84 protein-coding genes, 35 tRNA genes, 6 rRNA genes and 1 riboswitch (2 of these 126 cut by a window edge) are annotated in these 115,343 nt (G+C 48.0%); of the genes, 26 read left to right on the top strand and 99 right to left on the bottom strand.

What is annotated here, in order from left to right:
* The 3 genes from ABTV53_RS01125 to ABTV53_RS01115 form a co-directional block, all read right to left on the bottom strand.
* Nucleotides 1-1,563, bottom strand: partial view of an ABC transporter permease gene (locus ABTV53_RS01125; RefSeq protein ID WP_433753995.1) — the 5' portion only. It extends 108 nt beyond the left edge of the window; 1,563 of the gene's 1,671 nt are visible here — the first part of the coding sequence; it begins with the start codon at nt 1,561-1,563; its stop codon lies beyond the left edge, outside the window.
* A 129-nt stretch (nt 1,564-1,692) separates the two neighbouring features.
* Nucleotides 1,693-2,766: an ABC transporter substrate-binding protein gene (locus tag ABTV53_RS01120; RefSeq protein ID WP_433749644.1), complete on the bottom strand. Its 1,074-nt coding sequence runs from the start codon at nt 2,764-2,766 to the stop codon at nt 1,693-1,695.
* A 79-nt stretch (nt 2,767-2,845) separates the two neighbouring features.
* Nucleotides 2,846-3,862, bottom strand: a complete 1,017-nt coding sequence (locus ABTV53_RS01115; RefSeq protein ID WP_433749641.1) for an ABC transporter ATP-binding protein — start codon at nt 3,860-3,862, stop codon at nt 2,846-2,848.
* Between the two features lie 424 nt (nt 3,863-4,286).
* On the opposite strand from ABTV53_RS01115, the gene ABTV53_RS01110 reads away from it, so the two are divergent.
* Together ABTV53_RS01110 and ABTV53_RS01105 are read left to right on the top strand one after the other, a co-directional pair.
* Nucleotides 4,287-5,195, top strand: a complete 909-nt coding sequence (locus ABTV53_RS01110) for a LysR family transcriptional regulator (protein ID WP_433749638.1) — start codon at nt 4,287-4,289, stop codon at nt 5,193-5,195.
* A 146-nt stretch (nt 5,196-5,341) separates the two neighbouring features.
* Complete coding sequence (locus ABTV53_RS01105; RefSeq protein WP_433749635.1) at nt 5,342-6,202, top strand: hypothetical protein; 861 nt, start codon at nt 5,342-5,344, stop codon at nt 6,200-6,202.
* 254 nt (nt 6,203-6,456) lie between these two features.
* Here the strand turns inward: ABTV53_RS01105 and ABTV53_RS01100 are convergent.
* The 24 genes from ABTV53_RS01100 to ABTV53_RS00985 all read right to left on the bottom strand — a co-directional run bounded on the left by ABTV53_RS01100 (nt 6,457) and on the right by ABTV53_RS00985 (nt 17,574).
* Nucleotides 6,457-6,527, bottom strand: a tRNA-Gly gene (locus ABTV53_RS01100).
* Between the two features lie 13 nt (nt 6,528-6,540).
* Nucleotides 6,541-6,614: transfer RNA gene (locus ABTV53_RS01095), tRNA-Pro, on the bottom strand.
* Between the two features lie 16 nt (nt 6,615-6,630).
* Nucleotides 6,631-6,707, bottom strand: a tRNA-Arg gene (locus ABTV53_RS01090).
* 6 nt (nt 6,708-6,713) lie between these two features.
* Nucleotides 6,714-6,788, bottom strand: a tRNA-Gly gene (locus ABTV53_RS01085).
* An 8-nt stretch (nt 6,789-6,796) separates the two neighbouring features.
* Nucleotides 6,797-6,884: transfer RNA gene (locus tag ABTV53_RS01080), tRNA-Leu, on the bottom strand.
* Between the two features lie 9 nt (nt 6,885-6,893).
* A tRNA-Lys gene (locus ABTV53_RS01075) sits at nt 6,894-6,969 on the bottom strand.
* Nucleotides 6,970-6,981: 12 nt separating this feature from the next.
* Nucleotides 6,982-7,056: transfer RNA gene (locus ABTV53_RS01070), tRNA-Gln, on the bottom strand.
* A gap of 11 nt (nt 7,057-7,067) precedes the next feature.
* A tRNA-His gene (locus ABTV53_RS01065) sits at nt 7,068-7,143 on the bottom strand.
* 97 nt (nt 7,144-7,240) lie between these two features.
* Nucleotides 7,241-7,316: transfer RNA gene (locus ABTV53_RS01060), tRNA-Thr, on the bottom strand.
* Between the two features lie 22 nt (nt 7,317-7,338).
* Nucleotides 7,339-7,416: transfer RNA gene (locus ABTV53_RS01055), tRNA-Asp, on the bottom strand.
* A 25-nt stretch (nt 7,417-7,441) separates the two neighbouring features.
* Nucleotides 7,442-7,515 (bottom strand) — tRNA-Met (locus ABTV53_RS01050).
* Between the two features lie 17 nt (nt 7,516-7,532).
* A tRNA-Val gene (locus ABTV53_RS01045) sits at nt 7,533-7,608 on the bottom strand.
* Nucleotides 7,609-7,614: 6 nt separating this feature from the next.
* Nucleotides 7,615-7,686, bottom strand: a tRNA-Glu gene (locus ABTV53_RS01040).
* 16 nt (nt 7,687-7,702) lie between these two features.
* Nucleotides 7,703-7,794: transfer RNA gene (locus tag ABTV53_RS01035), tRNA-Ser, on the bottom strand.
* A 3-nt stretch (nt 7,795-7,797) separates the two neighbouring features.
* Nucleotides 7,798-7,873: transfer RNA gene (locus ABTV53_RS01030), tRNA-Asn, on the bottom strand.
* 1 nt (nt 7,874) lies between these two features.
* Nucleotides 7,875-7,950, bottom strand: a tRNA-Ala gene (locus ABTV53_RS01025).
* A gap of 34 nt (nt 7,951-7,984) precedes the next feature.
* A tRNA-Ile gene (locus ABTV53_RS01020) sits at nt 7,985-8,058 on the bottom strand.
* Between the two features lie 38 nt (nt 8,059-8,096).
* Nucleotides 8,097-8,213, bottom strand: a 5S ribosomal RNA gene (gene rrf / locus ABTV53_RS01015).
* Between the two features lie 75 nt (nt 8,214-8,288).
* A 23S ribosomal RNA gene (locus tag ABTV53_RS01010) occupies nt 8,289-11,217 on the bottom strand.
* 371 nt (nt 11,218-11,588) lie between these two features.
* Nucleotides 11,589-13,141: ribosomal RNA gene (locus tag ABTV53_RS01005) — 16S ribosomal RNA — on the bottom strand.
* The 16S, 23S and 5S rRNA genes sit together here with 17 tRNA genes alongside, the layout of an rRNA operon.
* Before the next feature lie 614 nt (nt 13,142-13,755).
* A complete protein-coding gene (rocF, locus tag ABTV53_RS01000; RefSeq protein ID WP_433749632.1) occupies nt 13,756-14,721 on the bottom strand; it encodes an arginase in 966 nt (321 codons plus the stop codon).
* Nucleotides 14,711-15,931 carry an ornithine--oxo-acid transaminase gene (locus ABTV53_RS00995; RefSeq protein ID WP_433749629.1) on the bottom strand — a complete coding sequence of 407 codons (1,221 nt, stop codon included), beginning with the start codon at nt 15,929-15,931 and terminating at the stop codon, nt 14,711-14,713. The genes rocF and ABTV53_RS00995 overlap by 11 nt, the downstream gene beginning before the upstream one ends.
* Nucleotides 15,932-16,072: 141 nt before the next feature.
* The gene (locus tag ABTV53_RS00990) at nt 16,073-16,729 is read right to left on the bottom strand and encodes an amino acid ABC transporter permease (protein ID WP_433749627.1); all 657 of its coding nucleotides are present in this window, start codon (nt 16,727-16,729) and stop codon (nt 16,073-16,075) included.
* A gap of 23 nt (nt 16,730-16,752) precedes the next feature.
* On the bottom strand, nt 16,753-17,574 hold the full coding sequence (locus tag ABTV53_RS00985; RefSeq protein WP_433749626.1) for a transporter substrate-binding domain-containing protein: 822 nt from the start codon (nt 17,572-17,574) through the stop codon (nt 16,753-16,755).
* 327 nt (nt 17,575-17,901) lie between these two features.
* On the opposite strand from ABTV53_RS00985, the gene ABTV53_RS00980 reads away from it, so the two are divergent.
* Complete coding sequence (locus ABTV53_RS00980; RefSeq protein ID WP_433749624.1) at nt 17,902-18,546, top strand: GntR family transcriptional regulator; 645 nt, start codon at nt 17,902-17,904, stop codon at nt 18,544-18,546.
* Between the two features lie 59 nt (nt 18,547-18,605).
* On the opposite strand, the gene ABTV53_RS00975 is transcribed toward ABTV53_RS00980, so the two are convergent.
* A complete protein-coding gene (locus tag ABTV53_RS00975; RefSeq protein WP_433749621.1) occupies nt 18,606-19,340 on the bottom strand; it encodes a class I SAM-dependent methyltransferase in 735 nt (244 codons plus the stop codon).
* A 164-nt stretch (nt 19,341-19,504) separates the two neighbouring features.
* On the opposite strand from ABTV53_RS00975, the gene ABTV53_RS00970 reads away from it, so the two are divergent.
* On the top strand, nt 19,505-19,843 hold the full coding sequence (locus tag ABTV53_RS00970) for a hypothetical protein (RefSeq protein WP_433749619.1): 339 nt from the start codon (nt 19,505-19,507) through the stop codon (nt 19,841-19,843).
* A gap of 246 nt (nt 19,844-20,089) precedes the next feature.
* Here the strand turns inward: ABTV53_RS00970 and ABTV53_RS00965 are convergent, their stop codons facing one another.
* From ABTV53_RS00965 to ABTV53_RS00950, 4 genes are all read right to left on the bottom strand, one after another.
* On the bottom strand, nt 20,090-20,317 hold the full coding sequence (locus ABTV53_RS00965; protein ID WP_017691121.1) for a cold-shock protein: 228 nt from the start codon (nt 20,315-20,317) through the stop codon (nt 20,090-20,092).
* A gap of 188 nt (nt 20,318-20,505) precedes the next feature.
* Nucleotides 20,506-20,706 carry a cold-shock protein gene (locus tag ABTV53_RS00960; RefSeq protein ID WP_024633772.1) on the bottom strand — a complete coding sequence of 67 codons (201 nt, stop codon included), beginning with the start codon at nt 20,704-20,706 and terminating at the stop codon, nt 20,506-20,508.
* A gap of 395 nt (nt 20,707-21,101) precedes the next feature.
* On the bottom strand, nt 21,102-21,338 hold the full coding sequence (locus ABTV53_RS00955) for a DUF6953 family protein (RefSeq protein ID WP_036607962.1): 237 nt from the start codon (nt 21,336-21,338) through the stop codon (nt 21,102-21,104).
* 139 nt (nt 21,339-21,477) lie between these two features.
* Nucleotides 21,478-22,266 (bottom strand): lysostaphin resistance A-like protein, encoded by a 789-nt coding sequence (locus ABTV53_RS00950; protein ID WP_433749616.1) that lies wholly within the window; start codon nt 22,264-22,266, stop codon nt 21,478-21,480.
* Nucleotides 22,267-22,569: 303 nt separating this feature from the next.
* On the opposite strand from ABTV53_RS00950, the gene ABTV53_RS00945 reads away from it, so the two are divergent.
* Entirely contained in the window at nt 22,570-23,241 is a 672-nt protein-coding gene (locus tag ABTV53_RS00945; protein ID WP_433749613.1) for a phosphatase PAP2 family protein, read from the top strand.
* A gap of 134 nt (nt 23,242-23,375) precedes the next feature.
* On the opposite strand, the gene ABTV53_RS00940 is transcribed toward ABTV53_RS00945, so the two are convergent.
* On the bottom strand, nt 23,376-24,155 hold the full coding sequence (locus ABTV53_RS00940; protein WP_433749611.1) for a helix-turn-helix transcriptional regulator: 780 nt from the start codon (nt 24,153-24,155) through the stop codon (nt 23,376-23,378).
* Between the two features lie 112 nt (nt 24,156-24,267).
* Here ABTV53_RS00940 and pyk point away from each other — a divergent pair, with 112 nt between their 5' ends.
* On the top strand, nt 24,268-25,683 hold the full coding sequence (pyk, locus tag ABTV53_RS00935; RefSeq protein ID WP_062838171.1) for a pyruvate kinase: 1,416 nt from the start codon (nt 24,268-24,270) through the stop codon (nt 25,681-25,683).
* Nucleotides 25,684-25,783: 100 nt separating this feature from the next.
* Here the strand turns inward: pyk and ABTV53_RS00930 are convergent, their stop codons facing one another.
* Together ABTV53_RS00930 and ABTV53_RS00925 are read right to left on the bottom strand one after the other, a co-directional pair.
* On the bottom strand, nt 25,784-27,313 hold the full coding sequence (locus tag ABTV53_RS00930) for a PAS domain-containing protein (protein WP_433749608.1): 1,530 nt from the start codon (nt 27,311-27,313) through the stop codon (nt 25,784-25,786).
* Nucleotides 27,314-27,490: 177 nt separating this feature from the next.
* Nucleotides 27,491-27,940: an SRPBCC family protein gene (locus tag ABTV53_RS00925; RefSeq protein ID WP_433749605.1), complete on the bottom strand. Its 450-nt coding sequence runs from the start codon at nt 27,938-27,940 to the stop codon at nt 27,491-27,493.
* A 218-nt stretch (nt 27,941-28,158) separates the two neighbouring features.
* On the opposite strand from ABTV53_RS00925, the gene ABTV53_RS00920 reads away from it, so the two are divergent.
* Complete coding sequence (locus ABTV53_RS00920) at nt 28,159-28,998, top strand: AraC family transcriptional regulator (RefSeq protein ID WP_433749602.1); 840 nt, start codon at nt 28,159-28,161, stop codon at nt 28,996-28,998.
* A gap of 16 nt (nt 28,999-29,014) precedes the next feature.
* On the opposite strand, the gene ABTV53_RS00915 is transcribed toward ABTV53_RS00920, so the two are convergent.
* Complete coding sequence (locus ABTV53_RS00915) at nt 29,015-29,548, bottom strand: MOSC domain-containing protein (protein WP_433749599.1); 534 nt, start codon at nt 29,546-29,548, stop codon at nt 29,015-29,017.
* Nucleotides 29,549-29,809: 261 nt separating this feature from the next.
* Between ABTV53_RS00915 and ABTV53_RS00910 the strand changes: the two genes are divergently transcribed.
* From ABTV53_RS00910 to ABTV53_RS00900, 3 genes are all read left to right on the top strand, one after another.
* Nucleotides 29,810-30,175, top strand: a complete 366-nt coding sequence (locus tag ABTV53_RS00910) for a DUF1304 domain-containing protein (protein WP_091019840.1) — start codon at nt 29,810-29,812, stop codon at nt 30,173-30,175.
* Nucleotides 30,176-30,292: 117 nt separating this feature from the next.
* The gene (locus ABTV53_RS00905; protein WP_433749597.1) at nt 30,293-31,093 is read left to right on the top strand and encodes a DUF4261 domain-containing protein; all 801 of its coding nucleotides are present in this window, start codon (nt 30,293-30,295) and stop codon (nt 31,091-31,093) included.
* A gap of 261 nt (nt 31,094-31,354) precedes the next feature.
* Nucleotides 31,355-31,714: a hypothetical protein gene (locus ABTV53_RS00900; RefSeq protein WP_433749595.1), complete on the top strand. Its 360-nt coding sequence runs from the start codon at nt 31,355-31,357 to the stop codon at nt 31,712-31,714.
* Between the two features lie 131 nt (nt 31,715-31,845).
* Here ABTV53_RS00900 and ABTV53_RS00895 read toward each other — a convergent pair whose 3' ends face one another.
* Nucleotides 31,846-31,974 carry a hypothetical protein gene (locus ABTV53_RS00895; protein ID WP_433749592.1) on the bottom strand — a complete coding sequence of 43 codons (129 nt, stop codon included), beginning with the start codon at nt 31,972-31,974 and terminating at the stop codon, nt 31,846-31,848.
* Nucleotides 31,971-32,498 (bottom strand): hypothetical protein, encoded by a 528-nt coding sequence (locus ABTV53_RS00890; protein ID WP_433749589.1) that lies wholly within the window; start codon nt 32,496-32,498, stop codon nt 31,971-31,973. The genes ABTV53_RS00895 and ABTV53_RS00890 overlap by 4 nt, the downstream gene beginning before the upstream one ends.
* A gap of 406 nt (nt 32,499-32,904) precedes the next feature.
* Between ABTV53_RS00890 and ABTV53_RS00885 the strand changes: the two genes are divergently transcribed.
* Nucleotides 32,905-34,884, top strand: coding sequence for a methyl-accepting chemotaxis protein (locus tag ABTV53_RS00885; RefSeq protein ID WP_433749587.1), 1,980 nt, complete (start codon nt 32,905-32,907; stop codon nt 34,882-34,884).
* Nucleotides 34,885-35,157: 273 nt separating this feature from the next.
* On the opposite strand, the gene ABTV53_RS00880 is transcribed toward ABTV53_RS00885, so the two are convergent.
* The 35 genes from ABTV53_RS00880 to ABTV53_RS00710 all read right to left on the bottom strand — a co-directional run bounded on the left by ABTV53_RS00880 (nt 35,158) and on the right by ABTV53_RS00710 (nt 61,441).
* Nucleotides 35,158-36,165 carry a LacI family DNA-binding transcriptional regulator gene (locus tag ABTV53_RS00880; RefSeq protein ID WP_433749584.1) on the bottom strand — a complete coding sequence of 336 codons (1,008 nt, stop codon included), beginning with the start codon at nt 36,163-36,165 and terminating at the stop codon, nt 35,158-35,160.
* Nucleotides 36,166-36,290: 125 nt separating this feature from the next.
* Nucleotides 36,291-37,097, bottom strand: coding sequence for a 5-deoxy-glucuronate isomerase (gene iolB / locus ABTV53_RS00875; protein ID WP_433749581.1), 807 nt, complete (start codon nt 37,095-37,097; stop codon nt 36,291-36,293).
* A gap of 110 nt (nt 37,098-37,207) precedes the next feature.
* A complete protein-coding gene (gene iolG, locus ABTV53_RS00870; RefSeq protein ID WP_421895173.1) occupies nt 37,208-38,260 on the bottom strand; it encodes an inositol 2-dehydrogenase in 1,053 nt (350 codons plus the stop codon).
* Nucleotides 38,261-38,329: 69 nt separating this feature from the next.
* Complete coding sequence (locus tag ABTV53_RS00865; protein ID WP_433749578.1) at nt 38,330-39,805, bottom strand: CoA-acylating methylmalonate-semialdehyde dehydrogenase; 1,476 nt, start codon at nt 39,803-39,805, stop codon at nt 38,330-38,332.
* A 99-nt stretch (nt 39,806-39,904) separates the two neighbouring features.
* Entirely contained in the window at nt 39,905-40,915 is a 1,011-nt protein-coding gene (gene iolC, locus ABTV53_RS00860; RefSeq protein WP_433749576.1) for a 5-dehydro-2-deoxygluconokinase, read from the bottom strand.
* Nucleotides 40,916-41,111: 196 nt separating this feature from the next.
* Nucleotides 41,112-42,014 carry a myo-inosose-2 dehydratase gene (gene iolE, locus ABTV53_RS00855; protein WP_421895164.1) on the bottom strand — a complete coding sequence of 301 codons (903 nt, stop codon included), beginning with the start codon at nt 42,012-42,014 and terminating at the stop codon, nt 41,112-41,114.
* A gap of 53 nt (nt 42,015-42,067) precedes the next feature.
* Entirely contained in the window at nt 42,068-43,933 is a 1,866-nt protein-coding gene (gene iolD / locus ABTV53_RS00850; protein ID WP_433749572.1) for a 3D-(3,5/4)-trihydroxycyclohexane-1,2-dione acylhydrolase (decyclizing), read from the bottom strand.
* Nucleotides 43,934-44,347: 414 nt separating this feature from the next.
* Nucleotides 44,348-44,418, bottom strand: a tRNA-Gly gene (locus ABTV53_RS00845).
* A gap of 10 nt (nt 44,419-44,428) precedes the next feature.
* A tRNA-Pro gene (locus tag ABTV53_RS00840) sits at nt 44,429-44,502 on the bottom strand.
* Between the two features lie 7 nt (nt 44,503-44,509).
* Nucleotides 44,510-44,588 (bottom strand) — tRNA-Leu (locus ABTV53_RS00835).
* Between the two features lie 17 nt (nt 44,589-44,605).
* A tRNA-Arg gene (locus ABTV53_RS00830) sits at nt 44,606-44,682 on the bottom strand.
* Nucleotides 44,683-44,689: 7 nt separating this feature from the next.
* Nucleotides 44,690-44,764, bottom strand: a tRNA-Gly gene (locus ABTV53_RS00825).
* A gap of 10 nt (nt 44,765-44,774) precedes the next feature.
* A tRNA-Leu gene (locus ABTV53_RS00820) sits at nt 44,775-44,855 on the bottom strand.
* Between the two features lie 6 nt (nt 44,856-44,861).
* Nucleotides 44,862-44,937, bottom strand: a tRNA-Lys gene (locus ABTV53_RS00815).
* A 9-nt stretch (nt 44,938-44,946) separates the two neighbouring features.
* Nucleotides 44,947-45,032: transfer RNA gene (locus ABTV53_RS00810), tRNA-Tyr, on the bottom strand.
* A gap of 9 nt (nt 45,033-45,041) precedes the next feature.
* Nucleotides 45,042-45,117, bottom strand: a tRNA-Thr gene (locus ABTV53_RS00805).
* Between the two features lie 17 nt (nt 45,118-45,134).
* A tRNA-Phe gene (locus ABTV53_RS00800) sits at nt 45,135-45,210 on the bottom strand.
* 122 nt (nt 45,211-45,332) lie between these two features.
* Nucleotides 45,333-45,410: transfer RNA gene (locus ABTV53_RS00795), tRNA-Asp, on the bottom strand.
* A gap of 25 nt (nt 45,411-45,435) precedes the next feature.
* Nucleotides 45,436-45,509, bottom strand: a tRNA-Met gene (locus ABTV53_RS00790).
* Between the two features lie 17 nt (nt 45,510-45,526).
* Nucleotides 45,527-45,602: transfer RNA gene (locus ABTV53_RS00785), tRNA-Val, on the bottom strand.
* 6 nt (nt 45,603-45,608) lie between these two features.
* Nucleotides 45,609-45,680, bottom strand: a tRNA-Glu gene (locus ABTV53_RS00780).
* Nucleotides 45,681-45,696: 16 nt separating this feature from the next.
* A tRNA-Ser gene (locus tag ABTV53_RS00775) sits at nt 45,697-45,788 on the bottom strand.
* Nucleotides 45,789-45,791: 3 nt separating this feature from the next.
* Nucleotides 45,792-45,867: transfer RNA gene (locus ABTV53_RS00770), tRNA-Asn, on the bottom strand.
* A gap of 1 nt (nt 45,868) precedes the next feature.
* A tRNA-Ala gene (locus ABTV53_RS00765) sits at nt 45,869-45,944 on the bottom strand.
* 34 nt (nt 45,945-45,978) lie between these two features.
* Nucleotides 45,979-46,052, bottom strand: a tRNA-Ile gene (locus ABTV53_RS00760).
* Nucleotides 46,053-46,090: 38 nt separating this feature from the next.
* A 5S ribosomal RNA gene (gene rrf, locus ABTV53_RS00755) occupies nt 46,091-46,207 on the bottom strand.
* 75 nt (nt 46,208-46,282) lie between these two features.
* Nucleotides 46,283-49,210, bottom strand: a 23S ribosomal RNA gene (locus ABTV53_RS00750).
* Between the two features lie 342 nt (nt 49,211-49,552).
* Nucleotides 49,553-51,105: ribosomal RNA gene (locus tag ABTV53_RS00745) — 16S ribosomal RNA — on the bottom strand.
* 626 nt (nt 51,106-51,731) lie between these two features.
* Nucleotides 51,732-52,277, bottom strand: coding sequence for an N-acetyltransferase family protein (locus tag ABTV53_RS00740; protein ID WP_433749569.1), 546 nt, complete (start codon nt 52,275-52,277; stop codon nt 51,732-51,734).
* A 53-nt stretch (nt 52,278-52,330) separates the two neighbouring features.
* Nucleotides 52,331-53,935: a response regulator gene (locus tag ABTV53_RS00735; RefSeq protein WP_433749566.1), complete on the bottom strand. Its 1,605-nt coding sequence runs from the start codon at nt 53,933-53,935 to the stop codon at nt 52,331-52,333.
* The gene (locus tag ABTV53_RS00730) at nt 53,932-55,800 is read right to left on the bottom strand and encodes a cache domain-containing sensor histidine kinase (RefSeq protein ID WP_433749564.1); all 1,869 of its coding nucleotides are present in this window, start codon (nt 55,798-55,800) and stop codon (nt 53,932-53,934) included. Before ABTV53_RS00730 ends, ABTV53_RS00735 begins: the two co-directional genes overlap by 4 nt.
* Nucleotides 55,801-55,828: 28 nt before the next feature.
* Nucleotides 55,829-56,677, bottom strand: a complete 849-nt coding sequence (locus ABTV53_RS00725; RefSeq protein ID WP_405171302.1) for a carbohydrate ABC transporter permease — start codon at nt 56,675-56,677, stop codon at nt 55,829-55,831.
* On the bottom strand, nt 56,674-57,624 hold the full coding sequence (locus ABTV53_RS00720) for a carbohydrate ABC transporter permease (RefSeq protein WP_433749561.1): 951 nt from the start codon (nt 57,622-57,624) through the stop codon (nt 56,674-56,676). The genes ABTV53_RS00725 and ABTV53_RS00720 overlap by 4 nt, the downstream gene beginning before the upstream one ends.
* Before the next feature lie 48 nt (nt 57,625-57,672).
* Nucleotides 57,673-59,013: an ABC transporter substrate-binding protein gene (locus tag ABTV53_RS00715; RefSeq protein WP_433749558.1), complete on the bottom strand. Its 1,341-nt coding sequence runs from the start codon at nt 59,011-59,013 to the stop codon at nt 57,673-57,675.
* 184 nt (nt 59,014-59,197) lie between these two features.
* Nucleotides 59,198-61,441, bottom strand: a complete 2,244-nt coding sequence (locus ABTV53_RS00710) for a glycoside hydrolase family 88/105 protein (RefSeq protein ID WP_433749555.1) — start codon at nt 61,439-61,441, stop codon at nt 59,198-59,200.
* A 374-nt stretch (nt 61,442-61,815) separates the two neighbouring features.
* Between ABTV53_RS00710 and ABTV53_RS00705 the strand changes: the two genes are divergently transcribed.
* Nucleotides 61,816-62,643 (top strand): methyl-accepting chemotaxis protein, encoded by an 828-nt coding sequence (locus tag ABTV53_RS00705; RefSeq protein ID WP_433749553.1) that lies wholly within the window; start codon nt 61,816-61,818, stop codon nt 62,641-62,643.
* A gap of 155 nt (nt 62,644-62,798) precedes the next feature.
* Here ABTV53_RS00705 and ABTV53_RS00700 read toward each other — a convergent pair whose 3' ends face one another.
* On the bottom strand, nt 62,799-63,617 hold the full coding sequence (locus ABTV53_RS00700; RefSeq protein ID WP_433749550.1) for an endonuclease/exonuclease/phosphatase family protein: 819 nt from the start codon (nt 63,615-63,617) through the stop codon (nt 62,799-62,801).
* Between the two features lie 281 nt (nt 63,618-63,898).
* Between ABTV53_RS00700 and ABTV53_RS00695 the strand changes: the two genes are divergently transcribed.
* Both ABTV53_RS00695 and ABTV53_RS00690 read left to right on the top strand, forming a co-directional pair.
* Nucleotides 63,899-65,677, top strand: a complete 1,779-nt coding sequence (locus tag ABTV53_RS00695; RefSeq protein ID WP_433749548.1) for an SWIM zinc finger family protein — start codon at nt 63,899-63,901, stop codon at nt 65,675-65,677.
* Nucleotides 65,674-68,703: a DEAD/DEAH box helicase gene (locus tag ABTV53_RS00690; protein ID WP_433749546.1), complete on the top strand. Its 3,030-nt coding sequence runs from the start codon at nt 65,674-65,676 to the stop codon at nt 68,701-68,703. Before ABTV53_RS00695 ends, ABTV53_RS00690 begins: the two co-directional genes overlap by 4 nt.
* 140 nt (nt 68,704-68,843) lie before the next feature.
* Here the strand turns inward: ABTV53_RS00690 and ABTV53_RS00685 are convergent, their stop codons facing one another.
* On the bottom strand, nt 68,844-69,302 hold the full coding sequence (locus tag ABTV53_RS00685) for a hypothetical protein (protein WP_433749543.1): 459 nt from the start codon (nt 69,300-69,302) through the stop codon (nt 68,844-68,846).
* Between the two features lie 384 nt (nt 69,303-69,686).
* On the opposite strand from ABTV53_RS00685, the gene ABTV53_RS00680 reads away from it, so the two are divergent.
* Nucleotides 69,687-70,370 (top strand): type 1 glutamine amidotransferase domain-containing protein, encoded by a 684-nt coding sequence (locus ABTV53_RS00680; protein ID WP_433749540.1) that lies wholly within the window; start codon nt 69,687-69,689, stop codon nt 70,368-70,370.
* A 102-nt stretch (nt 70,371-70,472) separates the two neighbouring features.
* On the opposite strand, the gene ABTV53_RS00675 is transcribed toward ABTV53_RS00680, so the two are convergent.
* The 4 genes from ABTV53_RS00675 to ABTV53_RS00660 all read right to left on the bottom strand — a co-directional run bounded on the left by ABTV53_RS00675 (nt 70,473) and on the right by ABTV53_RS00660 (nt 75,859).
* On the bottom strand, nt 70,473-71,432 hold the full coding sequence (locus ABTV53_RS00675; RefSeq protein WP_433749537.1) for a 2-keto-3-deoxygluconate permease: 960 nt from the start codon (nt 71,430-71,432) through the stop codon (nt 70,473-70,475).
* Between the two features lie 6 nt (nt 71,433-71,438).
* The gene (locus ABTV53_RS00670; protein ID WP_433749535.1) at nt 71,439-72,896 is read right to left on the bottom strand and encodes a glycoside hydrolase family 1 protein; all 1,458 of its coding nucleotides are present in this window, start codon (nt 72,894-72,896) and stop codon (nt 71,439-71,441) included.
* Between the two features lie 51 nt (nt 72,897-72,947).
* On the bottom strand, nt 72,948-74,876 hold the full coding sequence (locus tag ABTV53_RS00665) for a beta-glucoside-specific PTS transporter subunit IIABC (RefSeq protein WP_433749532.1): 1,929 nt from the start codon (nt 74,874-74,876) through the stop codon (nt 72,948-72,950).
* A gap of 137 nt (nt 74,877-75,013) precedes the next feature.
* Nucleotides 75,014-75,859 (bottom strand): PRD domain-containing protein, encoded by an 846-nt coding sequence (locus tag ABTV53_RS00660; RefSeq protein ID WP_433749529.1) that lies wholly within the window; start codon nt 75,857-75,859, stop codon nt 75,014-75,016.
* A gap of 329 nt (nt 75,860-76,188) precedes the next feature.
* Here ABTV53_RS00660 and ABTV53_RS00655 point away from each other — a divergent pair, with 329 nt between their 5' ends.
* The 7 genes from ABTV53_RS00655 to ABTV53_RS00625 all read left to right on the top strand — a co-directional run bounded on the left by ABTV53_RS00655 (nt 76,189) and on the right by ABTV53_RS00625 (nt 84,725).
* The gene (locus ABTV53_RS00655; RefSeq protein ID WP_433749526.1) at nt 76,189-76,725 is read left to right on the top strand and encodes a sigma-70 family RNA polymerase sigma factor; all 537 of its coding nucleotides are present in this window, start codon (nt 76,189-76,191) and stop codon (nt 76,723-76,725) included.
* On the top strand, nt 76,709-77,833 hold the full coding sequence (locus ABTV53_RS00650) for a DUF4179 domain-containing protein (protein ID WP_433749523.1): 1,125 nt from the start codon (nt 76,709-76,711) through the stop codon (nt 77,831-77,833). Before ABTV53_RS00655 ends, ABTV53_RS00650 begins: the two co-directional genes overlap by 17 nt.
* 33 nt (nt 77,834-77,866) lie before the next feature.
* Nucleotides 77,867-78,448, top strand: coding sequence for a VanZ family protein (locus tag ABTV53_RS00645; RefSeq protein ID WP_433749521.1), 582 nt, complete (start codon nt 77,867-77,869; stop codon nt 78,446-78,448).
* 204 nt (nt 78,449-78,652) lie between these two features.
* On the top strand, nt 78,653-79,285 hold the full coding sequence (udk, locus tag ABTV53_RS00640; RefSeq protein WP_433749518.1) for a uridine kinase: 633 nt from the start codon (nt 78,653-78,655) through the stop codon (nt 79,283-79,285).
* Between the two features lie 111 nt (nt 79,286-79,396).
* A complete protein-coding gene (gene csaA / locus ABTV53_RS00635) occupies nt 79,397-79,726 on the top strand; it encodes a chaperone CsaA (protein WP_433749516.1) in 330 nt (109 codons plus the stop codon).
* 336 nt (nt 79,727-80,062) lie between these two features.
* The gene (locus ABTV53_RS00630) at nt 80,063-81,334 is read left to right on the top strand and encodes an S-layer homology domain-containing protein (RefSeq protein ID WP_433749513.1); all 1,272 of its coding nucleotides are present in this window, start codon (nt 80,063-80,065) and stop codon (nt 81,332-81,334) included.
* A gap of 211 nt (nt 81,335-81,545) precedes the next feature.
* Nucleotides 81,546-84,725, top strand: coding sequence for a DUF5704 domain-containing protein (locus tag ABTV53_RS00625; RefSeq protein WP_433749510.1), 3,180 nt, complete (start codon nt 81,546-81,548; stop codon nt 84,723-84,725).
* Nucleotides 84,726-84,891: 166 nt separating this feature from the next.
* Here ABTV53_RS00625 and ABTV53_RS00620 read toward each other — a convergent pair whose 3' ends face one another.
* The 6 genes from ABTV53_RS00620 to ABTV53_RS00595 all read right to left on the bottom strand — a co-directional run bounded on the left by ABTV53_RS00620 (nt 84,892) and on the right by ABTV53_RS00595 (nt 91,213).
* Nucleotides 84,892-85,755: an ABC transporter ATP-binding protein gene (locus tag ABTV53_RS00620; protein ID WP_433749508.1), complete on the bottom strand. Its 864-nt coding sequence runs from the start codon at nt 85,753-85,755 to the stop codon at nt 84,892-84,894.
* Entirely contained in the window at nt 85,745-86,542 is a 798-nt protein-coding gene (locus ABTV53_RS00615; protein WP_433749505.1) for an ABC transporter ATP-binding protein, read from the bottom strand. The genes ABTV53_RS00620 and ABTV53_RS00615 overlap by 11 nt, the downstream gene beginning before the upstream one ends.
* Entirely contained in the window at nt 86,542-88,134 is a 1,593-nt protein-coding gene (locus ABTV53_RS00610; protein WP_433749502.1) for an ABC transporter substrate-binding protein, read from the bottom strand. Before ABTV53_RS00610 ends, ABTV53_RS00615 begins: the two co-directional genes overlap by 1 nt.
* Before the next feature lie 14 nt (nt 88,135-88,148).
* On the bottom strand, nt 88,149-88,982 hold the full coding sequence (gene nikC, locus ABTV53_RS00605) for a nickel transporter permease (RefSeq protein WP_433749499.1): 834 nt from the start codon (nt 88,980-88,982) through the stop codon (nt 88,149-88,151).
* The gene (gene nikB / locus ABTV53_RS00600; RefSeq protein WP_433749497.1) at nt 88,983-89,921 is read right to left on the bottom strand and encodes a nickel ABC transporter permease; all 939 of its coding nucleotides are present in this window, start codon (nt 89,919-89,921) and stop codon (nt 88,983-88,985) included.
* 166 nt (nt 89,922-90,087) lie between these two features.
* Nucleotides 90,088-90,280, bottom strand: a riboswitch (cobalamin riboswitch).
* Nucleotides 90,281-90,376: 96 nt separating this feature from the next.
* A complete protein-coding gene (locus ABTV53_RS00595; protein WP_433749495.1) occupies nt 90,377-91,213 on the bottom strand; it encodes an AraC family transcriptional regulator in 837 nt (278 codons plus the stop codon).
* Between the two features lie 200 nt (nt 91,214-91,413).
* On the opposite strand from ABTV53_RS00595, the gene ABTV53_RS00590 reads away from it, so the two are divergent.
* Nucleotides 91,414-92,715, top strand: coding sequence for an alpha-glucosidase/alpha-galactosidase (locus ABTV53_RS00590; protein ID WP_253429163.1), 1,302 nt, complete (start codon nt 91,414-91,416; stop codon nt 92,713-92,715).
* Between the two features lie 167 nt (nt 92,716-92,882).
* Here the strand turns inward: ABTV53_RS00590 and ytxJ are convergent, their stop codons facing one another.
* A complete protein-coding gene (gene ytxJ / locus ABTV53_RS00585) occupies nt 92,883-93,422 on the bottom strand; it encodes a bacillithiol system redox-active protein YtxJ (RefSeq protein ID WP_433749493.1) in 540 nt (179 codons plus the stop codon).
* A 220-nt stretch (nt 93,423-93,642) separates the two neighbouring features.
* Between ytxJ and ABTV53_RS00580 the strand changes: the two genes are divergently transcribed.
* The gene (locus ABTV53_RS00580) at nt 93,643-94,500 is read left to right on the top strand and encodes a hypothetical protein (protein ID WP_433749490.1); all 858 of its coding nucleotides are present in this window, start codon (nt 93,643-93,645) and stop codon (nt 94,498-94,500) included.
* 104 nt (nt 94,501-94,604) lie between these two features.
* Here ABTV53_RS00580 and ABTV53_RS00575 read toward each other — a convergent pair whose 3' ends face one another.
* Nucleotides 94,605-95,033: a VOC family protein gene (locus ABTV53_RS00575; protein ID WP_421895449.1), complete on the bottom strand. Its 429-nt coding sequence runs from the start codon at nt 95,031-95,033 to the stop codon at nt 94,605-94,607.
* A gap of 265 nt (nt 95,034-95,298) precedes the next feature.
* The gene (locus ABTV53_RS00570) at nt 95,299-95,526 is read right to left on the bottom strand and encodes a hypothetical protein (protein WP_062837704.1); all 228 of its coding nucleotides are present in this window, start codon (nt 95,524-95,526) and stop codon (nt 95,299-95,301) included.
* Between the two features lie 176 nt (nt 95,527-95,702).
* Here ABTV53_RS00570 and ABTV53_RS00565 point away from each other — a divergent pair, with 176 nt between their 5' ends.
* Both ABTV53_RS00565 and ABTV53_RS00560 read left to right on the top strand, forming a co-directional pair.
* Entirely contained in the window at nt 95,703-96,578 is an 876-nt protein-coding gene (locus ABTV53_RS00565; RefSeq protein WP_433749486.1) for a CPBP family glutamic-type intramembrane protease, read from the top strand.
* Nucleotides 96,579-96,594: 16 nt separating this feature from the next.
* Nucleotides 96,595-97,356 (top strand): MerR family transcriptional regulator, encoded by a 762-nt coding sequence (locus tag ABTV53_RS00560; protein ID WP_433749483.1) that lies wholly within the window; start codon nt 96,595-96,597, stop codon nt 97,354-97,356.
* Nucleotides 97,357-97,413: 57 nt separating this feature from the next.
* Here ABTV53_RS00560 and ABTV53_RS00555 read toward each other — a convergent pair whose 3' ends face one another.
* From ABTV53_RS00555 to ABTV53_RS00505, 11 genes are all read right to left on the bottom strand, one after another.
* Complete coding sequence (locus ABTV53_RS00555; RefSeq protein WP_433749480.1) at nt 97,414-98,286, bottom strand: sugar phosphate isomerase/epimerase family protein; 873 nt, start codon at nt 98,284-98,286, stop codon at nt 97,414-97,416.
* A gap of 12 nt (nt 98,287-98,298) precedes the next feature.
* The gene (locus ABTV53_RS00550) at nt 98,299-99,174 is read right to left on the bottom strand and encodes a sugar phosphate isomerase/epimerase family protein (RefSeq protein WP_433749477.1); all 876 of its coding nucleotides are present in this window, start codon (nt 99,172-99,174) and stop codon (nt 98,299-98,301) included.
* 38 nt (nt 99,175-99,212) lie between these two features.
* Entirely contained in the window at nt 99,213-102,359 is a 3,147-nt protein-coding gene (locus ABTV53_RS00545) for an alpha-mannosidase (protein ID WP_433749474.1), read from the bottom strand.
* Nucleotides 102,356-104,668 carry a glycoside hydrolase family 3 N-terminal domain-containing protein gene (locus ABTV53_RS00540; RefSeq protein WP_433749471.1) on the bottom strand — a complete coding sequence of 771 codons (2,313 nt, stop codon included), beginning with the start codon at nt 104,666-104,668 and terminating at the stop codon, nt 102,356-102,358. The genes ABTV53_RS00545 and ABTV53_RS00540 overlap by 4 nt, the downstream gene beginning before the upstream one ends.
* 50 nt (nt 104,669-104,718) lie before the next feature.
* Complete coding sequence (locus ABTV53_RS00535) at nt 104,719-106,938, bottom strand: helix-turn-helix domain-containing protein (RefSeq protein WP_433749468.1); 2,220 nt, start codon at nt 106,936-106,938, stop codon at nt 104,719-104,721.
* Nucleotides 106,939-107,115: 177 nt separating this feature from the next.
* Nucleotides 107,116-108,753, bottom strand: coding sequence for an ABC transporter substrate-binding protein (locus ABTV53_RS00530; RefSeq protein WP_433749466.1), 1,638 nt, complete (start codon nt 108,751-108,753; stop codon nt 107,116-107,118).
* A 129-nt stretch (nt 108,754-108,882) separates the two neighbouring features.
* Nucleotides 108,883-109,791 carry a carbohydrate ABC transporter permease gene (locus ABTV53_RS00525; protein ID WP_133387247.1) on the bottom strand — a complete coding sequence of 303 codons (909 nt, stop codon included), beginning with the start codon at nt 109,789-109,791 and terminating at the stop codon, nt 108,883-108,885.
* Nucleotides 109,792-109,806: 15 nt separating this feature from the next.
* Nucleotides 109,807-110,784 (bottom strand): ABC transporter permease, encoded by a 978-nt coding sequence (locus ABTV53_RS00520; protein WP_433749462.1) that lies wholly within the window; start codon nt 110,782-110,784, stop codon nt 109,807-109,809.
* 379 nt (nt 110,785-111,163) lie between these two features.
* A complete protein-coding gene (locus ABTV53_RS00515; protein ID WP_433749459.1) occupies nt 111,164-112,576 on the bottom strand; it encodes an alpha-L-fucosidase in 1,413 nt (470 codons plus the stop codon).
* 696 nt (nt 112,577-113,272) lie between these two features.
* Nucleotides 113,273-114,331 (bottom strand): Gfo/Idh/MocA family protein, encoded by a 1,059-nt coding sequence (locus ABTV53_RS00510; protein WP_433749456.1) that lies wholly within the window; start codon nt 114,329-114,331, stop codon nt 113,273-113,275.
* A 253-nt stretch (nt 114,332-114,584) separates the two neighbouring features.
* Nucleotides 114,585-115,343, bottom strand: the 3' portion of a protein-coding gene (locus tag ABTV53_RS00505; protein WP_433749453.1) for a sugar phosphate isomerase/epimerase family protein. 108 nt of this gene lie beyond the right edge of the window; the window shows 759 of its 867 coding nt (coding positions 109-867); its start codon lies beyond the right edge, outside the window — the gene reads right to left on this strand; the stop codon is at nt 114,585-114,587.

The following is a 115,343-nucleotide window of genomic DNA, read 5'->3' as shown; positions in this document are numbered from 1 at the left end:
ACCTTGTTCAAACTGGGCAAAAATATACGTCGCCGACGTCTGCATGGACGGCGGAAGAATCAATAACGAACCTACCAGCTCTCGGGTAGCAATCGTAAAGGTCATCATCCAGCCGGCCAGCATGCCGGGCAGGATCAGCGGAATCAGGATACGCCGCAGAATATACAGCGGCTTCCCGCCAAACACTTGCCCAGCCTGGAACAAGGTTCCATCAATCTGGGTGAAGCTCGATTTTACATATTGCACGGTGTAAGGCAAGAAGAGAACAACGTACGTGAGCACAACCATGCCATAGGTGTTATACAACGTGACTGGCATCCAGGGTGAGTTCCAGAAGAGGATCAGACCCACGACCATCACGATACCTGGGACCGTATTAGGCAACAGACTGAACAAGTCAATCACACGCTGCATGAATGAAGATGATCTGCCGATCGCGAGCGCAAATCCCGTACCGATCATAACCGCAACAGTTGAAGCCGCGAGAGATAATCCTAGACTGTTACCGATGGCCTTCATACTTACCGATCCCCAAGATAACAGCTCTTTATAATGATCCAAGGTGAGATTATCAAATGCGAGTCCCGATCCCCGTAGCTTCATGGTCGAAGCGGCGATGATGGAGAAATATGGGATGCCTACCGACAGGATCAACAGGATTGCAAGATACGCCCCGCATAACCATCCTGCTCCGCCACGAAGGGAGTATCGCTTCGAACGTTGCCCTTTGCCACCAACCAGACGATACGTGAACTTCCGGCTCATGGCAGACTGCATATACCACATCACCAGACAGACGGACAGCAGCACGGATGCCAGTGAAGTCGCCTTGCCGAAGTCAATCGGCCAACTGGAGATGTACTTATGAATTTCGGAGGTCATGACATAATAGCCAATTTTGCGCCCGAAGGTTGCCGGTGTTCCGAATTCCGCAATCGTTTTGACAAAGACCAGCATGATCCCCATGCCGTAGGACGACAACAACAACGGTAAAATAATGCGTCTGAAACGGTATCCTGCACGTGCACCGTGCACGGCTCCCGCTTCTTCCAGATTGCCACCGATGCGGATCAATGCATCACGAAGCAGCAGATACAGGAATGGGAACAGGTGTAAGCTCATGATGAGCACCATGCCCCAGAAGCTGAAGAACAGCTCACTCCAGGCTACAGATGAGGGCACCCACTGCTGGAGATATCCCCCTTTTTGCATAAACAAAATCCACCCCATCGAGCCAATATACGGCGGGGTCATGAACGGAATCATCAGGATTACATCGACCCAGCGATGCTCGCCCATCCGGGTCTTCGCCATCATCCAGGCCAGCGGAAGCGCCAGCAGCGTGGTTACCGCTACAACGCAGATGCCAAGCCAGACGGAATTCAGCAACACACCTGATAGATGATGTCCCGTAATCGTGCGAATTGGAGCCATCCAGTCCCATTGTCCGCCCGGATACACACTTTGCCAGAAGATCAGCAAGAGCGGCACGCCAATGCTTATGGTCAGCAGAAAGAGGGCCAGAATCACGCCCACTCTCCGAAAAATACGGTTGTTGTCCATAACAACAGGTTTCACTACGTTCACCTCACATGACTTTCCACAGACAGCAGGTATGATTTAGACGAGTAGAAGTATTTCGATCTATACCTTGCTTATTGAAAGACGCTCTTTGGATTTATGCAAAAGTACTTATTTAAACGTCTCGGAAAAACGCGCTGCTGTCTCTTCGCCATGTTCACTCATCCAGTTCCAATCCACTTTAAGTTGTGGGATATCCTTCACATTGGCACGATTAGTCGCTTCAATATCTTCGCGGCCCGGGATCAGATAAGCATCTGCAACAAGCTTCTGGGCTTCATCGGACAACAGATAGTCAATGAACGCCTTGGCATTCTCTACATTCGGGCTGGATTTCAGAATCGCTGCCGGTCTTGGACTGATGACCGTGCCTTCCTCAGGATACACGATATCCAGTGGTTCACCTTTTGCCTTGGAGGAATACGCCATGTAGTCCACACCTGCAGCTACGATGCTTTTGGCACCTGTAATGACCGGATCAAGGGCTTCCTGATTGGCGCCAGCCATCGCTACTCCATTGGCTTTGTATGCACTCAGCAGATCCCACCCTTTTTCACCATTCGCACTCAGGTATCCTGTGATGAAGTCGAGTGCTGAACCTGATAATGTAGGGTCGGGAATGTTCACTGCATCTTTCCACGCCGGCGTAGCAAGCTCTGCCCAACTTGTTGGCGGTGTAGATACCAATTTGGTGTTATACACAATACCCAGTGCGGAAGCACTGCTGCTGAAATAATTGCCTTCTGCATCCGACCAGTCCTTGTTCAGCTTGTCCGCATTGGCTGCTTCGGGGTAAGGCATCGTCAAACCATCGGCTTTCAAAGCCTGTGCTGAAGGCAAGGAGGCCAGGATTACAACGTCTGCTACCGGATTGGATTTCTCAGCTTCCATACGAGCCAGGATTTTGCCTGTTGTTCCCTGGAACATTTCAACTTCGATCCCTGTTTTGTCTGTAAATCCACTCACGATGTTATCGGCCAGTTTCTGTGGACCAGCACTGTACAATACCAACTTGCCGCCAGCCGGTTTCGTTGTTTCCGCCGCCGCAGCTGTGTTTCCCTCACTTGCGGGTTGTGCCGCATTGCCTGTGGTTGTGTTCCCCGTACTACATCCGAACAAACTGATACTCATTACCGCAGTTAATAACAGCATTGCACTCTTTTTCCGTGTTTTCATCCCCAACATATTCATTCATCTCCCCTGGTTTCTGATTAAATTGTTCAATCTGTAGTGCTTTTGATTGCATTCACACATCAATTCATCCCTAATTAGCTGCTGCGATCACTTCACGGTGATTCACAGTTTCGACATCCTGTCCATCCATGCGGCATATCCACTCGGGAGCAACATAGAGCTGAGCCTTCTCGCCTACGCGTACTCTCTGGTTCATATAGGCTGTCCATACGCCGAGCCCTTCCATCTGCACCCGCACTTCGTAGCGTTCACCTACATAGCTGACGCTGAGTACAGTTCCCGGATAACACAGATCGTCATGACCTGTTTTGTTCCAGGTGACATGCTCTGGACGCACCATCGATTGATTAGGCGTGAGCCAGTTGGACTTTCCGATAAACGAAGCGACATACGGATCACATGGCGCCGAGTAGATCATTTCCGGGCTTCCTTTTTGCAATATCCGCCCCTTCTGCATCACCACAATCTCATCCGACATCGACATCGCTTCAATCTGATCATGTGTGACATACAGCGCAGTCAGTCCCATATCACGTACCAGGGACATCATCTCAATCCGCATCTCTTCCCGAAGTACGGCATCCAGTGCACTTAGTGGCTCATCGAACAGGATCACACCAGGTCTGACGGCTACGGCTCTGGCAAAAGCAACCCGTTGCTGCTGTCCACCAGACAGCTGATGAGGATATCGATCTTCCATGCCTTGCAGGCGAACCATGCCAAGGGCTTCGTTCACCTTTTGCCGAAGATCGGCTTTCTGTTTTCCGGCCTTTAGGCCAAATGCTACATTTTCATATACGGTCATATGCGGCCATAATGCAAAATCCTGAAACACCATGCCCAGATTACGCTTGTGTGTCGGTATATCAATCCGCTTCGCCGCAGAGTAGATACACTGACCATCTGCACGAATCTCCCCCGCATCCGGCTGTTCCAGCCCGGCCAACATGCGGAGCAGTGTTGTTTTGCCACAGCCCGATGGGCCAAGCAGTGTCGTGAATTTGCCATGTTCAAGCGTTAGATCTGTCGGCAGCAGTGCGGGTGTTTGATTAAATGATTTTTGAATTCCCGTTATCTCTAATTTCATAAGCATCCCTGCCTGTCTTCTGTTACTTGATCTCTTTTGTTACTTGATCTCCTGCACTGTTCTCAGTCTAACGTCCGCTTTCGCGAGTTGTATGTCTTGTATGTAAAATTGGAATTAACTTTTTAGATGAATTCTGTTGATGTTCATAGATTAAATCTATAGTAGATGAACTAAATTAGTTTTCATGTTGTCGCTTCGATTACAGCACCATCTTCCGATCGCTGTTATCCCCAGATTTCTTATACTCTCTTTATAAAGGGAGAAATCCGGGGATAAAGGCGAAGCATATGCTTCCGAAGTAGCTTTCTTCCAGAAAGCTTTTGGCTTCGCTTCTTCAGATTGGTTCTGTACTCTCCGTCTTTATGAAAAACATTAGATCATCTTATATATTGGGGTGAGTAGAAGTGAGAGGAGTGCTGGGACTTTGAATCTGATCAAATTGCAAATTGTTGAGTTGATCGACAAGCATCATCACATGACAAGCGTGGCCGAGTTACTGGGGATCAAACAACCTACGGTTACATTTCATATGAAGTCATTGGAGGAAGAGATGGGCGTGCGATTATTCGAATCGCGCAGTGGGAAAACCTTTCTGACTGAGGCGGGACAAGCTCTGCTCCACTATTCCGTCAAAATCAATGCTTTGACCCAAGAGGCAAGGCGGGTTGTAAAGGAATATGACAGTCTCTATCGGGGCACCCTGCACATTGGGGCAAGCTATGTACCGGCTACATACCTGCTGCCCGCCATATTCAACACCTTTTCTCAGGAATTTCCGGGCATTCGAATCGTCTTATCCGTCAAACCATCACCTGTTATTCGCGAGATGTTAATTCGGCATCAGATTGATCTGGGGGTAATCTCTTCAGAACCGTTTGTTGGACCCGCGCTGCAAGCTGAGACGTTATGTGAAGATGACCTGGTACTGATCTGTTCACCGCAGCATGGTTTAGCCCAGAAGAATGGATTGACCCCAGATCATATCGCACAGATTCCTTTTGCCTTACATGGCGATGAATCCAGTACTCGGCGGCTAACCAACCAATGGCTCGCGCAACATGACATTCGTTTGCGGAGCACGGTGGAGATGGATTCCCTGGAAGCCATCAAACAGCTTGTGTTAATTGGGGGGCATGTCTCATTCATGTCACGGATGGCGGTACAGTGGGAGGAACAGCACGGGCTCATTCAAGTTCTTCCCATTCCCGGAGAGCAAGCGCCGCGCCATATCTATACGGTACATAACAAGGACCGCCACCCTTCCGTTCAGGTAAACCGCTTCAAAGAAGTGCTGCGAGAGGTGAGTCACTGCTCTCCCATTTTCCATGGCTGATTACCCTGATCCGCTATAAACTATCGTTTGCCATACATCAAATCTATGCAGGGTTAACGCAATGTGCGCTCCCCGTTAATCGCTTTCAGATACTCGGGCGATAAAGTGAGTCTGTACGTTAATCCAGATTAGGAGAGTGATTGGTTTTGAAAAAGTGGAAAAAGGTAACCGCCTCATTCATGCTGAGCATCGTAACATTGGGAAGTGGAATGACATTTCTGGGAGCACCCCAGGCTTCAGCTGCGGCCAATGCCGTTCCTGCTTATGAAGTAAAGTTTCTGACCAAGCCGGAGCTTGTATTGAATACAGATGGGACACCACGCAGTGAAGTGATTCAGACCCTCGGCCTGAATTCCACGCCAAAAAACATTAACGTGGAGTACTTTGACACCAATGCGCTCGGATTGGATCAACAAGGATGGAACGTTCGTTTTCGCAAAAAGGATGACAAAAATAATTATGAACTGACCTATAAAAGACGGTACCCTGTTATCAATGGTGATATCAACGCAGCGCTGACACTGGCTAACCAAGAAGGATTCGATAAGTCTGATGATAATTACGAGGCTGAAATCGATTGGGGATACGGCAAACAGACCCTGAGTTTCTCCAACACCAAAAAAGTAGATACCAAAGCGACAGGTGTTCAGCTTCCTTCAGAGCAAGAAGCCTTAAACATGTTACTGGACAAGCTCCCTGGCAAATTGAAAAACTGGTCTGCCTCGAACTGGGGCAAACAGCAACTCACTCAATCCCGTGCATATGGACCCATCACATTTCAACGTTATGAAGGTACATGGAATGGTCAAGAGCTTACACTTGAAGTATGGCCGATCCGTAATGCAGCAGGTACAGGTACTGAGAATATCGTAGAGGTCTCTTTCAAAACCGATGATGCTGTAGTCGTATCCGGACTGCGTACCCAACTGCTGCAATTGCTGGAGAACAACAACTGGCTGATTCCTGCCGATGGCTTGAAGACACAGACCATTCTGGAAAGATACTAATCGCGAGCTCTTGCTAAAAAACTCCTCTTCCTGCGTACATCGTAGGAGAGGAGTTTGTCTTTTTTTTCGTAGTGGAATACATTATCTGTTATTCCAGTAATTCTACAATTATACTCAGTTGAGATTTTTACTGATTATTCGCTTAACGGTTTGGATATTGGGAACTATGTATTATAAAAGAAATCCAATTATTCTTTTTAACACACAAAAAAAGCCCTTGCCATAAGCAAAGGCTTTTCTGTATGTTACTCGGAAGCGGGTGATGGGAATCGAACCCACGCTATTAGCTTGGAAGGCTAAAGTTCTACCATTGAACTACACCCGCAAAATAAAAAAAATCGGGATGACACGATTTGAACATGCGACCCCCTGGTCCCAAACCAGGTGCTCTACCAAGCTGAGCTACATCCCGATACTTATGAAAATAATGGCGCGCCCTGAGAGATTCGAACTCCCGGCCTTTTGATTCGTAGTCAAACGCTCTATCCAGCTGAGCTAAGGGCGCAAATATTGGAGCGGAAGACGGGAATCGAACCCGCGACCCTCGCCTTGGCAAGGCGATGCTCTACCGCTGAGCCACTTCCGCAAAACATATGGTGCGGTCGAGAGGACTCGAACCTCCACGGGGGGTTAGCCCACACGGACCTGAACCGTGCGCGTCTGCCAATTCCGCCACGACCGCAAAATATAATGGTGAGTCATGAAGGGCTCGAACCTTCGACACCCTGATTAAAAGTCAGGTGCTCTACCAACTGAGCTAATGACTCAAAATAATGAAATGGCTGGGGATATAGGATTTGAACCTATGCATGACGGAGTCAAAGTCCGTTGCCTTACCGCTTGGCTAATCCCCATTAAAAAATCATGGGGCGATCGAGGGGAATTGAACCCCCGAATGCCGGATCCACAAACCGGTGCGTTAACCACTTCGCCACGATCGCCATAGAGTAAGCCATTCATCCACTAAGAGTATCTTAGTATTAGCAACTGCATCTATAATATACATTCTATTACAAATTCAGATGTAAATACTAAAAATGGTGCCGGCGAGAGGACTTGAACCCCCAACCTACTGATTACAAGTCAGTTGCTCTACCAGTTGAGCTACACCGGCACGGTGTATATTTAATTAAAAATGGCGGAACCGACGGGATTCGAACCCGCGATCTCCTGCGTGACAGGCAGGCATGTTAGGCCAACTACACCACGGTTCCATTGTACTTCCTCAAGGAAAGCTAATTGCGGGGGCAGGATTTGAACCTGCGGCCTTCGGGTTATGAGCCCGACGAGCTACCGGGCTGCTCCACCCCGCGTCATTAAAAAGATAATATGGTGGAGGCTGAGGGGATCGAACCCCCGACCCTCTGCTTGTAAGGCAGATGCTCTCCCAGCTGAGCTAAGCCTCCATATTATGACCCGTAGGGGATTCGAACCCCTGTTACCTCCGTGAAAGGGAGGTGTCTTAACCCCTTGACCAACGGGCCTTGCTAAAAAATTATCTGGCGGAGAGAGAGGGATTCGAACCCTCGAGACGCTTGTGACGCCTACACGATTTCCAATCGTGCTCCTTCGGCCAGCTCGGACACCTCTCCATATGGCTCCCCGAACAGGGCTCGAACCTGTGACAACTCGATTAACAGTCGAGTGCTCTACCAACTGAGCTATCAGGGAATGGTGGAGCCAAGCGGGATCGAACCGCTGACCTCCTGCTTGCAAGGCAGGCGCTCTCCCAGCTGAGCTATGGCCCCATACTCTGGTGTATTTCTTGTTGTGGTCTTGCTATGGGCCCTGGTGGACTCGAACCACCGGCCTCACCCTTATCAGAGGTGCGCTCTAACCAACTGAGCTAAGGGCCCTTATCAATTTTCGAAAAAAAATACCCCAATGGGGTTTCGCTTGGCGGCGTCCTACTCTCCCAGGACCCTGCGGTCCAAGTACCATCGGCGCTAGAGGGCTTAACGGTCGTGTTCGGGATGGGTACGTGTGGAACCCCTCCGCCATCGCCACCAAACGCGTAGCTTACATTTCAGAGTGTTGTTCTCTGAAAACTAGATTCGAAACGAAACATGCGAATTATCACTTGCTATTGGATAAGCCCTCGACCGATTAGTACTGGTCAGCTCCATGCATTGCTGCACTTCCACCCCCAGCCTATCTACCTCGTCGTCTTCAAGGGGTCTTACATACTGGGAAATCTCATCTTGAGGGGGGCTTCACGCTTAGATGCTTTCAGCGTTTATCCCGTCCGTACATAGCTACCCAGCGGTGCTCCTGGCGGAACAACTGGTACACCAGCGGTACGTCCATCCCGGTCCTCTCGTACTAAGGACAGCTCCTCTCAAATTTCCTACGCCCACGACAGATAGGGACCGAACTGTCTCACGACGTTCTGAACCCAGCTCGCGTACCGCTTTAATGGGCGAACAGCCCAACCCTTGGGACCTACTTCAGCCCCAGGATGCGATGAGCCGACATCGAGGTGCCAAACCTCCCCGTCGATGTGGACTCTTGGGGGAGATAAGCCTGTTATCCCCAGGGTAGCTTTTATCCGTTGAGCGATGGCCCTTCCATGCGGTACCACCGGATCACTAAGCCCGACTTTCGTCCCTGCTCGACTTGTAGGTCTCGCAGTCAAGCTCCCTTATGCCTTTGCACTCTTCGAATGATTTCCAACCATTCTGAGGGAACCTTTGGGCGCCTCCGTTACTCTTTAGGAGGCGACCGCCCCAGTCAAACTGCCCACCTGACACTGTCCCCGCACCGGATTACGGTACCAGGTTAGAACCTAGATACGATCAGGGTGGTATCCCAACGTTGCCTCCACGCAAGCTGGCGCTCACGCTTCAAAGGCTCCCACCTATCCTGTACAGATCGTACCCAAATTCAATATCAAGCTGCAGTAAAGCTCCATGGGGTCTTTCCGTCTTGTCGCGGGTAACCTGCATCTTCACAGGTATTAAAATTTCACCGGATCTCTCGTTGAGACAGCGCCCAAGTCGTTACGCCATTCGTGCGGGTCAGAATTTACCTGACAAGGAATTTCGCTACCTTAGGACCGTTATAGTTACGGCCGCCGTTTACTGGGGCTTCGGTTCACAGCTTCGGGATTACTCCCTAACCACTCCCCTTAACCTTCCAGCACCGGGCAGGCGTCAGCCCGTATACTTCGCCTTACGGCTTCGCACAGACCTGTGTTTTTGCTAAACAGTCGCTTGGGCCTTTTCACTGCGGCCCCCTCGTGCTATTCACACTACCGGGGCACCCCTTCTCCCGAAGTTACGGGGTCATTTTGCCGAGTTCCTTAACGAGAGTTCTTCCGCGCGCCTTAGAATACTCTTCTCGCCTACCTGTGTCGGTTTGCGGTACGGGCACCTTCACCTGGCTAGAGGCTTTTCTTGGCAGTGTGAGATCATGACCTTCGCTACTATAATTTTCGCTCCCCATCACAGCTCAGCCTTAATGATGTGCGGATTTGCCTACACATCAGCCTTACTGCTTAGACGGACATCCATCAGTCCGCGTCACTACCCTACTGCGTCCCCCCATTGCTCATAACGGCTTACGGTGGTACAGGAATTTCGACCTGTTGTCCTTCGACTACGCCTTTCGGCCTCGCCTTAGGTCCCGACTTACCCTGAGCGGACGAGCCTTCCTCAGGAACCCTTAGGCTTTCGGCGGATCAGATTCTCACTGATCTTTTCGTTACTCATACCGGCATTCTCACTTGTATAATGTCCAGCGCTCCTTACGGTACACCTTCAACCCTTATACAACGCTCCCCTACCCCTGATGCATAGCATCAAGCCATAGCTTCGGTGGTGTGTTTAGCCCCGTTACATTTTCGGCGCAGAGTCACTCGACCAGTGAGCTATTACGCACTCTTTCAATGGTGGCTGCTTCTAAGCCAACATCCTGGTTGTCTGTGCAACTCCACATCCTTTCCCACTTAACACACACTTGGGGACCTTAGCTGATGGTCTGGGCTGTTTCCCTTTTGACAATGGATCTTAGCACTCACTGTCTGACTCCCGGAAGTAAGTCTATGGCATTCGGAGTTTGACTGAGCTTGGTAACCCTTGCGGGCCCCGCACCCAATCAGTGCTCTACCTCCACGACTCTGTTTTCCGAGGCTAGCCCTAAAGCTATTTCGGGGAGAACCAGCTATCTCCGAGTTCGATTGGAATTTCTCCGCTACCCCCACCTCATCCCCGCACTTTTCAACGTGCGTGGGTTCGGGCCTCCAGTGCGTGTTACCGCACCTTCACCCTGGACAGGGGTAGATCACCCGGTTTCGGGTCTACGTCCACGTACTAACTCGCCCTATTCAGACTCGCTTTCGCTGCGGCTCCGGCTCTTCACCTTAACCTTGCACGGGAACGTAACTCGCCGGTTCATTCTACAAAAGGCACGCCATCACCCCTAAAACGGGCTCTGACTTTTTGTAAGCACACGGTTTCAGGTTCTATTTCACTCCCCTTCCGGGGTGCTTTTCACCTTTCCCTCACGGTACTGCTTCACTATCGGTCGCTAGGAAGTATTTAGCCTTGGCAGATGGTCCTGCCGGATTCATACGGGGTTTCACGTGCCCCGCACTACTCGGGATCCGTCTCGGAGGGAACAGACTTTCAACTACAGGGCTTTTACCTTCTTTGGCGGGCCTTTCCAGACCTCTTCGCTTAACCGGTTCCTTTGTAACTCCATGTGAGACGTCCCACAACCCCAAAGAGCAAGCTCTCTGGTTTGGGCTTCTCCGCGTTCGCTCGCCGCTACTGACGGAATCACTATTGTTTTCTCTTCCTCAGGGTACTTAGATGTTTCAGTTCCCCTGGTATGCCTCTACATAACCTATGTATTCAGTTATGAGTAACTGGAAATTACCCCAGCTGGGTTTCCCCATTCGGACACCCCCGGATCAAAGCTTGCTTACAGCTCCCCGAGGCAGTTTCGTTGTTCGCCACGTCCTTCATCGGCTCCTAGCGCCTAGGCATCCTCCGTGTGCTCTTAGTAGCTTAACCAAATTGCTCCGGTTTCGATCGCTCACTTCCCTTGTTTTGGACTGCGTCCAAAGCCAAAAGTCGCTCCCACTCGATACCATCGCAACAGCAATTGTACTACCGTTTTTATTGAAACTTGTTTGCACAAGTTCAGCTAAAAAGGAATGTTCTAATTCGCGTTTGTTTCGTTTCGATATCTAGTTTTCAAAGAACAAGCTCCATGCAAAAGCAAGCTGTTTGAGAGTTTGAGCTCTCAAAACTGAGCAACGAGTGAGTAGTTTGTGCTCTTCATTTCATCCACACCGAAGTGATGGACCGAAATGAATTGCTGTCGCAGGTTCTGAGAACCTGCGTATTTGAATGTTTCCGTTACAGGAAACGATTCTCCATAGAAAGGAGGTGATCCAGCCGCACCTTCCGATACGGCTACCTTGTTACGACTTCACCCCAATCATCTATCCCACCTTCGGCGGCTGGCTCCTTGCGGTTACCCCACCGACTTCGGGTGTTATAAACTCTCGTGGTGTGACGGGCGGTGTGTACAAGACCCGGGAACGTATTCACCGCGGCATGCTGATCCGCGATTACTAGCAATTCCGACTTCATGCAGGCGAGTTGCAGCCTGCAATCCGAACTGAGACCGGCTTTGTTGGGATTGGCTCCATCTCGCGATTTCGCAGCCCGTTGTACCGGCCATTGTAGTACGTGTGTAGCCCAGGTCATAAGGGGCATGATGATTTGACGTCATCCCCACCTTCCTCCGGTTTGTCACCGGCAGTCTATCTAGAGTGCCCACCCGAAGTGCTGGCAACTAAATATAAGGGTTGCGCTCGTTGCGGGACTTAACCCAACATCTCACGACACGAGCTGACGACAACCATGCACCACCTGTCTCCTCTGTCCCGAAGGAAAGGTACATCTCTGTACCGGTCAGAGGGATGTCAAGACCTGGTAAGGTTCTTCGCGTTGCTTCGAATTAAACCACATACTCCACTGCTTGTGCGGGTCCCCGTCAATTCCTTTGAGTTTCAGTCTTGCGACCGTACTCCCCAGGCGGAGTGCTTAATGTGTTAACTTCGGCACCAAGGGTATCGAAACCCCTAACACCTAGCACTCATCGTTTACGGCGTGGACTACCAGGGTATCTAATCCTGTTTGCTCCCCACGCTTTCGCGCCTCAGCGTCAGTTACAGCCCAGAGAGTCGCCTTCGCCACTGGTGTTCCTCCACATATCTACGCATTTCACCGCTACACGTGGAATTCCACTCTCCTCTTCTGCACTCAAGTCACCCAGTTTCCAGTGCGATCCGGGGTTGAGCCCCGGGATTAAACACCAGACTTAAATGACCGCCTGCGCGCGCTTTACGCCCAATAATTCCGGACAACGCTTGCCCCCTACGTATTACCGCGGCTGCTGGCACGTAGTTAGCCGGGGCTTTCTTCTCAGGTACCGTCACCTTGAGAGCAGTTACTCTCCCAAGCGTTCTTCCCTGGCAACAGAGCTTTACGATCCGAAAACCTTCATCACTCACGCGGCATTGCTCCGTCAGGCTTTCGCCCATTGCGGAAGATTCCCTACTGCTGCCTCCCGTAGGAGTCTGGGCCGTGTCTCAGTCCCAGTGTGGCCGATCACCCTCTCAGGTCGGCTACGCATCGTCGCCTTGGTGAGCCGTTACCCCACCAACTAGCTAATGCGCCGCAGGCCCATCCCCAAGTGACAGATTACTCCGTCTTTCCAGTTCTCTTCAGGCGAAGAAAACAACTATTCGGTATTAGCTACCGTTTCCGGTAGTTGTCCCAAACTTGAGGGCAGGTTGCCTACGTGTTACTCACCCGTCCGCCGCTAAGCATCAAGGAAGCAAGCTTCCTATCAACTCCGCTCGACTTGCATGTATTAGGCATACCGCCAGCGTTCGTCCTGAGCCAGGATCAAACTCTCCAATAAAGTATTGAAAAGAGCGATAAGCTCATTTTGAATCTGACGAGATTAATATCTCATTTGTGCTCCAGCCGATTCAAGCCAAGGCTTGTTTCAAACTTTCGCGTTCATTCTGCAAGCAGAATGTTTACTCACTCGTTGTTCAGTTTTCAAAGATCAAACTCGTTTTGTTACCGAATGTCGTTCTCTTCAGCAACTCTTATATAATATCATGTCCGAACCAACTTTGCAAGCTCTTTTTTAAAAGTTTCTTTCGAAGCTTATTTGATTTGCTTGCCGCACCGTGTAAACCGTGTTTTCTTGGCCGGAAGTAGAATATACCATGTACAGATTTACATTGCAAGTCTTTTTTCAAAAATGATAATCAACCCACATCATCAGCACAATATGTAATCTGACGCTCCTGTACTATAGAGATAACTCTCAGCATCCACATTACGGCGCTTCTGATATACTTATTCATTAAACATAAGCAGGGAAGCCACTTCCACTGCCATTGCAGTGAACAATTGATTGTGACTATCCCTAGTTTTCGGAGATCTTACTTTTCTTCCCTTCTATATAAATAAGAAAGTCATTTCTTAGGCACTACTTACACACTCCGCTTCACTTCTCAGTACCTATAATATGCGCTTACCAAGCAGAGAAGCGATCAGTTCCACACCAAGTCGTGCCGTATGTCTATTGTGATCCAACAACGGATTCACCTCAACCAGCTCCATCGACGTAACTTGATTTGTGGAAGCAAGTATCTCCAATGCATAATGTGCCTCTCGGTAATTCAAACCACCCGGTACCGGGGTGCCTACCCCCGGAGCTTCCCGCGGATCCAGACAATCCATGTCAAAGCTGACATGAATACCATCTGTCCCTTTTCCCGCTGTAGCTATTGCTTGCTCAATAACTTGTTGTATTCCCATACGGTCAATATCATGCATCGTAAATGCGCGGATCCCCAGTCCCTTAATCTGCTCTTTCTCATACTCATCCAGATCACGCAAACCAATATAGACCAAGTTGGACGGATCAATAAACGCGCCTGCTCCAGCAATGTGCGACAGATTGTACGCAGTATGCCCCAAGGATGCAGCCACACTCATCCCATGCATATTACCGGATAAGCTGCGTTCTTCCGTATTCAAGTCTGCATGCGCATCAAACCAGATCACACCCAAATTCGAATACTGTGCAGTCAGCCCGGCAAACGTACCAATGGCTACACTATGATCTCCCCCAAGCACAAGTGGAAAGGCCTGTTCCTCTACCGCAGCCGATACTTCATGACACACCTTCTCACTGACCTGACGTACCTCATTAAAGTATTTTACACGATTCCGCTCAGTAGGGGCAGCAGGTTCAGAGGGGCAATCCACACGTACTTCTTTGGAGAGCACTAGTCCAAGACTCGCAATCTCCCGTTTCAGTCCAGCTGTTATCAATTCATCCGGCCCCAACTCCGCTCCACCTCTTGCTCCACCGAGTCCAAAAGGAACCTTAATGATAGCAATATTACGCTGCAAAGATGTTTGACTTGTATCAATAGAAGTATCTTTTAATCCACCATGTACATCATCATCATTTTTCATGTAGGTCAGCTCCCTCACTGTTAATCAATACCTGCTCAATTCTCTCCAGTGCCCAGTCAATCTCGGACTCTTTAATCGTCAGTGGTGGAGCAAATCGAATGGTTGTCTCATGGGTTTCTTTACAGAGCAGTCCAGTAGACATCAAACGCTCACAATAAGGACGGGCTGGTTCATGCAGTTCAACACCGATAAATAAGCCTTTCCCCCGAATATCCCGTATGGCTGAACTGCGAATATCTCGAAGTCTTTTCATAAAATAGTTCCCCATACGCTCCGATCGCTCGGCAAGCTTCTCATCTTCAAGAACTTTCAGAGCTGCTATAGCCACGGCGCAAGCGAGTGGGTTACCCCCAAACGTAGAACCATGAGACCCCGGCTCAAACAAATCCAGTATCTCCGCATCAGCAGCGATAGCCGAGATTGGCATGACTCCTCCCCCCAGCGCTTTGCCCATAATCCAGATGTCCGGTTCAACACCTTCCCAGTCGGAGGCAAAACGGCGACCTGTTCTTCCAAATCCGGTCTGGATCTCATCAGCTACAGTCAACACCTGCTGGCTCTTACACAGAGCAAAAGCTTCTGCCAAATATCCATCAGGCGGGATGACGATTCCAGCTTCGCCCTGAATAGGCTCTACAAGAAAACCAGCCGTATTTGGCGTAATGGCCTTTTTCAGTGCTTCTATATCTCCATAGGGGATAATCCGGAATCCAGGTGTGAACGGTCCAAAATCTTTTTTATACTCCGCTGAAGAAGAAAAGGACGTAACCGTCAGAGTTCTTCCATGAAAGTTACCAGAGCATACGATAATTTCGGCTTGATTCTCAGGTACATCTTTGCAACGATAAGCCCATCTACGTACCGCCTTCACCCCAGTCTCCACCGCTTCCGCTCCTGTATTCATGGCGAGAATCTTCGATTTCCCCGTGAATTGTGAAAGTTTTTGATAAAAAAGAGAAGCGGAGCTGCTGTGGAATGCCCGTGATGTCAGCGTAACCTGATCTGCCTGATCCTTGAGCGCCTGTATGATAACAGGATGTCTATGACCATGATTCAATGCAGAGTATGCACTTAACATATCCATATAACGGCGGCCTTCAGGGTCTTCCACCCATACCCCTTCCGCCTGTTCAATAACAATAGGGAGTGGATGATAATTAGGTGCAGCATAACGCTCCGACCAATCCATTAACATTTTGGAATCTGACATACACATCCAACACCTTTCCAAAATATTGTATACAAAATACAATATCAATGTATGCTATACCACCGCCATTTACGACTACATCGCGCTATTTCCACTGTAGCCTACTCCCAGCCTTTTTTGAATCGAATCCTTTATCAATAGTTATCGAGAAGTAGACAGTTTACGTTCCAACCAAGAGAGCAAGTTGGCCAGTGTAAATGTGATTATAAAATAGAGCCCGGCGGCAACAAGCAGCGGAGCAAGCGGCTGGAACGTAACACCCTGAATCGTTCTGGCCGTGTATATAATCTCGGCTATGCCGATCATGGAGACAAGCGAAGAATCTTTAATGATAATAATGAATTCATTGCCGATCGCTGGAAGCATGTTACGAAAGGCCTGCGGCAGTATAATGTAGCGAAGTGTCATACCATGCGTCATCCCAAGGGAGCGCGAAGCCTCTGTTTGCCCTTTGTCAATCGCTTGAATCCCGGCCCTGAACACTTCAGCCATATAAGCCGAACTATTCATCGTCAGAGCCACCACCCCCGACATAAATGCCGGCAAGTTCACACCTACAACCGTCAGACCATAATGAATAATAAGAATCTGTACCAGCATTGGCGTTCCTCGAATGAGTTCAATATACGCCGAAGCCACAAATTTAATGGGCCATATTCGGGATATTCGTATTAATGCCATGAACACACCAAGTAACGTACCAAACAATACACCGAAGAAGGAAAGCTCAAGCGTAACCCACGCACTTCGTGCATAATCCTGCCAATGTTCTAATAGAAAGGAAAAATCTAAACTCACGGCATATCCCTCACTCGTCCGGTTTATTCACCGAGCATCTCATTCGCTTCAACGACGAACCGTTCAATATCTCCATTCGTTTTGAGCTTTTCCAATGTAGTATTGATCTGATCCAGCAACTTCTGATTACCTTTCTTCACCGCGATCGCCGAACCACCCTCGTCTTCAGCCTGTTCAATCTCTACACCCACAACGATAATCCCTTCTTGATTCTTCACATACTGTTCAGCCACCGGCTTCTCCAGAATGAGTGCGTCTACACGCCCGGTCTGTAATTCCAGAATCAGTTCAGGTATTTTGGCCAGAGAAGTGAGCTTTGCCCCCTCTATTTCCTGAGCGATGCCTTCCTGAATGGAACTCTTTTGTACGCCAACTGCCTTGCCGGATAGATCATCAATAGAATTCATTGCTGTATCTTCGCCTTCTCTAACGAGAACTGCCTGTTCTGCATAATAGTAGATATCTGTAAAATCAACGTTCTTCTTTCGTTCCTCCGTAGGAGTCAGGCCCGATATTACAAAATCAACCTTCTCTGTACCGAGGGCCATAAGAAGGCCATCAAAGTCCATGTCCTCAATCTTCAGCTCGGCGCCCAGATCGGCCGCGATGGCTTTGGCAATCTCAATGTCAAAACCTACGATAGTATCTTTACCATCGATTTTCTTATGAAATTCATAGGGTGCATAGTCCGCACTGGTTCCAAGTATAATTACTTCCTTTTCATCAGGACTACTTCCCGAAGACGAAGTAACATCTGATCCGGCCCCTGTCGTTTTTTCCTGGCCACACGCGGACATGATTACAACCACTAACAACAGCATCATTGGCAACAATACTTTTCTCACACAGCATACCCCTATTCTTTTTTTAGACTGAGTAGCACAATGATAAATTTGTATACAATATACATAAGACAATATATGGACTTATATGTAAGTAATACTAACAAACAATTTGGTTTATCACAATCATTATTTAAACAATTATACGCTTTAATTCCATAAAATGTGATATATATAACACAGCACTTACATCGTCTGAAACATGAAGTTTGCTTGCCCAACTTCCCCCTCGGTGTTAAGATGATAAAAACTTGAAACGCCTGAACGGCGCGCACAGTACGGCCTCACACCCTTCTAATTATTCACTATACATAGAAAGGAGGATTCGGTATGGAGGTACCCAAATACCGGTCCTTGAAAGATCACGTATACGATTACATTGCCCAGAAGATTCAGGACGGGACGCTGCTACCTAACCAGAAGATCAACGAGGCCGAAATATGCAAAAAGCTGGACATCAGTCGCACGCCAACTCGTGAGGCCCTTTTCCAGCTGGCTTCGGACAATCTGCTGCAATACATCCCACGCAGGGGATTTATTGTCACTCCTTTTGATGCAGGCAAAAAACTGGAGTTCTCCCAAGCGATCGGTGTGCTGGAGGCACTTGCCGCCACACTTGCAGCAGACCATCTCAGACCATCTGAACTTTTGGAGATGGAAACTCTGGTTGTCCGAATGGACGAAGATATCAGCCAGCTTGATCTTGCTGCCTACAACAAGAACCAATATCAGTTCCATAACCTCTACATCCAGCGATGTGGTAACGCCACAGTGATTGAGATGTTAAACACATTAAAGAACAGTTTCATCCGGCAGTCGTATGTTAGTGATAATAAGCCAAAGCTATCTGAGGTACTGCTCGAAGTTAATGAAGAGCACCGGCAAATTTTAAGTGCTTTTCGAGCAAAGGATAAGAATCAACTGGAATCCCTACTCAAACACCACTGGCGGATTATCGACAACGATATGCTGTAGTACGTTCTGCCCGAAACAAACCAAAGGCAACTTACACGATTGTGTGAGTTGCCTTTTTCCTATTTTTCCTTTTTGACCTCCAACGGTGCCCTAGCGGCAAAAACAGCATATCCCAACTTTCTGCCGTATTTCGCAAGCAAACGATCATTAGTTCGACTCATACGCTGCATACGTTCGTCCTCAAACCAATTCATATCCATCTCGCGATGTGGGTCATGATCAACGCCCCATTTTCCCATAGAACGTGAATATTCTTTGACCTCTACCTTGGTGAAACCACACTGTTTAAGGCGTTTTCTCCATGCTGTGGCCGTTACCAGGGTTCGTATACCATAAAATTGCTTTAATCTGCGACACATCAATTCGGTCTTCTGACCTGATAGAACCATCTCCCGATCCACCAAAAGTCCAGCGGGCTTCAACACTCTTCTATACTCAGCAAATGCACTCCGCCATGGGGTGAAAATCGTAACCGACTCCACGAATACCATATCAAAATGATTTTCCGGGAAAGGCAACGATGCTACATCAGCCTGAACAAATCGAACATCCACCCGCTCTCGTCTTGCTCGCCGAACAGCCTTATCCAGCATCTGGCGATTAAGATCAATTGCCTTTACTTGATAACCCCTTTTCGCCAGGTAACAAGCAGTCCTCCCAGTGCCACATCCGATCTCAAGGATATGACTATCCACAGGCAGAGATAAGCTCTCCAGTAACTTCAGCGTTGCCAAAAATCCTCCGGGATGGGCACTCCCCTCCCCTAACCGAGCCAGCATGTCATGATAATCCACGCAACATTCCCTCCTCACTCCTCCCAGTGTATGGAATAGACTCAAAAACGGCTCCTCCCTATTCGATTTTCCGGGTACTCGTCCATACCAAATCCTCTTTTATTTACTATGATATACAAACCGTTGAATTCAAGCGGCAACCGCATCTAATGAGGAGGATTTGCATGTACAGAATTAATCCGGTATGTGAAGAAACGGTTTCTCCGCACGTTGGACGTTCCGTTTGTCTTGTTATGAAAGACGGTAAGCATATGTATGGCACACTTAGTCAATGTCGTGATGGAAAAGTTTATTTGAACGGATGTTTCGAGGGACCACGGCTGTGTTCAGTCAAATCCAAACAGCAGCTGGTAAAAAGCAGCAAGAAAAATGCTGTTGCATCAAAGAAAGTTAAATCTTCGGCGTACGGTCCATATGGATACGGTCGGGGTTATGGCTATGGGGCAGGGATCGAACTGGCTCTGGTAGCAACATTGTTTCTGCTGCCATTCCTATTCATTTAAACTCAAATCCGATCATGGTAAAATTGTAGTCATAACAAAGACCCTTTCTGCTTATAGCGAAAAGGGTCTTTGTCTTTTACATACGATTCACATCAATTACACTATATTTTCTGTTTAAAAAATGATACAAAAAAAGGCATTCGCTAAAACGAATGCCGGGAACTTCATATTTAATCCCCTTACCTTCGCAGAGGGTGTCTGTTTGATCTTAAAAAAAAACACCTCGTTAGAGGCGGGTAAGCTATGTTAAATCCGATTTCCTTTAGGCATCGTTTTCAGATTACTATTCGAATTCTCAAGCAATGGTAGCATCCTAGTCGTGCTGACCATCTCAGAAGCACATATCGGACAAGTAGGTACGTTATCAAACGCAAAATTGTCCCGCATCCATCCTTTGCACGTATCACTCGTACATTCCCAGATTGCCGCATCAGCTTGTGGAATCTCTTCCAACGGTTTTTTGCGATTATACATGACTTCTACCCCCTTTGTTATGGAAAAACATCTAACCGACGTTATTTCACAGAAGCCTACACTTAGCGGAAGTTTTACATCCCACCGAACTCCTGCCTCGACAACTAATGGGCCGACTTTTATATAACTAATCAAAAAAAAGAAGCTGCCTTTACCATTATAACATGTTAAAGGCAGCTATGCTTTAATTACAGTTTTACAACTTCTTCTGCTTGAGGACCACGGTTTCCTTGTACAATTTTAAATTGCACGCGTTGACCTTCGTCCAGCGTTTTGAAGCCTTCGCCTGTAATAGCGCTGAAGTGTACGAATACATCTTCTCCGCCTTCAACTTCGATGAAACCGAAGCCTTTATCAGCGTTGAACCATTTTACTGTTCCGTTTTGCATGTGAATTACACCTCCAAATAAAGATTAACATGTTCCTTTGTTCTTTGCAGCAAGCAAATAAAAATTCACACATTGAAAAAGGTACCAGTCATAAACCTATAAGTGATCGCCCTTTACAATATATGAATTAGGTTTTCCACTCTCTACAACTTGTTTTTATTATAACTCCAATTCAGCCAAAAAGCAAATCTTTGTATTTTCTTTTCAAACAGCTTTGGAAATACATGTTATTAACTCGCGTGGTGACAGGGTTTATCATGCTTACGTGCCCAATCCCTTATGAGCGGTCTTATGAAAGGATATGCAGATCTAATCCATCTTATACATTTTTTATATACTATTCTGACATGCATACCCAACACAACCAATGAACCGTCTTACACCGGTTTAACCCACTATGTCCATGCCCACATAAATGCATCCCGATCCCAGGCGATCTGCCCACGATGAAGCTTCCGGAAAGCTTTCTTCACTTCCTTGGACAATGATGTATTGCCGTTCTCGTTCACAAAAACAAACTCTTCGCCAAAATGGGTCTTCACATATTCTATGGCAGCTTCCTGATGAAGTGTTCCAGTGAATTTGATCTCCTGTACCATCCATTCTGCTACGCCTTGTGCTGTCTTCTCCACTGTATCACCTACTGTCTGAACATAATGTACGGATAGGCAAACCTCGTGACATGCATATCTGTCTTCCCGCCAGACTGAAGTATACCATAATCCAACTGCTGACGGGAAACTGTATGATAACTACTTCCAAGCAATACCACTAATGAACAACCGTATTGGTATGCTCACTCCCTCTGGAAGGAATAGATGAATTTGATCGATTACTCCACACTAACCATGCACAGTAAGCAATCAGTACAGCCAATATAAATAAATCGTAAGGAAGTGTACCTGTGTCCTCCAGATCATTCCCTAGAAATTGAATCAGATTATGTATGAAATGAAACAAAATAAGCGGTACGATATTTCCGTTCTTCAACATTAATAACGCCAGTGCAGCTCCCAGAAGCAGCGCATAGACCAATTGCATGATCGTGTCTGTCATATGCTGACCAGACAATGCGTTCAGGAGATGTGTAATTGAAAACAAGATGCTGGAGGTCACAACTGCGGCCACTGCACTTTTTTGAAGCAATGTTTTGAAGATAAGCCCTCGATAGATCGTTTCCTCTACAAAAGCTACGAGCAAGGTAAAAAAGATGAAAAAGGCTACCCGTGACAAGCTCAGCTCCCCAAATCCTTTCAGGGCAAGTGTACCCAGTACAAGGAGTAGTGGAATATAATACTTTGCGTGGCTAGCCGGGATACTTTGCAAGGACCGGAATCCAGTCTCTCCCCATTTGCGTCTTAACGTCAGATAGACCATTAGAACAATTGCGATGGGTGTAAAGGAGATGAGTACAGGGGAAGTGTAGTCCAGTTGTTTTATCGTTGCAATGGCCCCTGCTACAAATACGGCTAACAGGAGAAGAAGTTCAATAATTACAACGGTGAGCACAGGTTTGCGCTCGGAAAAGGAATGTTTTGACTTGGATTGCGGATTAATCATACATTTACCTACCTCGTTTCATTTATGTATTCCGTTGTCATAAGAACTTATATGCCAATATAGTTGTATCACATCATCCGTATATTGAATATCCCTATTATGGATAAAACTATAAAAGTAACAAAAAAGAGACTTATCCTGACTTCTTTTCCCCTAAAATCAGGTATGGCTCATACCTTTATCTGTCCATTATAGTATTACAAGAGTTCAATGCTGCAGGGGTGTCGCGACTCTTCAACGTCATATATCTATGAAGTGCCAAAACGATAGTTTTACAATGCATAATGAAATCAGGGGGATACTATGAAAGCATTCTTTCAGCGCTGGGGGCATTTACTGGCTATTCTGTGCATACCGCTCCAAGGCTCCATTTACGTATTTCTAGGCAGCAACACCGGAAGTGATGTATTCTACAATTATGCTTGGATTGATACACAGATTCCTTTTATCAAAGAATTTATTTATCCGTACATTAGCTGGATGCCTATTCTTTATCTTGGATTTCTCTATTTGGGTCTGACGAACAAGTCATTATTCTGGCGTACGTTGATTACCTATAATGTTGGTGTCATGGCTGCCAATGTCTGCTTTGCGGTGTTCCCTACCCATGTCCCGCGCCCGGAGGTCGGCGGAACCGATCTGAGCAGCGTGCTAGTACAGTTTATCTATACCAATGATGCGCCCTTCAACTGTTTCCCAAGTGTTCATGTGCTGACCAGCTATTTGCTGTTTATTGTGATTAACAGACACTTGAACTTTAAGCCTTTGGCACGGATTTCTTGGTCGGTATGGCTGTGGTTGATTATTGCTTCAACCGTGTTTGTAAAACAGCATTCCTTGCTGGACATCGCTGGAGGCATTTTGTTTGCTGAGGCCGCGTATTGGACTGTACATGTATTTGCTCTTCGTCTTGGGCAGGCACGAAAAAAAAGCAAGCAGCCACTTACAGCTTCAAATCCAAGCAGTCATGTATAACGACATTTATATATGTAACAGGTGGGGTGATCATCCTGCTATACAGTAAAAGAGGGCATAGGCCCTCTTTTTTGTACTCATTTGAGTAAACCTACTTATATAGAAGAACATTATTGGGGTTGAACTACGCGTTTTCATACTATAGGTGGACGTTCATGAAGAAGGTCAGACGGTGGACTTCCGGTAATACGTTTGAATATGCGGTAAAAATAAGACAGATCCCGGTAGCCGAGAAATTCGGCAATTTCCTGGATGGAGAGTTGTGACTCGGTGAGCAGATATATGGCTCTTTTCATCCGTTGATCATGGACATACTGGCTAATGGTCTGATTTGTCATGCTTTTGAATAATGCAGCAGCATAATTGGGAGTTTTATTGATCTCATCCCCGAGTTCTTCCTTCGTCACTTTCTCCCGATAATGCCGCTCAATATATCGCTTCATCCGTTCAACATGATTATGCCTCTCCGGCGGGATAACTCCACGATCAAGCTCCCTGTTCATATAAATCAGCACTTCCATCAATAAGGCTTGGCTCATCATGACATAATAAGACGGACGCTCTTGCCATTGTTGATAAATAGCGCTCATGCGTTGATGGATCAGTTCGTAACATCCAGGTTTATGCCGCAAAGCCTCATACCGTTCCAGTGCAGGCAGAGTTTCCGAATGGTCGCGTTGCAGTTGAATTACAATCTGTGTGTGCGTTACTGTAGGAATACTCTTGCCGTAATATGGGGTACCACCTGGAATGAGGAGCAATTCACCCTTTTCCATGATCTGCTTATCACCGTTCACCCAATATACACATTTTCCATAAGTAACCAAGCTAAGCCGCCAAGTTTCTTGAGATTGCACAGCTTCTTCGTACCAACCGACACCATTAATATGTCGTACTTCAAGTGGAGTGACCATAACACACCTCATTATCGGACTATACTCTAATCATTGTACTATAGTTCATACCCTGATTCGACAGAAAACGCTACAATACACATATAAGCTTAAATATGAGGAGGAAATTAGCATGTTAAAAACAAAAATTATTTGTACCATGGGACCTGCTTGTGACTCAATCGAATTGTTAAAAGTAATGATTCAGGAAGGTATGACCGTTGCCCGTCTGAACATGGCTCATGGCGAACTGGAAGATCACGTGACACGGATTAACAATATCCGCAAAGCAGCCTCCGAACTGAACACCTATGTACCGATCATGATGGACATCAAAGGGCCGGAAGTGCGTATCGGTAAACTAAAAGAAGCATCCTGCCATCTGCAAGCTGGTAAAGAGCTGATTCTGACTACAGAAGAAATTCTTGGTGACGCTGAGCGTATCTCTGTAAACTATCCCGAACTGAACCTCGTTGTGAAACCTGGCGATCGTATCCTCATCGATGATGGCCTTGTAGATCTGACTGTACTGTCTGTGGAAGGATCCGATATCCATTGTAAAATCATCAGTGGCGGCATTCTGAAACCACGCAAAGGGGTTAACTTGCCAGGAATCAAAACGACATTGCCAGGTGTAACCGAGCGTGACGTTATGCACATCGGATTTGGGATCGAAAACGATATCGAAATTATCGCAGCATCCTTTGTTCGTAAAGGCGACGACATCCGTGAAATCCGGAGCATTTTGAAAGAACGCGGTGTAGACCACGTACAGATCATCTCCAAAATCGAAAACCAGGAAGGTATGACCAACCTGGACGATATTATTGAAGCATCTGACGGCATTATGGTAGCTCGTGGAGATCTCGGGGTTGAAGTACCCATCGAAGACGTGCCAATGATGCAAAAAGAAATGATCGATAAATGTAACCGCGCGGGTAAACCGGTTATCGTAGCTACACACATGCTGGAGTCCATGCAAGTGAACCCGCGTCCTACTCGTTCAGAAGTTAGCGACGTGGCAAACGCTGTACTTCAAGGTGCTGACGTTGTGATGTTGTCTGGTGAATCGGCTGCTGGTAAATATCCGGTACAATCCGTGCGCACGATGGCTGCTGTTGCTCGCCGTGCTGAAACAATGATTGATTACAAAGAGCAATTCGCACAAAAATCGGCTCAACAGATCGCTGATATTACTGAAGTCATCAGTCAGGGCGCTGTAAGTTCTTCCCTCGTACTGAATGCAAAAGCAATCATCACTTCGACTGAGAGTGGATTCACAGCACGCATGATCTCCAAGTATCGTCCAAAAGCGCCAATCATCGCAGTTACACAACATGAAGAAGTATTGGCGAAAATCTGCCTGCTCTCCGGTGTTATTCCGGTTATGGGCGACAAAGTAACCACAACGGATGAAATGTTCGAGTCGGCTACGCGTAACGCAATCAAAACAGGTTATATCGAAAAAGGTGACATCATTGTATTGTCCGCTGGTGTTCCAATCGGTCAATCCGGTAATACAAACCTGATCAAAGTTCAACAAGTTTAATTCAATAGCTGAAACTGAAGCTATGCATCTTAGCTATATATAGACATACAGAAATCCACCGAGAGCAGAAATGCATCCCGGTGGATTTTTTGTTAGAAATTTATAGATTCCGCGAGTAATCAACCAGATCCTGTGACATGGTGTTGATCTCATCCATTGAAGCATTCACCTGCTGTGTCAGGGCAGCCTGATTTTGCGTTAACGTGGACATATTACCGATATGTTCAAGAATCTGATCAATCAATATTTTCATCTTCTGCATGCTATCTTCGATATTTACGGTGGCCTCTGAACTGTGATCAGCCAGTTTCCGAACTTCACCTGCAACGACGCCAAATCCCAGTCCCAGCTCTCCCGCTCGTGCAGCTTCAATGGCTGCATTCAACCCCAGCAGATTCGTCTGACTGGCAATCTCTCGAATAAACACGGTGATATTCTTCGTATCATCTGCACTGCTTTTCACTTGAATGGCTGCATCGGCAGATAACTCCTGTGCAGTAACCAGATCCTGTGCCTGATCGGTGATCGAGTTAATTCCACGTACCATCTCGCCAATGGACTCCGACAATTGTTTTGTTTTCAGATTCATGGCTTCCACAATCTGTTCCTTATTCTTCTCGTGGGTTACATCGCGAATGGTTCCAGCTACGCGGAGCGGTACTCCATCCTGATCCCTAATGGTCTCCCCACCCGCGTGATACCACCGATACTCCCCGTCTTTGCGTTGCAGACGATAATCCAGATCGTACGGCGTACGACCACTGTAATCGTTCATATGTCTAGCGAATTCGTTGATCGTCCGATCATGGTCTTCCGGATGAAGTCGGCTGCTCCAACTGCTGAACACATTCGGGAAATCCTGTTCGTCTTTGAACCCTAATTCTCTACGGAACTGGGGTGACCACCAAAACTCGTTATTCGGATTAACCACATCTCCAGCGACAACCGTCATATCCCACGGTGCCTCCACCAAGGCGCGGTTAACAAGATCATATCTGGTGACGAGTGCTTCCAGCTCATCCGACTTGCTCTTCTCCTCATGAATGTCGAACATGATGCCCAGAAGTTTGATCGGAACTCCAGCCTGATTTCGGATGACATGTCCAAGGCATCGAAACCAGCGAATTTCTCCACTTTTTGTAATCATACGGCTGATAACGTTATACGCAGTCGTTGCCCCAGTGTCATTCACATGGTTCATTATCTCTTGCACCAGCTGAGGTCTGTCATCCGGATATATCGATTTGGCCCAGCTTGCAAATGTATCGGGATAATCCTTGGAATTATGGAATCCTAACATTTGGCGGAATTCATTGGAAAATGAGACTTTATTATTGCTATCCAGTGGATCACCGGCAACAATTTCAGATTCCCATAATCCCACATTCATTGCCTGATTCAGCATTCTAAGACGCATTTCCACGGCTTCATTTTGTGCTTTCATCATATGTACTGCTTTTTTGATGTTATTAGCTATTTCATCGGTATCCTGAAACTCAATGCCATCTTCGATCCATGCGTTATAATTGCCCTTTTCTGCATTTGCTACCAGTTTACGACTATACTCCAGTAAATTCTGATGCGCATCTGTACGAATATGCTTGGTAGATTCAGTACGTTTACGAAACATGCTCATTTCTCCTCTTAACTCATATGATATATATTTCGACATTATCAGACATTAAATGTAGAGCAATAGTCTTACTTTGCATAAAAAAAAGAACCTGTGCTGATTCAGCACGGATTCTTGTTTCTTATACTCTTTATTTTTCATAATAATAAATCCTAAATGACTGCCTCTTACCAGCTACCAGCCAAAATTCAGCGTTTTCCCCGTCTCCACCCAAGTTTTGATGCTACTTAGAATCATCCACCAGCTGCTCTGTGCATTCGCAAAGGAAGGATGGTTATCTGTAAATTGATCATTAATCAGTGTCAGCTTCGTGCACTCCCCCACAGTCTCCAACCGGAAGACCACTCTGGATTGAAGCTCGGCATGATTGGCATGGTATGACGGTCCGGGATGCTCCTGATAACTGAGTGTGGATAACGGTTCAAATTCCAATATATCTCCATACACATGGACAGTCTCCGCACCATCATTACCTGGGCCTACATAAGCAAATGGCTGGCCTGGTTGAAAATTGGTGCGAAGTTCGCTGCCGAAAAAGCTGTTCCGTGTGCCGTCTGGTGATATTAGAGCATTCCACACCTCTTCCAGTCCTGCATTGATATAGAATTCATATTTCAGTTCCATGGACTCACTCCCTTTATGTATTGGACACGCGATCTGCCAACCTCGCACTCCTATCCTATCGTTATACCCCAAAGGCCGTATTGTAAAAACGCGACAACAGAAAAATATAAGCCCTTTGAATGTTCTACCCCAATCCAAATGAATTTACGCCCATATAGTGCTTTCCCAGAAGATCAGATATACTAAACTGGAATGAAATAGCAGGAGGAATGATTCGGATGAAACAGGTAGAACAAGGAGACAGACCAAGTATGGGCCTGCTGAATCTGAATGAAGGTGATCATAAATATCAACTGACACGCCATGCTCCTTCCGAAGCACTTCGCCCTTTTATTAAACATTACTGGATCGTATCGTGGGATCTGACTGGACTTGAACCGTATCCCCAACATGTCGTGCCTAACCCCTGTGTCAATCTGGTTGTGGAACGGAACCATACGTTTTTCTTCGGACCATCAGGACGTAAATTCTCCTATCTTGTGAGCGGAAAAGGTCGTGTGTTTGGCGTGAAGTTCAAACCAGGAGGGTTCTATCCCTTCCTCCGGGCTCCTGTCTCATCCTTGTACGGAAAGCCGATGAATGTATCCAATATTTTTGACGTCACAGCGGAATCCTTGGAAGACCGCCTTCTTGGGGCGGGGGATGATGCGAATAAAACCAGTTACATCGACCAGCTATTATGTGCACACCTTCCTGCTGAAGATGCTCAAGCGAGAATGGTTAATGATATTGTGCAACAGATTGAACAGAACCGGGAGATGCTGAGAGTAGATGATCTATCTTCCTATTGGAATATGCATACCCGAAAGCTTCAGCGCCTGTTCAATCAGTATGTGGGCATCGGACCCAAAACGGTAATTAAGTTGTATCGTCTGCAAAATGCTGCAGAAATGATGGAACGCGGTCTTCAATGTGACCTGATTAAGCTATCTCAGGACCTTGGATACCATGATCAATCCCATTTTATCCGAGATTTCAAGTCTATTATTGGCAGTACACCAGAGGAGTACTTACACTCTAGACATCCGAATGGTAAACACCGAGGGTTGATGAATTAAAAACCTGTCCTGAAAATCAGGACAGGCGAATGACTTCGATGGTATCCCCCGTATGGATTACACCTTCCCGTTCAACCGAGCAGACGATTCCCCGCTTTTTGCGAGCCGCAGGCACGAATTTTTTACGCAAACCGTCCTGTTCGTAGAATTGTTCAATCATTTTCCCAGGATGCACACAGGGAAGGTTCTCCCCTTCGCATATTAACCCTGTACCGTTCGGAAATAAAAGCCGCGTTCCAGCAGGCAGTTCCGTCAAATGATCAATGCCACGGACAAGTATATTGGCACCAAGCCACTCTGGACGAACTTCAGCAATGTTCATTTTCTCAGCAATAAGAGCACATTCTTCCTCAGACACAATACTGATCTGGCGACGATTCGCAATCGGTGTGCCACGCTTGTAGATTTTCTGACGTGAGTCCGCCGGCCGAAGCAGACCATAATGACGGTCACCCGGAATTCCTGCAAGCTCAATGTCGATAAAAGGTACAACTCGGGTCACAAATGTGGATGGATCATCAGCCAACAAGACGAATTGAACCGTTCCCATAATAATCTCCTCCCTCTCCTGAGCAATATAACTTCTTTATTGTTCATTATTACCCAATGAATGGATTTTCGACAATCGGCGTATGCTTACCTTTGTATCCATTTTTTTATTTTCAACATCATAACTCAACTGGAAAACCGTTAATATTTTAAATGATACACAATTAAATTGGTGCAAATTAAATTAACTCTTCCCGTTCTTGTTGCAAACATTTATACTAGGATGGACAAGTAAATAAATTACATATCAGAAGAAAGTAAGGTGTTTCCATTGATTAGTATCATTTTTGTAGCTCTTGTAGCTGTCGAACACTTCTATATCATGGTGATGGAGATGTTTATGTGGACTCGTCCACGCACAATGAAAACCTTTAATCTCACGCCGGAATTCGCCAAATCCACCAAATCCCTCGCGGCCAATCAAGGCCTTTACAATGGATTTCTTGCGGCAGGTCTGATCTGGGGACTTCTATATCCGGATGCTGCCGTTGGACAGCATATTCAGATTTTCTTTCTGGCGTGTGTGATTATCGCTGCTCTTTATGGAGGAGCAACTTCTTCACGGTCGATCATTATCAAACAAGGATTGCCTGCGATCATTGCATTGTTGCTGGTGTTGTTCCTGTAATTTCCTGTCGATAGGTACATTGCTGCGATTCATGTTTAACTCCTTTATGGTAAGGTAGTGAATAGATAGCAGTGTACAATGACCAGAATCAATCTGGGATCGGAAGGAGAACACGTCATGGGATTGTTTGACAAGCTTCGACGGCGCAAAAAGGAGAAGGTACCTGCAGGTGGTGCTGTTGAATCCACCAATTATAGTGAGACCATCGTGGGTTTTGTCCTGCTGGAGCGTGACGATTGTGATTTTGACCTCTTCATCAGAAATATGAGGAACGAATGGAATATTGAGATTGAGGAACGCCCGGAGGAGGGCAATCTTTTTTTCGAAGTGAATGGAATGCAGGTGGTATGCGCTCATATTGCCGCGCCTGTACCCGACCGTGAAGTTGAGGAGAATGCCAGGCTAAACATCCTTTGGCGAGAAGCCGAACAAGTTACCTCACGGCACCAGTCTCAGATTATTGTGTCGGTTCTGAACGCAACCCATGCAATTGAGGGACATGTTCTGTTCACTCAAACAGCGAGTGCCTTATTGCAGTTGGATCACGCGCTGGCAATATACATGGCCCCACTTGTTGTTGAAGCCAGTCAGTATGTCGAAACCAGCCGTGGGATCAAACATGATGAGTTGCCCGTTTCGCTCTGGATTTTCATCGGATTATTTCAAAATGCCGAAGGTGCTTCAGCTTATACTTACGGACTACGTAACTTTGGAAAAGAAGAGATGGAGATTATACAATCGTCTGAAGCCTTAATCGATGTATTTGAGATGATGTTCATGACCACAACGTATGTGGTTGAAAACGACGTCACACTGCATGACGGGGAAACACTCGGTTTCTCGGCAGAACAAAAGCTAAGCATTTCCCTTTCCAAAGGTGTAGCAACAGAAGGTAACAGTTTGAAGATTGGCTTCTAACTGACGCAGGATTTTCACTTTATCAGGTTACAAAGATTGAAGCCATCTGGAGTTCATCCTCTGGGTGGCTTTTAACTATTCAGCCTTCCCTCCCGATGAAGCCATGATAACAAACCCTGAATTTAACTTCGCTAGGAAAAAGTAATCCATAAGAACCACTATATTATGAATTTAGTTTTCATTCTCGTTATAAACGGGTATAATTAATAGTCTTATAGTCTCATATATTACATATTAATTTATAATCGAGGAGTGGCCTACATGTCTGTTAGACGTTTGGATTCAACTAAACCTATTATTGAAATTGTCTGGGAAGGTATCGTCACCCCTGAACATGTCGAACAAACGAATAAAGAAATTCAGAGAATAGCGGCGCAATTGGGAAGTTCATTTGATGTGCTTGTGGACATGAGAACGATGAAGGCTTTTCCTCAGGATACCAAAGAAAAAATTGTAGTGCATCAGAAGTTACTGCTAGAGTGGGGTATGAAGCGGGCTAGTGTAGCCGTAGGTGGTGCGATCGCCAAAATGCAATTGAATCGGATTTCCAAGGAATCGGCGCACCAGACGGAATTCCAATGGGAAACGTATGACGAGGCTTTGGCATTTTTGTTGAAATAAAATTGAAGTGGTACGGAGTAAGTATAAATTGAGCTATCGATGCTGTACGTGGCACAAAGAAAGGGGCGTTCCGCATGAGGAAGCGCCTTTTTCTTTTGCAGTTCCACTTTGCTTACTCCGTTTTGCCATTACTACGACCGCTTATCATTCAAGATTCCGAAGCACTCACTCGTACCATCGTTACCGATGTACCACAGAGGCCACAGAAAAGGGATATCTTCTTCCTCAATCGCACGTACATGATAGTTGGTCATGGTCAAGTTTGCTCCTCCTTCAGTTTTTCAAATAGGCGTTCCATCTCATTCAGACTAAACTCATTAGTAATCTCGTAGTCCTTATGATTATCTCTCGTTTTCGCCTCACTGTAGATTGAGATGGAATGTTCATTATAGAACGTCAATCCAAATCGATCGGTAAAGCGACCTTCTTTATTAATGGTAATTCGCCACTCATAGTAATGCGGATTTCTTTCGGAAACGTCCAATTCCCGAACCTTTTTAAGTTCAACATCCTTTAACAGCTTCAGCATCTCTCTAATCTGTTTGGAATCTGTAATCGTCACTTCATCATCTTCGTTATACGGTTCATGATTAGAAACCTTTCTGATGGTCAGTCGATCCAATGTATCCAGCATCGTCATATGATCTGTAACCTCTGCTCGAAACGTCGTATGTTTGCTGGGGATATACATCGCATATTGACCAGAGGTATACATACGCACCGAAATAGCTACAACAACAATAATCGCAACGACACCCATAATGATTTTAATTTTTCTAATCACGCCTCTCTCCTCCATCCACCACAAAACATATATAAAATGGTAAATAATGATACTTTTCAGTATATCATCTCACTGCTTCTGTTCCAAAGTTATTCTTATCTCTAATCCCTCCGTTCCGATAACGTTTTTGTCTAAATATAATGATGGATAAAGCTTGAACGGTAGCGAAAAAAGCATGTAAGCGGCGTATACAAGACATTCAGAACATGATTTCGTTTTCAACTCTAGTTTCCAAAATATAAATTCATGCTTGCTAATTAACTTGTTTGATTAACTAAAATTTGAACTAAAAATGACGATATACTTCATAAGCTTTATTCATTCTTACACATGCTTGTCACACACGATAATATGTTCTTTAAAGAAGTAAAGGCGTGGTAATTGTAAAACGCTAGGGGGAATTGGAATGAAGCTCAAACCAAAATTAATGATCATGTTTCTTGCCGCTGTATTGATCACCGCACTTCCACTGGCTTCACTAGGCTTGGTACAAACCGAAAAGCAAGCCATGCGCAATGTTGATTCCAAACTGAATGGCTTAATGTCTTCTTCGGCAAATCAGTTGGATGGCTGGATCAGTAGTAATGCCAAAGTGATCGAGACATTAGCTTTTGTCATCCAGGAGGGTGTACCTGAGGGCCAACTCACAGAAGAATACTTTAACATTATGAAGCTGGGTAGTAACAAAGAAAGTCTGTCGGATCTGTATTACGGTTCAGAACAAGACGGCAGTTTCATGAATGGTTCAGACTGGTCTCCCGATGCCGATTATGATCCAAGACAGCGTCCTTGGTACCAAGTAGCGAAGCAGGCCAATCAGTTAACATTCTCTGACCCCTATCTTGATATGATGTCGAAACAATATGCGGTGTCGATTGCCATGCCGGTCCAAAATAAAGAAGGCGCATTGCAAGGGGTTGTCGCAGGCGACTTGTTGCTCTCTACACTTACCGATACAGTGGCAAAAATAAATCTGGACGGACTGGGCTACACCTTTTTAATCGATAAAAACGGACTGCTTCTGGCTCACCCTGATGATAAACTCGTTAACACTTCAGTCACTGATAACGCGGAGTTAAACCCGCTGCTGGCAGATATGCGGGCGAATCCATCAGGTCAGAAGCCCTTCCAGAATAATGGTGAGAGTTATCTGTTGTTCTATCATCAGATTCCAAGCACTGGCTGGATTGTTGGCTCTATTATCTCCGAGAAGTTGGCCTACACTGAGTATTATGAATTGCGTAATAACTACATTCTGATTATCGCTATTACGTTACTGGTTGTGCTGTCAGGTGCCTATTGGATCGCAACACTCTTCATCAAGCCGCTGAGAAGTCTGCATGGAACGTCCCGCCGGATGTCCAGTGGTGACTTTACAGGACGGGTGCAGATCAAAGGCAAGGATGAGTTCGCAGAGCTTGGTATGGCATTCAATCAGATGTCCGATCAGCTTAGCTCACTGTTCAGACAAGTAACGGCTTCTGCTGACCGCGTACAACGTATTTCGGGTGAGATGCAGGAGCACACGGATAACACCAAGCGCATCGCTGAGCAGATCTCCATTGCTACGGATGAACTCGCTCAAGGCTCCAGTACACAGGCCGAATCCGTGTATGATGGCTCAAGCCGTCTGTCAGAGATGAGTGATAGTGTCGGCGGCATTAATCGCAGTGTGGAGCGGTCCGTAACGATGATGCGTGAAGCAGGAGAAGCCATGCTGGCTGGTTTACAGGCGGTGGATCACCAGGTGGAACTTTCGGATAGCAACCGCCAATCGATTGATCGTGTCGGTGAATCAATCTCCCTACTCGCAGACAAATCACAGAAAATTGAAGGCATCGTCAGCATGATTCAGGCTATTGCCTCCCAGACCAACCTGCTTGCCCTGAATGCTTCCATTGAAGCGGCCAGAGCGGGTGAACATGGACGTGGATTCGCGGTGGTTGCCGAAGAAGTTCGCAAATTGGCTGAACAATCCGCAGGCTCTGCTCAGGATATCATTGTATTGCTGAATGAAATCCAGGCAGCTAGCCGCCAAAGTGTGAGCGAGGTTGATTCTGCCGAACATGGTATCGAGCAGCAGGTTGCTGCCGTGCATGAGATGCGCAATTCGTTTATGCGAATCAAACAATCCATTGAAGGTATCGACAACCAGCTCCAGCAGGTCTCTACTGCAACAACCGAATTGGATAATAGCTCTGGCAAGATTGCTGAAGTGATCTCCAGTGTTGCGGCCATGTCGGAACAGAGTGCCGCTTCCACAGAAGAAGTTGCTTCTTCTACGCAGGAACAGTTCAATTACATTACGAGTATATCGGAGCGCTCCAATGAACTGGCTCAACAAGCCAATACGCTCGCAGAAGAAGTGAAAAAGTTCAAGATATAATTCAAGAAGAGGATGTCCCTTAAGTCATGAATATGACGCGGGGCATCCTCTTTTATTGTTATTTTGTTTTAATGAACCTGACACACGCTATTCACTCCCATTTGTCCAGATCTGAGATCTAACGAATCACAGAGACATTATTTCGATGATACGTTAAGTGAATCAGAATATGAGTTGGAGCGGCACCCGATCCTGATACAAGAATATGACACAAGTATACTTGGACAGCTTGGTCTCAAGGCTGGGCAGCGTATGCTGGAAACGTCATTGTTTTCAGCTCAATACCCGACCTGCGGATTCTCGGATAACCAGTTCGGGCTTCAGCACAATCTTCTGTGGCTCTTTTTGCTCATCCTTCAACTCTTCTATCAACAGATCTACAGCGCGATGCCCCAGTTCTTCAATTGGCTGGGCTACAGTCGTAAGCGGTGGACTGGTTACCGAGGCCAGAATGGTGTTATCAAACCCGATAATGGACACATCCTCTGGCACGCGTAGCCCCAGCTCTTTGGCTGCCTGAAGTGCACCAATGGCCTGAATGTCATTACAACAGAATACGCCTGTGGGATGATCTTTCTCACCTAGCAGCAGTAGCGCTTCTTTTTTGGCCGAGCTCAGGTCAGCTGCCGATTCTCGGATCTGATTCGGTTCCAGCGTATGACCTGCCTTAATCAGTGTTTCACGGAATCCGCGTACACGTTCCTGACTGCTGCTGACTTTGGACGGTTCCGACAATACCGCTACACAGGTGTGCCCAAGTTCAAGCAGATGCTCCGCTGCGAGTGCTCCGCCGAGTATGTCGTCAATGGTGACCGTATGTACTGACAGCGATGGCATGTGACGGGCAATCAGAGCAACAGGAATCGACTGTTGCAGAAGGGGTGACAAAATGTCAGCATTATCGATCCCGGTTCCGATCATCATGCCATCGACCCTTTTTTGCTGGAGCAGATTCAAGTAACGCTCTACCCGCTCGTCCTTATTATCCGTACTGCAGATGACCACGCTGTAGCCCAATTGACGGCTTCGATCCTCCACTGCTCTGGCCAGTTCTGCGAAATATGGGTTTGAAATGTCCGGTACGAGCAGCCCCAATGTGTACGTCTGCTTGCCTGTAAGTGCAGCTGCGATCGCACTGGGTTGATAGTGGAGGCGTTCCATGATCTCCATAATCTCGGCGCGCCGCTTCTCACTGATCTTGCCTTTGCCATTAATGACCTGCGAGACGGTTGCAATGGATACACCCGCCTCGCGTGCTATATCGTATATGGTTGCTTTCATTGTTTTTCCCCATTTGTGCTATATATAAATTGCGTTATACATAGATAATTGTTCTCTCTCATTATGCAGGGGGAAGTCTGCATACGCAACTTGAAGTGATCACAATGTGCGTAGCATGAGCTGTTTTACTTTTTCATCAACCACTCATGGTCAGGATCGTTATGGAATTTCCATGTCCGGGTTGGGCCAGCCATCACGTTCAGATAGTAGACCTCATACCCAGGAGGAGCACCTACCGGATGATATCCGTCCGGAACAAGCACCACTTCCCCGTTCTTCACTGCCAACGTCTCGTCCACAGAACGATCATCCGTGTATATGCGCTGAATGGCAAACCCCTGCTCAGGCTGCACACGGAAATAATACGTTTCTTCCAGCAAAGATTCATCCGGGAGGGCGTCCCGATCATGCTTATGTGGCGGGTAACTGGACCAATGCCCATCGGGTGTGAATACCTCAACAACGAGCAGACTGTCCGCTTCCTTCTGTTCCGGTAAAATATTATGAATCTGGCGCTCCAGATTGCCATATCCTCGTGCCTCTACTCCTACATCTTCGGGTGCAATGAGACGAGCCGGGTACGTGCCTTTTCCTGGCGCGACACATATAGCAATTTCCAATTCAGTACGTGCTGTGATCTGCACTTGATCGGAAGTTGAGACGTAGACCGAATACGGCGGAATTTTCTCGAAAACACTCATTCTTTTCCCGATATTATCCCATGTGTGCTCCCGGGTACTTACATTGGCGAAACCACTAAGAAGCACTACACAGAGTTCCTGATCACCACTCTCACGGGTTAAGGTCTCCCCCTCCGCCAGCTTCGCTACCTGAAAGCCGACATATTCCCACCCAGCCGACTCCGGTGTTACGTTGATAAGCGTACCGTCCCCTTCCGGGTTGACCATGGGTTTCACAATACGTTCTGACATCTTGCAACCACTCCTTTCTGTAGTCGTCCATAACAACCTGATGCATATAAAAGGAACAAAACTTGGACTATTCATGCGCTCTATTCAAAAAAGTGACTTAAATCATCCACCTATGGCGTTGCCGTTTGTGATTCCAGTGACACCCCAGGAACTTCACTCAGCTTCACAGGTCTTCCCCGCTCCATGGACATTTTTGCTGCCAGCGCAATTCGTTCTGCCTGTACAGCATCATGGCCATCTACGATAACCGGTGTATCATGGATGATTGCATCGATAAAGAGGGCCGTCTCCTGTACATACGCTTCGTTGTAGCGCTCCAGGAAAAAGTGTAAAGGCTTATCGCGCATAAGCCCGGCCGCTGTACTGATCTCAGCCGTATTTGGATGATCATTCGCCGCTGCGGCGCTGCCCATCGAGCCGAACACTTCAACACGCTGATCGTATCCGTATACAGCCTGACGGCTGTTATCAATAACACCAATCGCCCCGTTGGCAAACGTCATCGTTACAATCGCCGTATCCACATCACCATGTTCCGCAAAGACCGGATTGATTAGCACGTTGCCCTGAGCGTACACTTCTTCCACTTCACTCCCGGACAGATACCGAGCCATGTCAAAATCGTGGATCATCATGTCCATGAAGATCCCGCCAGACACCCGGATATACTCCGCAGGTGGTGGGGACGGGTCGCGAGAAGTGATTTTGATAATATGCGGATCACCAATCGTACCATCCTGCACATGGGCACGTACCCGTCTGAAGTTGTGATCGAAGCGGCGGTTAAACCCGATCTGCAGCTTCACACCAGCCTTCTGTACTGCTGCTACAGCTGCTTGGGTCTGCGCCAGATCCATGCTAACCGGTTTCTCGCAGAAGATGTGTTTGCCCGCCTGAGCTGCCTGTTCGATCAGCGGCACATGTGTATCTGTTGAAGAACAGATCAGCACCGCATCTACATTAGGCATCGAGATCAACTGGCTGCTGTCCGTTGTTACAACAGGAATGCCACGTCTGGAGGCCCAAGCCTCCAATTCAGGACCGGCAAACAGGTCACTGATTCCCACAATCTCGGCATGCGGGTTGCGCAGGAGATTGTCTGCATGAATTTTGCCGATCCGTCCAGCACCGATGATGCCAATTCTCACTTTGTCCTTGCCCATTCTGTTATCCTCCCTATGTGCGTCCATATGGGCTGGGCGTTCCCCTTAGCCCGAGTTATGCGCTGGTTGTTACCAGCGCGCCGTTACCATCTTCTTGCGAGTGTAGAATTCAACACCATCCGTGCCATTGGCATGCAGGTCACCATAGAAGGATTTTTTCCAACCGGAAAACGGGAAAAATGCCATTGGTGCAGGTACACCCAAGTTAATCCCCAACATGCCTGCATCAATCGTCTCACGGAATTGACGCATACTTGCCCCGCTACGGGTGAACAGACACGCACCATTCGCAAAGTCGGAACGGTTCGCAAGCTCAACGGCTTCCTCCAGCGTAGACACTCTTGCCACCGAGAGTACTGGAGCAAAGATCTCATCCTGCCAGATTTTCATATTGCTCTCCACTTGGTCGAATACTGTTGGCCCTACAAAATAACCAGATTCACCTGTCGCCTGATCCTTACGTCCATCCCGAATCAAGGCCGCGCCTTCCTGCTCTCCGGATTCAATGTAACCGAGTGTACGCTCTTTATGTGGTCCACGGATGACAGGACCGAGGAACACGCCCTCATCCATACCGTTACCAATGGTAATGCGATCTGCTGCTTCTACCAGCTTTTGTACCAGTTCATCAGCCACGTCACCCACAGCCACAACAACCGAACATGCCATGCAGCGTTCCCCTGCCGAGCCAAAGGCTGCACTGGTAATCTCTTTCACGGTTAGATCCAGATCAGCGTCCGGCATAACGATGGAGTGGTTTTTGGCACCTGCGAGTGCCTGTACCCGTTTGCCATGCTTGGATGCAGTGGTGTAGACGTATTCAGCTACAGGTTGTGATCCGACAAAGGAGATCGCTTGAACATCCTTATGTTCCAGCAGACCATTCACGACATCATGTGCACCGTGTACGATGTTGAGCACGCCATCCGGAAGCCCCGCTTCCTTGAACAGCTCTGCCAGGCGGCCTGCCAGCAGCGGTGTACGCTCGGATGGCTTCAGGACAAAGGTGTTACCGCATGCGATAGCCAGCGGGAACATCCAGCACGGCACCATCATCGGGAAGTTGAACGGGGTAATTCCCCCAATTACGCCGATTGGATAACGATACATGCCTGACTCCAGTCCTGTCGCGATATCAGGCAACTGTTTGCCCATCATTAGATTCGGGGCACCTGCCGCAAACTCCACGCACTCAATGCCACGCAATACCTCACCATACGCTTCTGCGTAGCTTTTGCCGTTCTCCAGCGTTACCAGGCGGGCGAGTTCTTCCCAATGCTCCACCAGCAACTGCTGGTAGCGGAACAGAATACGTGCACGGCGTGGAACTGGCGTGCTGCTCCAGGATTTGAACGCTTCCCGTGCCGTCTGTACGGCCAGATCCACGTCTGCTTGTTCAGACAGTGGCACGTGTGCAATAACCTCTTCTGTAGCAGGGTTCACAACCGGCTCCGTACGAGTTACCGCTGGGGTTACCCAGGCACCCCCAATCCAGTTTTGTACCATTGTCGCTGTTGCAGACGCTTCAGATATTCCTTTTCCCATAGCCCTGTCTCCCTTCGCTTATGTGTGATCTCTTATGTTCAACTGATATCATTGATGTTGATCTCTATGAGCATGTTGTTCAACGTAGTGCAATGAGCTTCAGGACACGGTGATTTCGCCCCGATTGCAACGTTCGATGTAGTCATTCACCTGTTCTACCGTTGGCATTGCATCCGAACAGCTGTGGCTGGAAATGACGATACTTGCTGCGCCGCTGCCATACGCCATACTGCGCTCAATCGTCCAGCCCTGCATCAATCCATACAGGAAACCGGCTGCGTAGGAGTCGCCTGCCCCGAACGTTTTGACTACTTTTGCCGGATAGCTGTCCGCACGGTGGGAAAGCCCTTCACGCGTATAGGCAATGGAGCCTTCCTTCCCATGTTTGATTACAACAATCTTCGCTGAGAAATCAAACCATTTCCGTGCAGTCACCTGATCGCTATGATCCGGATTGTGGTCGAATGTCTCCATCATGTCGAACTCTTCCCGTGTGCCCAGGATGATGTCGCATTTCTCGGCTGCGAGGTTGTAATAGACCGCTGTCTCTTCATCCGATGTCCATGTGTATGGGCGATAGTCCAGATCAAACACAATAACGGTGCCATGTTTTTTCGCATACGTTAATGCCTGTAATACGGCTTCACGGGATGGGCTCTGCGCGAGGGCCGTGCCTGAGATTAGCAGCACTTTGGAGTCAGCAATCAACTGCTCTTGTACCTCTTGTGCCCGTAATAACAGATCAGCTACATTGTCCCGGTACATCAGGATACTACAATCGGTTGGGCTTTTGATTTCGGTAAAAGCAAGCCCCGTCACCGCTCTGGTGTCATCTTTAACCACATTTGATGTATCGATACCGTTCTTCTCCAGATAACTATGGATGAATCGGCCCATCTGGTCGCCAGCGATCTTACCGATAAAAGCCGTCTCCATACCCAGTCTGGACATACCGATCGTAATATTGGCCGGAGAGCCGCCAACATACTTTGTGAACGTCATCGTCTCTTCCATCGGGCGATTGATTTCATTGGCGTTCAAGTCGATGCACAAGCGGCCAATCGCGGTGAAATCCTTCTTCCTTGATTCTGGAAAGGATACATAGGTCATTGCATGTGAGCCCCTTTCTGTGTTGAGATTTTACATGTTATATATGGATATCTAGACTAGTTACTCATTCCATCGTGAGGATTAGTAAACGTCTAGAGAAGGTCAGTTTTATTTTCCAATCGTAACGTGATAGTTTTGCTAGCCTTCTTCCTTTTCACTTCATGGGTAGGGTCCTCTCCCGATCTCTACTTCTGTATCAGCTGTGTTGGTATAAGGACTCCATATAGTTCAAGGAGCGTTTGGCATACTCATACGGGTTATGAATCGCAGGGTCCTGCTCTCCTTCAAGCATCGCCCAGCCATCGTATCCGCGTGTGATCAGTTCTTGCAGAATTGGTGCAAAATCAATGCATCCATCCCCTGGTACGGTAAACACGCCTCTACGAATACAGCCGACAAAGTCGGATTGCTCCGCACGTGCTTCATCCAGCACATGAGGGCGGATATCTTTTAGATGGATATAAGCGATCCGATCATAATGTTTGCGCAGCAGTTCCAGCGGATTGGCTCCGCCATAGTAGGCATGACCTGTATCATAGAGCAGATATACGAGAGAAGGGTCTGTCAGCTCCATCAGTCGATCAATCTCATCCGGTTGTTCTACCACTGTGCCTCCATGATGATGGTACGTGAGCTTCAACCCATGTTCGCGGGCAATAGCTCCTGCTTCGTTCAATCCTTCAGCGAGGATATGCCATGCAGATTCGCTGAGTCTGAGCACTTCTTTTTCATTCGGGGTTCGTCTTGGATCAAAATGAAGTGACCCACCTACTTCTGCCGTACTAATCACTTTACTGCCCATGGATTGCAGAAATTCTGCATGTCTGCGATAACTGTCCAGCTCCGACTGACGATACGCTGGGTCGGAGAAAAGTACGGATTTCCACTGGGAGACCAGCTTGATATTCCTTTTGCTCAATTCCTCACGCAATATAGCAGGATCAGTTGGATATTTACGTCCCATCTCTGTACCTGTCAGCCCAAGACGCTGAATATCATCCAGAATCTGTGCACACGTTGTCGCATCACCATGTTCCTTCACATCTTCACCGACCCAATTGATCGGATGGATCCCAAGCTGGAATGGCAGCTTGCTCATTGCTCCACGTCTCCTTTGTCGTTCAACATTATGGTTCACTATACTAAACCGGACTAAATAGGTCTTGCTTTGGCACGGTTGGCTTGCATGGTGTGATGCGCATGAACTACCTTCTCCTCGGCAGACACTTCTGGCACACCTACATTCCACCATGACTCGTATCCACCTGCGTTGGTTCCAGGCACGACCGGAATCTCAATCAACGTACTCACCGTTTCGCTCTTCGCATCTCGGATTGCCTGTTCCAGCTGTTCTGCTGTCTCGGCTCTATAGGATTTGGCCCCCATGCTTCGGGCATGTGCAGCAAAGTCTATTGGCATGTAATCCCCAGTTAGTCGTCCACTCTCGGATTCGCGATAACGGAACTCATTGCCGAACCCGTCACTACCATGTTCCCGCTGCAAATTATGAATACACTGGAACCCATTGTTGTTGAATAGTAAAATGGTCATCTTCTTCTGTTCCTGCAAACTGGTCACAAACTCTGAATGTAACATCAGATAACTGCCATCCCCTACCATGGCGTACACCTCACGATCCGGCTCGGCAAGTGCTGCTCCAAACGCTCCGCTAACCTCATACCCCATACAGGAGAACCCATACTCCATGTGGTATGTCTTTGGTTCAGCCGCACGCCACAGACGATGCAGATCGCCTGGCAGACTGCCTGCCGCACAGACGATGACGGAAGATGGATCAATAGTCCGGTTAACCACACCGACTGCCGTAGTCTGTGCCAGCCCAGCTTCATGTTCAGCAGCATACAGCCGATCCACTTCTGCATTCCACTCAGCTCGGAGATCAGCAATTTCGGATGCACCATACGCACTGCGGTATTGCCTCTGCTGCAATTCCTTCTGCAAAGCCTGCAATCCTTCGCGTGCATCAGCCAGAATGGCTTCTCCGCCTAACTTGGCGGCATCCATACCGTTCAGGTTGATGTTAATAAATGAAGCTTCCGGATGCTGAAAAGCAGAGCGGGACGCCGTCGTAAAGTCGGAGAACCGAGTACCGACGCCGATCACCACATCCGCTTCTCTCGCCAGCCTGTTGGCTGCTAGAGAACCTGTAACCCCGATGGCCCCCACATTAAGTGGGTGGTCCCAAGAGACTGCGCTCTTGCCCGCCTGCGTCTCGGCGATCGCAATACCAAACGCCTCGGCGAACTCGACGAGTTGAACGGACGCCTCAGAGTACAACACACCGCCGCCTGCAACGAGAAGCGGCTTGCTGCCACGGGCAATCTGCTCCGTTGCCCGTTCAATGGCTGCTTGTACCGGGGGACGACGGTCCAGATAATGCACTTTGCGGGCAAAGAACGATTCCGGGTAATCAAACGCTTCTGCCTGCACGTCCTGCGGCAGTGCCAGCGTTACTGCTCCCGTCTCTGCTGGATCGGTAAGTACACGCATCGCCTGTGTAGCAGCAATCATCAATTGTTCGGGACGAACAATCCGATCCCAGTACTTGCTGACGGCTTTGAACGGATCCGTGGCCGAGATTGTATAATCACTGCTCACTTCCAACTGCTGTAGTACAGGGTCCGGTTCCCGTGTAGCAAAGTTGTCTCCAGGGAGCAATAAAACAGGAATCCGGTTCACCGTTGCAGTAGCTGCCGCTGTAATCATATTCAAAGCACCCGGGCCAATGGATGTTGTACATGCATAGATCTGTCTGCGGTTCTTCTGCTTGGCATAGGCAGCTGCCGTATGCACCATACCTTGTTCGTTCTTGCCTTGCATATACGTCAGGCTTCCTGGACTGCGCTCCAGCGCTTCTCCAATGCCTGTTACGTTGCCATGTCCAAAAATACCGATGATTCCTTTCACAAACTTGGTTTCCACCCCGTCAACCGAGATATATTGCTGATCCAGGTATCGAAGCAGTGCCTGAGCCATCGTCAGTCGAATTGTTTTCATGAATTGGTCGCCGTCCTTTCCTTTACGGGTTAAGCGCTTAATCTACGTTAAGTTTAAGCGCCTTACCCCTGAAGGTTAAGCGCTTAATTGATATGGTATTACAGGTTAATGATTTACGCAAGCTATTTTTGTAAGCGTTTTTATAAAATGTGATAAAGAAAGGATATTCAAGTGTACGAAGATGCACTAGACCTTCTTCATTTGAATACGTCCACAATCGCTAAGAACAGATTTTAAAAGAGGAGGGGAATATATCGTGAGGAGGGGAATATATCGTGAGGAGGGGATACATGCTGCTCGTACATGCAGTTAGCCATATCATCTGTGATCTTTGAATACAATCATGATCAATATGCCTGTGAATGCAAAAAAAAGAAAGAGATGGTGGATACCATTTCTTTCTTTTCAATATTAAGCGGGTGATGGGAATCGAACCCACGCTATTAGCTTGGAAGGCTAAAGTTCTACCATTGAACTACACCCGCATAACAACAATCGGGATGACACGATTTGAACATGCGACCCCCTGGTCCCAAACCAGGTGCTCTACCAAGCTGAGCTACATCCCGTTATCTATACCGGCGAGAGGACTCGAACCTCCACGGTTTCCCACTCGATTTTGAGTCGAGCGCGTCTGCCATTCCGCCACGCCGGCAAAGTATGAAGTTATAATGGCGCGCCCTGAGAGATTCGAACTCCCGGCCTTTTGATTCGTAGTCAAACGCTCTATCCAGCTGAGCTAAGGGCGCAAATTATTGGAGCGGAAGACGGGAATCGAACCCGCGACCCTCGCCTTGGCAAGGCGATGCTCTACCGCTGAGCCACTTCCGCAAATAAAGGATGCGCGTGGAGGGACTTGAACCCCCACGTCAAAGACGCTAGATCCTAAGTCTAGTGCGTCTGCCAATTCCGCCACACGCGCATATAATGGTGAGTCATGAAGGGCTCGAACCTTCGACACCCTGATTAAAAGTCAGGTGCTCTACCAACTGAGCTAATGACTCATAGAAAACTGGTGGAGGATGATGGATTCGAACCACCGAACCCGTACGGGAGCAGATTTACAGTCTGATGCGTTTGGCCACTTCGCTAATCCTCCAGGATTACATGGTGCCGGCGAGAGGACTTGAACCCCCAACCTACTGATTACAAGTCAGTTGCTCTACCAGTTGAGCTACACCGGCGTATTACAGGTGTTATATGGTGGCTCGGGACGGAATCGAACCGCCGACACGAGGATTTTCAGTCCTCTGCTCTACCGACTGAGCTACCGAGCCTTACTAAATGGCGGAACCGACGGGATACTCTCACTTCGTTCGAGACTGCGAAGCTTATGCTCTCGAAGTGAATGCTCCGACGAACCCAAAAACGGATTCTCATCCCTGAAGCATATACAAGATGGCGGAACCGACGGGATTCGAACCCGCGATCTCCTGCGTGACAGGCAGGCATGTTAGGCCAACTACACCACGGTTCCATAGTACTTTCTCAAGGAAAGTGAATTGCGGGGGCAGGATTTGAACCTGCGGCCTTCGGGTTATGAGCCCGACGAGCTACCGGGCTGCTCCACCCCGCGTCATTAAAAAGATAATATGGTGGAGGCTGAGGGGATCGAACCCCCGACCCTCTGCTTGTAAGGCAGATGCTCTCCCAGCTGAGCTAAGCCTCCATATTATGACCCGTAGGGGATTCGAACCCCTGTTACCTCCGTGAAAGGGAGGTGTCTTAACCCCTTGACCAACGGGCCTTGCTAAAAAATTATCTGGCGGAGAGAGAGGGATTCGAACCCTCGAGACGCTTGTGACGCCTACACGATTTCCAATCGTGCTCCTTCGGCCAGCTCGGACACCTCTCCATATGGCTCCCCGAACAGGGCTCGAACCTGTGACAACTCGATTAACAGTCGAGTGCTCTACCAACTGAGCTATCAGGGAATGGTGGAGCCAAGCGGGATCGAACCGCTGACCTCCTGCTTGCAAGGCAGGCGCTCTCCCAGCTGAGCTATGGCCCCATACTCTGGTGTATTTCTTGTTGTGGTCTTGCTATGGGCCCTGGTGGACTCGAACCACCGGCCTCACCCTTATCAGAGGTGCGCTCTAACCAACTGAGCTAAGGGCCCTTATCAATTTTCGAAAAAAAATACCCCAATGGGGTTTCGCTTGGCGGCGTCCTACTCTCCCAGGACCCTGCGGTCCAAGTACCATCGGCGCTAGAGGGCTTAACGGTCGTGTTCGGGATGGGTACGTGTGGAACCCCTCCGCCATCGCCACCAAACGCGTAGCTTACATTTCAGAGTGTTGTTCTCTGAAAACTAGATTCGAAACGAAACATGCGAATTATCACTTGCTATTGGATAAGCCCTCGACCGATTAGTACTGGTCAGCTCCATGCATTGCTGCACTTCCACCCCCAGCCTATCTACCTCGTCGTCTTCAAGGGGTCTTACATACTGGGAAATCTCATCTTGAGGGGGGCTTCACGCTTAGATGCTTTCAGCGTTTATCCCGTCCGTACATAGCTACCCAGCGGTGCTCCTGGCGGAACAACTGGTACACCAGCGGTACGTCCATCCCGGTCCTCTCGTACTAAGGACAGCTCCTCTCAAATTTCCTACGCCCACGACAGATAGGGACCGAACTGTCTCACGACGTTCTGAACCCAGCTCGCGTACCGCTTTAATGGGCGAACAGCCCAACCCTTGGGACCTACTTCAGCCCCAGGATGCGATGAGCCGACATCGAGGTGCCAAACCTCCCCGTCGATGTGGACTCTTGGGGGAGATAAGCCTGTTATCCCCAGGGTAGCTTTTATCCGTTGAGCGATGGCCCTTCCATGCGGTACCACCGGATCACTAAGCCCGACTTTCGTCCCTGCTCGACTTGTAGGTCTCGCAGTCAAGCTCCCTTATGCCTTTGCACTCTTCGAATGATTTCCAACCATTCTGAGGGAACCTTTGGGCGCCTCCGTTACTCTTTAGGAGGCGACCGCCCCAGTCAAACTGCCCACCTGACACTGTCCCCGCACCGGATTACGGTACCAGGTTAGAACCTAGATACGATCAGGGTGGTATCCCAACGTTGCCTCCACGCAAGCTGGCGCTCACGCTTCAAAGGCTCCCACCTATCCTGTACAGATCGTACCCAAATTCAATATCAAGCTGCAGTAAAGCTCCATGGGGTCTTTCCGTCTTGTCGCGGGTAACCTGCATCTTCACAGGTATTAAAATTTCACCGGATCTCTCGTTGAGACAGCGCCCAAGTCGTTACGCCATTCGTGCGGGTCAGAATTTACCTGACAAGGAATTTCGCTACCTTAGGACCGTTATAGTTACGGCCGCCGTTTACTGGGGCTTCGGTTCACAGCTTCGGGATTGCTCCCTAACCACTCCCCTTAACCTTCCAGCACCGGGCAGGCGTCAGCCCGTATACTTCGCCTTACGGCTTCGCACAGACCTGTGTTTTTGCTAAACAGTCGCTTGGGCCTTTTCACTGCGGCCCCCTCGTGCTATTCACACTACCGGGGCACCCCTTCTCCCGAAGTTACGGGGTCATTTTGCCGAGTTCCTTAACGAGAGTTCTTCCGCGCGCCTTAGAATACTCTTCTCGCCTACCTGTGTCGGTTTGCGGTACGGGCACCTTCACCTGGCTAGAGGCTTTTCTTGGCAGTGTGAGATCATGACCTTCGCTACTATAATTTTCGCTCCCCATCACAGCTCAGCCTTACGATGTGCGGATTTGCCTACACATCAGCCTCACTGCTTAGACGGACATCCATCAGTCCGCGTCACTACCCTACTGCGTCCCCCCATTGCTCATAACGGCTTACGGTGGTACAGGAATTTCGACCTGTTGTCCTTCGACTACGCCTTTCGGCCTCGCCTTAGGTCCCGACTTACCCTGAGCGGACGAGCCTTCCTCAGGAACCCTTAGGCTTTCGGCGGATCAGATTCTCACTGATCTTTTCGTTACTCATACCGGCATTCTCACTTGTATAATGTCCAGCGCTCCTTACGGTACACCTTCAACCCTTATACAACGCTCCCCTACCCCTGATGCAAAGCATCAAGCCATAGCTTCGGTGGTGTGTTTAGCCCCGTTACATTTTCGGCGCAGAGTCACTCGACCAGTGAGCTATTACGCACTCTTTCAATGGTGGCTGCTTCTAAGCCAACATCCTGGTTGTCTGTGCAACTCCACATCCTTTCCCACTTAACACACACTTGGGGACCTTAGCTGATGGTCTGGGCTGTTTCCCTTTTGACAATGGATCTTAGCACTCACTGTCTGACTCCCGGAAGTAAGTCTATGGCATTCGGAGTTTGACTGAGCTTGGTAACCCTTGCGGGCCCCGCACCCAATCAGTGCTCTACCTCCACGACTCTGTTTTCCGAGGCTAGCCCTAAAGCTATTTCGGGGAGAACCAGCTATCTCCGAGTTCGATTGGAATTTCTCCGCTACCCCCACCTCATCCCCGCACTTTTCAACGTGCGTGGGTTCGGGCCTCCAGTGCGTGTTACCGCACCTTCACCCTGGACAGGGGTAGATCACCCGGTTTCGGGTCTACGTCCACGTACTAACTCGCCCTATTCAGACTCGCTTTCGCTGCGGCTCCGGCTCTTCACCTTAACCTTGCACGGGAACGTAACTCGCCGGTTCATTCTACAAAAGGCACGCCATCACCCCTAAAACGGGCTCTGACTTTTTGTAAGCACACGGTTTCAGGTTCTATTTCACTCCCCTTCCGGGGTGCTTTTCACCTTTCCCTCACGGTACTGCTTCACTATCGGTCGCTAGGAAGTATTTAGCCTTGGCAGATGGTCCTGCCGGATTCATACGGGGTTTCACGTGCCCCGCACTACTCGGGATCCGTCTCGGAGGGAACAGACTTTCAACTACAGGGCTTTTACCTTCTTTGGCGGGCCTTTCCAGACCTCTTCGCTTAACCGGTTCCTTTGTAACTCCATGTGAGACGTCCCACAACCCCAAAGAGCAAGCTCTCTGGTTTGGGCTTCTCCGCGTTCGCTCGCCGCTACTGACGGAATCACTATTGTTTTCTCTTCCTCAGGGTACTTAGATGTTTCAGTTCCCCTGGTATGCCTCACACTAACCTATGTATTCAGTTAGGTGTAACTGGAAATTACCCCAGCTGGGTTTCCCCATTCGGACACCCCCGGATCAAAGCTTGCTTACAGCTCCCCGAGGCAGTTTCGTTGTTCGCCACGTCCTTCATCGGCTCCTAGCGCCTAGGCATCCTCCGTGTGCTCTTAGTAGCTTAACCATATTGCTCCGGTTTTGACTGCTCGCTTCCCTTGTTTTGCTTGCGCAAAGCCAAAAGTTGCTCCCATTCAATACCATCGCAAAAGCAATTAACTACCGTTTTTATTGAAACTTGTTTGCACAAGTTCAGCTAAAAAGGAATGTTCTAATTCGCATTTTACTTTCGTTTCGATATCTAGTTTTCAAAGAACAAGCTCCATGCAAAAGCAAGCTGTTTGAGAGTTTGAGCTCTCAAAACTGAGCAACGAGTGAGTTGAAAGCTTTACGAAGTAAAGCTCGCTTCGGAAGCATGCTTCCTGAAGACTTTTTGAATGTTTCCGCTACGGGAAACGATTCTCCATAGAAAGGAGGTGATCCAGCCGCACCTTCCGATACGGCTACCTTGTTACGACTTCACCCCAATCATCTATCCCACCTTCGGCGGCTGGCTCCTTGCGGTTACCCCACCGACTTCGGGTGTTATAAACTCTCGTGGTGTGACGGGCGGTGTGTACAAGACCCGGGAACGTATTCACCGCGGCATGCTGATCCGCGATTACTAGCAATTCCGACTTCATGCAGGCGAGTTGCAGCCTGCAATCCGAACTGAGACCGGCTTTGTTGGGATTGGCTCCATCTCGCGATTTCGCAGCCCGTTGTACCGGCCATTGTAGTACGTGTGTAGCCCAGGTCATAAGGGGCATGATGATTTGACGTCATCCCCACCTTCCTCCGGTTTGTCACCGGCAGTCTATCTAGAGTGCCCACCCGAAGTGCTGGCAACTAAATATAAGGGTTGCGCTCGTTGCGGGACTTAACCCAACATCTCACGACACGAGCTGACGACAACCATGCACCACCTGTCTCCTCTGTCCCGAAGGAAAGATACATCTCTGTACCGGTCAGAGGGATGTCAAGACCTGGTAAGGTTCTTCGCGTTGCTTCGAATTAAACCACATACTCCACTGCTTGTGCGGGTCCCCGTCAATTCCTTTGAGTTTCAGTCTTGCGACCGTACTCCCCAGGCGGAGTGCTTAATGTGTTAACTTCGGCACCAAGGGTATCGAAACCCCTAACACCTAGCACTCATCGTTTACGGCGTGGACTACCAGGGTATCTAATCCTGTTTGCTCCCCACGCTTTCGCGCCTCAGCGTCAGTTACAGCCCAGAGAGTCGCCTTCGCCACTGGTGTTCCTCCACATATCTACGCATTTCACCGCTACACGTGGAATTCCACTCTCCTCTTCTGCACTCAAGTCACCCAGTTTCCAGTGCGATCCGGGGTTGAGCCCCGGGATTAAACACCAGACTTAAATGACCGCCTGCGCGCGCTTTACGCCCAATAATTCCGGACAACGCTTGCCCCCTACGTATTACCGCGGCTGCTGGCACGTAGTTAGCCGGGGCTTTCTTCTCAGGTACCGTCACCTTGAGAGCAGTTACTCTCCCAAGCGTTCTTCCCTGGCAACAGAGCTTTACGATCCGAAAACCTTCATCACTCACGCGGCATTGCTCCGTCAGGCTTTCGCCCATTGCGGAAGATTCCCTACTGCTGCCTCCCGTAGGAGTCTGGGCCGTGTCTCAGTCCCAGTGTGGCCGATCACCCTCTCAGGTCGGCTACGCATCGTCGCCTTGGTGAGCCGTTACCCCACCAACTAGCTAATGCGCCGCAGGCCCATCCCCAAGTGACAGATTGCTCCGTCTTTCCAGTTCTCTTCAGGCGAAGAAAACAACTATTCGGTATTAGCTACCGTTTCCGGTAGTTGTCCCAAACTTGAGGGCAGGTTGCCTACGTGTTACTCACCCGTCCGCCGCTAAGTATCAAGGAAGCAAGCTTCCTATCAACTCCGCTCGACTTGCATGTATTAGGCATGCCGCCAGCGTTCGTCCTGAGCCAGGATCAAACTCTCCAATAAAGTATTGAAAAGAGCGATAAGCTCATTTTGAATCTGACGAGATTAAAATCTCATTTGTGCTCCAGCCGATTCAAGCCAAGGCTTGTTTCGAACTTTCGCGTTCATTCTGCAAGCAGAATGTTTACTCACTCGTTGTTCAGTTTTCAAAGATCAAACTCATTTTGTTACCAAACGTCGTTCTCTTCAGCAACTTTTATATCATAACACTTCCGAACCAACTTAGCAAGCTCTTTTTTTAAGTTTCTTTCGAAGCTTATTTTGTTTTGCCTTCACACTTTGTTTGTCGTGTTTTTTGGCCGGAAATAGAATATACCATATGCACAATATAATTACCACTTGTAAAATATTCCACAAACAACCCTATTGCTTTGTTTGATATACTCTCTTTTCAAACTCTTCAATTTGACGGCAATATCCTCTTACTATCCCCTACATACCCTCACTAGTCTAATCTGTCTCAATATAGGTTACGAACAGATCCTATCAACATCATTACGTTCTATATAATAAGAAACACAATACCTTATTAGAGAACAATGCTATCTATTATTTTGATATATCGAATATAGTAATTGAACTCACTCTCCTGTGAGCATGATAGATTGTAAGCTTTACTTTCTACACGGTCAGTCTTTGAACCTGCCCATCACTATCGTGTCATGATACTGTCCATTCGCGTGTCGCCGATCCTTTTTCAAAACGCCTTCAATCTCAAAGCCACTCTTTTGGTATAACTCGATGGCTTTTTCATTTGTCGCCAGCACGTTCAACATCATCTTCTCCACACCACTCTGGTCTGCCCACTCTATAGACTTCTCCAACAAGTTCTTACCAATCCCATGTCCCCAGAAATCCCTGGCTACACACACACCAAACTCAACTTTATGGCAAAAGCGCTTCAACGCTGTGCCTTCACATCGGGAGTATCCCACGATCTCACCCGCTACTACAGCAACGAGGAATATATTACGCCGCTTCTCGGTATCCGACTGGATGATACGCCGAAACCCGACTGCATCGATGTACGCCTCACCCTTTTCACGATCCATGTTCTCAGTTTCCCCGTCCAGTTGTACACGAAGTGAAGACAGGGCTTCCGCATCTTTTTCCTCTGCCGATCTAATCGAGTAGGATAATCCTTTAATGAAATACTCCTGTTGTTCGATAATCATAAGAACCAATCCGCCTATTCCTCTTTATTTAACTAAATATACTCTCTACAGCTCTAACCTACCTCAGACGGACTCTTGCCCGTAAGCATTTTGAACACCTGGCTGAAATACGTCGCATTACGGAACCCTGTCATCTCGCTCACCTCATATACCATGTAATGTCCCGACTGCAACAATTCCAACGCTCTCTGAATCCGGTACCCGTTCAAATAACTCACGAAATTCTCACCGGTCACCCTTTTGAAAAGTTGACTCAGATACTTCGGATGTACGAACAGCCCCTTGGCGATCGCTTCAAAACTAATCTCTTCGGCGTAGTGCAGCTCCACATACTGTTTCACCTGCTCTATCAGTTTATTGCTTTTCTTCTCGCCCATCTCTTTGCGTATCTGTTCCAGCCAGTTGCAGATAATACGGTCCATCCAGTTTACCAGATCATGCAGTGCATATTTCGATTGAATTTCACGCAAAAAATCACTCATCGCAAGCGGCGGCGTTAACATGGGATGAAGTCGATTCCAACTATGAATCAAGGTGTCAAACAGACTGACGGCAACAACCTGTATATCCTGTATCCCAACACAGTTTCCCTCTTTCAGCAAAAGACGAATATGATGCCACACCTCTTCCGCCTGATCGGGTCTGATATCTGCCCATGCCTCATTCCATTGACGAAGCAATAATGAATAATCCGTCACACTTGGTTCTGTATCCTTTGATGCTTCATAGTGGTAGATACGACTTCCACCTTGAAACTCTGCTGTTTCCACCGCTTCCCTGCTCTCGAGATAAGAATCTATCACCTCACATGGGTGACTCTTGGATCTCCCGATTCCAGCACTCACTTCAATTTTCAGATACGTAAAGATCTGATCGATCATCCTCTCCACGAGTGGCAGGCATTCCTCCAGATGATCTTTATCTCCTAATAGAAGCAACACAAATACCTGATCCGAATAATCAACAATCTCTACCTGACCATTCATGCGAGCCGCTTGCTCCTTCACCGTCTCCTGAATAATATCGGCCGCCCCATAGCGGAGAAGCTGCCAATCCCGTTCTTTCATCCGTGTCAAAAATACGGGGCGATTCAGTTGCAGACTAATGGCGCGTGTCTGTGAGGACATATGAATACCTATATAGTCCATGCGTTCTTTAGGCAGTTCGTCTGCCCGATATCGCGTAGTCAACAGCTCGTGAAGAAATTGTTTGCGCAAATACGGAAGTACCCGTCCAACCTCCTGCTTGTACGTCCGTTCCAGCCGCTCATGCCGCTCCCGCACATCTTGTTCCAGTAGTACCTCCCGCAACACAGACTCAATCTCCTCAACCTCTGCCGGCTTCAGCAAAAAGTGATTCACCCCCCAGCGCATGGCTGCCCGGGCGTTCTCGAATTCGTCATACCCACTAAGAATGATGATCGGCAAGTGGGGATGATCACGTCGCAATGTCTGTGTGACCTCAAGCCCGGTCATCCCCGGTAGATAGACGTCAGTCATAACGACATCCGGATGCATGCGGTGAAACAGGTCCAGCGCATCCAAGCCATTGGAAGCAGTGCCTGCAATACTGAGGCCCAGAGAAGGCCAATCGATATGATCTGTTAGCGCCTTTACAATATGAGGATCGTCATCAACAAGCATAATGGTCTTCATCATTTTTCACCGTCCAGCCATAGATTTAATTGCTCGTCGGTCTCAATACGCGGCAGCGTAATGGTCACTTCCACGCCGCCTGACTCTCTATCGCTCATTTGAACGCCATACCTCTTCCCACAATAAAGCTGAATGCGCTGATGTACATTCCGTACGCCGATACCACACGTCTCTTCGAGTGTCCACCCCTCCGGCAAACCCCGTCCATTATCCGTGATACGAATAACGATGTCCTCATGCGGGCCAATCTCTTCGTGCATATGGACCTGAATTCGAAGTGTACCTTCTTCAGGGTGCCCGTGCATAACGGCATTTTCGATGAAGGGTTGCAAAATGATCTTGGGAATGTAACAACCGCGAATACGCGGATCGATCTGCTCCTGATAATGAATGGAGAACGGCAGCCGCTCTGACTGGATGTTAACGTAGCAACGAGCATGCTCCAACTCATCTCGAATCCGAATAAACAATCTCCCTCCACTCAGTCCGATCCGTAACAGCTTGCTAAGCTGCACAATCATGCGGCTGATATCCTTGGCTTCATAATCGAGTGCGCGCCAGTGGATCATGTCGAGGGTGTTGTAGAGAAAATGGGGTTTGATCTGGGCCTCAAGCAAACCCGTCTGGGCTTCACGCTTGGCCCGGCTCTCCTCCTTTACCTGTTCCATCAGCGTTGTGAGCTGTGAAGCCATGTGATTAAAGCCATAAGCCAAGTGGGCATATTCCTCTGTGAACGAAAGCCGCACCCGGGTATCGAAGTCCCCTTTCTCCAGTTGCCTCATTCGTTTAATCAACTGTCGCAGAGGACGGATGATCTGCCTTACGAACAGGTACGCAAGCACAGCGGAACATAATAATCCCAGTATGGCGATGCCGAGAATCTGCCAGCCAGCCTGTCTGAGCGGAGATAACAGTGTATATACCGGAATAGTCTGAACGAGGCGCCACTGAAGCATGGCTGGCCTGGAATACAGCACCAATTGAGCACCACCAGGTTGACCGGAAACCACTTCGTATCCGTCTGCACCAGGCTGCAAATGTTCCTGAATCCATGCGCTATCTATAATAGAAGAAGATGAGTTTATGGCCTCACCCTTTTCTTGAATTGTACCCCCTTCATTTCTTCGATCCGTTTGTTCATTCTCCCCTGCTGGATCAACTTTCCCCATCTGCATGACGACATTGCCAGCCGTATCTACCAACAGCACTTTTCCATCAAGCACCATGGGTACATCAGCAAACCTGCTTACGATGTCCGATCTGCTTAACCGAATAAGTACATAGGCAACCGTTCCGCCTCGACTATCAAAAATCCGTTGAGCGTATCCAACCAGAGATTGGCCCGATTCGTTCTCACGCAGCGGAACCCAAGCCGCATCAGCCTTCTCCAGCGTTGCAAACCAAGAGTCGTGTGCGATGGTGTCCACCGGGAATATGCGATCAGCCATAGTCACTGTCACTTCATTAAAGACATCCGTATACAGTTCAATGGAAGTAATGCCGTCACTCACAACCATGGTATGATCCAGGATTCGAGAGACCTCTCTCCGTTGGTGAATCTGTGCAAGCCTGCCCGTATCGGCCGTTTCGAGCAAATTGGACAGTTCCCGATTGCTTGCCAAACCGTAGGCGGTTCCTGTTACCCCTGTGATGAAATCAAATCCCCGACGTGTGCTCTCGTTCAGAAGAGCCAGACGTGCTTTGCTAATCTCGGCAAAAGTGACTGCGGAGAAAGACTGATATGCCAGCCAGACGACAACCGAGACGAGCAACAGGTTAAACGCAATAAAGCAAGTCACCATCAACGTGGAGAGCTTGCTTTGTTGCAGCTTTTGATTAATGAATGAAGACCATCTTCCTTTCCCCATGGAAAAATCAACTCGTTTCGTCTTGGAATTACCCTTTGAGCCCAGAGGTCGCGATTCCTTCCACGAAGTACTTTTGACACACGATAAATACAATGAAACATGGCACCAACGACAACACCGACATGGCAAACATCGGACCCCAATCGGATTGAGAACTGGAATCAAGGAACAGACGCAGACCCAGCGGTACAGTGTATTTGCTAACGTCACTCAAATAGATCAACTGACTGAAGAAGTCGTCCCATGTCCACAAGAACGTAAAGATCATCGTGGTAACCAATGCTGGGAAAGCCAGTGGAATAATAATTTTGGTGTAAATTTTCACAGGACCGCATCCATCAATGGTTGCCGCCTCATCCAGCTCTTTGGGCAATCCCCGGAAGAACTGTACCATGAGGAAAATGAAGAAAGCATCGGTCGCCAGCCATTTTGGCACCACAAGCGGAAGATACGTGTTCACCCACTCCAGGTGGTTGAAGAGAATATACTGCGGGATCAGCGTCACATGATGGGGCAACATGATCGTCATAAGCATCAGGCCGAAGCAGATGGCTTTGAAACGAAAATTCAATCGCGCGAAAGCATACGCTGCCATGGAGCAGGAAATCACATTACCCAGCACGGCGCCAAGCGACAGGATGACTGAGTTGGTCAGAAAGCGGGAGAACGGATTGCCCTGAATACCGGACCAGCCATTTATATAATTTTTCCAATTCCATTCCTGCGGCCAGAACCAGGTCTCTGTAAAGATCATATGTCCCGGTTTGAATGAGCTGCCCAGCATCCAGAGAATCGGATAGAGCATGACAAAGGCGATACCTGAAATCAATACATGTTTGCTGACGACCCATGCTGTAGAGTTTCGTTGTCCAATCATGATTTCCCACCATCCTCATAGTGTACCCACAGCTTGCTGCTGCGGAATACGAGCAATGTAAATACGCCGATCAGGATGACCAGCACCCAGGCCATCGCGGAAGCATAGCCCATCTGAAAGAATGAGAATCCTTTTTTGTACAGATACAGAGAGTACATTAAGGTTGAGTTCACTGGCCCTCCGCTACCATTACTGATAACAAAAGCCTGTGTGAATGATTGAAAGGACGTAATCAACTGCATCACGAGATTGAAAAAGATGACGGGTGACAGAATCGGCAACGTTATATAGAAGAACCTCCGCAGAGGGCCTGCCCCATCTACCGCTGAGGCTTCATCATACTCCGGTGGAATCTGCTTCAGGCCTGCCAGGAAAATAATCATCGACGATCCGAACTGCCACACGGATAACAGCACAATGGAGTACAGGGCATACTTCGGATTCGCTACCCAATCGGGAGCTTTAATGCCCACCATGGCAAGAACACTATTGAGCAGCCCGTCCCCACCCAGCATCTTACGCCACAACATCGCAATCGCCACGCTACCTCCAAGCAATGTCGGGATGTAATACACCGTCCGGTAAATACCAAGACCTCGAATCCCTTTGTTGAGCAGCATCGCTACAAGCAGCGCAAAGATCAATTTGACTGGTACCGAAACAGCGACATACGTGAAAGTGACCTTGAGCGACTGGGTAAACAGTTTATCCGATGTAAACATCATAGTGTAGTTATCCAGACCGACCCATGAAGGGGCGGCCAGGATACTGTAATCGGTAAACGAGATGTATAACGATACCAACATTGGACCCAAGGTGAGAAATAACAATCCGACAAGCCATGGGGCGAGGAACAGAAGTGCGGCTCCATTATGCGCATATCTCCGTTTCACCCGCTGGGTAGTTACACGCTCGATTCGGGCTTGACTAACCTGTGATGTCGTCATCTTCGCAACCTCCCCGCAGAATTAGTAGTCTGGAACGGTTTCAATGATTTATTGACTCGATCCAAGCGTAGCCTTCGCTCCTTCAATAAACTGGGCAATCACATCAGGCGTATTGCCTTGACCGAAGGCGATCTGCTCGCTTGCGCTCTTGAAACTTGTGTCCACTTCAGCAAATCCTTGCGGGTATGGTGGGTCAATCTCACTGGAATGCTTCGATACGGTGTCGATAAATTGGAAAATGACTTGCTCCGCTTCCGGCAGCGTTGGCTGCATCTGCTCACGAATGCTTGAATTAACCGGCACACCACGTTCAGAACCAAGAATAGCGGTTGCTTCTGGATCGTTGACCATGAAATCAATGAACATGGCAACTTCCTTCGGATGTTTCGTTTTGCCATAACCGGAGAGGAACTGTCCTGGTTTCAGGTATTCGCCAATTTGCTTCTCGTTAACACCATGCGGGAGTACTTGTATGCCAAGCTTATGATCCTGGTTTTTGTTCACCTGCTGGAATGTCAGCAATTGATTGGACCAGGCAAAGTCCATGGCGGCTGTGCCCAGGGAAATTGGACGTGTCTCCAGTGCGTTGGTTGTGGATGCCGTGATCTCCGCTGTGGTCACTCCACCATTCTCGCGCAGTGCGCTCCACATATCGAACCATTGCTGAAGCTCCTCGCTGGTAGCGGTCATTGTGCCACCGTCGAACAATCCTTTCCCGGATTGCCGGATAAACACTTCAAACATGTTCGTTGTACCGGAAATGTCTGCCGATCCATAGAACCCCTCACCTTTGGCTGCGGCAATCTTGGTTGCAATATCCCCAAAGTCCTTCCATGTCCAGCTCTCTTTCGGTTCTTCAATACCTAATTCCTGAAATACGGTGGCATCATAAATGACACCAGGTGCGTTTACTCCGAGGGTAATCGCATATAATTTATCGTCAATTGATCCGGCTGTAATCATGCTCTGATCATGATCCTCTGTCCGCAGCTCTTTGCTCTCTGCAAACGGAGTCAGGTCAAGCAAGGCACCACGTCGGGCAAAGTCAGTCAGAAATGCGTAATCCATCTGGATGATATCCGGTGCATTCGAACCAGCTACTTGTGTAGTTAACTTGTCAAAGTAACCGTCCCAACCGGAGTATTCAGGTTTAATGGTAATCCCCGGATGTTTCTCTTCGAACAATTGGATGACTTTGGTCGTCAGATCATGTCTGGTCTGTGATCCCCACCAGGTCATGCGCAGTTCAATCTTGCCTGAAGAGTCTCCTTCACTTTCACTTGCTTCACCGGAAGAAGCTGGCTTATCGGCGGCACCTCCTGAACAGGCTGTAGCGAACAATAACAGGGACAGGCAGAATAGGGTTACCCACTTTTTTGTAATCATCATAAATGAATTTCCTCCCCTTCTTGCATTTATGAAATCGCTTACAAAGCCTATTGTAACGGTCCATCGCTGCACATGACATAAACAAAAGTAAGCTTTCCTGTCAAAAAAGTAAGGAGTTGAAGGAATCAAAAACCACCGGGAATACCATTCCCGGCGGTGATGTTCCCGTCTCAAATATGATTTATCAGGAATGCGTGACGCCAGGTGAATTCACCTTGTGCTCAGCCAGATGTTTCTTCATTTTGGCAACCTCAGTTCCTGCCAGCATCATAATGCCAATTCCGTGATTGTCATTGGTGACGGTACGCAAGTCCTGATCATAATACTCTGCCGTAAACGCATATCGTGATCCACTGCACACGCCATGTACATTCCCTTGACGATCAATTGCTTTGCAGATGAGTCCCTTCCAAGCCCGCTCGGCAGCTGTGACGTAAACTTCAGGGTCTTTGAACCAGCCAAAGCGTACACCTCTCGCAAAACCATAGGCAAACATCGCCGTGCAGGAGGCTTCTTCATACGTCTGCGGAACATTCAACACCTGATGCCACAACCCACTTTCCCCTTGAAGTGCCGCGTACCCTTCACACAGCTCGTTGAAGAAATCTATTAAAGCTGAGCGCTCGGGATGCTCTGCCGGCAAAGCTTCCAGTACCTCCGTCAAGGAAAACAGTGTCCAGCCATTTCCCCGTCCCCATGGAATCTGCGTTGCCTGTCCGTATTTGAAATCATACACATGGGACATAATCTTGAACTCAGGCATAAACAGATACTTCCGATACAGTGAAAATTGTCTTGCGGCTTCATCCAATGCGGCTGAATTGCCTGTCACCCGTGCATAACGAACGAGAAACGGCGTGCTCATATAGAGGTCATCTGCCCACATGGTATTCTCGGCATACTCCCCTACACATGTGCGATAAAATGCCCCATCTTCCTGCCGTTCCAGGCGGGAAAGCATGAAATCTGCAATCCGTTCAGCAATCGGAAGAAACGTTGGTTCATGACACTCTGAATACGCTTCCAGCATGGCCGAACCAAACGAACCACAGTTATCCAGCATTTTTAGCATGACCAGTTGTTGATTGACTGCCGGGAAACCATACTGCTGCCGATCCCATAATGAGTACTCATACATCTGGGTACATGCTTGCACATGCTCAGCCGCATAACGTGTAATGTCCGGTCTCTGCAAATAACGCCCCGTCCGTAATAGACCATATACAGTGACACCCAACGGATAATCCCAGCGACCATAATTGGTCACACTGCCAACGGTCCATTTGTTGCTTAACATGGCATTTTCATAATAAGGTCTGATCCAAGCATCCGGTCGATCCAAGCGCCAATATGTCTGTTCTAGCCCTGTTTGGTACACTCGGTCCGTTCGGGTCAGATCCTGCAAATCCGGTTCAACCCCCGACTCAAAAGGCCCAACATATAACCAGGAATCTCCGGAAGCACCGTGCACACGCTGAGGAAGTTCAAGTAGAAGTGATTTACCCGAAACGGTTGCGTTCAGATTAAAATGCCACGATCCTGCCGTAGCGTTGCATTCACTTCGAACAAGCAGGTCACTCCGTCCAAAAGAGACTGGTACATCCACCTCGAACGGACCCGCCTCCTTTATTTGCGCCACAGGCTTGCCGCTAATCCATATATTTAGAGAACCGGAGGATTGACCTGACAACCGAACCTGACTTCCGGTTGAATCGGTATTGTTCAGATGAGTCCAAGCATAAGCATGCTTTCCAGGAAGATGCCCGTATATTCGTTCAAGCGTTGACTTGGTGATATCTTCATCAAACCAGTCTGTCTCAGGCAGCCACTTCAAACTGCAATCTGCTTCTGTTCCAAGCAGGTCTGGTTGCTTACTCGCGACCGGGTTCGGTTGGGAGAACACCCAACCTGCCTGTCCCCGTCTCTCTTGAAACGGCGCAAATACGTTCAGAATACGCACTTTACCTTCATCTGAACCAAATTGGCAGCCAAATCCGGCAGGGGTATTTTTCATTTCCAGCCAAATGGTGTTCCAGCCCGGCTTGATGTCGATGCTGAGCTTCACCGTTGCGTCAGGACTAATCTCATCGATTACGGTAGAGCGATAGACCAACTGCTCATTGAAATAAAAGCGAACAGGTCCATAACAGCGAACCAGCACATCCAGGTTCCGGTCCTCATCCCCCCAGACCAGCGCAGCTGCGTAAGACATATGGTCTTTGGGTGCATCAGGAAAGCGTTTACCTAAATTCAGATCATAAAGCCCTTTTTCATTTTGCAAAATACCAGACTTCTGGAATACCCGATATACAAAATCAGCCTGCGCATTGGCTCCAATATATCTCTCGGCCAGCACCTTCAGCACCTGATCCTGATCTTCTCCAAATCGGTAATACATGCTCTGCGGTTCACTGAAATAGGTCGTCATTGATGGCACACATCCCTCTCGCGTTGAAATAGAATCTTATCCGAAATAAAACGTTCGCCTGGGCAGGCCAGATCCGTATCCTGCTATCACAGCTTCAGGAGATATAGCGCTTAACCTCCGTAAGAAACTCCCTTGCCCTGAACGTTAATACCTTCTCGTTTACTCAGACACCAATTAATAATCCCAGTATAACTGACATGTTCTATGGTGGCTATAGATTTTTGTTTGCGCTTACAAATAAATTCAAAGTCTCATTTTATGTCTCGCCCGTTGAACTTCTATTTGAACATTCGTTTAAAAAAACAGAAAACGTTGCCGATATAGATAGTAGGCTGAAAAATTCCACTTTTTGTAACGGGAAGGAAAGATGCACATTGAATACTCTTGAATCTCTGGTAAATGCTATGCCTTTTGTTAGCCAAATGTTCCGTGACGACATATCCATATCCATTAATGATCATGAGAAAGTTTTGTATTTTTCCGAAGCAAAAAGTCTGGAGATTGGTGTGAAGGTTGGAGATGAGCTGCATGACGATTACAAAGATTTCAAAATGCTCACCAACAAGGATACGCGTACCGTGGCACGCATGCCTGGTGATCTGCAAGGCAGACCTTTCGACGCCATCCTAATTCCCATCAAGGAAAACGATCAGGTCGTGGGTATATTGGGTGTAAACTACGCACTGGATAGCCATATGACCCTCGAAAATCTGATCCGTGAAAATGAAACGACCATTCATGCGCTCGTCGGTGGCATTCAGCAGATTGCAGCACATTCCGAAGAACTCTCCGCGACATCAGAAGAGATTCTGCGCAACTCCAAAAAAGCTTCAGAGAACTCCGTCAGTGTGTCTAAAGTAACAAACGTCATTCGTGAAGTATCGGAACAAACCAATCTGCTTGGACTGAACGCCATGATCGAGGCGGCCCGTGTGGGCGATCAGGGAGCCGGCTTCGGTGTGGTTGCCAGTGAAGTACGCAAACTGTCCGATCATACAAAGCAAGCAGCGGCTGATATCGAAACATCCCTTGGTAGTGTACAGGACACCATGAAACATATGGAGCAGGAGATCGGTCAGATTACCACCGCAACCGTCGATCAGGCCAAACTCGTTAGCGAGTTCATGGAAAGTATCGAACAACTTAGCGAGACAAGCGCAAATCTGAAAAAATTCGTACATCAGATGCTGGCCCTCGAGTAACAGCCAGTTCCACAACAGAAATAACGAACGATATGAAATGTACATAGAACATGATATAACATGTGAAAAGCCTCCGGCTACACTTCCCTTAACAGGAAGTCAGCGGAGGCTTTGTCTCGTAATGAGTTGATATCCCATTTATAGTCGACTGGCTGTTAGATCTCTACAGCGACGCCAAAATGGTCGGACACAACCGGCCCGTTTTTACCATTTAAGACCACGGTGGAAGACTTGGCCTGAATCGGACGATTGGAGAAAATATAGTCGATCCGAAGATCGCGTTTGTTATCTGCCCAACCGGCAATGGCCTTCACCACGGTTGCTCCTTCATCCTTTTGCAATGCTGTGGTATACAGGTCATTCCAACCTTTGCTCATCATATAATCATAGCCTTCTCCACGCACTTCCGCGACATTATTAAAATCACCCATGATATATAACGGTTGAGCCATGTAAGGGGCAAGCTTGCTTTCCGTCAAATCCCACTGTCCCTTGAAAGGTTCCTGCGCATCATCCCACCAGTTATAATGTCCGTTCACAAACCAGGTTGCTTCACCTTGGACGACCGTCTGGATTCCCACAATCTTGCGTGTACGGTAATTGTTATAATCCCGCATGTGGGATACATATTCCCCAAAAGCCTGTGTAATCGGCGTCCGGCTAAGGATCGCCAGTCCTTCATCGTATTTTTGAAACCCGACATGCGCGGGAATCCACGTCCAGTAATATTGCTCTGTCAGCTGCTGAAGCAGGACGTAGGCATAGTTGTCTTTTTTAATCACAGCATCGGATTCAGTAGCGTAATACCTCTTCAGTTCTTCTCCAGAAAGCGCCGCTTCCTGCATGGACTGGTTAACCTCCTGCATGGAGATGACATCAAATTGATGTGTATTAATAAAATCAGCCAGCTGACTGATCTTGTTCAGTTGATCTTCTTCCGCCCAAGCGTGTGTGTTTAACGTCAGTATTTTCATGTGCTCTCTCCTGTTGTTTGTAATATGACCGTTACCCCGGCCTGCATCGTTCCTGAAAGGAATACATACGATAAGCATACACAATATGGGGCAATCATGCATGCCACTCGCTAACAGCACCCTCTTTTTCAACCTTGATTGATGTTTGTTCAAAAAGAATTTCATATTCTTATAACCCATGCACGGATCGGCTCATAACTGATATGATGGATACAATGAATTTACAACATCACGTCATAGACGTGGTGATTACTGAACCTATGTTTACCCCAGGAGATGGAATGATGAACATACCGAATAACATGAGGATGGATGATGCGCAGTGGCAACAGTTGATCAGGCAGGTTGCGGAGCATTTTAATAACCTGACAATCATGCGCGGATTCCAATATTATAAACAGAAACGTGTCGGACCATTAACCTATTCCGAACAACAAGGGATCTCGGCCGTTGTACAAGGATCGGAAGAATATGAAGTCACCCTGAGCATGCAATCCCTGTCTACAAGTCATTGTACCTGTCCGGTGAGCTCCGTATGCAAACATATGGCGGCTGTCTTGATGAATTATGCCGAGCAACTGGAGCGACCTGTGCATGCGATTGTGAATGCACACTCCAGTACTGCGCTCAAACAAACGACCAAACCCGTCGGGGCCATGTCCGCAGGACGATCCAGCTATGCCGAAGCTGATGAACAACAGGATATGGACATTCCTGACAACCAATACAGCCAGATCAAGGAGCGTGCAACAGAGCTTGCCGGTCTCGAAATCCCGGAATGGCATGAGCTATTCCACTCCTGTCTGAGACGGCTGGGTACAGGCACACCAAGCACATCCTACGTGCAGGAAGCAACGGACGAGCTATATGCCATTAAGCCAAGGCTGAATGCTGCGATGAACCAACTTTTTGAACTACATGTACAGCTGCACCTTATACGATTCTGCGTGCCTCCGGCCCGTAACTCCATCACGCATACCCCTGTGTACTTGAGCTACCCTGCCCAGCTCGTGGTGGATGCACTTCTGAAAGACATTGAACGGATCTTTAGCCATCCGCTAGACTTGTCCGGTCTAAAGGGAAACAAGCTTGAACAACTTTGGAACAGACTGTCTGAAACCTCAGCTTATTTACGTAAACAGATGATGCCTGAGACAGCCAGCATGATGTTCTTCACTCCGATCTATCGACAACTGTGGTTGAACTGGATTGTGCCTGAGCTTCAAGGGTCCCGGGACATGTTAGCGTCAGAACAGGCTATCTTAAATGATATAGAGCGCAATTTAACAGCGACTTCGGCACCTTCCCAGTCAGGTGGAAGTGTCTTGGGTAGCGCTCAGAGTAATGGAAGCAGTAGTGATAGACCAGGCAAAGCCATATCCCTGCCTTTACCACTCGTACTTGCGCAGAGCTGGATGTACTTACATCTGGGGCAGGATGATCAGGCATGGCAGCGACTCATCCATGGAAGCTCGGCCTACGGTTTCCCGCCAGAACAACTGCTGCATTTTCTCCATGTACTCGCAGATTCGGCTGAATGGAAGCGGCTTGGGGATTGGTTGGTACAACTTGGCCCCCTTCTGGCAAATCGGCGCAACACACCTTTAAATGATTACATGCATCTGTGGGACACAGCCATTCAACATCTGCCCGATGCAGAGAACCGTATGTGGGACACGCTTGTCAGCATGCTCCCCCACTCTCGCCCAGCCTATGAAGATGCCATGCATTCGCGTGGACAGTGGCGCAGATGGATTGATTTTCAGCTGAGTACAGGGACGGAGCCTCTCGAATTCCGCGTAGCGGTGCTGCAACCGATTGAAAAAGAAGCACCTGAACTGCTGCTCCCCTTCTATCATCAGGCGGTGGAGCGTTATATCGGACACAAGAACAGGGATGGATACAAGGCAGCGGTGAAGCTGCTGAAACGTCTGTCCAAAATCTATAAAAAGTTGAAGCAAGAAGCCCACTGGGAGCAGTTCATCACAACACTCGCTGTTCGTAACAGTCGGCTGCGCGCCCTGCAGGAAGAGCTTCGGAAAGGTAAACTGATCTCATGAGCTTAATTCATCCTTACACTGAAACGATTGAGGTTCACGTCGCTTTAACCGGATATGGCGATGCTTTGTTTTACGGAGCACTCAACACACACCACTTTGTATCGGGACAGTCGCTTAAGCAGCGATTGTTCGCTTGGCATGCACCTTCCTTCTACGGTACCGAATTGGAAGTTCGGCAGATTGAAGAGATTGAGCTGGTTGTTCTGCCCGCAGAAGAAGTCATTCCCTTCTTTGCCGAGATGCACACGCTGCTTCATATTGAATGGAAGTGGGACGAGCAAGCGGAACATCTGATTCGACTGGCTCCTGCACTCGCAGCATCTATCGAGAAACGCAAATACGTACCCAGCTTTGAGGCCTATCGCGCAGGACAACTTCAGTGGACCTGGGACCCGGACAGCTTGAAAAAGCAGGAGCGGGCATCGCTTACCAAAGCGATTCAACAGACGGACGAGAGCTACGCGGAAGGGCTCGGGGCAGCTTACTCCGCCTTCGTATTCCAACGCTGGTACAGTTCGGAGGAAGCTGCGACCGATCTGCGGCGTGAATTCCCGCAGTTGTTCCCAGAGCGCGGTACTCTACCCAAGACAGCCGGAATGGATGCTCAGTCCTGGCTCGTATCCATTGGCTGGAAAGCAGATGCCGCACCATTCAGACCTATGCTGCAATTGCAGGAGCCGGACGAGGATGAGCCAGCTTGGCGGCTGCGACTGGTGTTGCAGAACAAGCTGGATGCCGCCATCTTGGTGCCTGTCATGCTGGATTCACGCGGCAGACTTGAAGGGGAATGGCCAGAAGTATGGACACCATTCATTCTGGATCGCTCCGCTGGATGGCTGGATCAGCTTCGCGCACATCTGCCGCGTCTTGCAAGCTCTATTAGCGGCAGACGGGATGTGCTGAGTGATCCTTTGGAAGATCAGGAAGCCTGGCAGTTCCTTACACAGGATAGCGGCTGGTTGCTGGCAGCGGGTTGGCAAGTCTTGCTCCCGGGTTGGTGGGAAGCAGCCCGGAAGAAGAAGCCTAAGCTGCGCGCCAAGGTGAAGCCAGAGGAAGGCAGTGAGCGGGGACAGTCCTTCTTCGGACTGGACTCAATTATTCATTTTGACTGGCGCATTGCGATTGGTGACACGGATCTCAGCGAAGATGAGTTCGCCGATCTTGTTGCCCGTAATGAACGATTGGTTCGCTTCCGTGGAGAATGGGTTCCTCTCGACCCCGACCTGCTGGAACAGATACGTCGTGCCATGGGCGGTGTAGATCGGGAACAGGGACTCTCATTTCAGGATATTCTACACCTGCATCTGTTGCACAATGAGCAACGGGAATATCGCAACCAGAAATGGAAGGAAGGACAACAAGCCGAGGAGGAAGAGCAACCGCAGGCTAATGAGAACATTCGGCTGGAGGTTGAACTTAACGAACACCTCAACCGGGTCATCTCACAATTGGGAGGCGGACAAGGCGGTGCGCCTTCACTGCCCATTCCGACAGGACTTCATGCCGAGCTGCGATCGTATCAGAAGGAAGGTTTTGCATGGCTTGGTTTTCTGCGCAGATTCGGTCTTGGGGCATGTCTTGCTGATGATATGGGTCTCGGAAAAACCATTCAGTTCATTACGTATCTATTACACATCAAAGAACATGAACCACGTAAGCCGGGACAGGCTCCGGCACTTCTGATCTGTCCGACTTCCGTACTGGGCAACTGGCAAAAAGAAATTAGCCGGTTCGCGCCCTCCATTCATGTCAGCCTGCATTACGGAGCACGCCGATTAAGCGGGGAAGAATTCCGGGAGCAGACAGAGCAAGTGGACATTATCATCACGTCCTTTGCTACCGCTACACTCGATCAGGAAATGTTGCAGAATTATACGTGGTCATGCATCTGTCTCGATGAAGCGCAGAATATCAAGAATGCTCAGACCAAACAGTCGCTGGCTGTTCGCAGTTTCCCGGCGAAACACCGTATTGCCATGACAGGCACACCAATCGAGAATCGGTTGTCCGAGCTGTGGTCGATCTATGATTTTACCAATCCAGGATATTTGGGCAGTGCACGGGCATTCCAGACTCGCTTTATCAGCGCCATAGAGAAGGATAAGGATGAGCAGCGGATGCAGGACCTGCAGCAATTGGTGAAGCCGTTCATGCTGCGCCGGAAGAAAAAAGATCCGAATATCCAGCTCGATCTGCCGGACAAAAACGAGATGAAGACCTACATTCACCTTACGGGTGAACAAAGTGCATTGTATGACCAGTCTGTGCAGGCCCTGATGGATAAAATGAAAGAACTGGAAGGCATCAAGCGCAAAGGTGCAATTCTATCGGCGTTAACCCAGCTTAAACAGTTGTGTGATCACCCTCTGCTGCTAACGAAAGAAGCTTTGCCGGAGGTACTCCCCGAAGACGGTGCACTGACATCTGCTTATGACGTGTACAGCCCGCAGGATATGGCGATGCTGATCAGCCGCTCCGCAAAGCTGGAGCGACTGATGGAGCTCGTCCGGGAATTAAGGGACGAGGGCGAGCGATGCCTGATTTTCACCCAATACATCGGTATGGGTCAGATGCTGCAACAGGTGCTGCGTCAGGAGTTGCAGGAACCTGTGCTGTATCTGCACGGGGGCACATCCAAGACGGCACGGGATCGTATGATTGAGGAATTCCAATCCCGTACATTGCCTGAGGACAAGCAACCGTCCGTCTTCATTTTGTCTATCAAGGCAGGCGGCGTGGGGTTGAATCTGACCGCAGCCAATCATGTCTTCCACTTTGACCGCTGGTGGAACCCTGCTGTTGAGAATCAAGCCACCGACCGGGCTTACCGGATGGGTCAGACCAAAGATGTACAGGTGCATAAGTTCATCTCTCTCGGTACACTGGAGGAGCGGATCGACGAGATGTTGGAGAGCAAACAGCAGCTCAGCGATAACATCATCACAAGCTCCGAGAACTGGATTACCGAATTGTCGACGGATGAGTTGAAGGATCTGTTCACTCGGCGTCGTGACTGGTCGGGTTAACTCGGTAGTAAATTTACAGTACAGGCCAAACCCGGATTTCAGAGAAATAAAATGAATAAGCATTACAAAAAAAGAGCGAAGTTTCGGAATTTAAATTCCAGCTTCGCTCTCTTTGTATTGTTGCAGTTAATCATCCGTTCTTAACGCATGTTACCGATGATGGATGATCTTGATCCCTGCATTTTTTTGATAAAGTTTGTCATGACATCAAATGCTTCATTGCGCTTGTTGGACAGGGACTGCAGACGAAGCATGTCCATCTGTTGAGAGTTACTCGCAGCATCAATTTGGCCTTTCAGCTTTTGAACAGCTGCTTCATCCCCGTTTTGCTGGGCTATCTGCAATTGAGAGTTCAGTTCCGCGATCAGCTGATTGCGGTTCTGTACCTCTTGAATTTGCGTTTGCAGTTGAGCATCCAACAATTTGGTGCGTTCACTCTGAACCATCATCAAAGCCGTTTCGATATCCATACTGCTGATGTCAATCGGTATTACGCTCGAGATGTTCGAGATTGGGCTTGCTGAGGCTGAAGAGACGATGGAGACTGCAGCGACAGCAGCAACTGCTGTTGAAGCGAAAAATTTACCTGAACGTTTCATTTGTGTTCCTCCGAGTCCCTATGTAATATGTACCAGTTTTTTGATGGCATCTTCCGCCATTCTAAATCAAAAGAACTAGTTGTTCAATCAAATTAACATCAAATTTGAAATGATTTTGATATCCCTTACACACGCCTACTTCCGCTTACAAATTGAGTAAATTAAACAGCGCATTATAAGTAAACGTGCATTCTCAAAGGGCATATTAACTACGACTAGATTGTTCTTTACGCCTACGCTTGAAAGTAACAATGGAGATCGAAGATACGTTCATGATTTTACTTTAGAACATGGTTATGTTATGTTTAATAATGTATTTTACACAATTTAATTTTGTGATATTTAATATAAACGAATGTTATACACTTTACGGGAGGTTTTTATATGAAAAAGATACTGGTTGTACTAACAAATGTAGATAAATACGCAACGAAAGAGGAGCCTACCGGCTTGTGGCTGAGCGAAGCAACTCACTTTATTGAAGAATTCGACCATAATGACAATGTTCAGATCGATCTGGTTAGTCCTAAAGGGGGTAACGTACCTCTTGATCCGAAAAGTCTGGGTGACTCCCTGGATGAAAGCACCAAAGCCTATTTCGAGAATGAAACGTTCATGAACCAATTGAAAAATACGTTGAAACCTGGCGAAGTGAATGCAAGTGATTATGATGCGATCTACTTCACAGGGGGTCATGGTACAATGTGGGATTTCCCGGACAATGCGGAACTTCAAGAACTTTCTCGTGAAATCTATGAAAAAGGTGGCGTTGTGTCCGGTGTGTGCCACGGGGTTACAGCCCTGCTGAACGTGAAGTTGTCAAACGGCTTGCTCTTGATCAAAGACAAAACCGTCTCCGGCTTCACGAATGAAGAGGAAGCATTGGCACAACAAACCGAATATGTTCCTTTCCTGCTGGAAGATGCTTTGAGAGAACGTGCCGCACAGTACGATAAAGCTGCTGCCTTCAGTTCCTATGTCACAACAGATGGCCGCGTGGTCACAGGACAGAATCCGCAATCCAGCAAAGCGGTAGCTGAAAGTGTTAAACAACTGCTGGGTCTGTAAAATAAACCGATCGATCCCTCTACTCCCCCCAGGAGATCATATAGATGTAAAAGCAAAACAGCATGTGATCCGTCATGACCTGACAGAACACATGCTGTTTTTTTAATGATTTGCTTGTGTCGAAGCTTCCGCCGCTGTTCCTCTAGCCAGTCGCTTCACGATATAAGGCACGGTGACCGATGTCAGGATCACGGCAAACGCAATCTGAGCAATGGCTGTGTCCACATAGGGCGCATATGCCGGATTGAACCCAGTAGCCATCGAAGGTACCACCATGGAGAGTCCAGCAACCGAACATGTCGCAGCCGCAGCGTAACCGGGCCGCCTTAATATCGTGCGATCAATTCCAATGAGCGGCAGCATGCAGATCAGCATAAATAATACCGTGACCAGCAAGCCGGACAGACTGGACTGAAATGCGATACGCAGATCAATATTGGAGCCAAAGCTTGTGCCGAGGAAAGGTAGCAGAATCAGTGTTCCCGGAGCAAACATCTTCTGAATGTTGCTGTCTAGGTTGCCAAGCAGTATCCCGATCAAGAAAGGCACTAACGTAGCAAGTACACTGAGGTAATCGATACCGACGCCACTTGCCGAATTCAATATCATAACCGGAATAACCGGAACGGCAATCAGATTCAGAATGCCAAACGCAGCACGATCCACATCATCTCCGTACGTATTCATCAAGGCCAGATATAATCCCGGATTACAACTGGTCAGAACGGCAATGAAAGCTACCGCCGAAACTCCCCCGACCCCACTAATGCCAAAAAAGTGTACAAATGCCCAGCCAAACAGGCAACTAATGAGGATACGAGAGATACAGAGTACCCCTGCTCTCTTCAAGGTCACCAGAAGCTGTGACAGATTGAGCTGTGTTCCGGACACGAGCAAAATCATTCCAATCAGCACCATGGTACCTTTCGATGTGAATAGTGCTGTCGTTGGATCTCCGATCTGAAACAACGATGGAAACACCGTGTTGACGACCGCGGCGGCAAGCATGGGAACAATCAGCAAGCCGCCGGGTATTTTTTTGATACGACCCAGAATGTTCATGGTGCGTTACAGTTCTGCTCCGTTGGTACGGATCACATTTTGATACCAGAAAAACGAATCTTTCCGATATCTTTTGAGCGTGCCATTACCATAGTCATCCTGATCTACATAGATAAATCCGTATCGTTTGCTCATCTCGGAAGTTCCTGAACTGATCATGTCGATTGGCCCCCACATCGTGTATCCCAACACTTCGACCCCATCCGCAATGGCGAGTCCCATCTGTTCAATATGTTTGCTCAGGAAATCAATTCGGTAAGGATCGTTGATCGTTCCGTCCTCATTCAGCTTGTCGTAGAAGCCTGAGCTGTTCTCCAGAATGAAGACTGGTTTTTGATACCGATCATAGACGAGATTAAGCGTATACCGCAGGCCAATGGGATCAATCTGCCAACCCCACTCATTTGCAGGCAAATGCGGGTTTTTATAAACGCTGTGTACGTTGCCTGCTGTTAATTCAAGTTGTTCGGTATCACTACTGGATATCATGGAGTTGTAGTACGACATCCCCACGAAGTCAGCCGTATGTGCGCGAATGCTATCCAGATCACTGTCCTCGATGTTCAACTGGATCTCCTTATTTTTGAAATACGTTTTACTATAGTAGGGGTACTCACCTTTATTGAGCACATCCAAGTAGAATTGATTTTTCATCTGATCATCCTGCTGCATCTGAAGTGCGTCCTCCGGTTTGCAAGTGTAAGGATACGTTGTGAAATAAGCCACCATACTTCCGATCTGGTTATTCGGATCAATCTCATGGGCCATCTTGGTTGCTCTGGACGCAGCTACAAATTGATGATGCAACCCCTGGAATAACATTTCCTCATAATTCGGAGCATCATAATCAATGATTCCCAGCGTCTTGGCTGATGCTTTCACGCTCATATTAATCTCGTTGAACGTCACCCAATACTTTACTTTGCCCTTGTAACGATTGAACAGCACATCACAATAGTTCACATACAGATCAACCAGCTTGCGGTTATACCATCCCCCAAACTTGTCCATCAGTACAATTGGTGTATCAAAGTGACTGATGGTGATCAGGGGCTCCATACCCTGTTTCAGACATTCATCAATAACCTGATCATAGAATGCTAATGCCTTTTCGTTCGGAGCGGCATCATCGCCACCTGGAAATACTCTGGCCCATGAAATGGAATAACGGAATACTTTGAAGCCCATCTCGGCAAATAAAGCGATATCCTCACGGAAAGTATGGTAAAAATCGATTCCCCGGCGCTTCGGATATTTAACCGTATCCGGGTCGTTCCGGGCCTCTTCAATCATCTCCCAATTCACCCTGATCTGCTTGGTCACCTTGCGGTCGTTCTTCTCGTTAAACTTCATCACTTCTGGAATGGTCAGGCTCTTGCCATCCACATTATAAGCACCTTCAGCCTGACAGGCAGAAAGCGCCCCGCCCCACAAAAAATCTTTTGGAAAATTAGAATGAGTCATTTTAGTTTCCTCCTGTTATTACGTGTTATTTAAATGGTCGTATTTAAGGTTTCAGGGGATTAGCTTGATCAGTGCTTCACTCTCCCGGATCGGGCCGCTGGTCGCTGTGTTCAGTACGTCTCCATACTGTTGCATGTTGGTGACGACAATGGATGTAATGGTGTTATATCCTGCTGACGTAATGCCTTCTGGATCAAATTCCACTAATAAATCGCCAGCCTTGATGGTCTGTCCCTGTTCGATATGGGCGGTAAAATATTTGCCTTTGAGGCTGACGGTATCCACCCCGATATGGATCAGGATCTCGACACCATTCGCTGCCTTCAATCCGATGGCGTGTTTGGTGCGATAGAGTGCCTCGACTACTCCGTCGAATGGAGCATATACCTTGCCTTCTGTTGGAACAATCGCAATACCTTTACCCATTAACTCTTGGGCAAATGCTTGATCTTCCACTTCAGAGATCGGTTTGATCTCCCCTGACATTGGACTCACGATGAGCATGTCAGCAGATGTGGTTGTCAGTGATGCTGCTGACTCTGAAGGCACCTCTGTGGCAGCGGATGCTGGATTTTCATTAACTTTATCAGTTGCTTGCGGCTTCGGTTTAGCTCCTTCTGTATTTTCCTTGATGCCAGCCAATAGCGTGAACACAAAGCCGAGTACAACTGCGGCAATACAGCCAATCACAATGTAGATATACCGATCGGCTGTATAAGTCCCCAAAGAGAGCACACCTGGAAGTGAAATGGCAGTTGCTTTTGCATCTACCAAAGTATAAAAACCGCCTACCAGACCTGCGGCAGCACAGCCAGCAAAGAATGGTCGTTTGTATCTTAACGTGACACCGTAAATGGCGGGTTCGGTGATCCCGAATAATGCCGTCAAACCACTGGAACCAGCTGCGGATTTCATTGTTTTATTCTTGGTGAGAAATAATACACCGAATGCCGCTCCTGCCTGTGCCAGATTGGCAGCCAAAGAAGCTGGCAACAGCATGGTGGAACCTATAGTAGCAATCTGTTGAATCTGAATCGGCATAATTGCATAATGCATTCCAAACATAACCATAATCGGTTTGAAGAATCCAAGAATCGCACCTGCCAGAACACCAACAGTGCCGTATAAATAGTTAATCCCATCCGTAAGCCAGTTACCAATATAAGATCCAATGGGTCCGAGAATGATAAGCTCAAGTGGAACCATTATAAACAGCACAATCATCGGTGTAATCAGGACTTGCAGAAATTTCGGGACAACCCGATTCACAACCGGATATACGTAACTCATAATCCATACGGCGAGGATGATGGGAATAACCGATGATGAATATTTCATCAACAGAATCGGTATGCCCAGAAAGTCTATGCTTTTCACACCTGTTTCAGCAATTTTGGAGGCAGCCTCCAGAATAACGGGATGCATCAACCCTGCGGCAAGAGCAACTGCCAGATAAGGATTGGTTTTAAAGCGATTGGCAGCACTAACAGCCAGGAAGAACGGCATGAAATAGAAGATGCTATCGCCAATCATGTTAATGATGCTCATGAACCCTGACCCTTCCAACCATCCAAGTGCAGCAATTACGGTGGCCAAACATTTGATCATCCCGCAACCAACGAGTGCTGGCAGAACAGGCGTGAAGATACCTGCGATGGTTTCAAGCACGACATTGACGGGGTTACGTCTCTTTTTCGGTCCACTGTCTGTAGACTCCGTAAGCTCGCCAATCTGGTCAGAAGTCAGATTCTTCACTTCACGGTATACCGCGTCGACTTTGGCACCGATAACAATCTGAACCTGTCCCCCGGAATTCTGTGCCTTAAGCACACCTTCAAGCTGATTGAGTGCATTCAGATCGGCCTTGCCATCATCCTTCAATACGAATCTCAAACGGGTAGCACAGTGTGTAAGCCCGGATATATTTTGCTCGCCGCCAACGAGATCAAGTACGTTTTTAGCCAAGTCTTTGTTGTTCATGACCCTTCTCCTCTACATGAATAAATTGGATATATAAAAAATGACCAAGCCGGGGAATCGTCATTCCCTACGCTTGGTCATGCCTGATCGAATCAGTAACAGTCCAATATGGATTATTCGGTTAGTCTTTCACTCGTTCATTCCGTTGGTTCATTCGAAATCAATCGTTGGATATGCAGAATCAGATATAACTTTTCATCATCAGAACAGGTCCAGCCATAGTTGTTTTTCAGAAAGTCCGCAATCTTCTCCACACAAGCGAGTTCCTTCGGAAACTTCTCCTTCACCATTAGAAACAGCGATTCATTCTCGTCTTTGAGCGATTCACCGCTCATCTGCCGCATGATGAAGTATCTGATATGTGTTGCAAATCGCATAAAGTGAATGGAGTCTTCCTGAAAATCAATTTTGAGCACATATTTGATCACCGACAGGATCTCGCCCGTAACCGTGGTTACCTTGGTGGTATCGGTCATCTCTCCCGAGCCTACCTGTGCATTGACAAAGTGCAGAGCAATCAGTGTTGTTTCGGCTGTCGGCAGAGCGATATCCGTTTTCTCCTGAATCAGCTTCAGCGCAGCCTCTCCCACCCGGGTCTCGTCCGGATAGAGTGTCCGCACTTCCCATTCCAGCGGATTTTTGATACGAATGCCTTCTCTGGTTCGGATTAATGCAAAACTGATATGGTCAGACAGGGTGAGAAGCAGGTTCTGGTTAAACTGCTTATTCAGAATCTGACTGCCCAGCTTGATGACTTCCTCCGCGAGATAAATATCCTCAATTGGAATGCTGTTCAGCAGGTCATACATACGGATATTCTTCGGTGCTACGAAAATTTTCTCCACCAAGTCCTTCTCTGTCAGCTCGTAAGGCGTTTTCAGAAATCCGACCCCTTTACCTACGACGAATACTTCTTCGTTGTTATCATTAATGGCAATCGCCACATTGTTATTCACTTTCTTAATAACCTTCAATGTCCTCACCCCCCGATGAAAATAAAAAAAGACCGAAAGCGATTACAGTTAAGCAATCGAATTCGGTCATGCCTGGTTTCCCCAGTAACAGTCCGTGTTATGAATATAAGTTTATTATAGTGCTGTTTTCGAAAAAGTCAATCATCCAATATTAGGGAAAAAACAGTCTCTCTTGTCATTGAAGGGAAGGTAGAGACACGATACGTCATATATAACAACGCCCTTTTTTAAAACTATAAAAAGAAAATGTGACCATACGCCCTACCCGCCAGTCTAATTCATATAAAAACCAGCCAAGTGCTGAGCTCATCCCTCCAATACGAAAGGAGCTGTTATCCATGGATTCAACCGATCTCGTTAACCAGGCCATCCAAGGAGATCGTGAAGCCTTTATCCGGCTTATTCGAGACATTGAAAACGCTTTGTACAATACGGCAAAATCCATGCTGAGAAAAGAGGAGGACGTGGCCGATGCCATTCAGGAGACAATCCTGAACGCATATAAATCGGTGCACACGCTCCGGGAACCCCGGTATTTCAAAACCTGGCTGTTTCGGATCCTCATCAATGAATGCAACACGATGCTGTCCCGTCGCTCTCTATCCATCGCTTATGCGGAGGTACCTTCAGAAAAACGGGAGCATTCCAGTCCCTACGATGAGGTCGATATGCGAGAAGCGGTAGACCGTCTGGAGGAATCGAAACGAATTGTAGTCGTTTTGCATTATTTTGAGGACCTGTCCCTGCGTCAAGTCGCCGATGCCCTGAATATTTCGGAAAGTGCAGTGAAAATGAGACTTACTCGGGCAAGGCAGGAGTTATATCAGAAATTCAAAAATTTTCGGGAGGTAAACTTACATGTCAAACCAGTTTAATATCGATCAGGAATTAAAGAACCAAGCGAAGGAGCGTCCTCTGATGTCTGAACTCGTGCGTAACCGGATTGATGCCACACTGGAATCTCTGCCGGCATCACCAAACACATTGAAGACCGAACAGACTTTGCGCTCCAGTCGCCGGAACAAGCGATGGCACAAGGCTGCAGCTGCGACGATCGCAGCCGGAGTATTGGGCGTGACCGTATTTGCATCCGGCTTTGTATCACCGGCCATGGCTGCCTCCTTACGCAGCATCCCACTCGTAGGAAGCCTCTTCAGCTCAATCGAAGCCGATATGGGTCTGCGAACGGCGGGCAACGACGGCTTGACTACCCCTGTTAACAGCAAGGTCGCTTACCAGGATGTAAAGCTGGAAGTCCTTGAAACAGTTTATGATGGTACCCGTGCTGCATTTCTGGTTCATTTCACTGCACCTAATCTGAATCAAGGCGAATATGACAATGGCAAGGACATCGTGAAACTGAGCAGTGGTGTTGAGAATGTCTTTTTCAAAGTTGGCGGGTCCCTTTCGGATAGCGGACTATTCTATAGTGCGGTAGGAGAAACGCAGCCAAATACACTGCTCTTTGAGCAGGTCATTTCCTCCGATCAGGGAACGGCACAATTTCCGGATCAGTTCGACGCCAAGGTTCAATTAACGTTGCAGGGCATCGATCATGAGTTTGAGTTGACAGTTCCTTTTGCCAAATCAACAGAAAACATTCGCCAGGTCCTGCCTAACACAGCCATGACCAACGATCTGTATACGGCCGCTGTTACGGAAGCGGAGGTTACCCCTGTCACCACCCGCCTAACTACTGTTATCAGATTGAACGATAAGAGTACTCTTACGGCAAAAGAGCAGGAGCAGCTGAGTCGCATCGGATTTGCCGTCTATGATGATCAAGGGCGGCAACTGACCTCACTTAGCGGCGAGGGCACCTATAAGGGAAACCAATTAACATCCGAACGCATATATGCCACAACTGCCAAGGATATAAAATATCTGATAGTGAAACCCTTCGAGATCAAGGATGACTTCACAGAAGAGGTTAAAGATACACAATTCATCAAGGGATTGGAAATGAAAATTCAGCTTCAATAGCCTGATCTCATTTCCTCGTGAAGGAGCCATTCCATGTCCATCCAATATTCAATCTCATCTCCCATCATACTTGGTCCGTTATTCGTTCTGGTCCTGCTCGCCCTGATGCTCCATGCCAGGGTGAGCAAAACCAGGTATACGGTCAGACAGTATGTGTCGATGCTCACATTTGCCATATATATGTTGGGCGTTATGCACTTTGTATTTTTCCCTATCGACGTGAACATCGGACTCTATGCTAATCAGACCCCATGGTATCAAAGCATTCAATGGATTCCGCTTCTGACCGCGGATGCACCAAGCTTTCTCCTCAACATCGTGCTGTTTATGCCACTGGGGTTCATGCTTCCTTTCATAAGATCTTGGATTCATTCAGTACGAACAGCAGCATTAGCGGGATTGACCTTAAGTTTCCTCATTGAAATAACACAGCTCCTGCTCCGAGTAACCTTGGGCAACGGTCGCAGCACCGATCTGAACGATATAATAGCCAACTCAACGGGAAGTGTACTTGGTTTTGTCATCCTGAATATGTTCACTAAAAGTTCCATCGGACAGCGCCTGCTGGCCCTATGGGAGTCACCACGGGGAGTATCATCCAAAGACATGCAGTAAAATGAATATGAACAAGCCAGCATAAAGTCCCTGTAGGCAAAAGATGGTCCATACATCAAGATGAAAAAAGCCGTCTGCTATGGTAGAATGAAGGAATTGTGTATTCAGAGACAGACATGTGGATAAAGGCCATGAACGAAGGGTTTCTGATGCGCTTTTATTCATTCATCATGCTGCCATTTTAGGGAGGCTTATGGAACAACCATGCTCATTATTGGTATCGCCGGAGGAACCGGCTCCGGTAAAACGACGGTAGCTCGCTCCGTCATAGACCGTCTGGGATCAGGTAAAGTCACGTTTATATCCCAAGACAATTATTACAAAGACCAGTCGCAGCTCACACCTGAGCAACGCCGACTCACCAATTACGATCACCCGTTTGCATTCGATAATGATCTGTTGATTGAGCATCTCACCCTGTTGAAAAAAGGCCAAGCGGCGTATGCTCCCGTATATGACTTCACCATAGATAACCGTGCTGCAGGTGAGACGGTTGAACTGGCACCGAACCATATTGTCATTGTAGAAGGATTGCATGTGCTGATCGACGAACATCTTCGCAGTCTAATGGACATCAAAGTATTTGTTGATACTGATTCCGATGTGCGGATTCTGCGGAGAGTACTGCGGGACATTGAGGAACGCGGACGCACAATCCAATCGGTGTACAAACAATATCTCGAAACGGTAAAACCAATGCATGATGCGTTTATCGAGCCATCCAAAAAGTATGCCGATATCATTATTCCAGAAGGCGGACATAATGAAGTAGGTATTCAGATGTTATCCATCCTCACCGAGAAATACCTCACCGGGGAAAATTGGAACGGTGCTTAATTTGTTTCAAAGCAACACAATAGAAATCCAGATTACGATACAGCGTAATCTGGATTTTTTGTTGATTTTTCATTTATAATAATCCCCATAATTGAAAGGAGATCTCCCCCTATGGCTACTTTTGAAGAGTTCATGCAGCATGACATTCGAATTGGTACCGTGGTGGAAGCCGAACCCTTCCCCAAGGCTCGCATACCCGCTATTAAAATGACGATCGACTTCGGACCACTTGGCCTGAAACGCTCCAGTGCTCAGATCACCCAGCGCTATACCCCTGACATGATCATCGGCAAACAGGTCGTTGCTGTAGTTAATTTTCCACCCCGGCGGATTGCCGGTTTTGTCTCTGAAGTACTTGTGCTGGGCGGCGTGCCTGGTGAAGGCGATGTGGTCTTGCTTACACCGGATAACCCATTGCCTAATGGAACACCGATAGCCTGATTTTATTTGGAGCAAGAAGAATATGGGCTTTTCAAATGTTTGGAAATCGAGTATTCTTGATTTATTGATTATTGATCAAGGAACTACATATGTTAGAGACCTTAAAGCATAAGGCTATGAATCTGCGGATTCGTGGCCTTTTTTTGTGTTTTTTGAAGGGAAAATAGGTCTAGAGAATTAGTGAGAGTTGTGTGGAGAGGAGGAATATATTGATAAATCATACCAACAGCCTAGTTATACATGGTAGAATATTGATTATTATTACAAATTTAGTATCTAGCAGCCTGAAAAGTACATATCAAGGAGAGAAATTCACAATTGAGAGGAGTAAGAATCATGAAAAAAATGATGATTTCCGGCGCAACAGCATTAGCTTTATTAACAGGGGGTATCGTAGGTTTTGGAGGCGTTGGGAATTCTGTAGAAGCAGCACAAGCTAACACTAAATTCAAAGATGTTCCGGCTACACACTGGGCGTCCTCAGCGATTAATTTGGCCGTGGAACAAGGTTATTTCAAGGGGTATGCCGACGGGACATTTAAACCAAGTTCACCCGTTACCAAAGCTGAAATGGCAAGTATCCTGGGACGTTTATCCGACCAGCCTAATGCATCGACACAAGAAACAAACAATTTCACAGACATACCCGAGTGGGCGAAAAGCGGTGTCTCTACTGCTATCGCGAAAGGCTTTATCGACCCTTCTAGTTACAAGGGTAAACTGGATGCACAAGGTGCTCTTCAACGAGGCGAAATGGCGAAATGGCTGACTCAAGGGCTGACCGTGGTAGATCCTGAGTACAAGCAAGCACTCTCTGATGTGACCAACACCGTTGTGCCTGCAAAGGAATATTTCACAGGTAAACTCGCAAGCGCTCAAAAAAATGCAGTAGCCGTTGCCCTGGGAACAGGACTGATGAGTGTTGCAAACGATAAAACATTTGGTGTCGATCGTACCACAACTCGGGCGGAGGTTGCTGTGTTGATCGCCCGTTATACAGCAGTTGCCAAGACAAAACCTGCCGATTTCCAGGGTTTGAATGAGCTGCGAGCAGTGGGTTTGACAGGGACGAATTTAAGTATTATTGCGCCTAAGTATCAGAAAGCAGGACCAGAAAAATTTTCTGAATCGTATGATTACAGCAAAGTAACTGGCGATTTTGCAAAAGTTCGTAATCAAGAATTAGTTACAGTAACGAATTATGCAGATCTAAAGGTCAAGAACTGGATCATCGTCAATCCATATGTGAAAGAAACTGAGAGAAGTATCTATTATCCTGTTTTCGTTGATGAAAAAGATAGATTACTCAGAGGCGCTTATTATTCTTTTACAGAGTTTGATATTAGTATTAAAAACTCTATGAACCAACTGCAAGCTGGGAGTCTTATCAATTCCCCAAGTATTAATGCCCTAACTTCTCCAAGCACCAAAGCTTTTAACGAGTATGGACTTAAACATATAAATGACTTACTCGGACCCAAAGGCGTGTTTATCGAAAAAAAACCTGTTTACTGGGCACATGGTCTCTTACATTTTGACAAGTCACTAAATCCTGGAGTACGCCTGACGCTCAAAGATGGAACAATCTATACTGTAGTTCCAAATTAAACTATGAAAAGGGTGTTCCAATGTGCGTTTCTATAAATTATTAAAGAAGTTATTAATAGGATATATAACATTATGCTTATTGTTCCCAACCCCTTTAGTAGTTTTTGCTGGAGGGGGGCCTGGAACAAAACCTGTTTTAGAAGCCTCTCGTATAGTACCTTCATCACCTGCAAAGTCACAGAAAAAAGTAATACCCGTTGAGGGTAGTGGAATGTCTAATATCGGTGTTTATGTTTACCAGCTCGATAATTTAAGATGGAGTGTAGATGGAGAATGCAACGGACAAACATTAAGCAATAACCCGGATACCAACAAACCAAACTCATCATTAGTCTGCGTAAACCTTCCACTAGATGCACCAAGCTACAAACCCTCTGAGTACTTTGATCGTTCAGGTCAGAGATATTCTAGAAGTGAATTAACTTCCATCTCGTTAAAGCCCATGTATATGGATAACACGCAGTATTACTTACCAGGCAAACCAATCTTGGTTAGTGTGGAATCATTTGACGGTGATACGGTAAAATTCACAACTCAAATCGGAGGTGCTATTGAACCAATAGCTCACAGACCCTATAATCCACCTAAATACTCTGCAGACTATGTATTCAACACAGATTTATATTGGCGGGCCGTTGCCGAAATAACCAAAGAGATTAATCTAACCGCTGGCGGGCAACTTAGCTTGAACCAGTCCAAACAATTGAATGCAACCGTCAAAACCAAAAATGGAGATGGAAACTTTGGAGCGGAGACCAATGTCAACACTGGCAGCGGGGGTACAACGACATGGAAATCATCCAATCCTGGTGTCGCTACCGTGAGTAACTCCGGAGTAGTCCAAGCCGTTAGCAGAGGTACCACAACCATCACGGTATTATGGAAGAAGGATGATTTTGAGCTAACTACCACAACAAACATCGGTGTTGAAGAGAACCCAGGTACTGGCGAGGGCGACGGTAACGGAGGCGGTGGTGGAGGTTGCACGCCAACGATTGGACCACCTTCTGCTGGAACCATCATGAGCATGAATGATCTCGATCCAAATGCCAACGGAGTTATAAAGTCAGATAACAGAGATAATGAGACATTCAATGTATTAAAAGGAATACCTACTTCCGAGTCACTCTACACAAATGCCTTTGCTGACAATTATCTATTTAAACAAGCCTGGGCGAAAATGAGCGGTAAAGTTACATACAACTGTAATGTCACAATCTCGTACGACAGAGAGTGGACAGTACCTGGACCAGAGGAATGTGATGATGATGGTTGTAGACCAGGGACACCTGTACCTGCGAACGACACGGTACCCAAGCCATACAACTTCCAAATCACAAGAGACTACTCCTACTGGAAAATTAATAACCTGGAAGTATATAAGATCGCTAAAGCAACCATGAACAATTACGCTTTGCCCGGTGAGACCGTTACGATGAATCCATCAGGATACACACCACCAACATTGGAGTCTAAAAACGATGAATCCGTAGAAAGCCATGTACGACCAGGGCAAACCACTTCAATCTCATATACTCCACCCAAACTTACAGGAGGCTTGAACTCTCCACCCAGTTTACCTGATGATACATCACGGTTAAAAGGGATGGCTGAAACAAACACACCTCAAAGTAAAGTGAATAATGATTTGGTGAAGTTCAACAACACAACCATTATGAATGATGTAGAAGCAACCAAGGATGGACCAACGCCATCCAACATTCCCAATCCAACGACGATTGGTCGCGATGTCTTGTACAAACCGGGGAACATGATCAGCAATTCCCTGCTGAATAAATCAAATACCACAAGCTCGGGTGAGATCTATTATGATTTGCTACCAGGCAACGTGAATGGCGGCGCCAATAAAATATTGCCGATTAACGGCATCAACACCGTCACCGTACATACCCCTGTCGTCAACTATGCCTGGGTATCGGATGATCAGCCGCATAATCAGAAGACCATACCGGACCCAACCAGCGCTGCTCTCATTCTGGAACGTCCGTTCATCGTGCGAATTCCCACATCGGGACAGCACTTGGACGCAGCGAGTTATCCCGGTTATGGAAATCGGGACTATGCCAAATATTTTCGAATCAAACAGGTGCAATTCCCGTTTGATGTCTACAACGCAGACCGGAGTCTGTTTATCCCTGCCAAGACATGGGTCGATATTCCGGTCAATCAACTGGACACCACATTCTATCTCCCTGTATGGGTAGACGAAGGAAAATATCATATTACATTCCGCAATATTGCAGAGAATGCGCCTGCAAACTTTACCGAGCAACAGGATGCCAATACTAATCTGGCGCATCATGTTGCAGCAGACACCGTGCCGGTAGATGTTATCGGAAGGTTATATGACTTTCACGTCACTGATATCTCCGATTACAACTGGGAAAATGTATTTCGCAAGCGATTGGGCAGTCCCGAACCAACGGGCCTTAGCTACTGGACTGGAATGAGTAGCATTGATGGTGATCCGCGAGGTAACCTGGCTCCATTTGTATTACCCATTCGACCGGGAAGCCATCCGGTCCAGGGATTTGCTAACGCAACTGTGAAGACAGGGTACCATTTCAAGTTCGATCTGAAGACCAAGGGAAATATGTATGGCAAGCAGGATGGCATCCGAATAACACCCACTTTTGCTTTTGTAAGCAAAGACGGGTCCTCCCGGCAAGATGTGGATCTGTACTACCACCGGGGCCAGGAACGCCTAATCCGGATTGGATCAGCCCAGGATCTGGAGAAACGATTTGTTGTCCTGAACTCGCGGCTTCGAAATGTACCGGGCACAGAGTTAGGCGATACGGCTCGTTATCAGTATACTTATGAACTGTCAGCGGAGGAACGTAACCAGCGTACGTTAGCAGAACATATGGTTCGCCTGGTCGATCAGACTTCTCATCAAAAAACATGGGTAGGTCGTTATGACTGGATGATCCTGTCCGCTCCGATTAGAACGCTTATTGGGCCCAAAACGGACATTCCTTCCGGGGTCAGCGTGGACCGAGCCAATGCAGCAATCCAGCGCTGGTACGGGGAGTATAGCTTACCAGCCGATGTATATGCCGTACCAAAAGGTACGAATCTTGAACCCCTTGCTCGACAAAATCAGCTGGATGAGAAATCGAATGTTTTTCTAAAGAATGGTTATATCGTGGTCAACTTCAACATGGAGAGCCTGCGGAATGGAAATACAGAGGCACCCCATCTACAATACATTTATGCACCACTGATGAATCAATGGCAGATGGAAGGTTTCAACAAAACGCCAACTGACAGTCAAGGCAGAACCTGGCCTCTGAAGGACGGTGATATTGTCATTTACCATGCTGATCAGTCCAGCCGGAATGACTTCCAATCCCAAGTACCGCACTAGTTCGGGATCACCCAATAAAAAACGATCACGTCCCAACTACACTTAACGTTCCTGTTATACAGCAAAAGGGTTACCCTGAAAGTTATCTGTGGACTTCTGGGGTAACCCTTTTCGCATCATTCTATTGGTAATCTAATCAGCCCATAAGGGAAAGCCGCCTTCGGTTTCATCCTGACAGACTTTCCTGAAGAATCTCCACCTGATCTTGTTCTTGTTCCTCGTTTTTCTTCTGCATTTTATACTTCATTTCTCTCACGGACAACACTGAAGTCATCAGGCTCCGGGTATAGGGATGATTCGCTGAGCTGGCCAGCTGCGAACTCTCCACGACTTCGACCACCTCACCCTGGTACATGACGGCAATTCGGTCGCTCACCTGCTGGACCACTGCAAGATCATGCGATATGAAAATAGATGAGATACCTGTTTCCTTTCTCAACTCCACCAACAAATCCAGGATCTGCTGCTGAATGGAAACATCCAGTGCGGAGGTGGCTTCATCGAACAGGATAATGTCCGGCCGAACACCAATCGCACGAGCAATGACTACTCTTTGCTGTTCTCCTCCGCTCAGTTCATGCGGATATTTATCCGCCGTAGCGGCAGACAATCCTACCCGTTCCAACAGCCTGAGCACTTCGTGCTCCGCTTGTTGGCCCTTCATTATTTTATAATTGATGAGTGGTTCGCGAATAAATGCTCCAACTTTCATTCGCGGATTAAAGATAGCCGAAGGCTCCTGGAAAACCATCTGAATCTGCTTTCGTTGATAGCGTAACGCCTTTCCGTTCAATCGGGTAATATCCTGCTGACGATATCGAATTTGTCCTGAAGTCACTCGCTCCAAATGGGTTACACATCTGGCCAGTGTGCTCTTCCCGCTACCACTCTCCCCGACAATTCCCAGACATTCCCCGGGATACAGCTCCAAATGAACAGCTTTCAATGCATCCACTGCCCTGTGTCCCTTTAACTCATAGGTTTTGCACAGATTTCTCAGTTCCAGAATCGGTAACCGCTCATGAGCCATGAACATTCCCCTCCAATTCAGGTACAGCACTCAGCAGCTTGCGAGTGTATTCATGCTGAGGGTCGGAAATGACGCGGAGAGTATCCCCCATCTCGACCAATGCACCATTCTGCATCACACCAATTCGGTCAGCCATATGAGCTGCAACAGCAATATTGTGCGTTACAATAATCATGCCTGTCCCTTGACGGGAACGAAGCTCGCTCAATCGGTTCATCACTTCATTCTGTGTCGTCACATCCAGCGAACTCGTCGGCTCATCCGCCAGCAGAAGCTCTGGTTCCATCGTAACCGCCATAGCTATCGCCGTTCGTTGTTTCATCCCCCCACTGAGCTGCGAAGGGTAGGAACGCATGATTCGTTCGGGATCTTCCAATCCCATGTCCGAGAGCATATTCATAGCCATGGTTTGGGCGGCTTTTCTGGACACGGTGAAATGAGTCCGAATTGCTTCAATATACTGACTGCCGATGCTGCGAATCGGATTGAGATACGAACCACTGTCCTGAAACACCATGGCAATTCGCTTTCCGCGCACGCCAGCCCAATCCAAACGCGAATCACGTAATAACACTTTTTCTTGAAAAGAGATCTCTCCCCCGACGTATCGCCCACCTTCTGGAAGCAGGCCAAGCAAAGCCCGAATCAGGGTTGATTTCCCACTGCCACTTTCACCTACAATCCCGATAATCTCCCCCTTATTCATGGAGAAGGATAAGTTCCGTAGAGCCAGAGAATCACCTTTGTAGGTTACGGACAGATGATTGACACTAAACAGGGGTTTCATTACTGCCCAACCTTGATATTACGATCCAGCAGATAGAAGTCGATCGGGTACATCGTTGCACCTTGCACGTTACTTTTACTCACAATATTAATCGGGGTATAGGTCAAAAACATATAGGCTGCATCGTCCAGAATCATCTGCTGGGCCTCTGCTGCAAGGGCATATCTTTTCTCCACGTCAAACTCGGAGTGAAGACGATTGATGACCGCATCCAGCTTCGGATTGCTATATCCGCCCACACTCCATTCCGCGCCCGTCATAAAGTAGAAATCCAGAATATACTGTGGGTCACCCGTGATGCCTGTATTAATACTGGTTAAAGCGAGATCGTAATTCCCGCTCTTCTGATGATCTGTCAGATCCTCATAAGAGGTCATCTCCAATTGAACGCCAATCTCCTTAAGCTGGGACTGCATCGCAGCAGCCACAATCGAATCAGATTCGTAAGCGGAGTTGAGAATCAGCTGTAGCGACAGCTTCTTGCCATCTTTTTCACGAATGCCATCACCATCTGTATCCTTGAAGCCAGCCCCATCCAGCAGCTGTTGGGCTTTCTCCGGTTCGTAATCATATCCTTTGATCTTGTCATAGCCAAAAGGCAGAGCTGAGGTAAATGGCCCTTTGGCTGCCTGACCGCCCACCAGCGTATTGGCATACATCTCCCGGTCAATACCATAAGAGATCGCCCGGCGAACATCCGGATCACTCAGCAGCGGATTAGTCGTGTTAAACCACACAAACTGGGTACGCAGGCTGGGAATTTCATCAATGGTGTATTGACTCTTGTCCTGGAATAACGCCAAACTGCTGCGTCCCACGTTACTGGCAACATCAATCTCTCCGGATTGCAAAGCAAGTGCACGTGTACTGTCATCCTTGATGTATTTCAACGTCAACGTGTCGACATCTGCCGCGCCGCTCCAATAACCGTCATACTTTTTCACCTGAATTTCTTGATCCGGCGTATAACCCGTCACCATAAATGGCCCGGTAGCAACCGGCTCGCTCTTGAATTTGGATGTATCTGCACTGGTATCCACAATGACAAACAGTGGCTCGGCAATATTACCAGGCAGGGACGCATAAGGCTCTGTCGTCTTGATCGTCAAATCTTGCCCTTCAGCAGTCATCGAGGCCACTGGCACAGTTGCTTGTCCTCTTTCATTTAACTTAATGGAGCGTTCGATCGATTTTTTCACCGCTTCTGCGGTTACCTTATTTCCGTTATGGAAGGTTACACCCTCTCGAATATGAAAATGCCAAGTCGTGTCATCCACACGTTCCCAGGTGTCTGCAATTTTAGGGACCAGCTTCATATTCTCGTCAAACTGAATCAGCGTCTCACCAATCCCTGCACGCGTAAGCGTCCAGCCATTCCATTCTTCTGCCGGGTCCAGATTGCTTCCAAGCCAGAACAAGGCCACATTCAGATGAGTTGGTGCACTTGTCGTACCCTTGTCCGTAGCCGCCGACTTCTCCGTTGCACTCGACGCGGTCGATGGATTATTGGTGGTGCCACAAGCTGCAAGCATGAACACAACGAACATGGATATGATGGTAAGAAGGATTGATTTTTGAAAATTCCTCTTCATTCTGGTTCCTCCAGTTAAGCTGTATTTTTCTTGGGATCAAGTACATCTCGCAGACTGTCTCCCAGTAAATTAAAAATAATGACAGTACTAAATATCGCTAGACCCGGATATATCAACAGCCATGGCGCAGTCTGCAGATATCTTCTGCCTTCATTTAACATGGCCCCCCACTCGGGGTTTGGTGGCTGCGCGCCGAGCCCGAGAAAGGACAAGCCCGAGATGGACAGCATCATGCCGCCCACATCCATCATCGCCATGACGATGAGTGGAGACATCATATTGGGCAGGATCGTCCTGCCAATGATCTGTATCTTACGTGCTCCGCTGAAAGCAGCGGCAGCGACATATTCCTTTTGCTGAAGTGAAATCACCAGGCTTCTCGCCATCCGTGCATACTTCGCCCACCAGACGACCGACAGTGCCAGCACCGTATTGAACAATCCCGGACCAAGCATCCCCACTACAGCGATCGCAAAAATCAGGCCCGGAAATGCCATTAGGGTATCAGACAGGCGCATGAGCACCATATCCGTCACTCCCCGAGCAAAACCGGCGATGACCCCAATCGCTACACCCAGTACGAACACAATGCCAATCATCATAAAGGTGAGCAGCAGTGATGTTCGTGCACCGTACAGAAGGCGAGATAATACACAGCGGCCCAACTGATCGGTTCCAAGGGGATATTCCACGCTGGATGGCTGCAATACTTTGGCAAAGTTCGTGGCAAGTGGATCGTATGGTGCAAGCAGCGGTGCAACCATGGCAAGAATAATCCAGAAGGCGGTCAGAGACAGCAGGAATGTGAACCCGCGATTCTGCAGTAATACAAGTGTGAATGCTCTCATCTATACATCCACATCCAGTCGGATTCGGGGATCACGAAGATGAGTCCATATATCAACCAGCAGATTCAGGGTGACATATATGATCGCCATCCAGATGACATATCCTTGAATCAGTGGATAATCCCTTGTGAAAATCGCATCTACAGCCATCTGTCCAACGCCCGGCCACACAAATAAACTTTCCACAATCGCTGCGCCACCTAACAAAGCACCTGTCGTCATGCCCATAAGGGTAACGATCGGCAGCAGGGCATTGGGGAGAATATGACGCAAAATAATAATCGACTCCTTCACACCTCTGGATCTTGCTCCGACCACATAGTTCTGGCTTGTCTCCTCAAGCAAAACCACACGAATCTGTCTGCTGTACTGGGCAACAAGTGGAATCGCGAGTGTACATGCAGGCAGAATCAGGCTGTACCATCCGGAATTGCCCATCACCGGCAGCAGCTTCAGCTGTACACCGAAGACCAACATGAGCAACATACCCAACCAGAAGCTGGGCATCGATAATCCGGCAAATGAGAACAGACGAATGACGTGATCAAGCCATTTGTTACGATAGACAGCCGACAGCATCCCCAATGGAAAGGAAACCAGTATAACCAGGAACATGGCGCTTCCTGTTAGCCAAAGCGTTGCCGGGAGCCGTGCCATCAGCACGTCCAGTACTGGGCGATTGTATTTATATGATGTGCCGAAGTCTCCGGTCACCACCTGTCCCAGCCATGTCCCGTATCGGTATAGAAAGGGCTCATCCAATCCAAGTTCCGACCTCACCTGCCTGACCAGCTCATCGGATGGCGTCACCCCCGTGGACATAAGCATAAGTCTGGCTGGATCTCCCGGAGACAGGTAGGTTAGCAGGAACGTCAGGAACGTGATGCCGAACAACACAACGACCAGTTGTAATAATCGTTTAACGATATATCTGCTCAAGTGTTCAAACGTCCTTCCCCAAAACTTTATGTATGTGCCCTGATGTTCTCGTCCATAGCAAAAAAGGCGTCCCTCTCCGTGTTACTGGATGAGGACGCCTTAAATAAACAGATTTTCAGAAAAAATCATGCTCTCTAAACACCTTCCTATCTCCCGTAGGGTACTACTGTGTTTGTTAAACCTGGCAGGTCTCCTGGCTCCAGAATCATCGTCACTTGCAGCTCCTTCCCGGTCTAAACCAGTGGATTATCGCTACCTGACTCCTCTGTTACAGTGGCGGGACCGCGCCGGTATTACACCGGACTTCCCTATTAAGCTTTCACCCTGACGGGCGAAGCACCAAGTTCCACATATTTAATTGAACTTACTGCATTTCACATCACTTCTGTATCAGTATAGCGGGACGACAGATAATGATCAAAACTTTTCTTTTCAAATTGCAATCGTCAATACATCTAATCTCGCGTTCGCGAACCCTTTGGTGACACACCCGTTACCCGTTTGAACATCTTGGAAAATAATAGCGGATCCGTGTAGCCTACGGAATGGGCTACTTCGCTCACGGAAAGAGCGGGATTACGCAGCAGCTCTGCAGCCCGGTTCATGCGATATTCCAGAAAAAAGGATTGCAGCGACTTGCCATATCGCTCCTTGAACAGTCCAGACAGATACGTTCGATCCAGCCCCACAGCCCGGGCAATGTCCAGGATGGATGTTCGCTGGCTGTACCGAGTCTCCATGAACTGAACGGCCTGCCGAATATACGCCTCTTTGCCAGACAGGAGCTGGCTCTCTTCTTCCAGTTCAGGCGAGGATGAGATCAATTCAGCGATTAAACGGTACAGCAGGCTTTGATAGAGTACATCGCCTCCCGGACGCAAGCGCGTTGTAGCCTGTACCATATCGTCATATAAGTGGGCCATCCTGTCTGGATCATGGGCATTGAATACCGGGTGTTCTGCGTTTAATAGTGCACGCTGCAGAAAAGCCTTTGCCTGAACACCTTTGAAACCAAACCACGAATAGGTCCAGGGGTCCTGCGAATCAGCTTCATAATGAATAACCGTGTCCGGTAAAATCACGAACCCTTGCCCCTGAGTCAATTGATATTCTCGACCTTCCATATACACGGTGCCCCGGCCTTCATGAATGTAATGCACAATGTAGGAATCCCGTACACCAGGCCCCCAATAATGCGCAGGATCACACGCCTCCCAGCCAAAGAATAACAGGACCAGCTCCATCTGCGTCCATCCAACAGGAACAACGTTCATCTCCACTTTTCGGCTCATCCTCTGCCTCCTTCCGTACCATCCGCCGTTTTCTCTCTTACATGTCTCTTAAATTATAACAGCTGAAGTGTACTAATCTGAATAGAAAGCGGAAACAAAAATGGGATTATGCCATGTTTGAGAGGGGTTGAGCCATAGTTATATGTGCCGAATCGGCCTATAGTTGGGGTACAACATTTTTCAGGGAGGCTTAACGTCAAATGAACAAAATTACGTTTCTCGGTGCGGGCAGCACCGTCTTTGTCAAAAATGTATTGGGTGATGTCATGATGACCGAAGCACTGCAGGATTTTGAGTTGGCATTGTTTGATATCGATGCTGAACGTTTGAGCGATTCCGAGCGTTTGCTGACCAGCCTGGCCCGTTCACTCGGAAGTCGTTGCGTCGTGAACGTATATCAAGACCGCAAAGAAGCACTGCGCGGGGCCAAATATGTCATCAACGCCATTCAGGTCGGTGGGTATGATCCATGTACCATTACGGACTTCGAGATTCCGAAGAAATACGGACTGCGTCAAACGATTGCAGACACACTCGGAATAGGCGGAATTTTCCGTAACCTGCGGACGATTCCGGTCATGCTGGATTTTGCCCGGGATATGCAGGAAGTATGTCCGGATGCATGGTTCCTGAACTACACCAACCCGATGGCCGTGCTTACCAACGTCATGAATGTGCATGGCGGGATCAAAACCGTAGGTTTGTGTCATAGTGTGCAGGTATGTGTACCACATCTGTTTGATGCACTAGGGATCGATCAGACAGGTGTTGTCGCTAAAATCGCAGGGATAAACCACATGGCGTGGTTGCTCGAAGTTACAAAAGACGGGCAGGATCTGTACCCCGAGATTAAACGTCTGGCGAAGGAAAAACAGAAGGAACAGCATGACGACATGGTTCGTTTTGAGTTGATGCAGCGTTTTGGGTATTATGTAACAGAATCCTCCGAACACAATGCCGAGTACCACCCTTACTTCATCAAGCGGAATTACCCGGAGCTGATTGAACGCTTCAACATTCCACTGGATGAGTATCCACGCCGCTGTGTGAACCAGATTGAAGGCTGGAAAGAAATGCGTACCAAGCTGTTTGCCAGCGAAAATATAGAACATACCCGCAGCCGTGAGTACGCATCGCATATTATCGAAGCGATGGAGACGAATAACCCGTACAAGATTGGCGGCAACGTCATGAACAACGGACTGATTACGAACCTGCCGCGTGAAGCATGTGTCGAGGTACCTTGTCTGGTCGATGGATCAGGAATAAGCCCTACGTACATTGGGGACCTGCCTCCACAACTCGCGGCTTTGAATCGGACCAACATCAACACGCAACTACTGACCATTGAAGCAGCAATCACTGGAAAAAAAGAGCATATCTATCACGCCGCCATGCTTGATCCACACACGGCTGCCGAACTGTCTATCGACGACATCGTAGCGATGTGTGATGAGTTGATTGAAGCGCACGGTGACTGGTTGCCGAAATACACCTCATAATTATATAAAAGCACCGTTTCCTTTGCAGCTAAAGGGGACGGTGCTTTGTACTTTAATTAGTCAAATACGATAATGAATGCCGAATAGGAACCGCAACCTTCATATCAGGCGCAAGAACCACTAATGTTCACTCTTGATGAAATTGTAAGGGCATTTTAATTCTTACTTCATCCAAATGAATTCTGTGCCCAGTGCAATAATCTCTTTTTTGTAATTTTGCCGTGCGAGGTATGTTTGACGACTTGTCCCTGATCAAGCAGAAGTACCTGTGGTGACTCATGGTGAACCTGGGTCTCTTCCGCAATGTAGCGGGATAGCGAACGATTTTCAATCACTTTGACGATGCGGTAATCCATGGGTTGTTTGGGATCTGACGCATTGGTGCCCACAAACGCCATAAACTCTCTGTAAGCTCTCGCACTGGTCGGACACGTCGTGCTGTGCTTCAGGATAAGCACCGGATGATCCTGCGAGCGGTGAAGCGCGTCTTCCCAGTCACCGGGTTTGTGCAATTCCCGGACATGCTCGCTGAGCATATGTTCAGAATCTGACCCCGCGCGTTTGCTAACCACCGAACCAATTACAATGCCGAGTGCCAAGCCAAAAGCAATCCCGAGTCCAAGCTGCTGTGTAGCTGTACCAATACTTACTCCCATGGCAACACCTATAGCCAGCCACACAGCTTGATGATTTACTTTTTTCTTCATTCAGATCTTCCCTTCTTACACTATGTATATCAAGGCAACCTTCCCACCTTATATTCTGACCAAATTATAGCATAGGCCTCTGTACGCAGGCCTCGATAATCTTCATCTCCGGGTACAGATTTCAGTGTTTCGATTTAAGCAAAATGCCCATTTGTGATACACTGGTTGTAATTTGGAAACGATGAACATGAAGAATGGATTGGAAGGGCGGAAATTCCATATGACATACGCGTTTATGATTGAACCGCAGGACTTTATTGCGCTGGATAACGAAGACGAGCTGATTGAGAAATGTCAGGAGTGGGGCCTGCTTTCCGGTAAAGCAACCAAACTCAAAACGTTCTATTATAAAGGAAACGGTCTGAACATGCCGTGTACCATCATTGGATATGTCGATCACATGGCAGCCGTGATTCAACTGGATAATGGACAAAAGCATTGTATTCACCCGTCTTATCTGAAGGAAATGCAAGCTTCCAGTTACAGCGCCAGAAGCATAAGTAATGCCGGATCAGATCGCAGCATAGAATCGACAACTTCGGATACAGTCGCACCGGATGCCTCTGCTGATGTTACGCCAACTCCCGATGCACTGGCTAATCCGGATGAAATTCCGGCGGATCTGGAGGATGCGGACGACACAGACACAGATGAGTTCTCCACTGGGCTGAAGGGCGATCCGGATGGACTGGTGGAAGAGTATGTTGGACCTCAAACTGGGGTAGACAGTGAAACCAAACCCAAAGCCAAAACAGCAAGTAAGGCAAAGGCGGTCAAGATTGATCTGCCCGAAGGTAAAGTGAAGATGAGTGCTGTTGTCAAAGAATTCACCACCGTACCGAATCACTTCTCGGACAATGACGATGAAGTCATCATCTATGAAGCTGTTACCATCTTGGAGCCAGACGTCATCGATGTTGGAGAAGCCTGGTCGAGCCACAGTGCCACCATGAAAAAACACGAGCTTGAAGTCGGAGACATCCTTACGTTTGAGGCGAAAATGATTAAGAAAAAGCTGACACGTAACCCGGTTCCTTATAAAATCAACAATCCATCCAAGATTCAGAAGGAAGGCTGATCACGAGTCATTCCAAAAATCAGCACAAAAAACCTCCAAGACTGTTAAAGCAGTTCACGGAGGTTTTTGCCATTTTGTTGGCTATATTAGCGAAGAGTATACTCTTAAGCTTGTTCCGGCGTAGCACTGATTTGAAATTGTACACCGAATTTGTCAACGACTGAACCGTAAGCTGGACTCCAGAACGTCTCTTGTATCGGCATTTTCACTTCGCCGCCATCTTCCAGTTGGTTGAAAATCGCTTTGGCTTCTTCCGCCGTATCCGTGTTCACCGTAACCGTAACATGATTACCTACAGTGTACGGCATGCCTGGAAACGTATCGGACAACATTAATACCGAGCTGCCAATCTGCAAAGAAGCATGCATAATACGGTCTTTCGCTTCTGGCGGGATGGGGTGATTCGGGTCGGATGGACCGTCGCCAAATGTTTGAAGTGCGAGCACTTCCGCTCCAAATGCCTTTTGATAAAAATCTACCGCTTCGCGTCCATTACCGTCTGTTACGAGATACACATTCAAGCTGATCGACATGCGTTCTTCATCTCCTTGGGCTCATGTAATTATACGATTTGCGACATGAGTATATCGGAACAGGTTGTCCTTTGACAAGCTTATATTTCTGCACACATCTCTGTGGACCTTTACCCGATTAGGGTTACCAACATATTCATAATCCATCCCTCTCTACACTACTTTTTGCGCTATCATATATAGTAGAGAAACTCCTCTTTCCGATAAAAAAAAGACCACTCTCCCGAATCCTGTCGGTAAAATGGTTGTGTTCATTCCTATGAAGTTATCGAGCTTGAACGATGTTATCTATTTCACTTTTCAATAAGAGGTATCGGTGAACACTTCTCATGATCGGGACCTTCGTTAGTTTGTTCTTGTCCACGTACAGTTTCATCTGGTCTTTGGTCAAACCAAGCAAACTTCCAGCTTCCGATACCGTCAACACTACCTCTGGGTTCGTAGCGTTAAACGTCTTCTTTACTTTCTGATTCCAGTCCTCGAATACCTGCATAGATCAGTGACATCTCCTATCCATAGCCAGTTATTATCAGGCTGAATATATCCAGTATACCACACTTGTGCTGCTCGTAACTTAATCCTTGCTCAGAACCATATTCTGATAGGCATATTCCCTGCTTGACCCTGACGTTAACTCGAGGGTTTATACTGGCTTCAGGGGGGATTAGCATGAGTATGTCACCTGAACATGTAAACAAGAAACAACGCAACATTGGCATGGCCATTATTGGAATGAGCTGGTTAACGATGACATTGGGTCTGTTTTTTGCTACACTCGCAGGGAAACTCGTTAGCACGATGAGTACTGAAGAATGGATGATCCATCTCACCCAGGCTGTTGTCATTACAAGTATCGTCTTACCTTTGTTACTCCTCATTCGAAGACACTTCCATATGAAGTCCGTCCTTCTTCCTCTGACAGGCAAAAGCATAGTTCACTTGTTATCCGGGGCAATATTTGCCACTTCTCTGGCCTTCATGGGGTTGGTGATCGCCAGTATGAACAACTGGATTACGATTACAGAGTGGCACTTCTCAGCCGAGCTCTTGCTTGCTGTCGTACTTAATAGTTGTATTGCTTTCTTGTATGAAGCTTTGCCTGAGGAACTATCCATGCGAGGCATGGTATATGATGGATTACGCTACAGACTGCGACTTCCTGTGTTTTTCGCATATGTAATTCAAGTTCTACTCTTTCTACTGGTTCCGATAAGTGTCAGCCTATTGCAAGAGCTCGTCGGTATGGATGCCGGAAACCGGATAACCTTGGATTATATGATCCTGCTCTTGACCTATGGTATTACGTTACAGCTTCTGCGCAGTTTGACCGGATCTTTATGGGCATCCATCGGATTTCATATCGCTTACCTGGAAGTAGCCAGATTCGTTGTTGTGCCAGGTGATAACCCGGCATTGTTAAACTATACCGCGCAAGATAACGGTTTGGCCGAAATATTTATTTTATATATGATGATAATCTTCGTCGGTGCGATCATTCTCGCGGTGCTCAATGCTTGGCGCTGGTGGAGAATGCATAAATCATGAGGGAGGGCTCTGCCTGTTGTATACCGTTGGACAACTATCCAAACATACCGGAGTATCCATCCGAACACTGCATTATTATGAGAAGCTGGGTTTACTGCGCCCGGCCCGTAATGAGAACAATCAGTATCGCTTATTTGGTGAAAAGGACATTTTACGGCTTCAGCAGATTACCATTCTGAAGAAAATGCATTTTAAATTGAATGAGATTGGAGAATTCCTCAATCAGGATGCTGCTCGCTCCGAGCCAGATAGCACCCTCACTTTATGGAATCATACGTTGGAACAACAACTGGCCGTTGTCAAGGAACAGCAGGAGAGATTAAGCAAGGTGGAGCATCTTCTTTTTTCAACCATATATGCCATCAGAGCCTCCGGTACAATCAACCTGGATGAGATGTTGGGTTTCATCCGTGAATTGGATCAGCCCCCGGTCAGATTCCGTCAGGATGTTTTTACACCTGAAGAAATGGAATCGTTACCCCTGAATCATCAGAACCATTCATTATCCATGGAATGGGCGGATATTCTGAAAGATATTGATACATGCAAGACGGAATCTCCAGATTCCGAAGCCTCAAGGTTGCTGGCCGTCCGAATCTATGATTATGCTGAAAGGACTTTTCAAGGAAATGTAGATTTGGCAGAAAAGTATTGGGAATATATCACCCCAGAGGATGATCAGCCAGCTCGTGTGTATGGGATGACAACGGAAACCATGCGTTACATCGAAACGATCCTGGACCGATGGACAGTCCAGAATCCTGGGGATCAACCATAAGAGCCACTTCGAAAAGTGGCCCTTGATCCATTCCTTGTTACGCTTCATTACACTTCGTTACGCCTCTTCCCAGAAGCGACGCAGGTTGTCCATGGCAATTTTGGATGCGGACTTGCATTCCTCCATGCCTTCGAACTCCACCGTGATGTTGCCATCATAGCCGGAATCTTTGATCAGCTTTACAATTTTGCGGATCGGAATATCCCCTTGTCCAACAATAGCACCTCGCAGGAAGTTGCCATTGGCTGTCGTAAACCATTCACCCTCACCCGGATGCTCATCATAAGGACGGAAGTAGAAATCTTTGAAGTGGACCAGGGAAGCGTACGGCAGATTTTTCATGACACCAATGATTGGATTCTCATCCACACACATGAAGTTGCCAATATCGAGTGTTGTCTTGAAGTTCGGTCGATCCACAGCATGTAGTACACGCTGCACCCGGTCACTCGCCTGGACGCTAAAGCCGTGATTCTCAATGGTTGTCGTGATACCAAACTGTGCAGCATAGTCCGCAATGATCTGGCTTCCCCTCACCATCAGCGGCAGATGCTCCTCGAACCAGGCAATGGTCATCTTCTCCTTCGGCAGGGTAAATGCCGTGACGTCATGACGGAGATGTTTTACACCCATCCGGTGTACGACATCCACATGTTTTTTGACCCGAGCCATCTCTTCTTCAAACGCCTCTTCCGTCTCTTGCACGAAATTCGCTGGCATGGAGTAGTTGGACAGCTCAATACCCGCAGACGCTGCCCGTTCCCGAATCGCATCCGCCAGATCAGGATTATCCTCCACGGTATAACCATAAGGCACCATCTCCATATGCTCGCCACCGTTCACCGCAATCCAGTCGATCACATCCAGCACCGTCATCTCACCGGAATTCAAGTCGTTCAACAAACTGTACGTGCTCAGGCCCACTTTCATCTGCTCAGCTCCCTATCGATATTGTTGGATGAATCGAACCGCCTTGCGAATATCCTCCTCCGGCTGATGACCTACCTCGCGTTCGATCGTCAGATAACCGGTGTAACCAATCTCCTGAAGCGCTGCAAAGTATGCGTCAAAATCAACACCGCCCTCGCCCAGTGGAACCTCACGGAAGAATGTTCCTGACGAGACCATCACAGCGATCTTATCGTGATCCATAGGCGCATAACCGACTGCACCGTATACATCTCGTGGGTCCACTTCTTTCAGCCGCACCCCATCCTTCACATGGGTATGTACGATGTAATCCTTGAGCAGATGAACGCCCCGAGCAGGATCATCTCCGGTCACCATCACCATATTCGCCGGGTCAAAATTCACCGATACTCCGTTGGTCGAAAGCGTATCCAGGAATCCTTTCAAGTCAGCTGCCGTTTCCGGCCCTGTCTCAATGGCAAAGTATGCACCAACGCTTTTGGCGTATTGGCCCAATTCTTCACAAGCAGCGTGCAGCGTAGCGTACACTTCCGATGAAGGATCGTGTGGAACAATGCCGATATGTGTTGTGACGATGTTGGTGCCCAGATCGAGAGCCAGATCCACGATCCGCTTCGACTTTTCCACTTTCCACGGATTATCTTCCTTGACCTGAAACCCATGTCCGCCCAGATCGCCAACCAGTGCTGAAATGTCGAGACCCAGAGAATCGATGTAACTCTTCAGCTCCTTACGCGCCGCAGGCGACAAATTCTCAGGGTCCATCTCTCCCTTGACAGCATAGATCTGCACACCTTCTGCACCTACGTCTTTGGCCTTGTTCAACCCTTCTCGTACACCTACGCCAAAGCTATCCACGATGACACCGATCTTATTCGTTAATTTCATGTCATACCTCCTGTGATTGAATGAGTAACTCTACGTTCTCATGTAAATGTAAGGTTCGACTCATTACTGATATCAACAAGCTTCACCGACTTAATCTCATACGGTTTGAAGGTCAGTTCGAATGCTCCGTTTGGACAAGCCAACGGATGGATCTCATCCTCCAGCAGATTAATGATAGACGCCTTCATTTCCTTCTCAGCCCACTGAACTTGCACCGTTTCCCGACCTCCTGATGATTCGTAGAAACGCAGCACCGTTCCTGAGCCATCTTCCGCAGCCTTAATTGCATCCAGAATGACATGCTCACTCTGGAACTGAACCCAAGCGTGCTCAGCTGGCAAGTGACCCGAAGATGGACTCGCTGCAACAACCTCCACCGGATGATTCAGCTCCATCGCCCGGCGAACGACTGCAGCTTGTCGCCAATCCCCCTGATGGGGCAGGATCGAATACGTGAATTCATGATCGCCCTGATCGGCATACTCATCCGGCCATTTCGGCGCACGAAGCAGGGACAGGCGGACCGTCCGATCCTTGATGTCGTATCCGTACTTGCAATCATTGAGCAAGCTGACACCACTATTGCCCTCCGAGATATCTGCCCAGCGATGCCCGCAGACCTCGAACTGTGCTTGTTCCCAACTGGTGTTGTTATGGGTCGGACGCTCCAACGCTCCAAACGGGATCTCATAGGCTGCTTTGGCTGCTACCAGATCCACCGGAAAGGCCACCTTCAGCAACTTATGGCTCTCATTCCAGTTCACTTTCGTATGGAAATCAACCCGTCGCTGGTGGCGATACAAAATGATATCCTGGCTGATCTCCGATTGATTCAGCTTCCAGACCAAACGTAGTACATCCCGCGTAGTCCCGCGCTGTACAACCTCTCTGGAGATCAACTGCACCGCCCCTGCCCGCTGGGATTCAAATCGTGGATCGATATCCCAGGCATCCCAGTACGTCGGTTTGTCATGGAAAAACTGCCACTCATTCGCCCGATCACCGGGCTTCAGCCAGTCGCGTCCTACCGTTTTGTCATACCATCGGGTGATCTCTCCCAAGTCATTGAACTCAAGCATGTAAAATTCGGTTTCCCATGTGGAAGGGAAGGGTTCTTCTTCCCTTACTGGAAGGATAACATCCGGTGCCTCGCGCAGCCATATCGTTGTATACCCAAAAGCAGGAATCGACGGAACATGCACGAGCAGCGTATACTCGTCTTCCTTTTGCACCAGATCACTGGCCAGACGGTTTCCTTGACGATCGAATGCAGCCATCCCGGCGAGGTGGGCATCGCCTGTAATGGTGATATTCTCCCCACGTTCCCAGCCGAGACTGTTGAATATAATGTATGGGATACCATCCACTTCATCGGTTGCAATGTTCTCCGCAAGGGTATTCAGCGTTTTCCGCAGTGCGGATGTCCCTAAAGCAAAAACTTTCGTGTACTCCTCGGTGGACGTTACATATACTTCAGGAATCGATGTTCCCGGAATAATGTCATGGAATTGGTTGAGCATGATCAGCTTCCAGCCTTCATCCAGATCATTCTTCGTGTGTGCAGCGCAAGCTCCGGCAAATTGCCCCCAGATCTCCGTTTCCCGGTACAGTACCTCTGCCTTTCGATTGCTACGTTTGTTCCTCGCATGAGTTGTGTACGTTCCCCGGTGTAATTCCAGGTACAAGTCCCCGTGCCACTTTGGCAACGTTGGTTTATTGGACGATAGTTCTTCAAAAAAAGCGCCTGCCGTGCTGAATTTACTGATTGGCTGCCCGACCATCAAATGGGATCGCTCTGCAAACTCCACCATCTCATTCGTCACACCGCCGCCACCATCGCCATGTCCATAGAGCAACATCTGCTCGGGATGTACATCCTTCTGTTTGTACGATTGCCAATGTTCATCCACATCTTTGGGCCGCGTATGCTCATTCACCCCATGATTCAGATAAGCGAGTACCGAAGTACCATCAATGCCTACCCAATCGAAGAGGTCATAAGGAAACGCATTGGTGTCATTCCAATTCAGTTTGGTGGTCATAAAATAAGGAATATCCGCAAGCTTCAGCATCTGCGGCAAGGAAGCACAGTAACCAAACGTATCGGGCAGCCACTCGATGTTGGAGCGTTTGCCAAACTCCGCCTGGTAGAAGTTCTGTCCATACAGAATCTGCCGAACCAACGACTCGCCACTCGGGATGTTCAGATCCGGCTCCACCCACATGCCTCCAACCAATTCCCAGCGTCCTTCGGCAATGCGGGCTTTAACTCGCTCGTATAACTCCGGGTAATGCTCCTTCACAAAGGCATACAATTGCGGCTGGCTTTGGGAATACACAAAGTCCGGGTACGTATCCATTAACGTACACATGGTCGAGAATGTGCGGCTGGACTTGCGAACTGTCTCACGTACAGGCCACAGCCAGGCAATATCAATGTGGGATTGTCCAACCAGATGCATGAAGCCACTTCGATATTCCTCCGGGTCTTCCTGCTGTACCAACTGTACTAATTCATGTTCAAAGTTCTGTATCCATGCTGCATCCGCCCAGCGGTCCGGATCATTGTACATGTCATCCATCACCTGATGGATGGCTTGAACAAGGGCCATCCGCTTGGGCTCCTTTTCGTTATATGCCCGGAGCGACTCCGCGAGTACCGTCACGCTGTACATCAGGCTCTGCAACGGCTGATTGATATGAACCAATGCTGCCCGGATACCCTGAATTGGCGGCTGAATAACCGCTTGCCGATTGAGTGGATCATGCGGCTCTGGAATGGGATCGTAGAGTTCAATCTCCAACTGCGGCGTATTGCCTACCCGACTTCGCGGAAGAGGCACGAATCCGTGATTCCGATCCAGTCCATGATAAGGCATGCCATTCACCTTCAGCAGCCCTTCTCCTCCGGTCTCGAAAATCAATCCAATGGCCCGATCTTGCCAACTGTCCGGAATCTCCACACGTTTACTCAGAAAATACGTCGTTCCGTGTACGCTGTTCAGCGGACTTAAGCTCTGCATAGCCTTGTCTGTCCGCTCATCTTTATGTTCATATCCCTGCTCATACTCGTATTCCCCTGGCCGAATATATCTGGCCTTCTGCATCTGCCATTCTGGAAACTCAATCGTATCCAGCCATTGCCGCTGCCTCAGATCTTCAATGAATCGCTGAATTCGAATCATACCTCCACCCCCACCTTTTGGATGTGCAGTCTGCAAGCGATCCAGTCTGTGGAATTGCAGCCAACCATAAGCTTGAATTCGCCTGGTTCCACGACAGACTGGAGACGAGAGTCGACCAGCGCGAGATGTTCTTTTTGCACAGGGAACATAACGGTTTGGGTCTGTCCTGGCTCCAGATGGATTTTACGGAAACCTTTCAGTGACATTTCAGCCCGCGTGACCGAAGCCGATACATCGGTGATATACAACTGTACAACCTCATTTCCCGCAACTGCTCCGGTATTCGTGACTTCAACCATCACCTGTGCTTCATCTTCCGGGCCAATCACTTCCGGTACTACCCTAACATTCTCGTATTTGAATTCGGTGTAGCTCAGTCCATATCCGAACGGATACTGCGGCGACAGATCCACCTCCAGATATCGCTTGCCACGCGTGCGTTTGGCATGATAATAGACCGGAAGTTGCCCAACATGCTTGGGAATGGAAACGGTAAGACGACCACATGGATTCACGTCGCCAAACAGAATATCTGCAATCGCGTTACCCCCTTCCTGCCCAGGGTACCACGCTTCCACAATGGCATGGACATGCTCATCAATCCAAGGTTCAGCAATGGGACGGCCGTTGATATAAACCACGATAACGGGTTTTCCCAGCTTATGTACCTCCTGCACCAGCTCCAATTGAACACCCATGAGATTCAGGGACGCCCGGTCAATGCCCTCGCCGCACTCCATATCATTCCATGGATCACCCGTTACCACAGACGCTCCTGTCCGCAAGTCGATCGTGCCTTCACCAAAATCGCGGGCGCTGGACCCGCCCATCACCATCACGATGACATCGGCCTGTTCCGCACAGGCGAGCGCTTGTGCAAAGCCCTCTCTGGAATCGCCTTTAATCCGGCAACCAGGTGCGTACAGCACCTGACCCGAATCCACGCCAAGCTTGCGCGTAATGCCATCCAGTACCGTGACGATCTGTTCTCTCGGCTGTGGCGAGGTATAGTCCCCAAGCTGGTTATAAATATGGTTCGCATTCGGACCAATGACAGCTAACTTCGTACCTGTTTTGGCAAGCGGAAGAATATCCCCCTCATTTTTCAGTAAAATAATTCCCTCTTGTGCGACTTCTCTCGCCAGCTGAATATGGTCTTCACATCCGATGACCTGCTCTGCGAATTCTGGATCAACAAAAGGTTGCTCAAACAGACCAAGTCTGAATTTCATCTCCAGCACCCGCCACACAGCCAAGTCCAGATCTTTCTCTTCGATTAATCCCTGCTCAAGCGCCTGACCAAGATGTTTGCGGTACATGTACCCGGACATCTCCATGTCCACACCTGCCTGAAGGGACTGTGCTACGGCCTGCTCCCCGTTCTCGGCGGTGTTATGTCCATGGACCAGCATCTGAATGGCGCCAAAATCAGTAATGACAAACCCATCAAATCCCCACTGCTCGCGCAGCAGGTCATTCAGCAGATACGTGCTGGACGTGCACGGTACGCCATCAATCTCGTTATACGCGGTCATCACGGAACATGCCCCGGCTTCCACTGCTTTTTTGAACGGCAACAGATCGATTTCATGCAATTCACGTAATCCCATATGCACAGGTGCTGCATTGCGCCCACCCTCTGAACTGCCATAAGCCGCAAAATGCTTGAGTGTCGCCACAATCGTCTGGTTGGAATCAAGGCGGTCACCCTGTAGTCCTTTCATCGCTTCTACTGCAAATTCACCGATTAAGTATGGATCTTCGGCAAAACATTCCTCCGTCCGTCCCCATCTCGGGTCACGTACGACATCAAGCACTGGGGAATACGTTGCCGCTCCCCCCTGGCTTCGGGTCTCCACAGCGATAGCTCCACACATCTTGCGGTATAACTCCATATTCCACGTGCTGCCCACCGTTAACGGTACCGGAAATACGGTCGCTCCAATTGCCATATGACCGTGGGAACACTCTTCCCCGAACAAAATGGGAATGCCCAGCCGGGAATGCTCCATGGCATACTGCTGAATGACATTGGTGGCAACGGCTCCCTGCCGTGGTGTCAGGCCTGTCTCCAGCGTTACTTCAGTCCACGGATCGGCCCGAAGCACACCATACAGAGAACCGACACCACCCTTTTCCATGTCCGCTTGGAACTCTTCCGTCACCCGTACTGTACCATCTGCTGCCTTCACATACGTCTCCCAGCCCATCGGCTGAATGAGTTGTCCAATCTTCTCTGCCGTTGTCATGCGTCCAATCAGATCCTGAACCCGCTCCTGAATGGGAAGCGAAGCATCTTTATAGTCCATATGCACATTCTCCTTATGCGTTCGGAATTAGTTAGATGCGTGCAGTTGCATCATATGGCTTTGCGGTAGTCACTTGGCGCCACACCCACCACGTTTTTGAAAGCCCGGTTGAAGGAATTATAGTTCGTATACCCAACTTCTTCACTGATCTCCTGAATGGCCTTATCCGTCTCCTGCATGAGCAATTTGGCTTTTTCGATGCGATGACTAATAAGCAAATCCACAAACTTCTCCCCAATCTCATCCTTGAAAAGTTTGCTCAGATACTTCGGATTAATATCGAATAGATCACTAAGGTAGTTCAGTGACAGATCGGGATTACTGTAATGCTCTTCGATGTATTTGCGAATCTCCAGAATATGAGATCTGTGTTTTCGGGAACAATGCAGCGTCTGCATCTGCAGCGCCAGTTCCCTAAACCCTTCCCAGCACAGCTCACGCAGATCATTTAACGTCTCCCAGCCCTCCAGCCTTGGCAGAAGCGGGGTGAATATCGCAGCCCACGAATCCTGGTACTCCTGTGGGAGTTCGGCAAATTCCCGATTGTAATGTTGAAATAACAATTGAATCGTATTCATAATCTCCTGACGGGACAGGACGGACTCGCTGATTTGTTCAAACAGTCTTTCAAAATGCTTTTCCCAGACATCGTCGGATAAACGCATCGCCTGTACCAACAGCGAGATGGTTTTCAGGAACTCATACACATCATTGGTCGAATTCGGCACATCACTACACGGAATGATGCGATTCATCCCCAGTACAGCCTTGTACTCCAGTGCATGCACAGCTTCTTTCAATGAAGCTCTCAACCCCCGAATATCGACAGCAACCCGACCAACACCAATGGTCACGGTGAAGTTCAGATACTGATCGATTCTGTCCAGATAACCAGCGAGCAATCGATGCTCCGTCTCCTCGGCCTGTTCCATGTCCGGCATCCAGAGGATGGCCCACAGACGCTGATCGGAGATCCATTCAGCCCATACTTCTGTTCCTTCATTGCGTGCACTCTCTTGCAGAATACTGGACAACACAAATTTCAGGAGGGATTGGTCCTGATGATGATACTCCGTCACAAATGCATCATACCGATCCATCTCAATTACCATGACGGCCCAACGATGCTCCAGCTCAGGCAGTTTGAACTTCTTCATCTCTGCTGTCAGCTCCGTGCTTGTGAGGTCTCGTGTGCCTTCCAGCAACTCCTGAAAGAACATCCTTTTCTGCAAAATCAGATTCTCTTCATGCTCCTCCTGATACTGCCTCGTCTGATCAATCATGCGTTCCAGCGTTGTATGGATGAAACGGAACTCATTCTCTTTACCATAGTTCAGTCCGGATTGCTTCTGCGAAGAGACGGTCTGAATTAACGTGACAATCTGCTGAATCGGCTTGTAGTTTCTGCGGGTCACATAGATCACCCACACCACGCCAATCAACACAACCACTGCAGCAAAGGCAAACCAGATATTATAAAATTGCAGCGCCCATTTGACGATTTTACCGTTATTGAGACCCGTCTGTACCTTCCAACCGCTATAACTCGATGTAAATTCGGAGAAGACTTCTCCCGAGGTCGTTTTAGCAGAAGCTGTAACCCCTTCTGGCATACTGCTGTCCCACAGATTGCCGCCCGAACGGTTGAAGATGTTCACAAACGTAAATTCCGGGTCATACATCTGCATGATGGACTTCCTCAGGGTACTCAGGTCCACGTTGGTGACTACAAGTCCTTTGCCGTTCCCTACACTTCGCACAATCGTAATCACCTGCTCCGTCGCTTGTGAAGGGAAAGCCCGGAACGCTCGTGCCCCTGCCCACTTTTGTTCATCCCTCGTCCGGCTATCTGCAATAAAGTCTGCATCCGGGAACTCTTCAATCGGGACCGCCTTTCCGTTACTAAAGACGGTGCCATCTCCGTATCGAACGAGATAAATCGAATCAATCAACGGATACTCTATTTTCAATTCATCAACTACCTGGACCGCCTGAATGCCGGCATACACATCATCGCTGCCAGATACCGAGAAATAATTCTTCAAGTTAGGGTTGGTCAAAATTTCACGCAGTACCTTGAAGTCAATGGAACGCAGGGAGTTATCCAGATATTGCGTGACCTGTGAGGCCAGGAACTCATTGGCCTTGAGTGCTTCTCTACGGTTCTGTTCATTGAAGACCTGGAAGAAAATAAAAAATAAAATGGTCGTCACAATAAAGAAAACAGGCAGATACGATAACAGCAAACGTCTAAACCAATTGTTGTTCATCTCCGAGATCCCCCCACCATTACTGTTCATGCTGAATGACGACAATCATCTGTGCTGATCGCTAATTTCCCATAAATATTCAGTACATTATATCGGATGACGTGGGGTTCTCATAGGAGAAGACTGTCCCGGTCACGGGTGACAGACGGGACAGCCTCTATATGAATCCTTCAACAATTATTGATTCTTCTCAATGGCACGCTGATAGATCTCAAGGTAATTACTCAGTCCGAGACCATCGAAGCCTTTGACATATGAATCCCATTCCTTATCAATGCTCTTGCTGCCGATAATGAACTGTGCCATATTCGTCTGCACATAATCCTTGATGGCGGTAGTCAGTTGTGCAGCTGATTCCGTATCCTCTGGACGGATAAATACGTTCGCAGGGTATACTTCTTTTGGTGCATAGGGTTCATACACATTGGTAGCCTGGGCCAGACGTGTACCATAACCCTCTGCTTCTAAAGGATCCTGTCCTTCGGCAAACAGATTACGGAACGTGTTGGACAAGTCATGCGCTCCGATCTGTGACCAGCTCTCATTCACAACAACGTTTGGATCACGCTCAGGCAGGTTGTAGTAACTGTATTTGGCAGGCTCGCCATTGATGTTTTTCTCATCGGTATCTGCCTTCTTCCAGCCCTTGCCTTCGGTTGGTCCATACTCCGCGTACAGCGCACCTTCTTCACTGAACATGTAGTCCACAATTTTGATGGCAGCAATCTGCTGTGCTTCTGTCGCTTTGTTCGTAATGGCGAACTCAAACTCACCTACGCTCTGTGTAGCGCCTGTCGTCTGTACGCCATCCGGTCCTTTCAATGGAGGAACGATCTCCCAGTGCTGGTGACGGGTGATGTCTTTGTCATACGTATTCACGAGATAACTGACCAGCGCCGTTGTAATGGAGCCGACCACTTCATCGCCTTCCTTGTTGCCCAGTTGTCCGATAGCCTGGTCGTTCTGTGTAAAGGAAGCTGGATCAATCAGGCCATCTGCATACAGCTTGTTCATGTACTCCAGCCCTTTCTTCCAGCCTTCCTGATTGGCAGCAAAACTTACCTTGCCATCGTTCACGATCAAGTATTTGTCGTTATCATTGTAGATAAAACTATTCATCAGGTAGGCATCAATGTTGCCATTCCATACATACTTGTTCGGTGCGCCCGTGAGTGGAATCTCGTCGGCTTTCCCGTTGCCATTCGGATCTTGTGTCTTAAACGCCTTCAGAACGGTATACAGTTCCTCTGTTGTGGTTGGCATTTTCAGACCCAAATTATCGAGCCACTCCGTGTTGATCCAGTATTTCTGAGCATACGTACAGTGGTAACATTCATTGAAGATTGGCAAAGCATAGATGTTGCCATCCGGTGCCGTGATGGCTTCTTTGAAGTATGGCTTCTCTTCCATAATCTTGGTCAGGTTCGGACCATACTCCTTAATCAGATCTTGTAGCGGAAGGAACACGCCCTGTTTTCCATAGGTTTGAAGGTCTGAGGTGGTGAACTTGCCGTGAAGAAATACTTCGGGATAATCACCACTAGCCAGCAGCAATTGTCTGCGATCCTGCAAGGCATCCGTTGGGGCCAGATCCCATTTTAGGGTAACGTCGAACTTGTCTTCGATAAATTGGGTGAATTCATTCTCTTCCATGGACGCTTTGCCTTGCGGAGCAAAGAAAGTCATGGTTACAGGACCGCCGCTCTCCCCGCTACCGTCGCTACTTCCACCCGATTCCTCGGATGAACTACATGCGGACAACAAAGCCATCGAAGCAAAGACCAGAAATAACATCGAAATCCAAGATTTTCTCAATCTGACTCCTCCTTTTTGTTCATAACGGCAAATTATTGACTTGTACTGCACGTGTATAAAATCGACCCCGGAAGCCGGCGTGTTCCTTCCACCTCCTTTCAAGAGGCAACCGGGCTTAATTCACAAGGATTAACCTTTGAGGGAACCTACCATGACCCCTTTAACAAAATGCTTCTGTACAAATGGATACATGATCAGAATGGGAATACTCGCGACAACGATCAGTGCATATTTCAACACCTGCTCGAACCCTTGATCCCGCATCTGCTGGCTGGTATTGGCGAGCATCGCCGGGTCAGCAGCGTTCAGGATGAGCAGATTGCGAAGCACATATTGCAGAGGGAACAATTTCTCGGAGCGCAGATAGATTAGTGCATCAAAGTACGCATTCCAGTGACCTACGGCATACATGAGTGTCATGACCGCCAGAATAGGCTTTGATAAGGGAAGAACCACGCTGATAAGATACCGGATATCCCGGCACCCATCCATTTCTGCGGCCTCGCCAAGCTCCTCGGGGATGGAAGATTGGAAGAAGGTCCTTGCCACGATGACCTGGAACACCGCGAGCGCCCCGGGCAACCACATCGCCCAACGTGTATCCAGCAGGTGTAGATCCTTCATCAGAAGGTAGGTGGGAATCAGACCGCCATCAAAGAACATGGTGATCATCATGAAAATGATAATGGCTCCTCGTCCGTAGAACGATTTGCGTGATAAGGGATACGCCAGCATGACGGTCAGTGCCACGTTAATGAACGTGCCTACCACGGTGTAGATGATCGTGTTATAGAAACCGAGCATCAGCTGTTGGCTTTTGAAAATGGAGATGTACGCCTTGATATTAAAATCGACCGGGAACAGCCACACCTGACCGGATGTCACGGCTCGTGAAGAGCTGAACGAAGAACTGATGATATACAAGAGCGGGTAAAACACCGTTAGCAGTATGGCGAACAGAAAGATGTAATTAAGTGTCATGAAAATGCGGTCACCGAGCGGGTCCTTGATCCGGTTACGATTAATCAGGTTGAACATGGATAAGCTCCTCCTTTACCACAAGCTGTTCTGGGATACTTTGCGGGATATGCCGTTGACGATAACCAGCAGGATCAGGTTGATAATGGAGTTGAAGAATCCTACTGCCGAGGAAAAGCTGAAATTCGCCCCGATCAGACCGACCTTGTACACATACGTGGAGATGACCTCCGAAGCGCTTGTGTTGAGCGGATTCTGCATCAGGTATATTTTCTCGAAGCCCACGCCCATAATGCTTCCCAGACTCAGAATCAGCATGATGACAGTGACTGGAACGAGTGTTGGAAGGTCGATGTGCCAGATTTTCCGAAGCCTTGATGCGCCGTCCATCTTCGCTGCTTCATAGAGAGATGGATCAACACCGGCAAGAGCTGCGATATATATAATTGATGAATACCCCATGCCCTGCCAGACACCTGACCAGACGTATATCGATTTGAAGTATTCCGGAATGCCCATGAAGTTGGTCATTGGGAAGCCGAGCAGTGTGAACAGCTTGTCTACCACGCCCACATGCGGGGAGAGCATCAGAATGATAATGGATACCATAACAACCGTGGAGATAAAATGTGGAGCGTAGGTGACCATCTGCACGGTCTTCTTGAAGTAACCCGTTCGAATCTCATTTAGCGCCAGGGCCAGCAGGATCGGAATCGGGAAACCTGCTATTAAGGAATAAAAGCTGATGCCTATCGTGTTTTTGATTAACAGCCAGAAGTTCGGAGACTGGAAGAAGGCTTCAAAGTGTTTGAAGCCAACCCAAGGGCTTCCCCAGATTCCTTTGACCACACTGAAGTCCTTGAAGGCGATCTGTACACCCACCATAGGAATGTACTTGAAGATCAACAGATACAACACCGGGGGCAGCACGAGCAGGTAGAGCTCCCAGTGCTTCTTGAGGCTTCTAATGAATGGATGCTGCCGCTTGGGCTCCACATGTTTCCTCTGCTGGAGTTCCAACTTGGCGGGTATGCTTTCCGTAGCTCGACTCATTTGCGTCACTCCTTCTACACCTCAAGTGTAATAATACATTACATTTACATCCCTTAAACATCCTTTTTTCTGTACGCGCTTCCTTGTTAAACACAAATGATGTAAACATTCATATCAGGTAGCGCTTTCTTGATTTGATAGTACATCGCATGGTAAACTTTTATCAATTTGCAATTTTCTCCGACTTCTCTTTATTCTATAAACCCTTGCCTGACAAGCGATTACGAGCCATTTCTAGTGAAAATTATGTTCCTTATGTAGGATTTAAAAAAATCCGGAGGCTGTGATATCTCCCCCGGAATTGACATGGATTTCTTTACATGCAAGTTCAAAAAGTTAACGATTCAGCACCGAGAAGGGGAACACACTGGAACAACCTCTATGCGCTTGTGATCAATCGGAACGTATGTGTGATCGGCGCTGCACTGGTTGCGTCGGATTGTGGCAGTTCCACGAGAAGCCCGTCTTCCGTATGCTGATACGAAAGTACGTCATCGCTACCGATGAGTTCGATACGCTCTACCTTTTCCAGATAAGGAATGACCAACTGTGGTTGTACGGTCTCATTCTCGTTTCGGTATAACCGGAAGGCATATACGGTGTTGATCTCTTCCTTCTGCGTAAAGGCCCAATCTTTCGTAAAATAGGGCCCGCAGATCCGGGTTCCATAGACCCCTTCTCCGTGAGTACCCAGCCATTCACCGAGGCCTTTAATGCCTCGAATTGCCCCTTTTGGCAGACGCCCATCGGGTTGTGGTCCTACATTCAGCGCCAGGTTCCCACCCTTGGACACGACTTCGAGCAGAATATGTGCCAGCTGTCTTCCCGATTTATACTGATCATCGAATCCGAAAGCAAAGGAATTCCCCACGGTAATACAGCTCTCCCATGGAATGTTCATCGGATGTTCCGGTATGGTCTGCTCGGGGGTCACGATATTCTCATACGGCCCACCCACGGTGCGATCTGCGGACAGGAGCCAAGGTTGTGTGGTCTGACGTGCCCGTTCCACAACTTCTCCAAGCCTGATATCCTGACCATGGCGACCTTCACGCACCCAGCCGGCATCCAGCCACAGACATTCAATCCGCCCGTAATTCGTCAGCAGCTCCATGATCTGCTTATGGGTGAACTCCACGAATTTCTCCCACAGCCATGGATACTTATGCGGATCATACGAGGGCCCGCGCCACATATGACGTCCACGCTCCATGCCCGGCGCCCAGTAATACGGGGTATGCCAGTCCGCTTTGGAGAAATACGCTGAGATGCCAAGCCCTTTGGCCCGGAAAGCGTCAAATAGCGATCGACAGATGTCCGCATACTTATGAGTATGAAAAGGGGTGTCCTTTCCCGTAATCCGGTAATCCGTCGTTTTGGTATCCCACATGCAGAAACCGTCATGGTGCTTGGTGGTGAACAGGAAATATTTAAACCCGTTATCTGCTGCCATCTGAGCCCACTCCTCAGGCTGGAAGCGAATCGGATTGAAGGTTTTGTTCAGATCGAAATATTCCCGCTTGAAGTCTTCCATGTCATCCGTCCAGTCGATGTCATCACGCGACCAATCGCCATCCTCGTCACTTAGCGCCCAGGATTCGACGAGGCCAAGCTGAGAGTACGGCCCCCAGTGCATCATCAGTCCCAGCTTCTGATCCTTGAACCACTCCAGCCGCTCATTCAGCAGCGGATCTTCCGGTTTGATCCACTCTTCCTCTTTGCTAAAATTGTGCACACCGGCTTCGACAATCTGCTCTTCCTGCTCCAGTACGGTTTCTTTGGTTTCGCTCATCCTGATTCATCTCCTCGGATTAGAATAAAAGATAAACCTTGCATGTTACGCCTGGTCACTCCGAGTGCAGTACCATCTTTCGATCGCTGTTATCCCCGGATTTCTTTTATTTCACTCTATAATTGTTGGAAATCCGGTGATAAAGGCGAACGCTTCGCTTCTTCAGATTGGTTCTGCACTCTCTGTTTTGGCGTAAACGGTATGTTTAACTATTATGGGGCGTAGTAACTCCGTTATTTCGATTGCGGTGCCGGCTCCAATTACTATGAATCCCAGATTCTCCTCTTGCCTCTAGGGGAATGTAAACTGGCTGATCCTGGCGAATGGGTAGAATATTTTCTAAGGAACACAGGGCGTCTTAATTAGCCTTTTGGTCCTCTTTATAAATTGTAAGGAACTTCAGACACGTTATTTCCCGAAATTAGCTGATAATAATGCTGTGAACTGCTGTTTATTCTCATATAGCGTGTCTCAGGTTCTTTAGCTTCCTACTGGGGCTTCAGATCCTCCAATAAGACGCCTCAGATTCGTTAGCGCTCGCTCCCATGCTTTATTCCAACCGCAAGCAAAGAGGACGACTCCGAATCTCGCCCAGAGCGGGGCTTCATTGAGAAGGTAGCGAAGTGTTCATAACCTTCAATGCCATGGCAGTCGTAAAATATCAACGTAGCGTCTCAACGCCATACCATTCTGTCTTTACAGTGTGATCTCGCGTCCCTGACGGGCTGATTCGTAGATGGCACAGAGCATCTTCATCACTTCAACGCCATCCTCGACGGGGCTAAGTGTTTCTTTGCGACCCTGCGTGCTATCGATAAAATGGTTAATTTCATTGCGGAACGAGCCCATAAAGTCGAAAGATTTGAAATCCACCTGTGGGGTCATGTTCAAAATAGTGTTGAATTTCTCCCCAATAATCGAAATTTCCGGCTCCAGCTCGGCACCGCCTTTGTCGCCATATAGCTTGACCGAAGTCTCATCCGCTTTGGCATGGAGCGTGAAACTGACATCCACGAGCAGGCTCGCGCCGTTCTCGAAACGAATCAAGGCATTTGCCATATCCTCAACGGTGTTCTGCTCTGCGTCATAGTCGGCTGCTTTGTAGAACGAAAGATTGTTAATGTTCGAGCGGTTCCCCAATCGGTTAGACACGTTAGCGGAGACAGACTTTACCTTCGGTCTACCCATCAGATACCAGCAGATATCGATCACATGCACCCCGATATCGATCAGAGGTCCACCACCGGAGCGGTTGATATCCGAAAACCAGCCACCCGGATTGCCCAGACGGCGCAGACTGGAGGCCTTGGCATAATAGATCTCGCCCAGCTCTCCCTCGTCGATGAACCTCTTCAGAATCTGTGCATTGTCGCTATAGCGGCGAACAAAACCCACTTGCAGCAACTTTCCGCTGCGATGAACAGCCTTCTCTACTTCGAGCGCGTCCTCCACCGTTTGGCAGAGCGGTTTCTCACATAACACGTTTTTGCCTGCGTCCAGAGCAGCAATGCTAATCTCCGCATGGGAGTCGTTCCATGTACAGATGCTAACGGAATGAATCTCGGGAAGTGCGAGCAGTTCCTTGTAATCGGTAAACACATGAGGTGCATTATATTGCTTCGCGACTTCTGCAGCACGTTCTGCATTCAGGTCGCAGATCGCATATATTTCAACGTCAGGGTTACTGGCATAGGCTTGCAAATGGCAATCGGATATGGATCCGGCACCGATGACGGCGACTTTCAATTTGGACATAGTGCTGATTCCTCCATCGTTTTCATATGAATTGACTCAAGAAATTATAATATTCGGCTTAACGTAACGACGGTGAATGCTTGGACTTTCGGCCGCTGTTGTCTGCAAATTTCTTTTATTGACCGCTCTAGCGGTTGAAATTCGCAGACAAAGGCGGTCGCTGACGCTCCTACAGTTCCAAGCTTCCCCTCTGTTACTCACGCCTTCTTTAGAATTTGATTCAATGTTATTCATTTAAAACAAGTACGCAGCCCTATGCCTCTTCCCATAGGCGGCGGACGTTATCCATAGCATTGCGTGAGGCTGTTTTGCAATCCTCCATGCCCTCAAATTCAACCGAGATATATCCGTCATACCCGGATTGTTTCAACACCCGGAAGACCTCGGGCATATTAATATCGCCATGGCCCACAATGGCACCGCGCAGGTAATTACCGTGCGATGTTTGGAACCAGCCTTCACCGGGGTTCCGGTAGGAAGGTCTCCAGTAGAAGTCTTTGGCGTGCACGATCGACGCGTAAGGAATGTTATTTTTCACAGCGCTCACCGGATCTTCATCCACACAGAGAAAATTGCCGACATCCAGCGTCGTTCTAAAATTCTCCCGCGCTGTTTCGTGTAACAAACGCTGAATTCGCTCACTCGACTGCACATAGTACCCATGGTTCTCCACGCTTGTTGTAATCCCAAAACCAGCTGCATAATCGGCTATCCGCTGACAGGCCTTCACCAGTACCGGCAGATCAATCTCGAACTGTGCTACGGTTCCTTCTGGCGCAGGTCGGAAAGCCACGTCATGACGCATCAACTTCACGCCGAGCGCTGCAGCCACATCCACATGCCGCATCACATTCTGGATCTCTTGCTCCAACGCTTCGGCGTCTTCCTGCACAGCAAAGTTAGCGCCGATCGCATAATTGGAAATATCGATTCCTACCTCTTTTGCCACAGCTTTGATCTCATCAATCAACTCTGGATTCTCGATCAGACTGAATCCCATCGGAACAATCTC

Source organism: Paenibacillus amylolyticus (assembly GCF_050990605.1).
In the GTDB taxonomy this organism is placed as follows: Bacteria; Bacillota; Bacilli; order Paenibacillales; family Paenibacillaceae; genus Paenibacillus; species Paenibacillus amylolyticus_H.
This window is presented reverse-complemented; position numbering and strand designations above follow the sequence as displayed.

Bases quoted from the DNA above. Each gene is read 5' to 3' on its own strand.
- ABTV53_RS00555 (WP_433749480.1), bottom strand. From the start codon at position 98,286: ATGAAAGTGGGCCTGAGCACGTACAGTTTGTTGAACGACTTGAATTCC.
- ABTV53_RS00950 (WP_433749616.1), bottom strand. From the start codon at position 22,266: ATGATTAATCCGCAATCCAAGTCAAAACATTCCTTTTCCGAGCGCAAA.
- ABTV53_RS00735 (WP_433749566.1), bottom strand. From the start codon at position 53,935: ATGATGAAGACCATTATGCTTGTTGATGACGATCCTCATATTGTAAAG.
- ABTV53_RS00880 (WP_433749584.1), bottom strand. From the start codon at position 36,165: ATGAAAGCAACCATATACGATATAGCACGCGAGGCGGGTGTATCCATT.
- iolB (WP_433749581.1), bottom strand. From the start codon at position 37,097: ATGTCAGAACGTATTGTGAAACCCATGGTCAACCCGGAAGGGGACGGT.
- ABTV53_RS00565 (WP_433749486.1), top strand. From the start codon at position 95,703: ATGAGTATGTCACCTGAACATGTAAACAAGAAACAACGCAACATTGGC.
- ABTV53_RS00710 (WP_433749555.1), bottom strand. From the start codon at position 61,441: ATGACGACCTATTTCAGTGAACCGCAGAGCATGTATTACCGATTTGGA.
- ABTV53_RS00610 (WP_433749502.1), bottom strand. From the start codon at position 88,134: ATGAAGAGGAATTTTCAAAAATCAATCCTTCTTACCATCATATCCATG.
- ABTV53_RS00625 (WP_433749510.1), top strand. From the start codon at position 81,546: ATGTCTAATATCGGTGTTTATGTTTACCAGCTCGATAATTTAAGATGG.
- ABTV53_RS00510 (WP_433749456.1), bottom strand. From the start codon at position 114,331: ATGTCCAAATTGAAAGTCGCCGTCATCGGTGCCGGATCCATATCCGAT.
- ABTV53_RS00865 (WP_433749578.1), bottom strand. From the start codon at position 39,805: ATGGGAAAAGGAATATCTGAAGCGTCTGCAACAGCGACAATGGTACAA.
- ABTV53_RS00945 (WP_433749613.1), top strand. From the start codon at position 22,570: ATGAAAGCATTCTTTCAGCGCTGGGGGCATTTACTGGCTATTCTGTGC.
- ABTV53_RS00900 (WP_433749595.1), top strand. From the start codon at position 31,355: ATGTCTGTTAGACGTTTGGATTCAACTAAACCTATTATTGAAATTGTC.
- ABTV53_RS00540 (WP_433749471.1), bottom strand. From the start codon at position 104,668: ATGGACTATAAAGATGCTTCGCTTCCCATTCAGGAGCGGGTTCAGGAT.
- ABTV53_RS00575 (WP_421895449.1), bottom strand. From the start codon at position 95,033: ATGTCGATCAGCTTGAATGTGTATCTCGTAACAGACGGTAATGGACGC.
- rocF (WP_433749632.1), bottom strand. From the start codon at position 14,721: ATGAAAAATGATGATGATGTACATGGTGGATTAAAAGATACTTCTATT.
- ABTV53_RS00930 (WP_433749608.1), bottom strand. From the start codon at position 27,313: ATGTTTCGTAAACGTACTGAATCTACCAAGCATATTCGTACAGATGCG.
- pyk (WP_062838171.1), top strand. From the start codon at position 24,268: ATGTTAAAAACAAAAATTATTTGTACCATGGGACCTGCTTGTGACTCA.
- ABTV53_RS00590 (WP_253429163.1), top strand. From the start codon at position 91,414: ATGAACAAAATTACGTTTCTCGGTGCGGGCAGCACCGTCTTTGTCAAA.
- ABTV53_RS00655 (WP_433749526.1), top strand. From the start codon at position 76,189: ATGGATTCAACCGATCTCGTTAACCAGGCCATCCAAGGAGATCGTGAA.
- iolE (WP_421895164.1), bottom strand. From the start codon at position 42,014: ATGAGCAAGCTGCCATTCCAGCTTGGGATCCATCCGATCAATTGGGTC.
- ABTV53_RS00925 (WP_433749605.1), bottom strand. From the start codon at position 27,940: ATGGAACTGAAATATGAATTCTATATCAATGCAGGACTGGAAGAGGTG.
- ABTV53_RS00740 (WP_433749569.1), bottom strand. From the start codon at position 52,277: ATGATTATCGAACAACAGGAGTATTTCATTAAAGGATTATCCTACTCG.
- ABTV53_RS00535 (WP_433749468.1), bottom strand. From the start codon at position 106,938: ATGAACAACAATTGGTTTAGACGTTTGCTGTTATCGTATCTGCCTGTT.
- ABTV53_RS00630 (WP_433749513.1), top strand. From the start codon at position 80,063: ATGAAAAAAATGATGATTTCCGGCGCAACAGCATTAGCTTTATTAACA.
- ABTV53_RS00650 (WP_433749523.1), top strand. From the start codon at position 76,709: ATGTCAAACCAGTTTAATATCGATCAGGAATTAAAGAACCAAGCGAAG.
- ABTV53_RS00525 (WP_133387247.1), bottom strand. From the start codon at position 109,791: ATGTTCAACCTGATTAATCGTAACCGGATCAAGGACCCGCTCGGTGAC.
- ABTV53_RS00665 (WP_433749532.1), bottom strand. From the start codon at position 74,876: ATGAACAACAAAGACTTGGCTAAAAACGTACTTGATCTCGTTGGCGGC.
- ABTV53_RS00905 (WP_433749597.1), top strand. From the start codon at position 30,293: ATGGGATTGTTTGACAAGCTTCGACGGCGCAAAAAGGAGAAGGTACCT.
- ABTV53_RS00685 (WP_433749543.1), bottom strand. From the start codon at position 69,302: ATGAAACGTTCAGGTAAATTTTTCGCTTCAACAGCAGTTGCTGCTGTC.
- nikC (WP_433749499.1), bottom strand. From the start codon at position 88,982: ATGAGAGCATTCACACTTGTATTACTGCAGAATCGCGGGTTCACATTC.
- ABTV53_RS00620 (WP_433749508.1), bottom strand. From the start codon at position 85,755: ATGGCTCATGAGCGGTTACCGATTCTGGAACTGAGAAATCTGTGCAAA.
- ABTV53_RS00520 (WP_433749462.1), bottom strand. From the start codon at position 110,784: ATGAGTCGAGCTACGGAAAGCATACCCGCCAAGTTGGAACTCCAGCAG.
- ABTV53_RS01115 (WP_433749641.1), bottom strand. From the start codon at position 3,862: ATGAAATTAGAGATAACGGGAATTCAAAAATCATTTAATCAAACACCC.
- ABTV53_RS00940 (WP_433749611.1), bottom strand. From the start codon at position 24,155: ATGGTCACTCCACTTGAAGTACGACATATTAATGGTGTCGGTTGGTAC.
- ABTV53_RS00720 (WP_433749561.1), bottom strand. From the start codon at position 57,624: ATGACGACATCACAGGTTAGTCAAGCCCGAATCGAGCGTGTAACTACC.
- ABTV53_RS00715 (WP_433749558.1), bottom strand. From the start codon at position 59,013: ATGATGATTACAAAAAAGTGGGTAACCCTATTCTGCCTGTCCCTGTTA.
- ABTV53_RS00570 (WP_062837704.1), bottom strand. From the start codon at position 95,526: ATGCAGGTATTCGAGGACTGGAATCAGAAAGTAAAGAAGACGTTTAAC.
- ABTV53_RS00995 (WP_433749629.1), bottom strand. From the start codon at position 15,931: ATGTCAGATTCCAAAATGTTAATGGATTGGTCGGAGCGTTATGCTGCA.
- ABTV53_RS00645 (WP_433749521.1), top strand. From the start codon at position 77,867: ATGTCCATCCAATATTCAATCTCATCTCCCATCATACTTGGTCCGTTA.
- ABTV53_RS00615 (WP_433749505.1), bottom strand. From the start codon at position 86,542: ATGAAACCCCTGTTTAGTGTCAATCATCTGTCCGTAACCTACAAAGGT.
- ABTV53_RS00970 (WP_433749619.1), top strand. From the start codon at position 19,505: ATGTACAGAATTAATCCGGTATGTGAAGAAACGGTTTCTCCGCACGTT.
- ABTV53_RS00980 (WP_433749624.1), top strand. From the start codon at position 17,902: ATGGAGGTACCCAAATACCGGTCCTTGAAAGATCACGTATACGATTAC.
- ABTV53_RS00725 (WP_405171302.1), bottom strand. From the start codon at position 56,677: ATGATTGGACAACGAAACTCTACAGCATGGGTCGTCAGCAAACATGTA.
- ABTV53_RS00545 (WP_433749474.1), bottom strand. From the start codon at position 102,359: ATGATTCGAATTCAGCGATTCATTGAAGATCTGAGGCAGCGGCAATGG.
- ABTV53_RS00965 (WP_017691121.1), bottom strand. From the start codon at position 20,317: ATGTATAATCGCAAAAAACCGTTGGAAGAGATTCCACAAGCTGATGCG.
- ABTV53_RS00595 (WP_433749495.1), bottom strand. From the start codon at position 91,213: ATGAGCCGAAAAGTGGAGATGAACGTTGTTCCTGTTGGATGGACGCAG.
- ABTV53_RS00695 (WP_433749548.1), top strand. From the start codon at position 63,899: ATGATGAACATACCGAATAACATGAGGATGGATGATGCGCAGTGGCAA.
- ABTV53_RS00550 (WP_433749477.1), bottom strand. From the start codon at position 99,174: ATGAAATTAACGAATAAGATCGGTGTCATCGTGGATAGCTTTGGCGTA.
- ABTV53_RS00885 (WP_433749587.1), top strand. From the start codon at position 32,905: ATGAAGCTCAAACCAAAATTAATGATCATGTTTCTTGCCGCTGTATTG.
- ytxJ (WP_433749493.1), bottom strand. From the start codon at position 93,422: ATGAAGAAAAAAGTAAATCATCAAGCTGTGTGGCTGGCTATAGGTGTT.
- ABTV53_RS00700 (WP_433749550.1), bottom strand. From the start codon at position 63,617: ATGAAAATACTGACGTTAAACACACACGCTTGGGCGGAAGAAGATCAA.
- ABTV53_RS00960 (WP_024633772.1), bottom strand. From the start codon at position 20,706: ATGCAAAACGGAACAGTAAAATGGTTCAACGCTGATAAAGGCTTCGGT.
- ABTV53_RS00670 (WP_433749535.1), bottom strand. From the start codon at position 72,896: ATGACTCATTCTAATTTTCCAAAAGATTTTTTGTGGGGCGGGGCGCTT.
- ABTV53_RS00675 (WP_433749537.1), bottom strand. From the start codon at position 71,432: ATGAACATTCTGGGTCGTATCAAAAAAATACCCGGCGGCTTGCTGATT.
- iolC (WP_433749576.1), bottom strand. From the start codon at position 40,915: ATGACCTATGTATCCTTTCCAGAATCAAGGAAGAAGGATTTCACCGCG.
- ABTV53_RS01120 (WP_433749644.1), bottom strand. From the start codon at position 2,766: ATGTTGGGGATGAAAACACGGAAAAAGAGTGCAATGCTGTTATTAACT.
- ABTV53_RS00680 (WP_433749540.1), top strand. From the start codon at position 69,687: ATGAAAAAGATACTGGTTGTACTAACAAATGTAGATAAATACGCAACG.
- ABTV53_RS00915 (WP_433749599.1), bottom strand. From the start codon at position 29,548: ATGGGAACGGTTCAATTCGTCTTGTTGGCTGATGATCCATCCACATTT.
- iolG (WP_421895173.1), bottom strand. From the start codon at position 38,260: ATGGGCAAGGACAAAGTGAGAATTGGCATCATCGGTGCTGGACGGATC.
- iolD (WP_433749572.1), bottom strand. From the start codon at position 43,933: ATGAAAACAATTCGACTGACGATGGCTCAGGCACTGCTTCGATACCTG.
- ABTV53_RS00580 (WP_433749490.1), top strand. From the start codon at position 93,643: ATGACATACGCGTTTATGATTGAACCGCAGGACTTTATTGCGCTGGAT.
- csaA (WP_433749516.1), top strand. From the start codon at position 79,397: ATGGCTACTTTTGAAGAGTTCATGCAGCATGACATTCGAATTGGTACC.
- ABTV53_RS00690 (WP_433749546.1), top strand. From the start codon at position 65,674: ATGAGCTTAATTCATCCTTACACTGAAACGATTGAGGTTCACGTCGCT.
- ABTV53_RS00515 (WP_433749459.1), bottom strand. From the start codon at position 112,576: ATGAGCGAAACCAAAGAAACCGTACTGGAGCAGGAAGAGCAGATTGTC.
- ABTV53_RS00920 (WP_433749602.1), top strand. From the start codon at position 28,159: ATGAAACAGGTAGAACAAGGAGACAGACCAAGTATGGGCCTGCTGAAT.
- ABTV53_RS00730 (WP_433749564.1), bottom strand. From the start codon at position 55,800: ATGGGGAAAGGAAGATGGTCTTCATTCATTAATCAAAAGCTGCAACAA.
- udk (WP_433749518.1), top strand. From the start codon at position 78,653: ATGCTCATTATTGGTATCGCCGGAGGAACCGGCTCCGGTAAAACGACG.